The organism is Rhizobium deserti, assembly GCF_004358025.1.
GTDB lineage: Bacteria > Pseudomonadota > Alphaproteobacteria > Rhizobiales > Rhizobiaceae > Neorhizobium > Neorhizobium deserti.
In genome coordinates this window covers 114,823-228,809 of sequence record NZ_SMTL01000006.1, presented here as the reverse complement: position 1 = coordinate 228,809, position 113,987 = coordinate 114,823, and the positions used below count along the sequence as shown (strand labels likewise).

Below are 113,987 nucleotides of genomic sequence, written 5' to 3'. Positions count from 1 at the left end.
GCTTGTCGAGCTTCGGCGCGTTGGGCGTATCAAACGCGCGAAGCACCCCGACATTCCTAATGACAATCTTGCTCAGCATTAGCCGAGGCTGACTCCAAAAGGAAATGGAGTCAAATGGTCATGTGTTTGCTACACTACAAAAATAGGCCAGATTCGAGGTAGTTCTCCGCTTTTATCAGCAGCCGGGCGCAGATACCTGAATGTAGACCCTCGCAGTGTAAGCGAGGCCCACCGCTTCTGCTTCGGCATCTTCTTATCCAAGATCCGTTAATCTGAAATCAGCGCCGGAGCGGTCATCCTTTACCTGAACAGGTAGGGACCGATTGGGGTCGGGGCTCCGAAAGGCAGCTTACCGCCGAGCGATCCCCACCACCGGACAGTCCGGTGTCGGCCCCTTTCTAGTCATCAACACTTTTGCAGCAATGACCGCAATTAGCGATACGGTCGAAGAACTCCGCCGGCTTTCTTGTCAGCACCAACCAAGCGCTTATTCCGCGAACGGAATCTCCAGCAATTCGTATCGTCGAAAATCACTGTCGACCTAAAGCGGCAGAGGCGCGGTGTTCGCGAAAGTGATCTCTGCGGAAGCTCCCCGAAGCGCTCTTCAGTAGTATTAACCTTCCGGCTGCCAAACAGCTTGTCGCGCTTGGTCAACGTGCAGAGAAAACCGCGCTTACGGCCGCCGATCACGCCGCCATGAGTGGCCCGCTGCCTTTTGTAAGGTGCTCGGTCAGGAAAGAGACAATCGCCTTCACGAGATGACCGCTCTCGCCGTCCTCGCCGAGCACCGCGATCTCTGTCATGGGCAAAGCTGGCCAATGGTCCGGCGCGCTTAAAATCTGCATGCCTTCCCGGACGAGTGAGCCAGCCAGGACAGTTACTCCCAATCCGCCCGCCACTGCGGCCTGGATGCCCATGAGGCTGCTGGCCGTGCAGACGGCGACCCACTCCCGACGTACGTTGTCCAAAGTGGAGACCATGATGTCGCGATAGGAGCAAGGAGCCCTAAGCATCACCAAACGGGCTGGCCTCGAGAAATCCAGCTTGAAATCGGCAGACGCCATCCAGACGAGGGGTTCGCGCCAGATAACTCGCCCCCTGTTGCCGTGACCGTCCTTCTTGCAGATCACGGCATCGAGCTGGCCGTCATCGTATGCCGCGAGAAGATCTCCGCTCAGCCCTGTCATCAAGTCCAGATAAACGCCAGGATAGAGACGTCCAAACCGAGCCAGGAGACGCGGTAGCTGATCGGGAACAAAGTCCTCGGAAACACCCAGCCTCAAAGATCCGCTCGCCGGAGGCTCCGTCAGTTCGCGCACGAGCGTGTCGTTGAATTCGAGCATCCGTCTCGCGGCGACCAGAAGGCGCTCTCCCTCGCGGGTCAGCGTCAGCGATCTGCTCGTACGCTCGAAAACCTTCTTCTGCAGAAGCTCCTCAAGCCGCAGGACCTTCTGGGACACCGCCGACTGGGAGCGGCCGACGATATCAGCCGCCAGCGTGAAACTTCCCGTCTCCGCGACTGCGACGAATGCTCGGAGTAGGTCTATTTCAAGGTCCGGATACTTCATGCGGGGCCTCAGCTCGATCACGTTGATCATAACATAACTACCAACGCGGCGTCTTGAAAATAGGCGTAACCACGCCCCGCCGAAGCCCGGAAAGGCTCCGACGGGGCGTGGTCCGATTACCGAGACCGCGTGAGAACGCTGGCCCTACTTGAGAAGGACAGGCCCGCCGTCGATCTTGATGCGGAACAGCTTGTAGGGCTTCACGCGGAGGTCTTTTCCATTATGAAACCCGGCCTGCCGGTTGAGCTGGTTGGCAGTGAAGTAGAGATACCCATCGGTGGCGACCGAAAGGGTATCGGGCCATTGAATTTCCTTGGATTGTGCGATCGTCGACCACTTGCCGTTTTCGAGCATCCTGATGCTGTGATGCTCGTAGTCGCCGCCATAGACGCGCCCCTTGTCGTCGGACTCAAGGCCGTCCGACGCTCCTTTGAGGCCGAGGTCGACCACCTGGGCGGCGAGTTTGTCTTCCGGAAGTGCGGCGTCACGCAGCGAAGCCGTCGGAACAGAGTAAAGACGACGGCTGGACAGCGGCGAGAAATAGAGCGTCGCGCCGTCAGCCGAAATTGCGATTCCGTCGCTTGCTATCTTCACTGGGGAAGTCTGGCCGCCCTTAGGGCGGTTTAGAAGCTTCTGGTCGTCGATCTCGGCGGTGAATTTCGGGTCGGGCGCTGTGGTCTTGTCGCCGGAGAGCCGCCGCGTCGCCCCGCCAGAAGCCAGATCGACGACGATGATGCCTCCCGGACCTGTGAGCGAGGAGTCGGTGATGTAGGCGATACCCTCGCTTCCCTGAGTGAGGTCGAAGCGAACATCGTTGACATAGGTCGACGGCAGGATCACGTCCTGCGGAAACACGATCGTCTTGACGATCTTGTTGGTCTCGAGATCGACCGCGATCATTTTCGGGCCGCCGGCCAGTGGCGGTTTGAAGCCGGGAGCGGCGGTATCCAGGATCCAGAGCCTGTTCTTCGCGTCTACCACGACGCTTTGAACGCTGATCAGCGATTTGCCGGGGTTCGAGGGATCGGCCTTATTCATTGCGGCGTCCGGATAGGCGACCGCCTTCCCATTGACGACTTCTGCGACCGTGAAGGGCACGTCGTCACCCCAGCGCGGATAGTTGACAAAGATACGGCCACTTGCGGAGACCGTTACCCCCGTTAACATGGCGTCCGGGAAGGAGGCCACGGTTTCGATCTTGCGGTGCTCGTCCGCTGCGAAGGCGACGCCGGTGCCGAGCGCGATGCCGAGTGCTGTTCCGATTCCGAGTAGTTTGTTTGTCATGTCCATTCTCCAAATGTTGGTTAGAACCCGCTGAGTACGCTTTTGCCGATGCCCCGTCCGCTTTCGAGCAGGGCGTGAACTGTCTTGAGATTTGCTGCGGTGATTTTTCCTGCGTTTTCACGCATCGTCGACCTGATCACGCCGCTGTCTACCAGGGCCGAGATTCCGGTGAGGATGCGATGCTGCTCGTCCATTTCCGGCGTCTGGAAGAGCGTCGGGGTGAACATGAGCTCCCAGTGAACCGAGAGGCTCTTTCTCTTGAATTTCACCACGTCGAAGATTTCTGGGTCGTCGATCATGGCCAGCGCGCCGCGCGGCTTGAGGATCTCCAAGATCGCGTCTTGATGGCGGTCCGTGGCAGTCAGTCCGGCGACGTACTTCACGTGGGGAATGCCGATCCGCCGCAGTTCCTCGTCGAGCGGCTTGCGGTGATCCACGACATGGTGGGCGCCCATCTGCTTGACCCAGTCGATCGTCTCGGGCCGCGAGGCGGTCGCGATGACGGTCAGACCCGTCAGCCGGCGCGCGATCTGGGTGAGGACAGAACCCACGCCACCCGCGCCGTTGATGATCAGGATCGCCTCCCGGCTCGACTTCGTGCCGTATGGCACGCCGAGCTTCTCGAAAAGGAGTTCCCAGGCCGTCAAGGACGTAAGGGGCAGGGCTGCCGCCTCCGCGCTCGACAGGGTCTTTGGCTTCAGGCCGACCACCCGCTCATCCACCGCGTGGTATTCGGCATAGGCTCCCTGGCGATTGATCGCGCCCGCATAGAAAACTTCGTCCCCCGGTTTGAAGAGCCGAACATTGGACCCGACCTTCTCGACCGTTCCGACGGCGTCATATCCGAGTATCCTGGCCTGTCCGTCGGCGGGTGCGGAGTTCGCACGTTGCTTGACGTCTGCGGGGTTGACCGAGATCGCCTCGACCTTGACCAGCAGATCATGGGGTCCCGGTTCCGGCTTGGGTATTTCGATATCGACAAGCGCATCCGGCTCGGTCACCGGCTTGTTCTTGTAGTATCCGATCGCTCTCATTTTCGTCTCCTAAAGGTCTGCCTGTTCGGTTTCCTGCGGGGGATAGCGTTCAACATTATGCCGATCACGATCGCCGACGTTCCTGCGGCAAGAGGGGCGGTAAGCGGCTCGCCGAGCAGCAGGAGCGACAGCAGAACGCCCGTGACCGGGACGCCCAGCATGGCAGTCGACATCGTCGTCGCCGGCAGCCATGAACTGGCCGCGTTGACTGCGACAAAGCAGAATGCAGTCGCTACGGGACCGACGAATACCGTTGAGGCGTAGAACGTTATTGTATCATCGGCCGAGAAACCGCCTTCGATGATCCAAGCGAGCGGGACCAGAACGATCGTAGCCAGCAGCATCTGCCAGGGAGCGAGATCGAAAGCCGATGAGACCGCTTTGAAGTAACGCAGGTGGATGATGCACAGCGCCCAGCAGATCGACGCGATCAGCAGGGCTCCGTTGGAAGCGACTACGACTGGATTACCCCAGTCGATCGCCGACGGATTGACAAGTGTCGCCACGCCGAAGGCGGCCAGCATTATGCCACCGATACGCAACCTTCCGACATTCTCTCTGAATACGATGATCGAAATGGGCGTCACCCACAGCGGGGTCGTATAGCTTAGAATGGCCGACCTTCCGGCCCCAAGGTGGGTCATGGCCAGAGCGCCCAGCATCGTGAATGCCGCCATCTGCAACAGGCCTATCGAGGCAACGAACGGCAGATCGCCGCGTTTGGGCAGGCGTATTCCTCCACGAAATATCTGAGCCACGAAAAGCACAGCTCCGCCCGTGCCGAATCGCAGCGCGGAAAACCAGACAGGCGTGACGTGGGCCAGGCCCACCTTCATCACAGGCCAGTTGGCACCCCAGAGTACGATCGCCACCACGAGACACAAAAGAGGCACCAAGGCCTGCTTTCGGTGATCGGCCAAACGACGCGTAGTACTTGGAAAATCGCATCGAGGTGCGTTACGCAGGCCCTCGCGAGATGCGTTCGTGGACATTTGTCGTCTCCGGAGATGTCGCTAAGCGACGTCGATAACTATCTTGCCTCTGGCTGAGCCCGATTGAAGCAGGTTATAGGCCGCTGGCGCTTCCGAGAGGCGAAATCGGCGCTCATCTATCAGTGGCTTGGCAAGTCCACTGTCGGCCAGGCACCTGTCCCTGCCTCAAGACAGGGTTTGGGATGTTGTATACGGCGAAGTTGTCGGTGCTGCCAAGATCGCTGAGGACGAGGCTTTCATCGTTGGCTCCATGATTTATGCCCATGATAGTGGGAGCCACCTGCCCATAAGGCAAACGCATAATTCTTTTTGCAACAATTCGATTTTCAGCTAGATCGTTTTGACCGGTCATCCACGATAATGGTCTGTGACCGAAACGCAGCTCGGCGAACCTGGCGCTACTACTCATCCGCGGCATGCCCCGGATGTGTTGGAACATCCGGGAGGATGCGACGTGCTACCGAGAGCCAAACCGAACAGCCTGGCACAAGGGGTCAGGCTTGCTTGCTATCAAGTAGCCCCATGCCGATCGACATGAAGTCGTCCAGCGGCCGCCGATCGTTTGTGATTTTCATTCGGAGAACGGCGCCTTCCCAGCTGTTGATAAGGAACCTTGCCATCGCCCCCGGTTCGAGACCGAGCTTGATTTCGCCGACAGCCTGACCCTCGACTATGACGCTCGACAGCAGATCCGCCCACGTCGAGAGTGAATCCTTGAGCGCTTCCCGCAGGAGCGGAACGTCATCCGAGCTCTCCGCCGACAGATTGCCTATCAGGCATCCTTTGCCGAAGCCGTCCATCTCGTATCTAGAAATGAAGAACCCGAAATGCTCCCTGATCCGGGCGAGGGGAGACAGGGCAGCATTAGACAATATTTCCCGCTTCGAGGATGCGACATACATCTCCAATACTTCAAGAGCGAGACCCTCCTTGGTCTTGAAGTAATTATAGAAGCTGCCCTTGGGGACGCCCGCGGCATCCACGATCTGCTGAACGCCACATGCGGTATATCCAACTGCATGGAAACGATCTTGGGCGGCGGCGAAAATCTTGTCTCTGGTCGGTGAGGCCATGAGGTTCTCCTTCGGTCCCGGGATATGAATGAGGCCATCTGAATTCAAGTGCCAGCGGTCATCGAGCGGCAGAAATAAATCCGATTGACAGAATAATACGACCGGTCATATTTAAACGCAAGACGAAACGGAGACGCGTTGCCATGGCGACTGACATCCAAAACCAGAAACTCGCGCCGGCCTGGGTAATGGCGCTGGGGACGTTCGCGATCGGAACCGAAGGCTTCATGATCGTGCCGCTTTTGCCTAACATGGCCGACGACCTGCAGTTGTCCATCGCCACCCTCGGGACACTGGTGACCGTCTTCACGCTGACTCTCGCGTTCAGCTCGCCGATACTGACGACGGTGTTCGGCAGCGTGGACAGGCGACGCCTCTTGATCGCGACGATGGCGTTCTTCGCGTTGGCCAACCTCGTCGCCTGGCAGTCGGGCGGCTACTGGGGCATCTTCGCAGCCCGCGTGCTCCTTGCCCTCGCAGCAGGACTTTACACCCCTAACGCCAACGCGCTGATCGGCGCTCTAATCGCACCGGAAAAGCGCGGCAGGGCACTTGCCATCGTCAATGGCGGGATGACGATCGCGATCGCGCTCGGACTGCCCATCGGATCGCTCGTAGGGAATGCGCTCGGGTGGCGGGTGACGTTTCTCGGCGTCGGCATCCTCGCCGCGATCGCTGTCGTCGGCCTGATCGTGGGCCTCGATCGATCGGCCGGAGCCGGACTCCCGGTGCCGAGCCTTTCAGCCAGGATCGCGGTCGCGAAACGGCCACCTGTCCTGATCGGTCTGGCTGTCACGCTGTTCTGGGCCGTCGGTGCCTACACGGTCTGGACCTACATCGCCCCTTACCTGACCTCTGTCGCGAACTTCGGCCCGAACGGTATCAGCTTCATCGTGTGCCTCTGGGGTGTCGGCTCAGCCGTCGGAGTGTTTAGCGGCGGCGCCCTCAGCGATAAATTCGGCGCTAAGACCGTCAGGGGTACCAGCCTGGTGATCCTCGCCGTGGCATTCCTGGTTCTGTCGTTCACCGCGTTCTTCCTCACGCCTTCGCAGGCCGTAGTACCGATCGTGATATCGGTCACGGTGTGGGGCGTCGCTGTGTGGGGTTTCTTCCCGGCACAGATTTCGCACCTGATGCAGACAGGCGGGCAAGCACACGCCCCGATCGTCCTCTCGCTCAACGCCAGCTTCATGTACGGCGGCTTCGCAATCGGAAGCGCCATCGGATCTTTTGTCGTCGCGCATGGGCAGGTCGCCGATCTCGGCCTCGCCGCGGCGCTCGCGGAAGTGATCGGCGTAGCATTGCTGCTCGGTTTCGCCGCAAGGCGGCATCCCCCAACACGTCGCCCGCCCACTGAACATCGGCGGTGTCGACGCGGACCACAAACCTCAAACCAAAATCGAACCCAAGGAGAATAGTCATGAAAATGTCCGGCAACACGATCTTCATCACAGGCGGCGGTTCCGGTATCGGCCGCGGTCTGGCCGAGGCCTTCCACAAGCTCGGCAACCAGGTGATCATCTCGGGACGGCGCAAGGCCAACCTCGATGAAACCATCAACGCCAACCCCGGTATGGCCGCCTACGAGATGGATATCACCGACCCGGCGAGCATCGAGCAGGTCGCCGCCAGGATCATCGCGGACTACCCGGCGCTCAACGTGCTGTTCAACAACGCGGGCATCATGCCGTTCGACGACGCGGCCAAGGCGATCGACGAAAAGACGATGCAGAACATCGTCACGACAAACTTCCTGGGCCCGATCCGGATGACGTCCGCCCTGATCGAGCATCTCAAGAAGCAGCCTTCGGCGGTCATCGTCAACAACACTTCGGTGCTCGCTTACGTGCCGCTCGCGTACAATGCCGTCTATTCGGCGACAAAGGCCGCTCTTCACTCCTTCACCATGTCGCAGCGATTCGCTCTCCGCGACACTTCGGTGAAGGTTCATGAAATCGCTCCGCCGTGGGTCGATACGGACCTCGTAAAGAAGAGCGGCGATCCTCGCGCCATGCCGCTCGACGCGTTCGTGAAGGAGACGATGGAGAAGCTCGCGAGCGACCGCGAGGACATCTACGTCGACGCAATCCAGATGCTCCGCGACAACCCGGGCTCAAAGGAGCACGAGTTCTTCTTCCAGTTCAACGAGGCAATGGTGAAAGAGCCAATCCCGGTCTGAGGTCTGCTGGTCGAATCCGGAACGGTCGATAATCGGCGGTTCCGGATTGCCGCCCGCAAGGGCATCATAGAACGAAGCTCGGAACGCGGTGCTATCAAGAGGACATACCAATGAGCTACAGACTTCTCGTGGACGGTGAACTGATTGACGGAGCAAGGAGCGTCGGTGTCATCAACCCGGCGACCGCCCAGGAATTCGAAACCGCTCCGCGGGCCGACGCGGCGATCGCGTCGAGAGCCATAGCCGCTGCGAAAAAGGCGTTCCCCTCGTGGGTGGCGCTCACCTACGAGCAGCGTTCCGGCCACGTCGACGCGCTCGCGGCCGCCCTTGAAGCCCGCGCATCCGACTTCTCCCGTCTTCTCACCCTCGAACAGGGGAAGCCCCTTGCACAGGCGGAAGCCGAAATCCGAGGTTCCGTCGCGGCCCTCCGTTTCTTTGCCTCCCAGGAGATCAAGCCGAGGGTGATCCGGGACAACGAACACGAATACATCGTCGAGCAGCGTTATCCGCAGGGCGTCGTCGCCGCGATCACCCCGTGGAACTTCCCGATTTCCCTCCTGGTCTACAAGGTGGGTGCCGCGCTGATGACCGGAAACCCGGTTATCGCGAAACCAGCGCCGACTACCCCCCTGACGACATTGCTTCTCGGTGAACTGGCTGCCGTGATCTTCCCGCGCGGCGTGTTCCAGACATTGGCGGACACCAATGATCTCGGACCGCTACTGACAAGCCACGAAGACATTGCGCATGTCAGCTTCACGGGATCCACGCCGACAGGCAAGAAGGTCCTGGAGAGCACGGTAAGCACGCTCAAGCGCTTTACGCTTGAACTAGGCGGCAACGATGCCGCGATCGTGCTCGACGACGTAGATATTGACAGGGTCGCTCCAGCGATCTTCCGCGCGGCAACTCTGAACGCCGGACAGATCTGCTTTGCCACCAAGCGCGTCTATGCGCCGAAGAACCTCGTCGAACCGCTTACCGACGCTCTGGTCGCCCTCGCCAAGGAAGCCAAGGTCGGTGACGGCCTGGAGCAGGGCACAACAATCGGTCCGATCCAGAACAAGATGCAGTACGAGAAGCTGCAGGGCTTAATCGAAGACTCCCGCCGCAACGGCAGAATCGTCGCAGGCGGCGAACGCATGGAGGGCGACGGCTACTTCATCAAGCCGACGATCGTGCGTGACCTGCCGAACGACGCCCGTCTCGTCAAGGAGGAACAGTTCGGCCCAGTACTGCCGATCCAGGTCTACGACAGCGTGGATAGCGCGATCGCAGCAGCCAACAACGTCGAGTTCGGCCTTGGCGGAATTATCTGGACGGGTGACTTCGAAAGAGGCGTATCTGTCGCTTCCAAAATCGAAACGGGAACCATCTGGGTGAACCAGCACATGTCCCTTCCATATGACGTGGCGTTCGGCGGGGCAAAGCAGTCCGGCCACGGCGTGCAGAACGGCCTCGAAGGAATGGAAGACTTCACCCAGCGGCGCATCGTCAACGCCCGTAAGGCGGCGTGATTGTATCTGTGCCAGCCACGCCGGCGGCGAGGCCGCCGTCGTGTTCCACATTCACATAAGGTCGATCGCCTTGAAACTCTTCGCTCACCCCGGTGCCAGTTCCCTTTCCGTACATATTCTGCTGAGGGAAACCGAGCTGCCGTTCGAACTTGAAGTCGTCAACGTCACGGAGAAGGTGCGCGCCTTTGGAGGAGACTACCGTCAGATGAATCCAAGGGGCATGGTCCCGGCACTTGAACTTGAAGACGGAACGATCCTTACCGAGAACCTCGTCATCGCACAGTATGTCTGCGATACCGCTGGACGTGTCGACCTTATGCCCGCCGCCGGAAGCAGGCAGCGCTACGAGGTCATGGAATGGCAGAGCTTTATCGCAACCGAGCTTCACAAGGCGACGTCACCGCTTTTCTGGCCACTCGGCGAAGAAGCGAAGTCCTTCGTGCGAAAACGTCTATCCGGCAAATACCGAGTGGTCGAGGACGCGCTGCAGGGCAAGCCATTCTTGACGGGCAATCATCTCACCGCGGCTGACGCATACCTTTTCCCGATCTTGAGTTGGGCGCTGCTCTTCAACATAGACCTATCTGGATTCCCGAACATTCGGGGCTTCCTCCGTCGGATGGGTAAGCGGCCGAGCGTGTCGAACGCGCTGAAAGCGGAGGGCAGGGGCCTGGTGACGATCCTCGCTGACGAGATTGAAACAAAGCCGTTCGAAGCCTACGCGCCGACGAGCCGCACCCGCAGCGGGACCGGACTGGAGACGAGTCCCTGGTGATGGGCCAAGGCCGCAGCTCACGATGCGAGAAGCCCGCGCGCAATTGCGATATCGGCGATCGGATTCGTGCATTCGAACTTGGCCAGTGACGAAACGAGGTCGTCCCTGGCTGCGGCGGCTTGCGAAGGTGGCGCGAGGCGAACAAGACATACGGCGCATCTAAGTTCCCAGAACGCAGCCCCCATCGAGCGCGACAAGTCCAAAGCCTCTCGGAGAAGTGCGATGGCCTTCTCGCGGTCTCCTTTGATCAAAGTCACCGCCTTGAGCCTCAGAAGTTCCGGTCGGCACCATCCGGCATCGCCGGATAGAGCCCGTTCGAGAGCCGCGGCGGAAGCCCTGCATCCCGCCAGAACGGTCATGTATTCCAGGCGCATGCCCACGCCTTGGAGCAGGACATCATGCAACGCCGTCTGGGCTTCGTCGGTCTGGGTGTTGTCCGGCACGATCATGTCGTAGCCGTCAACCCATTCCTGCCAGCGAACAAGCATGTCCCTTGCCGTGAGTTGTCGGACCGAGTCCAGCCTGCTCCGCGCCTCGGCGGTATTTCCAGATAGGTATGCGATAGGAACTGCGGTGAGGCAAAGCATCAGGCAGCTCGATATGGAGTGCCCGAGCTGCTCGGAATCCGCCAGCAATTCGCGGACAGCCGCAGCGCTCTGGTCGATCCTCCCCTCGAGAAAGTCGATCATGGCGATCACAGCCTTCGCGATCGTCCCCTGATCGTACCCGGTGCCGTTGTTGAGGGTCGTTCTGACTGCGCGGCTCGCTTCCAGAAGAGATATCTCTGCTTGCTTCCGGGACGCGGAGAATTCTCCGTGGAATAGATAGTTGTGCTCGAGAAACCGACTGAAGCTCGCGGCGCCCGGAAAGCGCTTCTGCAGATCTCGCGCGATGGCGATCGTTTCGGTGTAGCGGCCGTTCGAACTGGCCACCGACGCCTTGCCGCCGTACGCCCTCATGATGCGGCCGGGGTTTCCCAGTTGCTCGGCTATGACGGCGGCGCGCTCGAATTCGGCTATCGCCTCGTCATCGCTCTTGAAACCTCGGACATGATAAAGGCCGCTACCCCGAGATACCCTGAGCTGAAGCTCTACGTCGGTACCGAGATGGTTTGTGGAAGGCAAAAGGTCCAGAGCCCTCTCGACGGCGACCAGTTGCTCGTGCATCGCGCCGAGCTGAGTCCACAGCACGTTGGATATGGCGATTAGTTCTACGGCCAGGTCCAAATCTCCTTGCCGCGAAAACGCCCAGCTGGCGGCAGCGCGCAAATCGTTGATGAGCGCGCCGTACCGCCGCATCCAATCGTGCGTCGGGAGGACGCGCCAGTCGTATTCGGCCCGCAGCAGTTCCTCGCGACAATACAGCGCGTGAGCCATCCGGTACTGAGGTTGCAGCCCGCTCGCGGCAAGCTTCTCCGCTGCATAGCCTTTCGTCGTGTCCAGAAGCCGATACCTGCCGTCGTGGTTGGACACGGCGATCAAAGATTTGAGCACCAGGCCGTCGAAGGCGTTGTCGAAGCCTTCGCCCGTTAGCCAGTCGCTGGCGATCGCCTCAGCGCCATGATCGGAAAACGTGCCGGGAAACACAGCCATCTGGGCAAATAGCTTCCTCTCGTCCTCTGTGAGACTGTCATAGCTCCAATCCAGTGTGGCTCTCAGGGTCTGTTGACGAGGCGGGGCCGTTCGCCGCCCCCTCCGCAGGATAGACAGGGGATCATCGAGCGAGTCGAGTACGCTTGCCAGTCCGAGATCGCCAACGCGCGAGGCCGCCAGCTCGATTGCCAGCGGGATGCCGTCCAGCCTGCGCACGATGTCCGCGGCCGCCATAACGCTTTCGTCGTCTTCGAAGGTTAGGGTTTCGGAGGCAAGCCTGACTGACTCGACCAATAGCTCCACCGACGGAAAGGTAAGGATTTTCGAGCGCGACGTCTCGGTTTCCGGTACGGGCAACGAAGGCAGTTGCTTCACCCGCTCGCCAGCGATGCGTAGCGGCTCGCGGCTGGTCGCGATCACCGCGATTTCCTTTGTGGCCATGAGTATCTGGTATACCGTGGCCGCGACGGTTTCGATGAGATGTTCGCAGTTGTCGAACAGAAGGAGAGTGTCACTTTCCTGAAGCGCGTTCAAGACCGCCTGACGATAGTTCTCCGTGAAGACGATCAGGCCGAGCGCTGATGCCAGAGTCGGCATGATCAGGCTCTGGTCTGTCAGCGAGGCGAGGTCGATGAAGATGACCTGACGTGTAACGTTTATCCTCCCGGCGATCTCAAGGGCCACTGCGGTCTTTCCCATGCCCCCAGCGCCGGAAATGGTCAGAATCCGGGTTGAGCCTAAGGCTGAAAGGCACGATTCCACGAAACTCTCGCGGCCGATCAGTCGGCCGGGAAGCCTTGGGAGATTGGATTCTGGAGCGCCCGATGGAATGCTGCGAGGACTAGCGCTCGCGTCCGAGACCTCGACTGGTGCAACGAAGATGTAGCCTCGCCCCGGGATGGTTTCGATGTAACGGTGCTCGCTGCTCTCACCGAGGGCCTTTCGGAGGGTGACTATGTGGACCCTAAGCGAGCCCTCCTCGACGGTGGTCGTAGGCCAGGCGGCCTGCAGCAGATCTTCTTTCGAAACGATTTCGCCTGCCCTGGTAGCTAGAACGGCAAGTATTTCGAGTGCTTTCCTGCCTAACTGGTATGATTTCCCGGACTCTAAAAGCCTTTTGTTGGTCAGATCCAGCTCGAAGCTTCCGAATTTCAGAAAAGACATCGTATTCGCCGCAGAACCCGCTGGATTGGAGGAACACTGCTGGTATCACATCTGAAAGGCCGTCCTGCAACGGTTATCGGTCTACCGGACTTCAGCTCGTGAAGTCGTGATCAGATTCGATGGACCTTGAGAGCCAACGGTAGAGACTGGCCGATGTCCGGCGGGCACGCCAACCGATCACGAGACCGCAGAAGTTCAACAGATGAAGCGCGCTACCAGGTCTCGCTCCGGTCGGGACGGGGTTTCCGGATACCTCGCGATCACGCTCTTCAACGCGTCGACTCCGCGCGGGTTCAGGCGTGCGAGGGAAGCCGCGCATCGGAGCTCCCAAACCAGGTGGCCGCGCTGGCGGGCGAACTCGATGCCGCTGTCGAGAAGGTCCATCGCACGCGACGGTTCCTCGGCTGCGATACGCTCGGCTTTTAGACGAAGGACGTTGGCGCGGCACCAACCCGCTTCACCCTCGAGGACCCAGTCCAGGAGCCCTTCCTCCAGGTACTGACCGCCTACGACGACCATGTGCTCCAGCATATAGCGTTCCGAGTGCAGCCACGGTTCAATGGACAGGACGGTGCGCCCGGCGGCTCCGCTTCTCGTCCGCGCGAGACTCGCGAACTGGTCGGCCCAGATCTTCAGCCTGCCGAACGAGCTCTTTTCCGAAATTTCCTGGAGCCACTGAAGATGCCTCTTTGCTTCATCTACGAAGCCGAGAGACGAATAGATCGGATAGGCTCCAGCGGCGAGTAAGAGGGCAAGAGAAGATGGCTGATCGATCTCGACAGCTTCGCGGATTGCGTCCTCGATCGTGGCTCTGGCGACCGCGGCGTGTCCCCTCAGCCAAGCCGACTTCGCCATCAACGTGAAATAGAGGACGCGGTGGTCTTGGCCGATCGCGCTTGTTGTCGTCCTCGTGGACCTCTTGGGGTTCGCAAGAGTGTACGCGCTGGATATCGTCCATGTTTTGTCAATATCGCCAGCATACAGGGACGCGTAAGCCGTTAGGCATTCAGTGGCCGCGGCGGCCGCCTGGTCGTCTCCGGGTATCCGTTTTTGTGCTGTCGAACCCGCCTCGGTATATCGCCCCCGAACCATCAGCATCGAAAACAGTCCGCTCCGTGCAAGGACGGCCGTCCGACCGTCATGCACCGTATTGGCCAGCTCGGAAGCGGTGTTGAATTCTCGGATGATGTCCTCGCCCGTCTCGAGAGTTCTCACATGGAATAGTAGGCCGCCGCGGAGGACACGTAGACGCGCTTCAAGCGCGGAGTCGACGATCGCGCTTGTTTCGACGTGGAGAAGGGCGGCTTCCACCGCCTCGAGACCTTCTCTATAGAGGCCGAACTGTAGCCACACAGCGTGAGCTTGGATCATCAGTGTCGCGCCGAGCAACATGTGCTGGGAACGCATACACCATTTAAGAGCTCCCCGAAGATCTCCGATGAGATCTCCATGCACTTCGTACCAGTGCAGAACGGAGAGCGCTTTCCAGTCGATTTCCGATGCCACGAGCCGCTGGAGGACGTTATGGGCGTGGTTCTTGCTGAAATTGCTTTCTTCGGCCGGCGATTTCTGTAGCTGCACCCTCACGTAAGCCCTGGTGGTTTCGAGAAGTCTGAAACGTCCGGCCTTGAGGGAGATCAGCGATTTCGCGACAAGCCCGTTGAACGCGTCTTCAAAGTCTTCGGAGGCAAGAGCGTCGCCAGCGATCAGGCGGGCTGACTGGATCTGGAAGCTACCCGAGAATAGCGAGACGGCCGCCAGGACGGTCTGTTCATACGAGTTCAGCAAACGGTAGCTCCAGTCGAGCATCGCTTCTAGCGTCTGATGCCTTGCGGGCGCGGTTCGCCTGCCTTTCCTTAGCGTGGCGATGGGGTGGTCGAGAGAGGCGAGGAGATCCGAAACGCCCAGATGTACGGCGCGGGATGCGGCCAATTCGATCGCCAGGGGTATTCCGTCCAACGCGCGTACCACATCGGCCGCGGCGCTCATCGTGTCCGGCTTCGTGAAATCGAGGTACCCGGAGGCTAGCTCAACTCTGTCAGCGAATAGCCTAAGCGCCGAATACTCCGATACATCGTCCGGAACCACGCCTTTGTCGGGGAATGTGAGCGAGGGAAGGCGGCTGACGTATTCGTCCATAACACCCAGGGGCTCCCGGCTGGTCGTGAGCACCGTGGTAGAGCCAGTGCGACATAATATCGTCTCCACCACTTCCGCGCAGCTGTCGATCACGTGCTCGCAATTGTCGAACACGAGCAGGTATGGCTGCTCAGCAAGAGCGGCCAACACCATCGGCATCGGATCGTCGGCGAAGCCTATCAAATCCACCCGCATGGCCAGATAGGACACGAGCTGGCTATCTGCCGTAAGGGTGGACAGGTCGAGGAAAACGACCGGACGACCGGTCGCCCGAAGATGATTTCCGATTTCGACCGCCACCGAGGTCTTGCCGATCCCTCCAGTCCCGATGATGCTCAACAACCTGTGGGTATCCAGAACTTCGATCGACGATTCGATGAAAGCGCTCCTGCCGAATAGTTCCGATGCAACGTGCGGAAGGCCGGGGTCGACATGACTGGGAGAGAGCAGTCTCCCCAGTTCCACTGATTTGAGAAACAGGTACCCGCGACCGGGAATCGCCCTGATCCATGGGTCACCGGGTCTCGTGCGAAGAACCTTGCGAAGTTCGACGAGATGCACGCGGATGGCTACCTCGTCGACGGTGGCTTTCGGCCAGACCGCCTCCAGCAGCTCGGCTTTCGACAGGATGCGTCCGGCATTCAGCGCGAAATAGCGCAGCAGGTCGAATGCCCTCGCGCCGACGCGGACCGGCTGGCCACCGTCAAGCAGTCGCCTGGAGTGGATATCCATTTCGTACGTTTCGAAGCGAAGAACGGTCAATAGATCACCAGGCGAGAAGGCAGCCGAAGAGCCGTAGGTTCTGAATGGAAACGAGCTCTACCGGGATCGGGCCCACAGTTGCGCCGGGATCTGCCGCGGTAGCTCTCCCTTACCCGGCAGGCACCCGCTTCTGATCCGGGCACAACGGTCAGGCGTTGTATCCGCCGTCGACGTTCAGGACACTGCCCGTGATGAACATGGCTCCGGGACCTGCCAGAAACATGATCGCATGAGCAACCTCCGAGGGCTGTCCCAGTCTCTTGAGCACGTTCGCCTCCCGCTCTGCCGCGAGCGTTTCCTGGGAATGCCCCCCATCGACATCGCTCGCCAACGCTCCGACCTGAACGACATTGACCGTTATGCCGCGAGGACCAAGATCGTGCGCGGCTCCCTTGCAAAAGGCGGCTATAGCCGCTCTCGTCGCGGCGAATTCGGCCAAGCCCGGAGTGCCGACGCGGTCGGCTATGCTTGAGCCCAATGCTATCACGCGTCCGCCTTCGTTCATGACTTTAGACGCCGCCTTTATTAGAGCGAAAGCGCCTTTGATATTCATGGACAACTGCTCTTCGAGAGCGTCCTCGTCGACGTCGTCGTCATCTATCTGGCCTTCGACCCGGCGGACATTGTTCGCGACCAGCACATCCAGACGCCCAAAAGCAGCGATCACCGCTCGTACGAGTTGGGTCGCCTCAACAGTGTTCGGTCGGCTGCTCGTCGGGAAACAGACAACACGCCCTCCATATGACCGCAGTGACTCGAGGATGTGAGCTTCCGGTTCGACCTCGAGCGCAAGAGCGAGATCCGAGCCGCCTTCGGCGAGCGCCTGAACGGTGGCCATGCCTATACCGCTATCGGCTTGAGTAATAAGAGCCACGCGGCATATCGAGGTCCGATCCGAATTCTGTCCCACCAAGTTCACGAGCGCCTCATCAAGCTTGCATTCTCGAACGGAACCCCACCATCTATCTGAATCTGAGGGTACCTCCTCCCGCAATTACGCGGCCACACGACCTCGACATTGTAAAATTCGGTTGCGGCGACTGTTAAGGCGGGCATTAATCGGCATAACTTCTTTTTACATCTCATAACTCGATTTTATGTCCCTCAACACGGCAACCTCACTGCATCGAAACAGCGAGGACATCGTGATGAACAAGACGCTCTCTTTCATCCCGCTCCAGGACGAGGCAAACGGCCCCAAGACCTGGGGCCTGGAGGCAGACTATCGCGCCATTGACGGTCTGGTCGAAAGACAGGGGCTTGCCGACAAGCGTATCGCCGCATCCGTCGAAGCCAGAGAAAAGTTGACCGCTGGCCTTAGCGAATGGCAGCGCAAGAAGATCATCCGCTATGTTGACGCGAACGTGGACTCCAAGCTGCGGGTATGCGACCTCAGCGAACAGGTCCGCCTGAGCGTCAGCAGGTTCTCGAAGGGCTTCAACGTGACTTTCGGGCGGCCGCCCTATGACTACGTTCTGTCGAGGCGCATCGAAGCCGCGAAATACCTGATCGCTTCCACCGACGAGCCGTTGAGCCAGATCGCGCACGCCTGCGGACTGAGTGACCAGGCTCATCTCTCTAAGGTATTCAAACGCCTCGTCGGCACGACTCCGCTTACATGGCGCAAGAGCACTTCGGTAGCGCGATCGACACAGTGGGATTACCTGACTGCCGGCATACGCCGGGAAACGACCCGATTCGACCAGACGTCCGTCATAGGCCTCTGAACGGGCGGCGGCCGGAGAGCAAGATGCCGGATAGGCGGTCTGGTTGCCACTGTGTGCAGAGGCTTCTGTCACGCCCGCGCCGATAGGCAAGCTTCAGTGCAGGATCGTCCAATTTTCCAGCGCCCGCCACCAGTAAGATACCCAATGACGCTTCGAGTGTCCGGCGTACGTTGCGCGGCGGATTTTCTGGTTCGCCCGCCGGATCGCGTTTGCGGCGATAGCGGAGCAGCTCAGAGGCTGCGGGCGACTGGTTCCGCGTTCGATATCAGGTGACGGAGAAGGGCGAGGTATGAAACAGGTAACGATCAACGGAATTGTCCACGACGTAGAGGTATCGGACGACATGCCCCTCCTATGGGTGCTACGGGACGTGCTCGGGATGACGGGAACCAAATATGGATGTGGCATCGCCCAGTGCGGCGCGTGTACCGTCCATCTGGACGGCGTGCCGGTCAGGGCCTGTCAGACGACCATGGATTCCGTTTACGGCCAGCCCGTCACAACGATCGAAGGGATCGGGGACACTCTGGTCGGTGCCAAGGTGCAGGCGGCCTGGCTCGAGAAGGAAGTCGTGCAATGCGGATACTGTCAGTCGGGACAAATCATGTCCGCGGCCGCGCTGCTAAGCGAGAACCCAAGGCCGACGGACACAGACATCGACGACGCGATGGCGGGCAACATCTGCCGCTGCGGCACGTATGTGAGAATCCGCGAAGCTATCCATTCGATTGCAGTGTGAGGATACCACAGTGATCGAGAACCTCGTCTCCCGTAGAAACTTCCTCAAGGGTACCGCTCTTGCGACCGCCGGCCTCGTCCTGGCGGTACAGCTACCCGACACCGTCCGCCGTGCCGTTGCCGCCGCAGGGGATCAGCAAAGCTTCGTTCCCAACGCCTTTGTCAAGATCGACGGCGACGGGATAACCCTTATCATGCCGCACACGGAGATAGGACAGGGCATCTACACCTCCAGCGCGATGCTCATGGCGGAAGAGCTTGAACTGGACCTCGACCAAGTAAAGGTCGAAGCCGCGCCGCCGGACATCTCCAAGTACATGGATCCGATCCTCTACGACCAGGCGACAGGCGGATCGACTTCCACGCGGTCCGACTGGATGCGGCTACGCGAGGCCGGAGCCGCGGCGAGGATCATGCTCGTCGAAGCGGCAGCCGAAGGGTGGAGCGTGCCACCCGGCGAGTGTCGCGTGGCACAAGGGGTTATCTATCATGACGCCTCGGGAAAATCGGCCGCGTACATCGACATCGCCCCCCACGCCGCCTCACGGCAGGTGCCCAAGGAGATCAGGCTCAAGGAGCCGTCGCAATTTCGACTTATCGGGACAAAGGCCAAACGGATAGACACGCCCGCGAAGGTCAACGGCTCGCTGGTCTATGGGATCGATACCCGGCTGCCGGGAATGGGATACGCCACCTTGGTGATGGCACCCGTGAAGGGCGGCAGGATCGCAAGGATGGACGAAGCCGCGGCCAAGGCCGTCCGCGGCGTCCGCGATATCGTCCGGATGGACGACGCGGTCGCGGTGATCGGCGACCATATGTGGGCCGCGAAGCAGGGTGTTGACGCTCTCGGGGTCGAGTGGGATCACGGTCCGAACTCCTCGGTAACGAACGCCTCCATCGTCATGGACATGCACGAAGTGTCGATGAAGCAGGGTGTTGTCATTCGAGACCAGAACGACGCCCGATCTGCCATCGATAAGGCAAAGACCAAGCTCGATGCCATCTACCATTCGCCGTTTCTCTCCCATTCGCCGCTCGAGCCACTGAACTGCACGCTGCATATCGGGGATGACAACGCGGTACTCTGGGTCGGTACACAGGTTCCGGTACGTGCGCAAAAGGCGGTAGCGGACGCTATCGGAGTGCCTCCCGAAAAGGTCACGGTCAACAACCAGCTGATGGGCGGAGCTTTTGGACGCCGCCTCGACGTTGACTCGATCGAGATCGCCGCCCGGCTGCTCAAGGACATCCGCTACCCGGTCAAGGTTGTCTGGACACGCGAGCAGGACATGACCCACGACTTCTACCGTCCCTATTACTATGACCGCGTCGCCGCAGGTCTGGACGATAGCGGTCGCCTTGTTGGGCGCACTCACCGCGTGACCGGGTCTTCGGTCTTCGCGCGCTGGGCTCCGGCGGCCTTCATCAACGGCGTAGATCCGGACGCCGTCGACTGCGCCGCGGAAACTCCCTACGACGAGGCGGCAGTTCTCGCCGACTACGTGCGCCACGAGCCCGCCGGGGTGACGACAAGCTGGTGGCGCGGGGTCGGAGCTACCCATAATGTATTTGTGGTCGAGAGCTTCGTCGATGAGATGGCGCACGCCACCGGCCAGGATCCGCTCGAGTTTCGCCGCCGCATGCTGACCAAGAACCCACGCGGCCTTGGGGTCCTCAATGTCGCCGCCGAAAAGGCGGGCTGGGGCGAGATGCTGCCGCCAGGAAGAGGGCGAGGAATAAGTTTGCAGTTCGCGTTTGGCAGCTATCTGGCGCACATCCTCGACATCGAGATTACATCGAAAAGGCAGATCAAACTCGTCCGATCCGTTATCGCGGTCGATTGCGGCATAGTGATCAACCCGGACACAGTGCGGGCGCAGATGGAAGGCGGAGTGCTTTTCGGTCTGGGGACGGCGATGTTCAACGAGGTGACCTTTACCAACGGCGCGGTGGACCAGAGCAATTTCGACACCTACCGCATCCTCCGCATAAACGAGTCACCTAAGGTCGACGTGTACCAGGTGGAAAGCGGCGAGAAGCCGGGCGGTGTGGGCGAAGCCGGAACGGCCGCCGCTGCGGGAGCGCTTGCCAATGCCATATTCTCCGCGACCGGCAAACGCATAAGATCGCTCCCGCTTTCGCAGGCCGCTGTATGACGTGCCGAATTTTCGGCTGTGCGGGTATGCGGGAGACTTGAGGGAGCCGCGGGTCGACGGGTTCTCCATTTTCTGAGAGGGAACTCAGCTACGGGCGGCTGCTGCCGCCCGTTTTGTAGAGGCGGTTTACCTCACAAATCGTTGAGAATCTCGACCATTCTGTCCAAAAGACCTTCCGTACCGCCGACGCTCGTTTGAACAAGGCTGAGAACGCCCCCGAAGGTCGCTGCCGCGATGACATCCTCTCCCGGAACTGATCGGAGAACCGGAGCCCACACGCGCTCCACCGCAAGGTCACCGTAGCGGGCTGGAAGACGAACAAGGCCGAGATTCGTCATCACGGTATCATACGGGATTTGCCGGACTATTCGTTCACGGCTCGCGTCATAGCTGACATCGTCCGCAAACCGTTTCGCGAGATCGCCCACGATCCGGCTCGCCATCTCCGTGCTCCGAAACTTATCGATCTGCTGTCCGACGCGATTCGCTTCAGCCCAGAACTCGCGCTCGCCCTGTTCGAAGGGCGTAATGGCGATCGACAGGAACACGCCGACCTGATCGGGGATCGACAAGACGGGTTTGAAGTCTATCGGAGACATCACCCGCAACGTCTCCCTCTTCCAGCGGCTGTCTAGCGACATCTGAGCCCGTCCCAGTGCCGCCGTCAGCATCGAATTGACCGTTGCGCCGTGGGACTTGGCCGCATGGACGAGCTTCTCGGTGAAAGCCTCTTGAAGATCGATGACTTTGACTGCCGCTTTCGGCCTCGCGTCCTGCGACAGATCGGACGATGCAGCTAAAGGGTCGGCATCGTCGCGGCGCGCGTTTCGCGGAAACCGGGGAAGTTGCATTCCCAGCCGTTCATCCAGGACGTCCGCGGACGGCGTGTCGACGAACCTGCCGCCGCTCAAGGCTACCAGCATCTCGTGCATCACGAATAAAGCCGCCTGACCGTCGGCCACGCTATGATGGAAAGTAAGGACGACGGTGGTCTCCGCGGCACCAGATAATGCCACCAAGCGAATCAGGGGACCGTCCGCGGCCCTAAAGGGTCGGTTCACTTCGTCCTGAGCCACATGGTGCCACTGGATTTCCTGACCGGACATCACAGTCAGCGGAATTGGGTTTTCTGACCCCGCGAACGCGTGAACGCCGTCTTCGTCCCAGCCGATCGATGCTCGGAGGAGCGGATGCCTCGCCTGTACGGTCGATAGCGCCTTTACGAATTCCGCTTTCGGCACCACGCTTCCTATGCGCGCCGCGACGGAAAAGACCATCGCTCCGGTCTCGCCGTAAGCGGCGAAAAGGTGCTCGAACGTGGCGAGGTTCCTGATTTTCTGTGGCGTCCGTTTCGTCATGTCTTGTCTCTCCGCGGGATCCTTAGGAAGGCGAAGCGGTAGCCACCGTAGACGCATCCATATTGGATAATCAGGTTCCTCCGCTTCGCAGCTTAGTAGAGTCATCTCGAACCCGAGCCCCGCGGAAACCACCCCGCTCGTGTAGGAGGGCTGAATCGTCCTATTCCCGCCACGGGTCAGCAACTAGCCCTTGAGATATTCAGAACCCAAGCGGGCAAGCCCGAAGATTTTGGTGTACAAGATGCCTCAGCCCTATGCCATCCTTGTCGAAGCACTCGCTCAGATCGCTGCTTCCAACGACAGTGACCAGATCAACGAGATCGCGAGGAACGCGGCTCGGCGCATCCTCTCTGCCAGGAGCATCTCGATGATACAGGCTGGAGGCGAGGCACACATGCCTGTCTGGTCACAGTCTTCGGATTTGCTTGCCTCGAACTGGCTGGCCTCACCAATCAAAGTCGCGGTAGATTATCTCTCTGTAGACACTGGAGACCAGGCAGTCGATGCCACAGTTCCAGAGAGCACAGTCGAACGTTGCCCTAAATCGGTAGATCAATTGCTAGCGCGAATCGGCGGCTTCTCAACCGACCTCGGGGGCTATTACGAGGGGCGCGACACGATCGTCGAGACAATCGCCGCACAGACGCTCGCGAGCGCGACGACCGCAGCGATATCACGGTGCGTGAGGCTGGCCGCGCTGGAGAGCGCGAGAGCCCGCCTTGAGTTGGAGCGCGACGACGTGCGCCATCGTCTCAAGAACGTATACGCATCCGCGATCGGCCTTGCCAGGCTCTCGCTTCCGGAAGAGCAATCTAAGGAGTTTGCTGACCGATTGCGCACGCTCGCGGAAGTGCATCGTCTTCTCGACGGCGAAATGGACAGAGAATTCGGCGTCCCTCTCGGCGAGGTTCTGACGGCAGTCCTGTCTCCCTATCAGGACGCGACACTACCCAGAGTGATGGTCGAGGGCCCTGATCTCGAGGTCAGCTCCAACATGGCCGCGGCACTGGGGCTTCTAGCGAACGAACTTGCGACGAACGCCCTCAAGTACGGGTCCCTGTCGGTTAGCTCGGGTCAGATACTGGTGCAGTGGACATTCGGCGATGGTGAACTCGGATTTTCCTGGAGGGAAATCGGCGGCCCGCCGGTCGATTGTGGAGCCACGCCGAACCAGGGCTCCAAGCTGATGCGCATGATCATCGAGGGCCAGCTCCACGGAAAAATGGCACAGCATCTCACGCCCGCAGGACTTTTGTTCTCTGCGCTGATGCCGATCGCATAGCGCTGCCTGGCCGCCTCTTTCCCAATCGGGAAAATGACTTCCGGCGCTGACCGCCTGGCGACACAGCCACAAAACTCGGCGTGCGTCTCTGGCGCGCCCGGATTTTCCGAGAACCGCGGCATCGGGACGAGCACATTCGACACCGACTGAGCGACAACGCGCCGATCTCCAACCTAAGATTGGAACACTAATGCTGAGGATGATCCTAGCCTTCGCCCTGATGGGCACGTCTTCTTACGCCAACGCGCAGGATATGCCTGCCCCGACAGTTACCTCGGACGGTGCTATCTCGGAAACGCCCGGACAGGGCATAGTCCCGTCCGTCAGCATGCATACGGCGGCTCTGCCGCAGCTCTATGATCTGGAAGCCCAGCCTAAAGAGCAGATCTCTCCGCTGGTCCAGCGGCAGTACCTGAGCGGCGTGCAATCCACCATCGTCAAGTGGACGGTTAAAAAGGGCGGCGTTTTTCCGCTACACCATCATGCAAACGAACAGATCACATGGATCACCGAGGGCCGTTGCGAGGTATCCTCGCAGGGTAAGAGGTTCATTTTGACGGCGGGCACCGTGCTGGTCATCCCGCCGAACGTCCCACATGAATTCCACTGCACCGAAGACACGATCGACATCGATTTCTTTGCGCCCGCCCGTCAGGATTGGGCCGACGGTGCTCCTTCGGTGGCCGCCGGTTCGAAATAAATCCTTCGGGAGAATGCGCGGCCTGCCACCCAGGCCGGCGGTCGACCCCTCGCAGGTGGCGCGCCGCTCTAGACGCCTTTCCGCCAACTTGTCTCGCCCAACATCACGCCGGATCCGGAAACGGGTATCGGCTCCTGGCCTGCGTTGACTTTAAGACGGTGTTGAGGACAGGCATCGATCGTGGAGGGAAGACTCTGTACCCGGCGATGCCATATCCTCCTACACGGAAAATATCCGATCGTGACGTTCCGACATGTGGCAGTAGCCGAGCGTCGTGCATCGGTCAGTAACGAGGTAGAGGCGGACCGGCTTCCGTTCCCGTTCAATATCCGCCTCTCGCTATTTGTGACACGGAGGTCGTAGACGTCCCGACTACGTCCGCAACAGCTGGAGCAACGCTGCGAGCCGTGAAGGAAAGCGATGTTAAGGACTCCAGAGCACCGCGATAAGCTCGATTCTACAATCAGATAGTGTCTTCGAGTGGTTTCATCGGAAAGAAGTGAAACCTCAAGGAGAAACTGAAAATGGCACAAGTAGAATCCTTCGACATCCTCGTCTTCGGAGGCGGCAAAGCAGGCAAGACGCTGGCGATGGACCAGGCAAAGGCTGGGAAACGCGTAGCCGTCGTCGAGGCGGGACTTATCGGTGGCTCCTGTATCAACATCGCATGCATCCCGAGCAAGACCCTTATCCGTAGCGCGGAATTCGCCCACGCGACCCGCCGCGCGGCCGAGTTCGGTACGCAAGCGGACAACGTTCGAACCAGTCTAGACCTCGTCCGCAACCGCACGGCCGGGGTCGTCGCCGAGATGGTCGCGTTCAATCAGTCAGGGTTCGACGCGAGCGGCCTCGAGCTCGTGATCGGGTGGGGCCGCTTCGTCTCGCCAAAGACGATAGCCGTGGAAACGGGGAACGGCGTCAGAACGTTGACGGCCGACAAAGTCTACATCAATCTCGGTACAACGGCCACCGTACCGGATGTTCCGGGTCTGGCGAAAGCCAACCCGATCACCCACGTCGAGGCGCTCCAGCTCGGTGACATGCCGACACATCTCCTCGTCCTTGGCGGCGGTTACATCGGAATGGAACTCGGGCAGGCCTTCAGGCGGCTTGGTGCCGAGGTTACGATCATCGAAAGCGGCGAGCGTCTCGCGCCGCGGGAAGACGAGGACGTGAGTTCCGCCTTGCTGGACGTACTGCAGGGCGAAGACGTCAAAATCGCCCTCGGCTGCAAGGGAACGACCGTGACAGGGAGGTCAGGCCAGTCAGTCAGCGTCGAGACAGCGGACGGACGTCATTTCGAAGGATCGCACCTCTTGGTCGCGGCAGGCCGACGGCCGCGCACGGAAGGAATCGGTCTTGAGCTCGCGGGAGTCGAGCTGGATGCCAGGGGCTTTATCAAGGTCGATAAACATCTCAGGACGACCGCCCAAGACGTATGGGCCATGGGCGAGGTCGCGGGAACGCCCATGTTCACCCACGCCTCGCTCGACGACTACCGGATTGTCGCGAGCCAGCTCAAGGGCGGCGACCGAACGACTCAAGGGCGCATCATCCCGTACTGCGTTTTCATCGATCCCGAGTTCGCCCGTGTGGGCCTCAATGAAAGCGAAGCACTTTCTCAAGGGATCCAGTACCGGACAGCACGGCTGCCCATGGACGTCGTGCCCCGCGCCCGAACCCTTTCACAAAGAAAAGGCTTCATGAAAGCACTCGTCGCGAAGGATACCGATCAGATCCTCGGTTTCAGCATGCTGGGGGTCAACGCCGGGGAGGTCATGAGCGTCGTACAGATGACGATGCTCGGCCAACTCCCGTTCACGGCCCTCCGGGATGGCATTTTTGCCCATCCGACGATCACCGAAGGCCTGAACATGCTCTTCGGGAACGTCAAGTAAAATGACGACGTAGCGGCCGTCGCAGAGGCGGCGGCCGCTACGTCAATTCGGTTTCCCGCGGGATTTCGAAAAGCCTCCGTATACGGGAAGCCAGCGTATCCGGATGCGGCACGTGCATGAGGGAATTCGCGCTCGTCAGGTGTTCCTCGTCTTCCATTCTCCGCGCAAGCAGCACTCCGAGTTCTTCCGCCAGGGCAGGGCGGTCACGCATGACTGCGGCGAGGTCTTCCTTGGAAATCTCGTAGATCACCACAAAGGTCAGCGCCCTCGTGTCTCCGGCTTCGACGGCATCGACGAGCACGCCGCGCTCACCGAAAAGGTCGCCCGGCGCTAGGCGCGCCAGTTCAGCCCGTACATCGTTCTCGGTGTGCTCGACCGAGGCGACGCCGGTCCTCATGATCATAAGCGAGGACAGTTTGCTGCCTTGTGAGGCGATTATTGCGTTTTTCCGATATGTCCGCCTGGTCATGGAAGAGGCGAGGGCATCCTTCTCGTCGTCGGTCAGCGTGGCGAACAGGGAAATAGACTCCAGCAGCCGCCACGGCGTGCCGGGATGCTTTGCGGACTGGCTCTCCGATGCCGCCTCCGGATAGGGTACGGCAACGTCACGTGGCCCCGCCATCTTGAGCCCGGTCGCCTTGGCATGGCGGTAGACAAGATCGAAGATCTCGCTCTTGGCCACGCCCGCCAAGGCAAAGCCCAACACCTTGAACGACAACTCGATCTCGATCGCCTGGCTGTCGATGCCGACGACGAGCGCGGAAGGCGGCGGCGTCTTGACGATCGAAACGCTGCTCAGCAGGACGGTTCGCATCGTCTCCTCCATGGCGGCAGGCGTGCGGGTCGGCAGGAAACGCACCATTATCGATGCGCCATGCGTTTCATCCGGTCGCGTCAGGTTCACGAGCCGCGACTTGGCCAGCGTGCTGTTAGGCAATACGACGAGATCCCCAGTGCCGTTGACGAGATGGGTCGACCTCCAGTTCGTCTCGACGACACGCCCCTGAAACCCGCCCTCGAGGATAATCCAATCACCGACGGCATAGGGGCGTCCGAGGTTGAGGGCGACGCCGGAGAAGACGTCGTTGAGGGTGCTCTGCAGCGCGAGACCGAGCACGATCGCGAAAGCGCCCGACGTCGCAATCAGCGTACCGATCGGGAGGCTGAAGACATTCGCTATCAACGCCAATCCCGCTCCAAGGTATATGACGCCAACGACCAGGTCCTGGGCAAGGCGTCCCTCGCGCGGCTTGTTCTCGAAGATGAGGAAAAGCCGGACGGAGCTGACAAGGACCACAGCTCCACCGATCCACCACACGGCCTTGAGGAATCCGGCCGTGATCCGCCGGGACAGCACGTCGCCGCCGCTGTCGGGAGAATAGGGCGTTATACCGTTGGAAAGCACCGTGACGGTCAGAAGAGCAAAGAAGCAGACGCTGACGATGAACCTGATCGTGGGATTCCGCCCGAGAACGACGCGAACAGTGACCGTCGCCAGAACAAGGACCGCGAATTGGAATAGGGGGTTCCATAAGAGCTGCTGGATCATGCTTTTCTTCATCGGATGAGTAAGTCGCCGAGAAGGAATGCATCGGAGTAGACAATGCAGATTGCATTATTTCGCCCCGACGGAGCCAGGAACATCGCGGTCGCGTCATTTCCGGCTCCGAAACCCGCTCTACAAATCTCTACTGATGCGCGATCCACTGCGCCGGCACGAGTCTGAACCCGCTTCCGTCCCTGATGACGTTCGCAACGCCCGGATATTCGATGTGCATCCCCGCGACGGTCAGGCCCTCGTCGGCCGCCATTCCAAGAACTATCCTTCTCGTTTCGACGGCCATCGCGCCGTCGTAGTCGGTGAGGAACCCCGCTTCCGGACATTGGCTCTGGACATGCGGAAGCCCGACGATATCACCCCACACCAGTATCGATTGGGAGCCGTTGCCAACCCGGTAGCCGGCATGGCCGGGCGTGTGTCCCGGCAGAGGTACCATCTCGATGCCCGGCGCGACCTCACCGCTTTCCCGGAACACGATTCTATCGGCGTAGGGCAGCAGCGCGCGCCTTGCACCTTCCGCTCCCTGCCGATCCGCCAAGAGATCAAGGTCCTGCTCAAGCCAGTAATTGGCTTCGGCGCGATGTAACACGACCGTTGCATTCTCGAACACTGCTTTGCCGTCGACGTCTACGAGTCCAAAGACGTGATCGCCGTGGAGATGGGTAAGCAGGACGGTTTCGATGTCCTTGGGCTCCAGGCCGACAAACGACAGCGCTTGAGCCACCCGTCCTGCAGTCGGGGTCACACCGGAGCCCAGGCCGCAGTCTATGAGGATCGGCCCGTGTCTGTCGCTGCGCACGAGATAAGTATTGATCTCGAGCAGGAAGTCGGCGCCGCGCAGCGCCCTCCGCTGGATAGCGACGCCGTCCTCAAGAGGGAGATTCTTCAAAAAGGTGCCGAGCTCGAGCTGGACATATCCGTCAGACAGCGATGTCATCACCGCTTCCCCAACCTGCCAGTGGACGGCGCTTGCCGTGTCTATCTTGCTGTTTCCGTGCATTCGAAATCTCCTACGATCAATATCTGGAGAACTGGTATCAGATCGATATCTAGTGTAAATAACGCACTATCAGGTGACTAGATTTCGCCGAGGGAACCTATGCCAAGCGAGAAACCGTTCTATCCCAACAGGATCCTGCTCGATCAGGTCGCCGACAAATGGACCATCCTGGTCCTGGGCGCGCTCTGTTCGGGAGGCGGCAAAGCCCGGTTCAACGCCATCCTCCGTGAGGTGGATGGAATGACCCAAAAGACGCTCACTGTCTGTCTGAGGAAGCTCGAGCGGAATGGTCTGGTCGCGCGAACTATCCTGGATACCGCACCCATCGGGGTAGAGTACTCGACAACCCCTCTCGGCTATACGCTCAGCGAACCGTTCAAGGCCCTTCACGACTGGGCCGAGGAGCACCTTGATGAGGTGGAGGCGTCCCAGCGGAAGTTCGACGCCAGGGACCCGGCTCTCAAGGGGGGCGCTGTCGGCTAGGTTATGGCTACCCTTGAGGGAGACATACCCGGTGTCGGCACAGAGGCCGGAACCGGGCCGACTTCAGTGGGTGACATGGCCGGGGGAGATTGGATCACTTGCCGGAAACGTCTCCATAAGGGACTCAACCAGATAGTCGTCCTGTTCATCGTGGTCGAAGTCCGTCGCATCGGCACCTTCGTCCGTTTGGGCCGCGGTGAGAAACAGGATTGTCTCCGGGAGTGCCTGAAGAAGGTACTCGGAGCCGTGCGATGTGAACGGCCAGATCGAGCTTGCGCATCGCCGCGAAGGTCGCGTCCGGATCGGCCATGGCGACAGCGAGATTTCCGCCGAGGCAGACGAGCGCTTTGGAGCGACCGTCGGCGATCGCTTCGATCGTTTCGATGGCGTTGTGCCCCTTATCGCCTGACGGCCGAAAGCCGAATGCTTTCTCCATTCCGTCCAAGAGGGCAACGTTTGGAATTTCCGTGATGCCGACGGTACGGTCGCCCTGGACGTTCGAGTGCCCGCGAACCGGACAGATACCGGCCCCCTTCCGACCCAGGTTGCCGCGTAGCATCATGAAATTCGCGAGCTGCTGGACGTTCGCCGTGCCGTTTTCGTGTTGGGTCAGCCCCATTCCGTAGCAGACGATGACGCTGTTGGCACGGATGTAGACGTCAGCCGCACTCTCGAACGCCTCCAGCGAAAGTCCGGAGACATCCAGGATGCTATCCCACGAGGTGACCTCGACCTCTTTTCTGAGGTCTTCGAACCCGACCGTATGTTCGGCGATGAACGCGCGGTCCAGCACGCCCGGACCGCCACCGTGAATGCTCGCATCGTCGCGCTCGAACACCATTTTCATCAAGCCCTTGAGGGTCGCGATGTCCCCGCCGACGCGTAGCTGGTTGTAGGAGGACGCTATCGGCGTCGACGACAGGGTCAGCATCTCGACTGGGTTCTGTGGCGCAGCGAACCGCTCGAGCGCGCGCTCCTTGAGAGGGTTGAAAGCGACGATCGGCACGCCTCTGCGCGATGCTTCGTGCAGTGTCGTCATCATTCGCGGATGGTTGGTGCCCGGATTGTGGCCAAAAGAGAAGATCGCGTCGCAATGATCGAAGTCCTCGAGCGTCACCGTTCCCTTGCCGACTCCAATTGACTTTGGCAACCCGACGCTAGTGGCCTCGTGGCACATGTTCGAGCAGTCCGGGAAGTTGTTGGTCCCGAAGGCGCGAACGAAGAGCTGATACATGAAGGCCGCTTCGTTCGAGGCCCGGCCGGAAGTATAGAACTCGGCCATGTTCGGATCGGGCAGCTTGTTGAGTTCGGACGCGATTAGATCGAGCGCGTCTTCCCACGCGATGGCCTCGTAGCGGCCGCGGCTCCGGTTGTATAAAAGTGGCGTCGTCATCCTTCCCGCGTCTTCGAGCTTGTGATCGGTCCAGGTCCAGAGCTGTGCCACGGTGTTGTCTTCGAAAAAGTCCGGGCCGACGCGGCGAGCGGTGGATTCCCAGGTAATGGCCTTTGCGCCGTTCTCGCAGAACTCGAATGACGATGTATGCTTGGGGTCGGGCCAGGCGCAACCCGGGCAATCGAAACCGTCCGGCTGGTTCGCCTTGAGCAGCGTCGCGGCCCCCTGAGCGACCACCTGCTGATGGGCCAGGGTCTTGGCAACCGCCTTTAGCGCACCCCAACCGCCTGCCGGGTCGTCGTAGCGCTTAATTCCTTCCGGACGCTTATCCTGCATATTCGATCTCCGCTATCCAATACATCAAATCTGTTCCCGCTCGCTCCAGGCGGCTGCCTCTGCGATCGCGGGGTCCCTCAGCGGCCGCAGGAGCGTCGTGATCGAAGGGCCTCGCCGTAAATTGCCCGCGTATCGCGCGGGGGTCTCTGTTTGATGAAAACAGCGTCGATCTCTGGATACGTCTTGTACAATCCTCTCCAATGCCTTCGATCTCGGCCTCGACACCCTTTTTCGACAGGCCGTCGTAGAACCAGATACTAGGGGCGACCGGAAGTCGGCCAGGTGCTGGGTGAACGCTGGCCATGCCATTGATCGTCATGACGGCCTGGGCGTGCACATCGGAAAAGTTGGCTGTGACCAGGCCTTCATCTGCCGGGAGCCCGATCAACAGCGGCCTGCTTCCAGACGTCAGCTTGAACGACGTCAATGCGAGGATCAGGACAATCGCGACGTACATCGTACCGTCTCGCGGGGTCCTCTGTGCTGGCGTCGATCAGCGAATGGACGGCCTCGCTGGGCATAGACGCAGGACTCCACAGCACGATGATTGAAGGCGGCCATGAAAAGATCGGCGGCGAAGGCGCCGTAGACGATCAGCTGCGCGGATCGGAGTTTGCCTGGAAGGCTAAAGCGAAGTGTTTGTTGACCGTCGCAGCTCCGGAAAGATCTGCTTCCGATAAATTGCAAAAGACCGCCCCGGATGTCGCGGGGCGGTCTATGGCGGCCCACACAGGGGCTCGCGGCTTCGGAAGAGAGTCCGAAGGCTACCGTTGAACAGGGGGGCCGTCCGCTCGATCGTTGAACCCTGCTATTGAGCTAAGTCGGGCCGCAGAGGTTTGCGAGTCATACAAAGGTGTGGGTAGCTAAGGCTCGATTGTCCAAGAATCCGCGTCGGGTCGGGGGCAATCTCGCCAAAGCACGGGGCGAAATCTTCACCGGCCTTCCGTTGGCCACTATCCGATGGAGCATATCATGGACCACGTCCCCGCCACGACATTCGCATGGCGCCGCTTACTACCCCCACCGATCTAGGAAGCGACGCCCGCACCGGCATCGCCGCAGCGCTCACCGCCATGCTTGCCGATGTCTTTGCCTTGTATCTCAAGACAAAGAACTTCCATTGGCACCTCTAAGGGCCGCACTTTCGCGACTTCCATCTCATGCTCGATGATCAAGGGGACGAACTGATCGCGATGACCGACGCCATCGCCGAGCGAGCGCGCAAGGTCGGCGGCACGACCCTGCGCTCTGTCGGCCATATTGCCCGTCTGCAGCGCCTTCCGGACAACGACGCCGATTTTGTCACTCCCGAGGACATGCTTGCCGAACTCAAGAGCGACAACGAGCAGCTGATCCAGGTCATGCGCGAGGTCCACGAGCTGACCGCCGAACACCGGGATTTTGCAACTACAAGCCTTGTCGAAGGATGGATCAACGAAGCCGAGGGCCGTGTCTGGTTCCTCTTCGAGTCAGGTCGACGAACCTGACCGCCGGCAGGTGCGCGCCTCAGAGCAAGGCTTTGGCTGCGGCGACGTCTTCGACGCTCTCATCGTATTCCACGGTATCGAGCACTTTATAGAGCCTGCTTCTGGCACTCTCCCGCCGATCGGAGGGAGAGTGCCATAGAATGCTGGTCGCGCATCGGAGCTCGAAGGTCGTTCCCGCCTGGCTGACCGCGAGGTCGTAGCCGGCCATGAGCAAATCGCGCCCCTGCTCGGGCGAGCGCGGCATCGCCAATTCGCCCCTCAGACGCAACGTTTCCGAGCCGCACCAGCTTCTCAAAGGATCAATCCGTTGCAGAGTCGCATCGTCGGCAAGCCGCCCGGCCATCACGATGGAATTTTCGAAGGGCGCTCCCTTCACCCTGCTCATGGCGCGCTCGAATAACGACCGGTCTTGGGTGCGTAAAGCCGCCAGGACGCTTTCATAACCGCTCCCCCACTCGCGCCATCTGAGTAGCGAGTTCTTTGTCGAAACCTCTCGGAGGATATCGAGCAGCCGCGCGCCGAGGTCGGCGTCGCTGAGGCCAAGTGCCGTCGGGCAGGCGGAAGCCGCGAGAAAAAGGCAGGTCGATATAGCGTGGTCGCGGGCTATCGTTTCTTCCAAGGTCTCGTTAAGCGCGGTCCTTGCCGCGGAGTAGCGCCCCTGGATCCAATGCGTCTTGACCACCGTGCACAGAGTGGTGATTCGTGGATCGAAGCTGCTGCCGCTATTCGGCTGGGAGCCAATGCTATTGCACTGCGTACCCAGAGCAACCCGTGCATGTTTCATGGCTCTGTTGAAATCGCCTACATAATGGTAGTTGTGATTTAGTAGGCGGCTCCGAGCCTGTGGCGCGATGGTGTCGAACTCACCATCGAAGCTGTTTACGAGGTCGATCGCCCCCTGATAGTCGCCGTTTGACGTCTGGATTGCCGTGATTCCAACAATCGCCCTTATGAGCTTGGTGCTGCTTTTTTCGGCTACGGCTATGCCGAGAACTTTGTAATACTCCGCGATGACGTCCGCGTTTCTCTCTATGGACTTGGTGTGGTACAGCGCGCTTCCGTAGGACATCCGGAGCTTCATCTCGAGGGCGGTATCAGCTACTCCCCGCCTTTCGAATAACCTCAAAGCTCGCTCAGCAATGTCCAGTTGTTCGGCGATCAGACCGAACTGCACCCAGATCGTATCCGAGGCCGCCGTCAGCTGTATTCCCAATTCTTCGTTGCCGCCGTCGCGAAACGCCCAAAGCAATGCCGCGCGTAGATCGTGAACCAGGTCGCTGTTCAGTAAACGCCATTTCGCCGGATCGGTCGTCGGCCACTCAAGTTCAGCAATGCGGGTCCGATCAAGGCAGTATACCGCGTGGGAATAGTGGCACGAGGTTGCGAATTCGGCTTGAGCCAGCTTCTCGCGGGCATAGTCCCTCGTCGCTCCAAGCAGTCTGAACGTCCCGCCCTGTTGGGTCACCACCAGCAGAGACTTGAGAAACAGCCCATCGAAGGCTTCGTGGAAATCCTCCGCGTGTTCGTCGCTTCCCGCGACGGCCATGGCCGCCTCCGGCGAAAATGTCCCTGCAAACACCGAAAGACGCTGAAGAAGTTCCCGCTCGTTGTCGGAGAGCGTAGAATAGCTCCACTCTATGGTTGCGCGAAGTGTATGCTGTCGCGGTGGCGCGGTCCTGCGGCCCCGCCTTAGCACCGAGATTGGATCGGCCACCGAGCGGTGAAGTGTGGCTAGATCCATGTCGAACGAGCGCGCCGCGGCAAGCTCGATCGCAAGCGGTATTCCGTCGAGTCTGCGGACGATATCTGCGGCGAGTTCGAGGTTGTAGCGCTCCGTTAGGTCGATGCTGTCGCCGGCAAGAGCGGCGAGAGAGAGGAACAGTTCGACGCCTGGATATTCCCGCGGGTTCGGCGACGCCCGTCCGTCTATCGGATACCCCAGCGGTGAAAGTTGCCGCACCCTTTCCATCGATGCCCTCAAGGCCTCCCGGCTGGTCGCGAGGACTTGCGTAGTGGGAGACGCGCGCAACAGCGCCTCCGCGGTATTCGCGGCGGCGTCCACTATGCGTTCGCAGCTGTCGAAGAGCAGCAGCGTCTGTGTCTTCGACAGCTCCGCCAGAATGCCGGGTAAGATATCTTCGCCGAACGTATCTAGTCCGAGCTGGCTTGCAAGTCTCGGAAGAAGCTTCTCTCCTTCTGACACCGCGGCGAGGTCGACGAAGACGATTCGCCTGCTTGCGGAGAGGGCGTGCGCGCAAACAACCGCTACGGATGTCTTTCCGATACCTCCCGGTCCTGCGATGGTCAGAAGGCGGGCCGTCTTGAGTAGCTCCAGGGTTGAAGCGATAAATTCGTCTCTTCCGACTAGCTTTCTCGGAATGCGGGGGAGGGCGCTCATCAAGTCGATCGCGACGGCGGTGTCCGGTTCCCGAACTTCCTCGCTGCGCGCCAGTGGGCGCACGCGCCCGGCGAACACGTATCCACGGCCGGGTATGGTCTCGATGTAATGCTTTGCCCGGTCGCCCAACGTCTTCCGGAGAGACACCAGGTGAACCCTAAGCGACCCCTCCTCGACCGTCGTCGTCGGCCAGACAAGACTAATCAGTTCTTCCTTGGAGATCACCTCCCCGGCGCGGGACACAAGTGTGGAGAGAATATCGAACGCCCTTCCGCCGAGCCTTAGCGGCTGTCCGCGTTCGGTCAGCCGCCTCTGTTCTATATCGATCTCATAATCGTCGAATTGCAGCAGGGACATATGCTAACCCTCCCGGTCAATCGATTGGGCCGACCGGGAGCGGTCGTAGGAGGTGCGCCCTGACAGCAAGGAGAATTTCGCGGCCGTTCGTCCAGCGATCTCCGTTGTCACCGCATATCCACCGGATAACGCCGCGGGCGTCAATCAGGAAGGTGGCAGTGATTTCAGGGGCGGCCTTCTGGCGATTAAACCCATACAGCCTGGATACCACCGCCAGTGGCTCCCAGTCGCAAAGCAATGGAAACGCTGTAGAGGCGGCCTTGCAATCGGCCGAAATGGCCGAGGGTTCCGCGGCGATTATACCGACCGAAGCCACACCGAGGCAGGCGAGCCCGAGGGAGAGATCAGCCAGCATAGCACTCTGCTGCGGCCAGTCGCCGCCCGGCCCGGAATAGAAGTGCAGGACAGATGGCGTGCCCAGAAGCTCTGCGAAACCAAAGAAGCCGACATCCCAGCGCGGCAGCACAAAGGCAGGAGCGTACTCACCCACTGGTATCGTGCTTTCGGGAAGGGCGGCCGATTTGAAAGAGAGACTGTCATCGACAGTCGGTATCGCCTCGCTGCGACGCGGATCGAAGGCGGGCGTGATGGGCATGCTATTCATTTGAAGTCACCTCGTCGCGCGGCGAGCCGTTCGGAGGCGCAAGCCGTTTGCTACGGAGCCCGTCTAGTGCCGGGACGAACTTTTGAGCAGTGCGTTTCATCTGACTTCGCGATCTTCCGAACGGCCGATCCAGTGAGATTTTGGTCTATAAGTCTGCTGGCAGTTTCACCGAAAACATGAGTCAGCGCTTGTGAAATGTTGTTAAATCTAAGTTTCCTCACAGGGCGGAAAGGGCCGAAGGAGCCGCAAAAACGAGCGCACGCTCCCTGTCCCGTCGGAACCAGTCCACGTGCCTCACGTTCTGACCAGATCGCCTGCGCAGATAGACTCACAGTCCTGCAAGGGGCTGTGAGTCCAGGGTATGGTTCGTGACAGATATTTCCACTATCGCAATTATTGACGACGATGCCGGCGTCAGGTCCGCTATCGAGGACCTCCTCAGAAGCAGCGGGTATCAGACCGAGGCTTTCAGCGAGGCCGCCGAGTTCCTCCGCTCTCCGGATATCACCCACTGCGATTGCATTGTCAGCGATTTCCAGATGCCCGAGACGAACGGGCTCGATCTTCTCTGGACGCTCCGCTTCCGCAGGATAGGCATCCCGGTCATCATAGTTTCCGCACTGATGTCAACCACCGTTCAAGTCGAGGTCGCAAAAGCCGGCGCTTTCTACTTTGTGGAGAAACCCTTTGCGCCGGAAATCTTTCTCGAAGCCGTGCGTTCGGCGGTCGCGAATTCCCCAGAATGGCGCCGCGCCGCCTCGAGCAGGTAGCAACTCGAGTACGCTATGTCTGGAAGCACTGAATCCCCGCCCGAATGACCTGCACAATTGCCATGCGAAAGTTCCCGGTCTAAATCTGCCGCACCAGAGGCGATGGTTTCCTTCCGATGACGGGGACGAAAAGCTATCGGCTTTGCGTTTGCAAGGGACGGACCGTGGAAGAGCAGCCTTTATCATTGCCGTTGATACGAGTCGTAGATGACGACAAATCGGTGCGTGTCGCGTTGGTCGACCTCTTCAAATCGATCGACCTCGATGCGATCGCGTATGATTCGCCCCGAGCCCTGCTTGATGCGGACGATCTGAATACACCCGGGTGCATCGTCCTCGACGTACGCTTTTCGGGGGCTAGCGGTCTCGACTTCCAATCGGACCTGCAGCAGGCGGGAAACCGCATGCCTATCATCGTGGTCACGGGCCACGGGGATATTCCGATGAGCGTCAGGGCAATGAAGGCCGGAGCAGTCGATTTCCTTACGAAGCCCTTCCGCGAACAGGACCTCATCGACGCGGTCACCGGCGCGATCAAGCGTGACGAGGTCATTCGGGCAGAATCCCGAGGGCGTTCGGATATCGAAAAGCTTTGGGAGAGCCTCACTCCACGAGAGGTGGAGGTCATGCGTGCCGTCGTGAACGGCCTCATGAACAAGCAGATCGCAGGGCAGCTTGGAATCAGCATGGTCACCGTAAAGCTTCATCGTTCGAACGTGATGAAGAAAATGCGCGTCAGGTCTGTGGCCGACCTCGTTAAGAAAGCAGAACTACTGACACAGAAATGATGAGACCCTGGCTTTCAGGCGGCTCTAACGACTGGGGTGAAGACCGCTTGCGACGTCCGCGACGGGACAATCGCCGCATTGATTGGGTGCTGATACCCTTTGTCGCGACGAACAGAGGCGGCAGACGCGACCTCGAAGCCGGCTCCAGAAATCGCTGACGACCCGAGTTTTTCCTTTGCGTATTCACGAACGAGCCTCGGAAGCGCATACGTCCCGGAGTTCAGCTGTCCGAAAAGGAGCGACTTCACGACCAGACCATCAATAGCCTCTCCGAATTGATCGGGTGCGATTTCGCAGCCTGTCAGCTCCAAGGCCATGTCGCGCGTGAATTCACCTTCGAAGACCGAAAGCCTTGCGAAAACGGTCTGCATGGTCCCGTCTAGGAGGTCGAAACTCCAGTCGAGGTTTGCTCTTAGCGTCTGCTGCCGCGGATGGGAAGTGCGATTGCCCCGTCGGAGTGCCCGCAGCGGACTGTCGAGGGACGACACGAGATTTTCCAGCCCGAGGTCCGCGACACGGGAAGCGGCCAGTTCGATGGCAAGCGGGTTGCCGCCTGTCTTGCGCACGATTTCGGCGGCGAGTTCCAGGCCGCGTGTGCTCTCTATGGCAAACTCCTCGGCGACCAATGAAACCCGGTCTGCGAAAAGCTCGATCCCGGAAAACGAGGTTATATCGGGAACGTGCTGATTATCGCTGGGGATTGTCAGACCTGAAAGGTGGAGTAAATTTTCCCCCATAATTCCGAGCGGTTCACGGCTCGTGGCGAGGATTGCGACATTAGGATTGCGATAAGCGATGGCTTCGGCCACCACGGCTGCCCGGTCGATCGAGCTCTCGCATCCGTCGAGCACGATCAAAACGGTCTTTCCGATAAGACAATCGACAGCTTTCTGGATGATATCGGGCGTTAACTCTCCCGCTTTCAGTGCGGTCGACAATGGCGAAAGAGGGCCATGTGTGCTGTCCGAAATATCTACGTAGTAAACCGCTTCGTAGGCGTCTTGGATCTGTCGGGCGATCTGTATGGCGACGCAGGTTTTACCGATGCCGCCTTGCCCCACGATAGTCGAGATTCCAAAGTCGGTTTCGGACGCCCATCTGTCGACGAGCTGGTTGCGGCCTATAAGCCGGCTATAGGCACCGGGAAGGGGGTCTGTCTTCATCACCGTGGGCTGGTAACGCTGACCGCCGAGTTTCTGTACGGGCGCAGTGAAGGTATACCCCCGACCGGCGACGTTTTCGATCATCTTCGAGGGCGTTCCGTCGTCGAGTGCCTTGCGCAGTGCGACGATGTTAACCCGAAGCGAACTTTCCTCGACGTGCGTTTCCGGCCAGGCTGCCTCCATCAGTTCTGTCTTAGACAGCACCTCGCCGGAGCGCGAAGCCATCGCCGCGAGAAGGTCGAAAGCGCGCGATCCCAATCGGACTTCGCGGCCGCACCTCTTGAGGCTCCGGCTCTGGATATCCATTTCGAAATCGCCAAATTGCAGCATCGTCATCGTCCACCTGCAACCTTCTTTCGGACCCAGCGTTCATAGTCGCGGGTGATCCCGTGACAGAACCTCGGGCAGCGGCTCATGCTCTGCCCTATGCAATGGATAAACGACTAGCGGTTGGGAACAATTGTACTGTGGTTTGGCCCTACCTATCCCAAAAGACAGGTCAACAGACTTGGCTGGACTGCTTCTGGGGAACCACGCAGAGGCAAGGAGCAGGGGCGCGAACGCCCGGCTCTGTGATTGGTATGTCTGCTGCTTGCAGGCTTGTCCATTACCTCAACACGGGCCTTAGGTGCTCACGCCGTCGAAATTTATAGAGCGTCCGCGCCCGCAGGGTTGAAAACTGGATGCCTGAGCGGGGCAAGGCAAACTGCAGTTGGGCATCGCTGTCCTTCAACGATACACCTGTTTGCGGAACACCCCGGGTCGCACTGATTGACAGCGGGCTTCCGCTTTTAGTAACGCCGCGAAGGAGCGCTGGTCTATTCCGTCAGCCGCGTTTACGAGGGCGATCAGGCTGTCGGCAATGGCTTCGTCGACGGTCAGGCTGTTAGTCATGGCGAACTCCGGTTTCTCCGCTTGCTTGCTTCGAGCCGACCCGGTGATCGCCGAACCAGACTATCCGCCGGACTCTGGGTGGCCCCGGCAGCATCTGTTTGCCGCCGGGGAGTACGGTCCGACTAGGAAAGCTCGATGTCGTACAGATCGATCGAGACGACCAGAGGCTCGGCCATCGACTGACCATCGGGCTGTCTCGGGAAAATTCGACGGCTGGTCGGGATCTTGATACCCTGAACCTGAATGTATCCATCGATATAGTGAGCGCCCGGAGTGTTGCCCGCGATCTCGACGTCGTAGTCATGGCGCTTTAGGAGGCCGTCGTCACCGAAATAGATCGTCTGAACGGTGCTGTGGGTCGCGATGTCGGTAGGGAACGTGATCCTGAGCCTGTGCCAGGTTTCACCTTTCTCGGACCAGTCCGGAAGCTCGTCGATTACCACCCCCTCATGAGCGAGCAAAAACGGCATGTTGAGGTACGTCCACATGGCGATACCCGCGAAATAGGCCAGCTGGAGCTCGTTCCACGGCGTTTCCAGCGTGTGGCCCGCGAAGGAGGAACGCGGACTACGGAGTTCCTCGAGAGCGTTGCCCTGGGCATCGCGCAGAGCGACCCTGCCGGGCTCGAAACTTGATATCTTTGCTTCGGGCCCGAAGGGTGAATGGGACGCCCATTCCCTTACGAGATCCACAGTGACGCTGGTCTCGGACAGCGTCGTCGGCTGCCCCTTGAGCGTCCACAACGCTCCGCCCTGGACAAGGCGAGCCTTGAGAAGGGAGAACTCTTTCCATCTTGCGAGGCCACCGTGGGCTTCGGTTATCTTGCTGACGAGCGGATTCATTGCATCACCCTTTTGATTGCTGTTTCAGAGTTCGAGGAAGGTCTTGACGTGAGCCACGAACGTCTCTGGCTGCTGGAAAAGCGCGCCGTGGCCGGAATCCGGATAGAGAATAAGCGTCGCGTCCGGCATGTTCTTGAACATCAAGTAGGCGTTGTCGGACGGGAACATCGTGTCATCGCTTCCATGAACGATCAGCGTGGCCGTCTTGATGGTTTTCAGGGACTGGTGGTCAGGATCCGGTCGGGCACACCATTCGATGATGGCCTTTGCCTGCGGGGCGCTGACGGAATCTCCATTGTCGGGATCGCGTCCATTGGTGCGGGCAAGCGCCCTTTCGACAAAGGCCTTGCCCGCCGCCTGGCTCCTGTCCGACGGCGTGAAAAACAGCGGTAGGCGGACGTCCGGGGCATTCTTCGCAAAAGCCGCGCCCACGACCTCGAGGAGGTGTTCCTCGCCGCCCATCGGGGCGGCGCCCGCGATCACCATCCGGCCGATTGCGACGCGGCGCCGCGCGGCCATTACCTGCGCGAGAAAGCCACCGAGAGAAAAGCCGAGGAGATCGACCTCCCCGAGGCCGAGCCCGGAGATAAAGGCCTCCGCGTAGTCCGCCATGTCCTCGACATTGTCAGGCGTGGTGCCGCTTGAAGCGCCGACGCCCGCGTTGTCCAGCACGAAGACTTCGCTGACCTCAGCGAGAGCGTTCACCACGGCCGGATCCCATGCATCCATGGTCCCGGTGAAATGCTGCAGGAGGACGATTTTCCTTGCGAACCGATGCCCGATCCGGCGGTAGGCCAGCCTGGCTCCCGGTACGTCGATAAATTCGGTTGTTGCTGTTTCGAGGTTGACGTTCATTTTCGGTTTCCTGTTGATTTGAAGGTCGCTGACCGGGCAGGTGTTTCATTCGGACGCAAGACAGCGAGACAGGCGGATGCATTCCGGCGCGGTCGTTCAGGTGAAAGGAAATGAGAGATCGTGAGCCGTCACAAAGGCGTGACGCAGGCCCTATTTCTCGAGGGCCAGCTGGCCGTACATCCTGCCGGAGAAAAGAAGCCATACTGTCATCAGCGCCAGCCCGATCACGAAGACGTTTGCAAGCGCAAAGGTTATCGGGGCGATCACGGAGATGGCAGAGGTGTCACCATGGCCAAGCAGCCTGATGGGGGCCGTCGCGAGAGAAGTCGCTCCGAAGCTGAAAGCCCAGAAGCCCGTCACAGCTCCGGCTTCGCGCAGCCAAGGCGAAAGACGTAAGAGCACGACAAGCTGGAGGATCCCATATCCGATCATCGCGTGGACAAAGATGTCGGGCGCGCCTCCGCTGACGGAAATGTAGGCTACAGCGCCCACGGGGGCAGGTGCGAGCTGGACGCCAAGCGTCGGCCTTAACGCCGGAGGCGTCATTGGTTCGGTTAGCAGGCGGTGAAGCAGAACGGATTCAATCGCGAGCCAAGAGAAAATCCCAGCGCCGAAAGCGAGCTGACCCCAGTCCTGAAAACCGAGGGAGGAGGCGACCGTGGCTGTGACGAAACTTCCAGCGACCGTCGGAAGGTAAAGGACGGCCGTGGAAGTCGCCGGATCACGTTCACCGTACCAGAGGCCCCCGGTCCGCCAAACCGCGAAGATCGCCGTAAAAGCAAAGCCGAGTACGAAAAGCCCTGCGCCGGCCGCACCGGAATAGGGTTCAGCTGCTCCGGCGATCAGCATGGTCGCCACGCCGATCAACCCGATGAAACAACACTGGACCGGATGGTTGATCTCGGCCGTGAGCTTGTCCGCGGCCAGCGTCGCCTTTGCTGCGAACAGCAAAACCAGAATCGCCCAGACCGCTGCGGCAATCGCGAGAATATATTCCGACACCCCAGTATCGATGTGCCATGTCTGCTCGGCCGCGCGCCATGCATTGCCAAGCCCGGCCAGGCCAAGAACCATTCCGAAATAGGCGGCCGGAGTTCTGGCGGCGATACCCGCGATCGAGCTTGCGTGAAGCCCCTGCAGCTTGGGTTGATACCTGGGCAAGTAGAATGTCATGGTACACCTGGTTCGAGGAGTTGAGTAAGATGCCCGTCGCCTCGTTCGAGCGGCGGTTTCGACGGCAGCCGTCAGCGGACGTTTCGGTCCAGCTCCTGGAATTCGTCGTCGGACAGGCGAATACGGGCCGCGGCTACATTCTGCTCGAGGTGATTGACTTTGGACGTACCGGGGATGGGCAGCATGACCGGGCTGCGCTTGAGCATCCACGCCAAGGCGATCTGGCCGGGTGTAGCGCCATGACGCTTGGCGAGCGAGTCGAGAACGCCGCCAGGGCGAGCGAGGTCGCCTGCAGCAAGCGGGAACCACGGAATGAAGCCGATACCGTTCCGTTCGCAATAGTCGAGAACGTCCTCGCTTCCGCGATCGACGAGATTGTAGCGGTTTTGGACCGTTGCGACCTTGAAGTACCGGGAGGCGACTTCGATCTCGGAAATGGAGACTTCGCTCAAGCCAGCGTTGGCGATCACGCCTTCGTCGAGAAGCTGGCGGATGGCGGCAAACTGGTCCTGCATGGGCACACGCGGATCGATGCGATGCAGCTGCCAGAGTCCGATCCGTTCGACGCCGAGCTTCTTGAGGCTGCCTCTGGCGCGTTCGATCAGGTATTCCGGCCGACCGTCGGGCATCCACTGGTCCGGACCCGGACGCCGAAGTCCGGCCTTTGTGGCGACAAGGACGTCTTGACGGCCAGCCAGCGCCTCACCGATCAGTTCTTCCGCCACATCCGGGCCGTACGAATCCGCGGTGTCGATAAAATTTACGCCCAGTTCGGGCGCACGACGCAGCGTGGCCAGCGCCTGATCGCGGTCTACCGGGGGCCCCCAGATGCCGCGTCCGGTCAACCGCATCGAGCCGAAGCCGAGCCGATTGACGACGAAATCGCCGATTTGCATTGTGCCTGATGCCGATGCGATGGGTTTGACGGCGTCTGTCATGTCTGGCTCCCTTTCGGCGGCACCGTCTGCGGCGCCGCTGTTTCCAAAGGCACTTGGCCTGGTGAGTTGTCGTTATGGGCAAGTTATGACAACGGGGATTGACGTTATTGTATCATCGCGCCCGGCAACCGTGTCCGCGGCTCTATACCTAGAGGTAGGTGGACGGGAGATTGCCGTCTGATAAAGGTTCTTGAGTTCGGTTCTCGCGGCAGGACGCGCGCTCAGAGCCAGGGTTACCAGATTCCGGCTTGAACGGGCTGAGTTTGCAGCGGAAACCGCGCTGGGATGGGAGGCCCTTTTTGCTTGAATGACATTGTGCGCAAGCCTGTTCATACACAAAAATCCGAGATGGATTGTGTGACAACCATACCGGAGAGCCCACGCGGCTCTCCCAAGATAGGCCATCGGAGCCATGTGATTTGCTGACGATCGCCATAGTGGAGGATGACGACGGAGTACGGGTCGCTTATGCGGACCTGATGTCGTCCTATGGGTACGAGGTGCGGGCTTTTGGTTCTGCGGAGGAGTTCATTGCCTCGAATTGCCAGAACGAAGTCAATTGCTTGATCTTGGACCAGCGATTGCCGGGCCTCAGTGGTCTGGAGCTTCAGTCACAGTTGAAGCGCCAGCATTGCGCTCTTCCGATCGTTTTCGTGACTTCCCAGGACGACGAAGTCACGAGAGCTAAAGCGCTTGAAAATGGAGCGGTCCATTTCCTCAATAAGCCGATTGACGCCGACGAACTCGTCCGGTGCGTTATCGGTGCTCAAGCTCGCTAAGGGCCTCCAAACTCTCGATGCGTCGCGTACTGTCCGAGGAAACCGGGCTACCCGAACATGTCATCGAGAGCCGTTTCAAGGGAAACAAGCCGTTGCCCTCCAGGGCTCGCAAGCACAGCAAGCATGCAGATGTGGGGGCTGGACTACGACCGCTTCAAAGCTGACGTGATCGGCAATCGCGGACAGGGGCGCCTCACGAGAATCAACTAGCAGCGGCCATGGGGACCGACGAACTGGACGTGGATGAATCAGAAGGCGATTATTGAACGGGCACAAGGTAAGCCCGTCGCAGCCTTTGGAAGAACCTGGCCTTCTGTTGAACAGGCGTTGAAAGAATACTGCATCGGCAGCGGCACCTACCAATTCCGTCTAAAGCGGGGATGTCTGTAGAAGAGGCCCTCACCACTCCGATCGGACCCACATCAAAAAAGAATTCACGTTCGAAAGGGAAACCTGGCCGAGCAGGAACAGGGCGTGGATAGAGTTGGCGGCCAGGTACGGCATAACTCCGGACAAGGTGAAAGACCGCCTCGTACGGGGAATTCCGCTGTCGCGTTGGAAGGAGATGCACAGCAGAGGATGACGACAGCTTCGTGCCGCCTCCTTGCTGACCCCGGCCTTTGTTCCGTTCAGTCCTTTACGTTGCGCGCCAGGAAAGTCGCCGGCGTGCCGTCTTCCGGGTTGACGAAGACAATGTCGGTCGGTTCGCGTCTCGGAGTGTCCACGGAGAGGAAGACCACGGGTTCTTCACGGATCTCGGGAAGGGCGTGGACCGTCCCCTTCTTGAAATACAGAAGCTGGCCCGGACCGAATTCCGCCTCGGTCGAGGCGTCTTCCATCCAGAACGTGCCCCGGCCCGACAGCACGAACAGATACTCGTCGCAGCCAACGTGGTAGTGCGGTGGCGTGCCCTTGTAGACACGGAAGACCCGCGCGCTCGCGGCCTCAGTGCTCGTGAGGTACTGGTCGACAAGCAGTGTTTCTGCCGTTTCTGGAAAATGTTTGATGATCTCGAGCACGTTGAACCGTGCGGAGCGCTGTTCGCTTTCAGTAGTCATTGCGGATCTCCATTGCATACCCGGTAGATGTAGGCAGATGGAGAGCGGCGTTCTTGTACATCTCGTCTCAAACCGTCCTTGAGGGGAGGTAAGCCGATGTCCGAGGAAAGCGCGTGACAGCGAGGGCGGTAAACGTGCCGGACAACGCCGCAGCCGCGATTTCGATCAGCTGTGGGCTGCCGCCCTAGCCCCCGGGGGCTTGACGTGATGCACGTTGTTCATAGTTTGCCTATCCTGGCCTACACGACGGATGGCCGATGGTCTGACACCGCGGCAAGGCCATGCAGGCCCTTGGCCGGCATGGCTGGCCGCAATCCGGATACTCGGCGCTCCGCTCTCGGCATAGCCGCACTGGTGTCTTAGGAATTTACGAGCCTGGCGGCGATGACGTCTTGCCGGGAACCGCCTGCGCGGAAGCCTCCCGGGTTTTTTACTCGCGACAACGACTGAGCGGTTTTCAAGTGTCGGCAGAGGTGCCACAAGAAAAAGCTAGAACGCAGCGTCTAGAGCAAGAGTCATAGAGCGAACGGATGTCGTCCAAGCAGGAAACAACAGGACACGCCGAAGTTTCCGCGACGTCCGGTGCTGACGCCACGGATCCAGTGGGATTCGCCGAAGCACTTGGCATAGCGAAGTCAAGCATGTCTTCCGAGAACCTGTCCCTGACAGAGGGGCGCATCAACCTTCTCTGGGACTTGGCCGCGAACAAGATCGACAGAGCAGCGGCCTGCTGCCTGCAGATCGAACTACACCTTCGTCGATCGGAGGTGCCTGAAAGCATCACCGTAGCGCTTGCCTGCCTTCAGGAATTCGGAATCGTCATACCGGAGCGCCCGGATCAGCTCGAACTCGAGACCCAGGCGATTGGCGTTTGGGCAAGACTGGATGGACGTCCAGTTGAGGATCTAGTCGATCTTCACATGATGGAAGACAACGAAATGAAAGCGGTGATGAGCGTGCTCGCCGCGATGAGCAACTCGGCGTATCTCACCGACGAGAGGCTGCTGGGCGTCACGCTCTGCCACATGGTGACTATCACGCTGCAGTACGGGCTAACAGAACAGGCCGTCCTGACTTTCGTCCTTTTCGGGTTTTTCATAGGCCACCATTTTGGCCGTTACAAGGACGGTATGATTTTTTGCGAACTCGCTCTCACGGTCGTGCAGCGATACGGCTTCTGGGAATATGAGCCCAAGGCGATCACCTTTCTGGAACTTGTCGCAATCTGGACCCGTCCGCTCGGCGACGTGATCGAGTTGACCAGATCCTGCATTGCAGCACGCAGCCGAAGCAACGACATTCCTTTCCTTTGCTACGCGTACGTCAGGATAGTGACCCATAGGATCGCCCGAGGAGACGATCTCGAACAGATCTCCGCCGAAATAGACACATCGACCGACCTTGTCGTAAAGGCGGATTTCGTCGCGAACCTGTTGCCCCTGACCGCGCAACGCAGGTTTGTCGAGGCGATGCGGCAAGGTCGCGGCAGTGACGACGTTTTCGACGACAAGCTTTTTTCTGCCCGCGATTTCGAGTCCAGTTTTGTGCCGGCGCAGACGCCAACTTATATCTGCTACTACTGGATATTAAAAGCTCAGGCGTTTTTCATGTATGGCGAGTTCGAAAAGGCCAGACATGCGATGGAGCAAGCTGCAGGCCTAACCTGGGCCTCGACGGGCCATATCCAACTCGTGGACTTTCATTTCATTTCGGCGCTGGCATCGGCCGCCATGTGCGAAGATGGCCCTGACGAAAGCTACGCGACGATCGTCGGTAACGTGGACTGGCTCGCCCGGTGGGCGGCAACGTGCCCCGAGACATTCCTCGGGAAACAGTTGCTCGGGCTTGCCGAGGTCGCGCGCATCGACGGTCAGTTCAAGAAGGCTGAGCGCCTGTACGAACAGTCGATCGAGCTCGCTTCCAGATATGGTCTCCTGGCCGACGAGGCGCTGGCCTACGAGACGGCGGGCCGCTTCTATCGCAGATACGGCGCCGTCCGTTCCGCGAATGACCATTTCGTAAAGGCGCGAGACTGCTACATGCGCTGGGGCGCGCGCGGAAAAGTCGCTCAACTCGGAGAGGCCTACCCGGAATATTTTGCCGATGCGACCGCTGTTAAGCTGAGAGTGGGCGCACCCGACGCTTCAGGAAGCCTCGTAGCTGCCGTTCTCGAAATGTCGCAGACCTTTTCCGCCACCATCGAAAAGGGCCATCTCTCCGAAACCATCATCAAAAGTTTCTTGCACATGTCGGGTGCTGAAGAAGCTATTCTTCTCGAGTTGCGGGATGGTGAGATCTGGGTCGACGCGAAGGGGAAAGCAAGCACCTATGGCGCGGCGATCGACCTTGACCCTACACTTGCCCAAGAAAGTGACGTATCAAGTCCGCATGTAATGGAAGCGGCTCGAACGCTGGAGGTCGTGTGGGCCTGCGACGCGGGCGACGCTCAGCCGGGGCCGGAGTCCGGCAAGCCACCCGCGGCCACTGCGCTCTATATACCTCTGGTCAAGAAATCTCGGCTGGCTGGCGTGCTCTTCCTCCGCCTCGCCGTAGGAAGCAGTGGATTTGATCCGGAGGCTGTCGCGGTTCTACAAGCCGTCGCACCCCAGGTTGCGATCGCTCTCGAAAATAGTAGGTCTTTTGCAGAGCTAAGGCACGAGAAGGCGCTTCTAGCCGAGAGCGAGCAAGAGTTCCGGATGTCTAACGACACGATGCCGTCCATGATCTGGAGCGCGGACGCAAACGGGGGAGACGAATGGTTCAACAAGGAGTGGTACGAATATACGGGGCTGACGCCTAACGAGGCACGTAACGGTGGCTGGAAGTATGTTTTCCATCCCGACGACCGGGCCGAGTCGGCTGCGACGTGGTACCGGATCGTCACCACAAGGGAAATGAGCGGTCTGGAGGCGCGCCTCCGTCGGCATGACGGCGAGTACCGCTGGTTCATCGTAAGAGCCAAGCCGCTATGCGACTCCACTGGAAGAATCGTCAGATGCTACGGGTCAGAGAGCGACATCGACGATCTGAAGAGAGCGGAAATCCTTCTCGCAGGGGAGAAGCGCTCCTTCGAGATGATCGCCTCCGGAGAGCCGCTCGGAACAATCTTGGACTCGCTTTGCCAGACGCTCACCGTCCTGAGTGACGGCGCCTTCGTTTCGATCATGCTCCTGGACGAGCACGGCAAGACGCTGCGGCCGGCGGGAGGATACAGACTGCCAGAAGGCTTCAACGAGGAGGTCGGCGGGATACCAGTCGGGCCGCAAGCGGGTTCCTGCGGAACTGCGGCGTTTCGCGGCGAGCCGGTCCTGGTGGAAGACGTGGAAACCGACCCGCTTTGGGTAGAAGTCCGCCAGATAGCTCAAAGGTTCAACATCAGAACATGCTGGTCCACACCCATTATGTCAGCGCGCGGCGCAGTTTTCGGCACGATCGCCGTTTACTCCGACAGACGCAGGACCATGGGTGACCGAGAGCGTCAGGCTATCGATCGGTTCACGCAGCTGGCGAGCTTTGTCATAGAGCGAAAGAACTCCGAAGAGGCGCTGATGAAGAGCGAGGCTCTGCTAGCCGAAGGGCAGCGCATCAGCCATACGGGAAGCTGGGCCTGGAATATCCAGAGCGACAAGCTTCAGTGGTCCGAGGAGCACGGCAACATCTTCGGCTACCGGATCGCCGACGTCGGGGGCACCATGCGCGACATGCTGGAGAGAATGCTTCCTGAAGAACGCGCGTTTCTGGAAAGCTCGATGAGGGCGGCAGCGGCACTCAAGCAGGACCTGCAGTTCGAATTCCAAGCTACGCTACCCAATGGAGCAGTTAAACAGTTGCTTTACACGGGACGAATAGTTCTAGGCGAAGCAGGCGAGGTCATAGAGTATGTCGGCACGACCATGGACATTACCGAACGCAAGCGGGTTGAGTTCGAACTCCAGAAAAGCGCCGTCCATCTGAGAGAGGTGCAGGCTGAGCTCGAGCACGTCGCGCGCGCGACGAGCATGGGCGAACTCGCCGCTTCCATCGCGCATGAAGTCAATCAGCCACTCACCGGGATCGTCGCAAGCGGCGGAGCGGCGTTACGATGGCTCTCGAGACCTGTACCGGACGTCGGTCGGGCAGTAGCAAGCCTGAAAAACGTCGTCGACGACGGGCGTCGGGCCAGCGATATCGTCACCCGAATTCGGAAGATGTTCCGGAAGGAAACGATGGCCGTCGAGCCGACCGACTTGAAAGAACTCATCGCCGACGTCACGATCTTGACGCGTGGCGAACTTCAGAAAACCAAGGTCTCGCTGAAGCTGGACATTCCCGAAGGGCTGCCGCCGGTTCCGGTTGACCGTGTTCAACTGCAGCAAGTCTTCGTAAACCTTATTCTGAACGCCATAGAGGCGATGCGGGAGGCAAGCGACAATGACCGGAGGCTTACTATAGATGTCAAGCAGGACGACGAGCTCATTGTCGTCGGAGTCAGCGACAACGGACCGGGGATTCCTGACGACCGCGTTGAAAACATCTTCCGTCCGTTCGAAAGTTCCAAGGCAAACGGCATGGGAATGGGACTTTCGATCTGTCGCACGATCGTGGAGCATCACGGGGGGCAGATGCGACTGGCACAGACCCGGGCAACAGGTTGCCGGTTCGAATTTACGCTACCGGTGGAGGCTCCCCGCGCGTGAGGCAAAAGGCAGCCTTTCCGAGCCTGCGACGCAGAAACGAACGGCTGTGTTACGAATGAATAAAGCGCCTGGAGCGAGTTTAACTAACGCCTCAATGCTTGCAGAAAGCCATTTATCATCTTAGGTTCCCATCGAACTGCCGAGCCCATGGCGTAGAAGGCGACGCAAGGCACGGTTGAGGCCAGACTATCAGCGACTGCGTCTGGGTCCCTGACCGAGGGCATTCTTCAGTCTTGCCCGTCATGCCTCGCGAGACGCGCGCTTGAGCCTAGTAGCAAGAAATTCCACGCAGAGGCGAACCTTCGCAGCGGCCAGCCGGGTGTGAGGAAACACCGCATGTATAGGGGCCGAAGGCAGTTTTTCCCCGGGCAGGACGATCTCCAGCTTTCCCGACGCAATATCGTCCTCAACGTCCCATATGGATTTCATGATCAGACCTCGTCCCTGCAACGCCCACCGATGGGCGAGTTCACCGTTGTTCGTGCCAAGGCGGCTCCGAACATTGACCGAGCGCCCGTCCTCGAAATTCCAGTGCGTGTTCGGAGTGTCGCCGAAAGACACGATGTCATGATCAACGAGGTCTTCGACCGACGATGGGCGCCCGTACCGCTCAAGATACTCGGGCGCAGCGCATATAACCCGCCTGTTCGGCGCGAGCTGTCGTGCGATTAGGCTGGAATCGGCGAGAGACCCGAATCTGACCGCCAGATCGTAGCCCTCTTCGACGATGTTGACGAGCCCGTCCGCCGTGTCCAGGCGGACGTTCAGGGATGGGTGGGACTGCTGAAACTCGGCCAGGAGCGGCGCTAGCCATCTTATCCCAAAGGCGAAAGTCGCGGTTACCCTCAAAGTTCCGATAGCCGAGTCCCTTCCGCTCGCGGCTTCCGTTTCCGCGTCCTCTATTTCAGCGAGGATGCGTACGCTTCTGTCATAGAATCGGGAGCCCTCTTCGGTCAGGGTGAGGGACCGGGTCGTTCTGTTGACAAGGCGGACACCCAGCCGTTCCTCGAGGCGGGACAGCTTGCGGCTGACGACCGTAAGCGAAAAACCGAGTTCGCGCGCGGCGCGGGAAAGGCTCCCGGCTTCTGTGACACGGACGAAAACAAGCATGTCGAGGAAACCGTCACTCATATTCTTGCTGATATCACATGAGACAGTTGACGACAATGATCATTCTTGCGGCTGCCGCAAACGACTATCTTTCCTCCGTGCGCATATCGCGGCACACGGTCAACCAAGGAGAACGCAAATGCCATCCCTCACCAACCAACGTGTCCTCGTCGTCGGCGGCAGCTCCGGTATCGGATTCGCCGTCGCACAGTCCGCCGTACTGGCGGGTGCCGAGGTGACGATCGCCTCGCGTTCGCCCGACAAACTCGCCGCCGCGCGCCAGTCCCTTGGCAACGTTTCGTCGGCAATAATAGATACCGCCGACGAGATCGCCATCGAGGCGTTCTTCCGTGAAAGCGACCCTTGGGACCATATCGTCATCTCTGCCGCGCAGACACCGAGCGGGCCTGTCCGCAAGCTACCGCTCGATGACGCGAAAACGGCCATGGAGAGCAAGTTCTGGGGAGCGTACCGGATCGCACGGGCCGCTCGGATAAGCGAACGCGGATCGCTCACTTTAATTTCCGGCTTTCTCAGTGAGCGTCCGTCGGCGTCGTCAGTGCTTCAAGGCGCGATCAACGCGGCCCTCGAGTCCCTTGGTCGTGGCCTGGCGCTCGAATTGTCGCCGATACGGGTCAACTCGGTTTCGCCAGGCCTGATAGACACGCCGCTGTGGTCGAAGATGGAGGATGACAGTCGAAAGTCCATGTTCGAGCGTGTCGCAGCGAGCCTTCCGGCCAAAACCATCGGGCAACCAGGCGATGTCGCCAATGCGGTGCTCTTCCTCATGACCACGCCTTTCGCTACCGGGTCGAATGTCCGGGTCGATGGCGGTGGTGTGATCGGGTGATCAGATGCGGCTGGATCACGTCACTCTACGGACTGCCGACCTTGAGGGAACGAGGAAATTTCTCGAAGGCCTTTTGGGCCTCGTGGTCGGATATCGCCCGTCATTCGGATTTCCGGGATATTGGCTTTACGATGGTGCCCAGCCGGTCGTGCATCTCATCCCGGGTGACGGCACTCCTGCCGCCCGGAACGCAGAGGGCATTGACCACGTCGCGTTTCGCCTCGATGGCTACGATGACTTCAGGCGAACACTCGACGTCGAGGGCATGCCCTATTCGACTATGGACCTGCCCGAGCTTGGCGAGCGGCGTCTGTTTGTCAGGACGCCGGGTGGGATTCTGATCGAGCTCGTGTTCCGCGAGGTCCCTAAGCGACCACCATCCTAACGGCGGTAACCGTTGTCCGGGGCGAACGGACGCCGTGGCCAGCGCGGTCAGGGCGTTCACCGTACCTGATTTAGGACCCGTGTCCGGGCGAAGCGGGCGGCCGACAACACCGAGCTTGGCGAAGCGGCCATTCGAGGGGCGCCGCTCCAAGATCGCCGACGGCGAACAGGGCGTCTCGTTAAATGGAGACTTGGCCTCCCGACAGTCGGGCCTGAGAAAGCGTCGCTCGGGTGTGAACAACACCGGATCCACACGTTGCCAGCTGTCCTGAAACCACGGGCCACTGGTCCTGCCCGGAACTAGAGCGGCGCGTTTATGTGGCAAAGTACTTGTCGAGGTAGGACACGAAGCCGTTCCGCCCCCAAAGGCGGGTTTAACCACACGAGCCCGCTCGAGGTTTCAACAGCACGCCGGCGGTCAGGTAGCGACGTACCGGAAGGAAAATGCCGCCTCTACGGCGAAGCGACATCGAAATCGCATCGGAGGATGTCAAACATATGTTTGCACGATTGTCCTCGTCGAAGTGAGATGGGCCGCGATCAAACGGATGAGGTTCCTACCGGAGTCATGCGCGACGGCAGCGGTAAGCACATAAACGGGACTTGCTTCGAGGCACGCCGAAATTGCGGCAGCGAGCGTAGAGCATCTGACCACCTCGTAGCCGAGCCTGAACAGCCTAGAGGCGAGCGATGCCGCGCGCTCGACAACTGAATCAGCGATATACGCCGTCGTTCGCCGGGCGAGCTAAGAATTTTTAGGCAGAGCGGCTCCTGTATCGCCGGATCGCGCTCACTTCGCCTCTAGCCCGAGGTCGACCGGGTCGGAACTTGAGGGGCAGGCGATTTTCCGGATCATGGGATCGAAATCGCAATCTTTAATTGGTCGCCCAGGTCTCAGCACAGTTGAGACTCCTGGGAGCCGTGGCTGGAACAGCAATGATCAGCGTCTCTTTTTTGTCAGCTCGAAGAACGCTCGATCATCATCGCCCTGGATGTCATGCCGGGCAGCGCCCGGAACAGTAAGCTTCATAAGACCGCCAGCCAGGATGAGTTCCAACGCAAGGTTGGCCTCGTCGCCTTCGCTCTTGGCGATTATCTCCGCGATCCGCTCAGAGCGTTTCCCCTCCGTCTCTCTGTCGGTATACACAAGTTCTTCCCAAGTTGCAGCTCTGAGGAAGGACGCACGAATAACGGTATCCGTGAACATGGTCCGCAGATATTTGTTGAAGTCGAGAACGGTCGCAACAGGATGTCTGCGGGGGCCAAGTCGCGGTTTGCCAGCGGGCGGCGCGATGCGAAGGACCTGAATGGCGGCTGCAACGGCCGAGAAAACCTCGGCCTGAGAGCTGTCCGGCGGAGCAAAAATCGAGGCGGGGTAGAGTTTGATCTCGCTGATTTCGGGGTCCAGAAAAAGATCGTCCCTAAGGCCGAGGTCCCGCTGCGCCAGGAGTACGCGCCGCGCGCCGTACCGGCCAGGCAGCTTGTCTCCTTCGGATTCAAGGCGCTCGTAAAGAAGTCGCTCCTGGCACCAGGGGCATTTCTCTTGCTGCCAGTTCGGCAGGACGATTTCGAGCACAGCGGTGACTGTGTTGTCGTGATGATACTGCTTATACTCCTTCGTCCGGAAACTGAGTTTCCTCTTGAAGTCCTCCCAGGTCGCCAGATCGTCCGGACGGGCCACAGCTACTAGATAATGCAGCTTCGCGGTTATGTTTCTTTGGCGCAGACGCGTCTGGTATCCCGAAAGACGCGCTCCCGTTATGAAGCAGTCGTCGAGTACCAGTATCGACGAATCCGGCTCCGTTTGAGCCAAGCGGTCGGCGATTGCGAGATCCTCTTTCGCGCCCAGGCCTGCTGTTTTGAGATCCAAATTCGAGTGGAAAATTGCCTCGGAAGGCAAGCCAGAGTGCTCTTCGAGAAATCGACAGGCTAGATCGGACAGCGCTCTCGCAGCCGAGTGGTCTGGCGACAAAACGAGCGACGGCAGGGGATCGAGCCCGAGAATGGCTTCCCGAAAGCGCGCGCGGAAGGCCGACAGTCCAGCCAGAACCTCCGTGTCCAGATGTACGGCGTGATGTCTTGGCTTTCCATCATCTACCTGGTCCCTGTGAACGGATATAAGGCCGCTACCTTGCACCAGGTCGACGAAAGGCTTGAAGATCTTGGCCTGTGGCTGCACGACTTCGAAAGGGATATCGGTGTAGGTGACGGGGAAATAGACCCTGTCGTCGATCTGAACGGCCGACCGATCTGACATTTCTTCAGCGGTAAGTGGCTCGAATTCGGGGTCTTCCGATAGATCGCAAAGCGTCTCGAACCGGTCGCCCGGTCCCAACCTGAACACAGCCACGAAGCTCAACTCGATCGGCAGTCCCGAAAGCCTGACTTGTTCCATCAGAACGTTGACCAGCGAACCCGTGTGAGTGACACTTACGAGGCAGGTCACCTTCAGGGTATTGCCTTGCTTTCCGCCCCCGGCATCGGCGAGAAGGCGCTGTAGAATCTCAATTAGAGCGGAGCGCCTCTCGGCACTGTTGTCCTGGTATTGGCTCAGCATTTCTACCGGGATTGGTTTGCCTTGTTTGGTGGAGGCCAGAACCCTGCTGGTATTAAATGCTATGGACGACAGCGACCAGGTGTCGACAAGCAGCGCTTCGCACTCGAACACGTAAGGTAGCAACCAGAACGTCACGCTATCGATTGCCAAACGCGAGTACTGGATGTTGCCGACCCTGAGAAACGCCCGGGCCCGACGTCCGGAGGGATTTTCGTAGAAGGTGTTTTCCAAAGGTGGAAGCAGCGCACCGGACACGCTCATTACGTGCCGCATCTCCCCCGTCCTGATATCTCCGACGACGTCATAATTCTCAAGATGCAGTTCCACGTCCGGTGGGACGTCCACGAGCGGATTAATGTTGGATGACAAGACGGCCTTACCGTCGTGGAAATGGAGGATGAAGATCGGGAGCAACTGGAAGCGGGCAAACGACCGTTCGCCGTCCTGGCAGGCAGCCGCTAGCCGCTCAAGGAATGGGCTGTCACCCGACACCGCGCCTTCGAGCGCGACCTCAAGCTCTGCAGGTGAGAAGGTGTCCCTGACATCTGGACGCATCACAAGCGCGCTAGCCGCGGATCTGTGTCCGGGGTAGGCGTCGTAGATGAGCTCCAGAATGCTTTCTACGGAATGCTCGCTCGAAAACTGCGCCACGAGCAACGTGATCGCAGGGTCTATGCGATCGAGCCTGACGTTAAATACGTGCATTTCGATGCCGTTGTTAGGATTGCGTCCAGAGGATTTGCCAGTGAGTGCCTGCGACACGGCTGTGGGTCGCCGAGCTTACATCATTTAGTTTGGGTTCGCCGTTGTCGCTGGCAAAAGACACGACAAGCCAGAACTCCCCGGTTCGGAGGGATACGAAGGCTCCCATCTGCCGCGCCGCGATTAAAGCGTTCTGCAGCCCCAGACCGGCGGACGTGTCGCTGCTTTTCGAGCTGAGCCTCTCGTAGATAAGCGCTTGGAGCAGGTCTCTTCGCCCGTAGCGAGCGTACCGTCTGCCCGCGTCACTTAATAGGAAGCCGTCCACGATACCTAGACCGAAATCGGAAATAGAAGCCTCTACCAGCGCCGGGGCGCCTCCGCCTTCTGCGAAGCTCTCGTACACGTGCCGGGCAAGTGGTTCGAAGTCACCGCAACGCTCCACGAGTAGTGCTTTGGTGTTCGCCACATGCTTACGCAGGCGCATGATACGAGTAGCGCTCAGGGTACGGCCGTTACGGTCTCGCGATCCATGCTCGACGGCGTTGTCGTGTAGTTCTCGTAGGAACCTGGCAACCGAACGCGCCGGTCCCGCATTTGAAGGAGAAACGCCGTTTCGTATCGCAGCGACTTCCAGTCGCTGCCGGAACTTCATGATAAGGTTCTCGAATATGCGGTTTCGATCAAGCGGAGATACCGCATCGAAGCCGCTTCCACCGCGTAGAACCGGGGCGACGCTGAATTCGGGATCGAACTCCACAAGCGTTTGCGCGACACCGCTCTCAGGTTCGACCAGACCTAGTTGCGTAAGCGAGAGCCTTTTCTGGAAAGCGTCCCGATCCACTTCGGTGCCGAATTCGGCGGCAATGGCGTCCGCCATAGTAAGCGCAGCGAGGAAAGCTGGCGTTGTCGTAAATCGAGAGGCGGCCTCAATCTCCTTGAGACCCCACGCGATCAAACGCAGGTCATTGCCTGCCGCCAGCGTACCAAGGACAATGCTCGTCCACATATCCGCAAGTACGACGCTTTGCCCATCTTTAGGCAGCTTGAAGTCTATCTTCCTGCCTTGCCCGGTGACTTCGGCAGCCAGGATCCTTTCCAGTTCCAGTACCGAAATGCCCTTCTTGATGGGGACCATATGAGCCGGAGTGGTTGCCGCCGGGCGCGCTTCTAGCGAAATCATGGGAACCTCCTCCTGCGGGCTGTTTACGCGATGCCGAGCTTGGCCCGAAACTCTTCCCATTCTCTCTTCGGCATACGGGTATCCGACTGTTCGAGTTTCTCACCGGCCAGCAGCCGGCGCAATGCCTTCAACGCTTCCCCTGAGAAGGTGGCCGCTTCCAGTCTATGCTCCACGAACGCTTCGTGAGTAATGGGTACCCAGCGCTTCATGACGTCGAGGATGGTTTCGGCGTAAACACGGATCTCGTACTGTGCGTGTAAGTCGGCGCGCAGACGCAAGAAGTTCATGAGATTGTGTAGGTCCGTCTTCCAGTACCACTGGGTATAGTAGTTCAGGGAGAGGTTCATACGGGCAAGTTCTCGCGCGAGGCCAGTTCTTGCGTCGTCAACCCGCGTTCCGTCTTCTTTAGAATTGAGCATCTCGAGGTAATGGTCGTAGTTGCGTTCGGCGTCCTCGACGAGCAGTCGCAGCACCCGGTCAGCCTCTTGGGGCCCGACGACCTCTCCGCGGCCCTGCTTGTTGCTAGTTGATTGGGCGGCAAGATGTTCCGGTCGCGGAATGTAGAACTCCCGGTCCAGCACGGAGTAGCGCGCCGAGTACTCGTTCACGCTAGCCATCCGGTGGCGTATCCACTGCCGCGCGACGAAGATTGGCATTTTAACATGGAGCTTAATCTCCGCCATCTCGAACGGCGTCGTATGCCAGTGGCGGAGAAGGTAGTGGATCAAAGCACGATCCTCGGAAACCTGCCGTGTTCCCTGGCCATAGGAAACCCTGGCCGCCTGTACCACTGCACCGTCGTTGCCCATGTAGTCGACAACGCGCACGAAGCCGTGGTCTAGAACCGGCATGCTCCGGTAGAGGATCTCCTCCATCCCCGGCGATACCGCGCGCAGCGTAGAAGATACGTTGCTGCGAGCCTCTTCAATCTCGTTGCTCTGATCTTCTGACAGCTTGCTCATCGAGGTTCTTCCCTGCGCTTATGGTGATGTCTTGTAGTCCAACCCGCAACCGATTTGAAGCTGGATGTAGCCCTCATAGGAAATCGCTCTTTCGCAAGGGACAATGTCCTTCTGTTCCCAAAGCCGACGCTTCCTAGTGGCCTTCGGATTCGTGGCAATGGCGGGTGAGGCGGCGACGCGTCGATTTCGACTTTGGGTCTATCCGAGACGATATGGGCATCCCTGAAGACACTGCGCCAACTGACCTCTCGAGCGGCTAGGATATAGGTAGTAAAAGTCGGCGGCGATGGAAGCCGGCAATGACCGTTCTCAAAGAAAGCAGTGGTGCTTGGCTCCGAAGGACTCAGTCGTTCGACTAGAACGAGGGCAGACATTTGGTCTCAGCGATACACTGTCCAGATTAGGGACCTGCGGCTGGTCAGTGCAAGGTGACGGGTTATGCTCGATGTGCGGAATTAGTCGAGTCGCTTCGAAAGGACGTTGTGCTGTTGCGTGATATGGAGAAAGAGTGCGATCTCGCCTTCCGTGAGGAACCCGTAGCACGGATCTTCCGCGCGGGAACTCTCAGCCCAGCCAACAAGGTTTAGGAGTTCCTGAGTCACGTCCCGCGGACTGGCCGCGACGATGGCGACGATCTGGGAAATTGGAAAGCCACCGCGGTGTTGGATCGTCCATGAGACGGATACGCCGCGGTCGAAAAGCGCCCGCCAGCCGTTACTGATCCTGGCACACCACTTTGCATAATTACTGAATTCACGTCGAGCATGGGCGAGCCGCTGGAAGAATGTATTATAGAGGATAGCCTGGGCCATGCTGGGCCGACGGGTCAGGAAGAGCGCGTAAATGGGCCTGTAGACATCGATCAGGCGGTGTAGGTCACGTACGGCCCTTGCCTTGCGATTTTCGGTCCACACCCGCCACAGAGAGTCCAGCAGCTTCGCACTTGCCATGATGGCGCAGAGGGTGGCGGCCATTTGCACATAGATCACGTGTTCTTCGAGCACAGCCCGGAAGGGCTGGTAGGCGAGAGATAAACCGAAAAAGCAGGTGAAGCCGAGAAAGAGCCAGACGGGCAGGGACTTGAGCGTTTCGACGGCTTGTCGCGCGGAATTGATCCTTGTCTCCATGGCCCTCGATGTCTCCTTTGATCCGGGTAGTCTCTATATAGCGTCGGACCGGTAATCCTCCCGCCAATTAAAGGACTTCAATAGTAGCATTTCTCGGGCTTTATGACTGAGAGGTTTTGATGAGGACGAGCAGAATCAGCGTGCCACGAATCCAGGCAATCCTCCTTCGCCAGGCAGAAGGTGGATTACCTATGCCCGAGCTATGACGGGAACATGGGATGAGCACAACGTCCTTTTACTGATGGTGTTTCAAATACGCGGCATGGATGCGTCCATGATCCGCTTATCCAGAAGATAATATAGTCGCTGGAAATTGGCGGCCCCTGCTTAAAACTGCTATGAAGAGCTTCTAGGCCTTCCACAAGAAAAGAGCTGGAGCAGCTAAGCCACTCCAGCTTCGATAAACCCGGCGCAACCAATGCATATAGCACCACAGCCCTGAGAAGCGCTTGGTCATTAGACCAAGCGTCTCGTTGCCATTTCTGAGTAAAATTCAGCGAGGCCGATCTTTAACGACAAGCCGGACACCGGCATGGCTATATCGTATGTCAACGCCTTGCCGCCACTTATGGGTTAAGTGGCGACAAAACTTTGTGTCCCTGGCTCCATAATGCTGCAAAATGCAGAGCAACAGTCGCAAATCTGGTGCATAGATTGGTGATGATGATCACGCTTGGCCGAGCAGTCGCGGATCAAAGATCGAGCTACGTGCGATAGTCGCATTCGACTTTGCTATGGCAAGGACAACGATGTCCGCCAACGGTTCGATTACGATCACCAGCATGTACGACAGACCGAAGGTTCCGATCGACGCGAGGTTATCGATGCCGATGCCGTGGCCATATAGCGCCCAGAACGCGACCCATGTGACGATGCCCGCCTGATAGGTTACGGAGAGAGCCAGCGCCTGCCGATACTTGAGGTCGACGTACCGCATGCCCGGCGCGATCGTCTGCGACGCGACCATCCGGAGCGCAAAGAGAGGAACAAGAAGCGTCGTCACATTCATCCCGTACTGAGGGAGGTCGTATTGCGTGAAAAATAGTCCCTGAGCCAGCAGACCCAACGCAAGCCCGATGGCCGCCGGAGCCATCCCGAACAAGAGGAAAAGGCTCGAGCCAAGAATCAGGTGTACCTCCGAGACGCCGACAGGATAGTGCGGCAAGACCTCGAAGAAACAGAAGACCAGGGCAGTCGTGATGGCGCTTCTCGCCATGAATGACAGAGCGCCGCGTCTGTTGATGTCGCCTGATGCCGATTTGAGAGCGAGAAGGCCCGAGAAACCTGCTGTCGCATAGCTGAGTACGATTTTGGAACCGTCTACTATTCCGGGTTCGATATGCATTGTCTGTTCTCCGATAGGGTGGGGATTGCTAGGGATGTTATCGCATCGCGTTCGTCTGCCTACGGAAGCGACCTGCGCATGCGAGCCTTAAATGCCGACAGTCTCGCGCTCTTTGCGGAAGGCGGTTAACCAGGACGTAATCACCTAATCAGTGACTATGTCCTCGCTGGCAAAAGCTAACTTATTGATACCCATGGCGACAAACATCCCGGCCATCTGTGCCAGAACGAACGCGGCCGTGGTAAGCGGCGAAAGGCCGACGAGGCCAGGTGCGAAAATCGCGGCCAGGGTGACCGCTGGGTTTGCATAGGAAGTGGAAGGGGTGGCGATGATGGCAGCCACCAACCAAGCTCCGACGGCAAACGGTCCGGTCTCCCATTTGGTACTGCGCGCGCAGCCCAGCACGACCGTCATCAATCCCGCGGCCGCTACGAGTTCACTCAGGAAGCCCCCAAAAGAGGGGAGAGCATCTACAGCAGTGCGAATAGGTGAGCCGAACATCGCAGCTGCGAGGATTGAGCCCACTGCGCCGCCGATCACCTGTCCGACGATATATGCCACCGTACAGACAGTACCCCGTTCCCGGTTCAGCCATTGGGTAAATGTGATCAGCGGGTTGAAATGCCCCCCGGACACCTTCCCCAATGCAACTATCAGTCCGACAAGCGAACCTGCTATCGAGACCGCAACCAGCAAAGATGCCACTAACGGCTCGGCCGGAGCGTGCCTTGATGCAGCGATACCTGATCCGACTACTGCAACAACCAGGAACGCCGTTCCAACGGCTTCTACAAAGGCCCGCCGGAGAACCGGAAGCTTGGGATTTTGCTCGAAGAAGCTCGGAACTGTGCCCTTGCTACCCGGTCTAGCTATGGTGCGTGCTTGAAACATCGGAGAACCTTCCTTCAACCTCCGACATCTTCACCGCCAGCTCCCCCGGCGTCAGAATGCCTTTCTGAAAAAGAATGTTGGCAAATGCGACGATCCAACGTTCGTAGTACGAAAGCTTTCCGATCATCTCGGCTCCCAGAGATTCGACTCCGCGCCGTTTCTCTTCGGTGTTGATGATCTTATGGAAGTCGAGGACATCGGCCAACGCATGGCATCGCTTCTCCCATGGGAGCAACACGTGTTCCACGCGTTCGATTTTTCCAGCTTCGTCCCCACCGATATCGTTGGGCAGTTTTCTCACAAGATTTTCGGTCCCCATCACGCTGCCTCTCTTTTATATGCGACCTGGATAACTCCGATCATGGCATCACGAGTGACCAGATCGGCGAGTTGCGTTTCATTGAGATGCTCAGTTCCTTCCGGCCGCATCGGCAGCACGAGATAACGGATGATTGCTGTCGAGTCGCTCACCCGTATCTCGACGTCGCCAGGAATGAAGGTCCCGAACTCCTCCAGGACAGCTCGCGGCTCGTGGACAGCGCGGGCACGATAGGGCTTCAGCTTGTACCAGTCGGGAGGAAGGCCGAGTACCGGGCGCGGGTAGCAGGAGCATAACGTGCAGACGATGAGATTGTGAACAGCACCCGTATTCTCCAAGACGATCAACTGGGTGTCGTCGTAGAAGGTGATCCCCAGCTCCTCGCACCCGGAGCGCCCGTTTTCGAGAAGACGTGACTTGAACGCAGGGTCCGTCCAAGCCCTCGCGACGACTTTCGCCCCGAGAGCCGGCGTGCGCGAGTCGAGTACTTCGATTTGGCGGCGAATTTCCTCGGCTTTGAAAAGCTTTCGCTCGACTAGAAGCTCGCGAACCGCCGTCTCCATGAGATCAAAATAACCTGGCAGTTCGTCGACGGTAATAGGTGCATGGTCGTGGTCGTGGTCGTGGTCGTGATGATCAGACATCGGACGGTTTCTCCAGCCAGTTTTCGAAGATTTCAATCCGGAGGCCGTCATTCGCCGAACCGATGTAGTCCGGCCAAATCTCGGTCATCGGAATTGCCACTCTATAGTAGTGACCCTTGGACCCCGCGTTGCGGCCATATCCCTCTTCTTCGTTGTCCACGGCCATTTGGCGCATTATGGCTTCGATTTTCCCGATTTTGCCGCGGAGATACGTAGGCATCCGGTAATGCCCAATGGGCGAACGGGTTGCGATGACTACGGTGTCTCCCTCGTTGAAGACCGGGACTTCACCCTCAGCCGGAACGACGCCGCTTATTTTTTCGATTTTTGCTAACAACGAGCCCTCCATCAATTCTCCTGGGAGGGTAGAACCGCGGTCGATGCGATTATTGTAGAATCCAGTGCCCGAGGCGTGGGCTGCTTTTTTCCGTCGCTGATGTCAGTCGCGCCGCGCCGTGCTCACGAGCCACCGCCATACAGCCAACGGAGGGCCGGATCGTCCAATACTGGAGACTAGCCCCGTCGGCATATCTGCCTGGATAGGAGAATAGCGATGACCAAACGAACAGATAATGCCCGCGAAGTGCTGCGTGACGGGGCGGAAACGCTACCGGAATTCGAAGATGTGCGCCTCGAGAAGCAGTCTTTCCGTCGATCGACTTCCGACGAACTGCTCGATGAGGCACTTATGGAGTCGTTTCCTGCGAGCGACCCGCCCGCGTCTGGGCGTATGAACTAGGTCGAATGCCTAGTGCGGCTTGAGGGGGCCGCGGCTTATGAAAAGCGCTAGAACGCCAAGCGAAAATGCCAAGCGACGCATGGTCAGCCTGTTTCAAAAATTCGGCCACCCTTGCAACCGACGACCCGAGAAGACTTTCCAGGAATTCGTCACAGCACCAGAAGTAACGCGACGCGGTCGAAGGCGTAGCCAGAACAGTTTCGATTTAGGTAGCGGCTCGGCAGTCAAGCGTACGAGCTCGTATGATTTACCCAGACCGTCTGAACTTTCCGTACTCAGCGACGGCATTTACGGTCGCCCCAGATCATCAAAAAGGTATATTATGTCCAACGCACTCTCTCATGGCGCCCTGCGCATCTCGGTTGCGGGCGCGACAGGGCGGATTGGTTCCGCACTACTCTCGAGACTCGTATCCGACGACGTCGAAATCGTAGCGCTTTCGCGCGATCCGTCCACTGACCGGTTGCCTCGCGGGATCGCGCCGACGGTGATCGACTTCGAAAAACCATCGACCCTGTCAAAGGCTGTCGAAGGAGCAGACAAGCTTTTCGTCGTGCACGGCACGTACGGACGGCAGGTAGAGAACGAAATCGCTCTGATTGATGCGGCGGTCGATGCCGGGGTCGCGCACATCGTCAAGGTCTCGGTAATGGGACCGCCTGTAAGGCTTCACCCGTTCGACTGGCATGCCGAGATCGAGGCGCATCTAGCTACACGCGATGTTGGGTACACGCTACTTCGTCCATCTACCTTCGTCGATATATTGAAGAGCAGGGCTGCGTTTGTCGTCCAAGGCGTATGGGGCGGGGCTGCAGGCGAAGGTCGCGTCAACCTCATCGATACCCGCGACGTCGCCGACGTGGCGCGCGTAGTACTTCTCGATAGGGAGAACCCTCAAGCGCAGCGCGCCTATCATCTTACAGGGCCAGCAGCAGTTAGCATGCCCGATGTCGCTGCCGAGCTGTCGCGTCTGCTCGGCGAGCAGATCTCATATGACCACCGCACCCCCGGAGAACACCGAGAGGTGCTTTTGAATTCGGGGCTGAGCGAGATGATAGCTGACCTTCAACTCGGTCTCGACCGCCTGTTCGAACTGTCGGTACAGTCCGAAACGACATCCACGGTCTTCGAACTCACCGGACAACAACCTCGGTCGGCATATGCCTGGCTGGAAGAAAATCTTTCTGCGTTCAAGAGCAAGCGTGTCAAATAACGGTCGTCACTACATATCTGAGGCGCTGGCAGCGGATCCCGCGGACTTAGCATCTAGTGAGAGAGGATATTCGCCGGGAAGGATCGCGAGATCGTCTGAGCAATACATCGTCGCGGTCACAGCGAGAGCAGCTTCTCCACCGCTACGTTTTGGCAATCGCTACATGACTGCCCAACCTCGTCGGAAGGCCTAAAAGCAACGGCATAAGGACCGGGTCGGCCACGGCGCACTGTCTTTGTCTGATCGAATGTCCCCAATGACAGGGCAGACCATTACGCGCATGGCGGTTTTGCTATCAGCTAGGCGACAGGGCGACCGATCTTTGTTACCTTGGAGGACCCCGCCCGGGTAGCAGCACCGTTTCGCGCCTACCTTCCAGGGCAACGCTGCAAAGATCATCTCGCAACTGATGGAGCGGATTCTACAAGCAATCACCCGCCTGAGCGTTCATCACTTGGGGTATGTCCAATTCCCAGGTGAGGAACCTCAAATGTCGACGCTTCAAGTTCCCAAGCTTACACGCCGCGGCTTCTGCATGTGCTGCGTGGGTATAGCCTCGGCGGGAGTCGCCGGGGGATGGCTTTCGCCCAGGGAGGCGTACGCGGAAGCCCACCAACTCGTAGGCATGATACGAGGGGCCGCCGCCAAGGCCGACATCACCACATATAAACTACGCGGAAACGTCGCCGTGCTGGAGGGCTCCGGTGGCAACATTGCCGTATTCGCGGGCAAGCACGGCAAGGTTATGATCGACGCCGGGATTACGGCGACGCAGCCGAAGATTGAGCAGGCGTTGGCGGATCTCGGCCGCCAGCCCGTGACCCACCTGGTGAATACCCACTGGCATTTCGACCATGCTGACGGCAACGAATGGATCCACGCAGCGGGCGCAAAAATCATCGCACATGAAAACACGAAAAAACGCCTCATGCAGACCCAGCGCGTCGAGGACTGGGACTACTCGTTTCCGCCGTCTCCGGCAGGGGCGATTCCAAGTGAGACCTTCGCCACGGATCAGCACGTAGACTTCGAAGGCTGCAAGCTTCATCTGATTTGCTACGAACCCGCGCATACCGACAGCGACATCGGCGTGCACTTCGTCGAGCAGAACATCCTTCATACCGGGGACACCTATTGGAACGGGATCTATCCGTTCATCGACTATTCAACGGGGGGCAGCATCGATGGGAAGATCGCGGCCTGCGCCAAAAGCCTTTCTATGGTGGACGACAAGACGATCGTGATCCCGGGGCACGGCGCTCCCGTTAGCAACAAGGCCGAGCTCAAGGCTTTCCACGACATGATGGTCTCGGTAAGGGACAACGTTGCCGCGCTAAAAGCAAAGGGCATGTCGGTCGGCGAAGTCGTCGCGGCAGGGCCCACTGCGGCATTCGACAAGTTCTGGGGCAAGTTCGTCATTACGCCGGGTCTGTTTACCGAGCTGGTCTATGAAGGGGTCTAGCAATCTGGGCGGCGCTTGCTCTCCTCTCTGAGGGCGTGCTGACATCTGGAACCTCGGAGGATGAAAATGAGCTCAGGGACAAGCCGGACAGTACGCCTTTTCTTCTTGCTGGCTGTTACGCTGCCTGCTTTCGGGGTCCAAGCGGCGAATTATCCCTGCAGCGGGAGCAACTGCGGCGTGGCGGGATGCAGAGGGGCGACCTTTCTGTGCAACGACGGTTCGGTCAGCGCGAGCAAGAAATCACGTTCCATGGACACGGGCGGCGCTGTCGGTCTTCTCGAAGGGACTGCGACGCCGATGACCCCCGCCGTCGGTGTCGGTGCTTGTTCGTGCCGATCCGGCCACTACTGCACCGGACCCCATGGCGGCCGATTCTGTATGACGGACCAGGGCAGTGAAAGCTATTTTCGAGAATGACTTGCAGGGGCCGGGCGGCTTGTATGGAGCTAGACAACCCGTTTGGGGGAGTGGCGCTACTTCAACCAAAGATTGCGTAGGCTTTATTTGCGAGAGCCCGCCTCAATGCGGTAGGAATGTGAATGCCTTATTATCTCGTCACACATACCTCCCTTATCGAAGCTCTCGACGAAGCGACCGCGGCAAGCGCGGCCATGGAAAATCTACGCGTCGCCGAAAAGATACCCCTCACCGTTAAGCTTGATGATGAGCACATCACGCACATAGTTGTATCTCAGCGACCGGATGATCGTCCCGGGCTCGAAGGGGACGGAGCCGTAGAAGGAACCGGTTTGAGCGATCTGGGCGCGGTCGCCCAAAAGACTGCCCCGCCCGCGGGTTATCACCGTCTCCCGATAAACGCCAAGATTACCGTGCTTCTGGTCGCCTGCTTGTCGCTGGGACTCGTGTCGGGTCTTATCCTGTCACAACTGTCGTTTGAATCGGGCCATGATGCCTGTGCGGCCTGCAAAGATTCAAGCGGAGTTTAAAGTCCGGAAACGCTTAGGATCGGGCCACGGAGATACCAAACGGCTGGGTCTTTATGAAGAGCTGAGCTTACTTCCCGCGCCCACCGACACTATCGAGCAGAGTCGAGAGCCACGACGTGCTTGCAGCCCTTGGTGGCCGCCTAGACTTGAGACGAAGAGAGCCCTAGTCAAAACATGATCGCAGCTCTGAATTAGGCGTCGGTCACAAGCTCCACCGCCTCTCGAGCTTTTTCCGCCAGCATTTCCTTGAATTTCTCATCCTGCTTATAGGTAAGGCACCACGGACGCTTTTCCTCGGGAATCGAGCGTCCTTCCGGAAGCTTGTAGTCTTGGAAGGGGACGCCGTTTTCTTCCAGATGGTTTCTGAGCGCCAGCCCGAGATGCATGGCCAGCAGCGGCGGCACAGCGTTCCCGATCTGCAGGCGAATTGACCCGTCACCACCATGAAACTGGTAATCGTCGGGAAAGCTCTGGAGCCGGGCTGCTTCCCGAACGGTCAGCGCGCGGTTCTCGGTGGGGTGAATGCATCGCGCGGAGGACGGTTTGGCAAAGCTGCTAGTGATTGTCTGCGAGGGACGATCCCAGCGCAGCCTCGCATAGGAGCCTGCGAATGCCCTCGGCGCGTCCGGCAAGTCCAAATCAACCAGACGTCCGCCCTCAGGAATCCTCGCGATCAGGTTGACGAGATTCTCGGAATGACTAGGCGCCTTGTGCCCCGTAACGATTCTGCCGTCGACCTCGATCTCTCCGGTTTCTGTCGTTGGGGGCAGGTCCCCGATCGCGTCGCGAAGGGTTCGTCGTTCGTTAGCCGCGACGGGTTCGGGAAACCGAAAGCCCGGATACTTCGAGCCGACGATAATCAGCCTGCGGCGGCGCTGCGGAACTCCGTAATCATGGGCGTTCAGTACCTGCGTCGACAGGTGGTAACCGCAGTCTGCCAAGGCCCTATGGATCGTCCTGAGGTCTTCGCCACCACGAACCCGGGTCAGGCCCTCGACGTTCTCGAAAATGAAAGCCGACGGCGGATTGAAGTGCGGCCTTTCGACGCCGTTCAGGAGCTTGATATATTCCTTGAACATGTGCGCTCGCTCGTCGAGCGGGTTCTGTAGTCCCGCATCGGAAAACGGCTGGCACGGGGGTCCTCCCACAACGACGTCGATCCCCTTTGTAAAGCTCAACATAATCATCGGAAAGCTTTCGATTTTCCACCGAAAGGCCATCAAATCCACAGGCGGGTGGTTTGCCTTGAAGGTGGCCATAGCGTTCTCGTCGGACTCCACCGACGCGCGCACGTGAAAACCCGCCATAGCCATGCCTGTCGAGAACCCGCCAGCGCCGCTGAAAAGATCAATAACTCGATACATCTAAAATACTCGTGTTCGCTGGGAAACCCGGCTCGGACGATATTTTGGAGCGGTTAACGAAGACGGACGTGCCACTGGTTAATGTAAATATCGTCTAAGTGCTGGTGAATGTTGAATTAATTGGTCTCCTAAATCTGCTGCATTGGTCAGAGCAAGGCAGTCTGCATCAAGGTCGAATGCCCGCTGTCGGCTGTCTGTTCGAAAGCGCCGGAAAAGAAGGATGGCTGACTGAATAGACCGGCCCGGTTGACATGTCGAAATATGTTCACTATACGTTCTGTCATGGCAAAGATCGATGCGCACATAATACGAATAGGCTGATTGGGTCCGCGGATGCCGCGGAAGTCATCATCTTCGTTTGTATTAGTGAGTTCGAGTATGAAGACGCATCAGACGTCAGCGCAGCGCGACGCCGCTGCTTTGCAAGCCGCCCCACCGAAAGTCATCGCCGGCCCGACAGTCAAAGGACGAGGGATTATTTCCTATCGTTCCGGCGCGGCGAAGGACTTGGCTGCCATTCTCGACCTGAACGCCGCAGTTCAAAGCTGGTCTTGCTGTCAGGAGTTTCTAGGTGCGGCCGACAGAGGGCATGTCCCTGATTTCCGCATGATCGACAGCGATGGAACCGTCTGGTTTCTTGACGCGCCCGACAGAAAACATTTCCTGGAGATCGATTTCGAAGATGCCGCCCGCGAGGCAGGGGCTTCTTACCGGGTCGTCCCCCGCGACGAGATCTACAGCGGCTTCAGGCTTCGCAATGCGCGCGACCTGCTGCGATACGCGAACTACACCGTATCGCTTGCGGACCGCATCCGGCTACTGGCGACCCTCGACGATCAGGGATCGCTCCCGATGGCAGACTGCCTGTCCGTAATCAGGGGAGGCGAGCCCGTAGCCGCCATAGCTTCGCTTATGCTCTACGGCTTCCTGGAAGCGGACCTCGACGACGCCCTGCTTGGACCCGAGACGATGGTGAGACGAATACGGAGCTGATGTTAGCCCGCCGTTTTCGTTTCTCCAGATGTCATAGGACTACCATGACTAAACTCCGCCCGAAATTTTTGCAGGAAACCCCACATCTCGCTTCGCTGGTCGCCCAGTACGGCATTCGGAGCGCGATCAGGACGTTGATCGACCGACCGCTGGTGTCGTTCATCGCCTTGTTGCGAATCGAGCATCCGGCCGATGCGTTCCTCTACCAGGAGGCTGCCCGTGTGCTTCTCGAGGTCGGAGAAACTTACGACGGAGAGGGGCAGGATATCGCGGCCGTGTGGCTCGCCGACGATCTCGACAGGGGATCGTGGAGCCTTGTTCCCAAGGTAAAACATGTGAAACGCGCCATCATCCTGGCGGGAAGGGACGCGATACCTACCGAAGACGTCCGGCTTCTCGTCGACCTCGAAGCCGCGGTCGCGGCTCCGCGCGCGGTTCATTTCAGGATGGCGGCGCGGCAGTTGCGCCTAGCGCCGATCTCCGAAGAAGAAGCGTCTCAGCTCGCGGCCTGGCCGTTACGGAGCGTGAGACTTGCAATGGGGCGGGGCCGTCCAATTGCCCGCGTTATCGGCAGCCTGGCAAAGCCGGCGGTAAAGCCAGCGAGCGAGCGCGTAGCCGACACGAAACGCGGTCCATCGCTGGAAACGCTCTCGGGTTACGGGGCTGCCAAGGAGTGGGGGCTCATGCTGGCGCGCGATCTCGCCGACTGGAAAGCGGGGCGCATCGGATGGGACGACGTGGACCGGGGCGTCCTTCTGAGCGGGCCGCCGGGTAGCGGCAAGACGACCTATGCCGCCGCTCTCGCCGTCACATGCGGCGTGCCGCTAATCTCCGCGTCCGCCGCCCAATGGCAGGCAAGCGGGCATCTTGGCGATCTTCTGAAAGCAATGAGGAAATTTTTCACCGAGGCCCGGAGCAGAGCCCCGTGTATCGCTTTCCTCGATGAGTTCGACAGTTTCGGCGACCGCGCCGCGCAGACCGATGGCGACCATTACGACTACAAGCGACAGGTCATCAACGGTCTCCTGGAATGCCTTGATCCGTCCGGTGGTCGAGAAGGGGTCGTGGTAGTCGGCGCGACCAACAACGCGCTTGCGGTCGACGCGGCTCTTCTAAGGCCCGGTCGCCTCGAGAAGGTGATCGAAATCACTCTTCCGGACATGGAGGCCCGGAGCGATATTCTCCGGCATCATCTCGGCGCCTTCGCCGGAAAGCTTGAGCTCGAACCTCTGATGGCCGGAACGGAAGGATGGTCCGGCGCGGAACTTGCGAAGCTCGCGCGAGACGCCCGACGGATCTGCCGCCATCGGGAAGGGAAGACGGTTTCAGCCGCAGACATCCAAGCAGCGATGCCGAAGCAAATCGGACTCACCGAGGAGCAGTGGTTCAGGGTCGCCGTCCACGAAGCCGGGCACGTCCTAACAGGCATCTTGTTGGACCCCGATAACTTCGTTCGCGTCCGGCTGAACGCGAATACGCACGAAAACCGAGACGGCTCCCAACTTGGAGTGACCGAGTTCAAGAGGGCATTCCCCCTATTGGCCGTCGAGCGTGACTATCTGAACCGGATTGCCGTCCTGCTCGGCGGGATGGTGGCGGAGCGTCTGGTGTTTGGCGATCACACGTCAGGCGCAGGAGGGCACGAGTCGTCCGATCTCGCCGCGGCGACAGGGCTTGCTACGATGATGGAGAGGAATTTCGCCTTCGGGTCCAGCCTCCTTACCGAAGGTAGTATCGATCCCGGCGCCATCCAGCGGTTCCGAATGTATGATCATGAGTTGAGCGGAGCGGTACAAAGACGGCTCGAGGAGGGCTTGCTAGAAGCGAAACGACTCCTGTCGGATAAGCAGGATGCGCTTGAGGCGGTTGCAAGAGCTTTGGCAAGCGAGCGAGACCTGGACGCCGCACGGGTGAAAAGGCTTCTGCCCGAGACGTGGGCGGCTGGATCTGATCGTCTGTCGTTCGCGAGGGCGGCGAATGAAACGCCGCCGATCTAGTGCTTCAGGGCATTTGTCCGCCAAGCATTGAGGTCTTCAAAGCACATTCCACTCGCTGTGAAAATCGTATATGGAGTCTTCCGAAGAAAAGAGGCGCAGAGTGCTCAACAAGGTCCAGGATTGGCAGAGAACTGAAGCGGAAGAGCATTTTTCCGACCTGCTAGAAGGCGCGAAGAGCGGACGCGTGCAGCGGATCGCCGATGTCGACGGCGTATTCGAGCTGAAGTTCAAGGCCTCGAAACGCGAGCGGGCAGGGGACGTACTGGCCCGGGGCGGTCCCGGCGGAGACTAGGCGAACGCCAAGCGCATGTGCGCGAATTCGAACGGCAACGGTAACATACGTCCCTTCTGCTGAGCGGATTCTAAAATCGTCTCTAGTGCTACCAGTTCCGCTTCGACTGCGTCGATGTCGGCGAGGTGATCCGGCCGGACCGCCCAGCATCCCGTGTTCGGGTTATATACTCCCGGCAGCGGGAAGTACCGGTCGATAAAGACGAAGTCTTTTTCATTCATCGTTGCCAAGGGCAAGTCATGGACGATCGAAATGGCGGCGATGAAAAGGTCTTGGCTAGGCCGCTTTTCCTTTTTGCCGTGCGGGTTCACGTACCAGAAGTTTTTCAAAGGTCCGCAGCAGTTCATATCCGCCAGGGTTCTCGCCACTTCCGGGGTGATTTCCGGGTACTCGAATTCCGACACCAGCACTTCCCTAAGCCAGGTTCCGAGCTCGTCAGCCTTGTGCGGCTTGGTTCTGCGGACGTCTAGAATACCCTGCTCGATCTCCAGTATCACGGGGAACGGAATCGCTATGCGCGCCTGCCTGCGCAGCCACCGCTGGACCCGAACAAGGGGCTGCGGGTTCTGCGCGTCACTGAGAATACTCGTGTCCAGTAGAAACATGGTGTCTACCCGCCGACGGTTGATGGCTTCATCGGTTATCTATGGTCGCCGGCTATGGTTAAGATGGTGTTAATGGGCCTTCTAACGCTTGTTCGAAGTCAATCTGTCGCGTTGCCCGTGTTGAGGGCGAGCGCTGCGTTGGAGGATGAACTCCCCAGGTCTCTGGACCAATGAGATATGCTGCGGCGTATTTCCCGCACACCGCAGGAATTCATAGATGCCGGTGCCGGATTTCACCTGCAGGCAACGATCCTCGATCCCAATGGCTGCACGGTATCTTGAATACTGTAAATTCCACCAACACCCGTCGAGAGGATGAAGGCTGGGGACGCTTCTGGCGAAAGAAACGCGGCGCAAAGAACTCCGCTCTGGTAGGCCCCGCAATCTATGTTGATGCGATTGGCGTGGATTTCCGGGAGCAGGTCCGCGGTGACCGTGTGCCCATGCACGATTTTCTTAGGCAGCGAACCATGATGGGCGATCAGCGATTTGCTGTCCCATCTTAGCCGGTAAGGGTCCTGTTGTTCCATCGGAACGCCGGGGACGATCCCGGCGTGTACTAGGATATGATCGGGAAGCTCGATGAACGTCGCCGCTCTTCTGATCATGTCAACGTGCGACTGATGACTGGTCGCCAAGATCTCCGCGAGTTCTCCGCGGAGATACATGTAGCCGTCCTCGCCGAGGAACTCGTAGCCCTCGTACCCGTACGAAGCGACGGAGGTCAGGCCATGGTTCCAGCACCAGCTTTTCGACCATGCGGTTCCGCCGTCGATAAACCTCAGCATCAAGTCCTCGTGGTTGCCCATGATAAGCGATGACGCGGAATTCCGCTCGAGTTCGCTTTCGACCATGTCGAGGCAGTCCTTCGAATCCGGGCCGCGGTCGATGACGTCACCGAGGAAGACGACCCTGGTGTCTGAGTAGTTCAGGTGGATATGTTTCAGCAGCGGCTCGAGAAGGTCAGCTCGTCCGTGTATGTCTCCGATAGCAATGGCGTTGTCCATGCGCGTCCCCCTGGCAGGACATCTCCTAGCGCACCACAGATGACGGCCGGGTTGAAGCGATGGCTCGCCTTTTACGGAAAGCAGCGGAGGGCGGCGCAGGTATGTCTTGCCGCATGCTTTCACGCGACGAACGCTTCAGCCATGGTTGCGAGTCGCCTTAAGACAGAAGCCGAAGCCGCTGACTGTGCTCAAGGACTAGCCTGGATGTGTTTACGATTGTGGCAACGTGGTCTCCTCGGCGGGTGTAGTATCGCCATCGTTCAATCGCGGCTTTGCCGCAGCAACGATCCCGGCAAACCCGATGGTCGTTACTCCTGTGTCTAGCCGCAGGCGTTGCCATCCTGGTTTTAGCGTGCCGTCCTCACTATATTTCTTCCGCTTACACCAAGAGGAGAAAAACATGACAACGGAACGCGCAGTTTTGGCAGGCGGCTGCTTTTGGGGCATGCAGGATCTCATACGGAGACTCCCGGGCGTCTTGTCCACCAGGGTCGGCTACACCGGTGGCGACGTGCGCGACGCGACCTATCGGAACCACGAGGGCCACGCGGAGGCGATAGAGATCAATTTCGATCCCGCGAAAACAAGCTTCCGCGATCTGCTCGAGTTTTTCTTCCAGATCCATGATCCGAGCACTCTGAACCGCCAAGGCAACGATGTCGGCACGAGTTATCGGTCTGCGATCTTCTTCACGAACGACGAGCAGAAGGCGGTCGCCAAGGACACTATAGCCGACGTCGACGCTTCAGGAATCTGGCCGGGTAAAGTGGTAACGGAAATCGTGCCCATAGCCGATTTCTGGGAAGCCGAGCCAGAACACCAGGACTACCTGGAAAGGATACCGAACGGATACACGTGCCATTTCCCGCGACCGGGTTGGAAGCTCCCCAAGCGCGCCGCGGCATAGCCGCTGGTACTCAGCGACACGGGACTTGGACGTCATTCGGTGCATGGCATCAAGCGACCTGACCAGTGCGCAGCCGAACGGCCGCGCACTGGTCGTAAGCGATTGCGATGGATGGCACCTCATGGAGACTGCTTTTAAGATGCTCTGATTCGTGACGGTTCAGATGTCGGGCCGAATGCCCCAGATCAGCGCGACTCTGCGCAATCGCTCATGCGCTTACGGCGGGCGCAGCTATCGACGCGGCAAATCCATAATCACCGTGAGCCTGGCCGGTCGTTATTGCGATCTCGGCAGTCCGCGCCTCCAACATTTTAGGGGGCGTCTTTGCCAGCTTCTCGATGTCCTTTTGCGGGGCCGTCGGTGAAGCAACATTTTAGTGCGTCCAGAAGGGCGCCTCATCGTCGATCTGATAGTCCAAGAGTGCGGTCCGGATCTGCCGCGAAATACGGTCTTGCCGCCGATGAAATTCAGCCTCACTCTTGTATGAAGAGACCTTTGCGATGGGGCGGACAGTGGATTTAGACGACGCGCGCGAAGAGCGCTTGCTGGTATATTATCGAAGGCAATGCGAATCGCTCGTGAGGGAAGAAGACTCGGCAGGTCAGCTCGGCGAGGCTCTCGGCTTAGTACAGGATTCAAGGCTCCTTAAATTATCGGTTGAATTCCGGCTCGACGATGAGGGGTGTTACGTCCCTGGCCGATGGGTTCTTGCGTCCGGACTTGGTGTCGCATTCGAGAACTACGTGTTTCGACTGAGTGTGATGGAGAAAGTCCGGTTCGGACGCAGCTCGATCGACGGATTTACGGCTGAGCACCATGAGGCCTTCAAAGGCGTTGTTGATGCTGCGGAGGCACTTGCGAGGCTTGGCTGGCCTGTGAACTGGCAGCAGAACGTACAAAAAATTCTCGAGATCACAGAATACGGCCTCCGCGACGGCAAGCTGGTTCATCGCTTCTCGACGCTCCCCGAGTTCGTGACGCTCGGCGAAGAAATGCTTCTTCTAGGAACCGTCACGTTTTATCGCCAAGGCCGCTCTGCCGATGGCGCAGTTACCTCCTTCAAGTCCCAGGTGTTGTCTGCGACGAACAGGGAGCTCTACGAGAGTACGCCGCTTCACCTCCGCTGTAACGGCGATGATGTGCCAAAGCGATTTAGATATACCAGCGACTGGAAACCGGGCAGATCCGGGAAAAGTTATAGGGTCGCCATTTAGGTCCCGTACTGAACAGGCTACACTGGGGAAGTCGACCGAAAGCTTCCCGCCTGATCGGGCAGGACATGGCCGACGACCACGGAATTAACCTGTTCTCACGCGGCACCACGCGACGGAACTTCGCACGTGCCGCCTGAGCATCCGCCGTCGTCGCCAGATGTGTTTGTGGCATCGTCGGGAATATGGGCGGAGAGCGCCATGGCGATCCGCGCTCCCACGGCGAGGTCTTCCTCGACCCCGAACACCCGATGCACGATGGAACCGTCGCGTCCGATCAGGACCGACGACGGTGTGCCTCGCAACGCGAAACGCTGCATGGTGATCGGCGTATCGGAATGCTCTTCAGCCAGATCGACACCGACAGGGTGCTTGATACGATATTCGTGCAGAAAAGCCCTCAGAGTTACCGGGGACATCGCCGCATGGTGTTCGAAGGCCGTGTGGATGCCGATGACCTGGAGATCGGTGTGGCCGAAGATGCGTTCGATGCGCTGGACCTGCGGAATGGATTGCGCAACGCATCCCGGGCAGAGAAGCTGGAAGCTGTGAATGAACACCGGGCGACCGCGTAGGGCGGCCAGCGTCAGAGGTGCAGGCGTGTTAAACCAATCGCCCACCGCCAGTTCGGGCGCGAGCGTCGTCGATATCGTAGGCATGATTTCGATCCTTGTGTTGCGGGGCGGACCGAGGGGAGGTCGGTCTGCCCCCTTGGGCTCAAGCGGCGGCGCGCGTAAGTTTCACACCTGGAAAGTCGACCGGCACGTCGAGGGCGACGTTCAGGTAGTTGGTGAACAGGTTCAGCGCGATGTGGGCGACGATCTCGACGATCTCCTCGTCGTCGAAGCCTGCCGAGCGGAGTGCATCGACATCGGCAGTTTCGATCCCTGCGCGCTTATCCACGACGCCGACCGCGAAAGCGAGGGCTGCGGCGGTCCGAGGATCGGTCGAGCGACCCGCCTGGGCCTCCGCCATTTCCTGCGCCGTCGCACCCGCCTTGCGACCAAGGCCCGTGTGAGCGGCGAGGCAGTAGTTGCAGTCGTTGCGGTCGGCGATAGCAACGGCGATCTGTTCGCCGAGCTTCGCCCCGAGACGACCGCCGCCAAGCGCGCCGAACGCACCCCACAGGCTGGCCAGGGCGGCCGGCGAGTTCGCCGCAGCCTTGAACATGTTCGGCACCATGCCGAAGGCACCATTGATCTGGGCGAGCTGTTCCGATGTCTGGCCTGTTGCGCTGGCCGGGTCGATAAGTGTAATTCTGGACATGTTCTTTCTCTCTATTAGCCTGGAGGGGGGAATATGCGGGTCCGTCGATGGCTGTCGGCGGACCCGTGCTGTTCAAGTCACTTCGAAGGCATGACCTTGCCGGGAAGGCTGAGATTGCCGGAAGCGACCTTGAAGACATTGCTGACGCACAGAAGCGGTGCGTGCAGGTTGGCGTTGACCTTGAGACCCGCGGTCACGCCGTCGTAGGACGCACCCATGATGCCGCCGATTAGAGACAAGGGGATCGTTACGTCGACAGAGTCACCCTTGAGGGTGGTCGGGTAGGCCGGGCTGTCAATCAGAAGCGGAACGCCAGGCCAGGTCTCGGGGACCTTCGGTTTCTTGCCTTCCGGGATGTCTATGATCTTGAGACCGCCGCCGCAGGCTTTGTCCTCGGCCAGCACGACCCAATGCGGATGCCAGACGTCGCGGTTCTTGCCGCCCTTGGCAGCGTCGTCGAAGTCGGGATGGAAGGTCACGGCCAGCGCTACGATCCCCTGGTCCTTGTCGAAACCGATTTCACTGCTGTTCAGCGAGGTCGGCCAGACGTAGGCGTAGACACCCGATCCCTCGAACTTGCCCGTGGTTGCTGGTTTCTCCGAGCCAGCCTTGCCGCGGACGCGGGTCGAAAAGACGGCGGAGCTTCCTTTCGTCACGATCGTCGTCTCGACGATGTCGAACGAAGCCTGCACGGCCTCAGCCGGGTCTGTCTTGATCGAGTGGGCGCTGGCGGCTGTCAGCCATAGCGAGGCCGTTCCGGCGAGAAACGCGCCGGCTGCAAAGTTCCTGATCATTTCCGTATTCTCCTTTGTCTCCATAGCCTGGAGGGGTTTCGATACTATCCCTGTTGAAACACGTCCCAGGTGGCTGCCCGGGACGCGGGATCGGCGGTCTCGTGTTCGCGGCAGTCGATGCGGATATCCCGCTGTCCGAATGCCGCGTCGACGAAATTACAGTGATGCGGTTGTGCCGCATCGGAATGGGCGAACGGCGCGAAGTACCGACAGCTCGCGCACATGCGCTGGATCGGGATCGCGTCAGTCTCCTGCAGATGTCTGATCATCTTGACCAGCGTGATCAGCAGGTCTTCTTGTTCATGCTCGGCCAGGGCATCGACCGTTCGCTCGGCGAGGCTTTGGGACGATCTGCCAGCTTCGAGCATCGATAAACCTTCGGACGTGATGCCGACATTGACGCCTCGTTTATCGGTTCCGGCACTTCGCTTGGCGACCAGCCCCTTGCGTTCGAGCGCCGCGATGGAGTCCGTCGCCGTCGGCTGCGAAACGCCAAGGTTTGTGGCGACTTCCTTGACTGCCAGTCCGTCCTTTCTGCCTTCCAGCAACTCCAGAATCGCCAGTTGTGCCGGATTGAGGCCGCTGGTCTTGGCGCGGTTCCAGTCGTCGGCCCGCATGACCATGGCCACCCGAGAAAGACCTTCCCGAATGCGGTGGTTGACGGACGTGGGGTTCTTCGGCGTTTCCATGAGGTAAATATATATATAGGAGTCCTATGTTACGCAAGATGGCTTATCAAATTTCATTCGGTCGGCTGAGGCCGACGCCTGTAACCGATATCGGTCCGTGCGTTTGCTCGGCATTACGCGCATGGGTCACCTTTCCGCGGTGGCCGATCCAGTAAACCGTCAGTCCTACGGCGGGAAGGTAACTGCGAGATCGCCCGTGCCCGATCAGATCGACCCGCCCGACAAACGCACCGCCGCCGTGAAAATAAGGATGAGCGCGATCGCCGACAGTGGACGGATCACTGGTGCCAACAGAAGCCCGAACCCATGATGAACTCAACGGCACCCGGCAGCGGGCACGTCCGTCGGCATGCGAAGGTCATGAACGGCGTTCGAGGACGAGCGTGTCGAACCAGTCCGGGTGGGTGAAACTCTCGAGGCTCGATTCCCGATCGGCGGCGGGCCGAGATGTAGGGGCGAACTATCTGGTGGGCGCCTTGGCGGGGAAAGTCGCTCTACGGTGCCCCGGAGGCGTGGGCTCGTCAGGCCCGATAATCCGGATGATCATCTTGCAACACAAAGGGACGGCCACTGGCACAGCCCAGCGAACCAACAAAAGGACCATAGTAGTGAGTTTTGCGTCGGGTAGCCTAAGGGTTGCAAGCAGAGCTGAAACATCGCATCCTCAGAAAGAGGCTCTGCGGGCTTCACGAGAAGGAGCCTTGGATCTTCTGCTCACCGGCACAATCGAAGCGCTCGGGCATCCCTATCGCCCCTCGCGAGAAATTCGAATCGAGCCGATCGGGTCATCTCGGAAGAAATCGTGGAGCGATAGCGCTGCGCTCGCCGATGCCCAGCTCTCTTACATCAAAGCCCTGAATGACTTCGAACTTGCCGCGCGCGCTTACGAGGCCCCCGATGTCCGTACTACAAATCGGGCGCTGACTGGACTTATCCAAGCGGCGAACAAGTTCCTCGTTCTCCGCCGACGAAACGGAGTGGTCTGACTCCCCCGTCTAGGCCGTTATCGAAATATTCCCGCGGCGAGTGCGCGTTGTATGCCGCGGACGTCGGATCCCTTCTTCAAGGTTTTCGCGATCGGGCCGTCCGATCCGGAGACCCAGATTTTCAGTTCGGAATCCAGGTCGAACGTCCCTGCCGTTTCGACAGAAAACCGGGTGATTGTCCGGTAAGGTATCGACATGTAGTCAACCTTGCTTCCGGTGATGCCCTGGATGTCAACGAGAATGATCCGGTGCTGGGTGAAGACAAAGAAATCTCGGATCACCTTGAAAGCTAGATGGGGCTCCTCGCCGTCGATGAGGACGCCGTCGAGGCGCTTACGGAGATCCGCGGGGTCAACCGTTGATCCGTGGCCGAGGATACCGTCAAACAAGCCCATTTCAGTCTCCGGCTGATAAGCGGCCGCGTCATTTACGTCGCCATCAAACGCACAGGTTCGAACAGATCCGTCAACCGCGTCACGAGGTCGTTACGTGGCAGACTACACCTTCGGACGCTACGTCGCTACTCCGCGAAATGGATCCGTGGAAAAAGGCGTCTACCGTTCTTCATCTTTACACTCCGGTTTGCCGTGGTTCGGGCGCTGTCGTAAGCTATAAGCCGTAAGGGGGGCGTGTCTTGATTCCAAAATTCTAGCGGCCGTAATCTCACTGCTGGTAGCAGCTGAGGGGGTCTACGCGACATAGAATGCTCGAGTTATCGATGGCGACACGATCGATCTGGAAGGCGTTCGGTACCGCCTTCACGGGATCGACGCGCCCGAGGTAGGTCAGGTCTGCGATACAGTGAATGGCGGACACTGGCCGTGTGGTCAGGAGGCGCTCCGTAAGATGGGGAGCTTAGTTGTCGGCCACGGTGTAACCTGCACGCCGCACGAGAAGGACATGTACGGCCGATGGGTCGCATCCTGCGTCGCCGACGGCGTAGATTTAAGCGGCGAGATGATTGCCACTGGTCTGGCTTGGGCGTTTCGAAAGTATTCCATGGACTACGTCAAAGCCGAAGAGGCTGCCCGAGCTCGCCAGCTTGGTGTCTGGCAGGCCGATACTGAAGCGCCCTGGGACTTCAGGTCTCACAAGTGGGACAGCGCCGCCGCAAGCGCGCCGTCGGCGGCATGTCCCATCAAGGGGAACATCAGCAGCAAGAATCAGAAAATCTACCACGCACCATGGTCCAAAGACTACGCGAAGACCAAGGTCGATATCCGAAAAGGCGAGCGCTGGTTTTGCTCCGAAGGTGAAGCCATCGCGGCCGGATGGCGTCCGCCGCAATGGGGAAAATGATCAAGCCCTTGCCGAGGGACACCCGACGGTCGGACCGCTGGCGACTTGAAAAGCCGAAGGCGGATCGAAACCAGGGCCTGGCGGAGGGACGCTGCGGTTCGGCAGTGGCCGAGCACGGATCGTATTACAAAGGCTTCAAATCGAGGCAAATCTGACGGGCTGAAACGGCGTGGGAAATGCACACCAACCGTTTTGTGAGCCGGCAGGCTATCTATGATCACCCCGCCACGCCGCGATATCAGCCTCGAGCTGCGCTAGAAACTCTTCCGCGCTTGTTGTCTCCATGATTTTCGCGGACCTGATTTCGGCAAGCAACTTTTCGGACGGAACCAGATGTACCTCGTTCTCGAAGAGAGCGTCTATCCTGCGGTTTTGCTCGTGCGCACGCTCCAGGAACAATTCCTGGGCGTCCCGTAAATGCTTTGGCAGTTTCGACATCGCGTCCCTCCAGCTCATGGAGCCAAACCAGTATCAGCTAGCTCTGAACATTTCCGTTTCCAGATCGGTAAAGTTGGACGGACCCGGGATGTGTGGACTTCACTCTCGTATCTCAATCAAACCATGACGATCAGTAGCGGCTCGGGTCGCCGGTCGTACGTGCTGCGTATGTCGCTCGCTCTGGCCAACCAAGATGCTTGCACACGTCGGAAATCCGGGGAACACTTTCGATAGTGATAACCGAAAGACATTACCGATGACCACGCAGACTATGCCGCCGACAGACCCGACACCAAGCTTTCGCCCGGTAGCTCGCACCACCGCGAGAGCCTGCGAATTTGAACTCCGCGTGTTCTCGAAATACGATGACGCAACGGTCGATGCCACGGGTCCGACGCTTGGCATCGCGATCTCCCATTCTCTCCCGGAGCTAAGACATCTCGGACATCCCCGAACGGTATTCGGCGCTCGACCCTTCAAATCGGGTAGGAGCAGTTACGGTGCCTGGGAGATCGTCTTCCCCGTCGATGAAGCCCGGCCGGGAGAAGGTTACGATCAGTTCGGGATTAGACACGCGGTCAGCTTCGAGGACAGTATCGAAGTGTTCGACGTCTACCGGGAGCTCAAGGAATATGAGGGCGTGCTGCGATATCGCGCGCAGGACCTTGGCGATGACGAGAAAGCACGCCAGATCATCGCAGAGGGCGTCGCGCGATACGTGAGTGCTGCTCGCCATGCGATGCTCTGGGATCCAAAATGCAAGCTGAACATCCCAAAGGAACTCGACAAGCTCTTCCTCGATCGCGATTGGTCCCCGTACATCAGCCGTGAGGAGTTGATCGCTCCCGCATGTATCATCGAAGACGTCCGGATTATCGGACGGAGGGGTGAAACGGAATGCGTCGTGCGGTTCATGTATCGGAACGGCGACAAACACGGCTTCGACTTGGAGTTCGTCGATATGAAGAGAGGGAAACCGAAAATCCGGCGGGACGCGTTCAGTGCTCTCCGCTCGCCTGTCCCGATTTTCCGGGGAGACCAGCTGCCCGCAGTCTACGAGAAACTACAGGCCGCCGTTGACGCTCTTGACTTCGCACGCCCGCAAAAAAAAGCCGAGTAAAGCATAGCCTTATCGCATGGGATCGAACTGACTAGATATGCCGACCCTCTTTTGATATCAGGCCTGGCGCTGTCGATGCAACGTAGTCCAGAGCAAAGCGCCACCGGAGAAAACATTGCGTAGCGGAGCGAGCGCCACGCGGCATGATCTATTCGACGGCTATTCTTCCGGGCTTCGCGACGAACCTCACCAGCAAAACGCAGAAGATTATCGCTAGTCCACAGCCGACGTAGAGGTCGGCCTCCCTGGCCTCGGGAAAGGTGATAGGGACCAGATAGATCATCCCGCCGAAAACGCTGCTAAGCAGGGTACTGAAGCCTTGAGACCTCCCAGTCATCTGGTTGTCGATGACGATCAGGAAGTTTGCGCCCGCCATCGACCTGCTAACGCTCCAAAGCATCCCGGATGCACAATATGTGATCAAGGCGACCGTCGGTGTCTGCGAGACGGAGAATGCTATCAGCGAAACGGCTGATATCACCAGGATCGGGGATACTCTTTGCCGCAGACGCTCAGCTACACGCCTGCCTGAGAGGAGCAGCGCGGAGGCGGCGCCTGCAATTGCCGCGACCATTTCCAGTGTTCCAAAGAGCGAGCTGTCGCCGTGGAGGTTATTGATAACAAACCCCGGCAGGAGAAGGTTGGTGACCTGGATTATCGAATAGGAAAGGCCCGTGAAGAGGACCGCGGCGAAGCATTCAGGATTTCTGAGGAAATAACGTAGGGCTTCAAGGTTCGACTGCAGAAAGCCACCCGAGGCTGTTCCACGCGACTGAGGTTGAGAAGCGGGAAGCGCGCGCAAGAGACTGATGCAGACTAAGCTGATCGCACTGAACATATAAGCGGCGGGGCTGCTTCCAAGATAAAAGAGCGCCAGCCCGGCCGCCCCCGTTCCACATCCAATTCCTATCTGCTTGGCTACCGACATTCTCAGCGAGAAGCTCGCCCGCTCCTCCGCTGGCACCAAGCGCTGGAGAAGACCGCCAAGAGAGCCGGATAGGATTGAAAAGCCGAAAGCCCCTCCAATGCCTGAGAGTATCAGCAGTATCTCGCCAACGAGAGCAGGTGAGCTGTCGGCAAATCCCACTAGAAGCATCGCAGCAGCTCGCGTCGCCTGGCCTACGGCTGACATCGTACGGCGGTCATGCTTATCGACGAGATGACCTGCTAGTGGTGCGAGAAGAACTCCGGCAAGACTGGAGGTGAGCAGAACCAGGCCGACCAGCTTCGAGCCGCCTACCTGAAAAGCGATCCAAGCCGGCAGAACTATCCCGACACCCACCAGTCCAAAGGAGAGGATGGTGAAAATGGCATAGGCAATCTTCTGTTCGTTGGTGCGCATTGAATCCATCGTCTGTCACATCCAATGATGAACGGCTCCCATGGATAAAGTAAACCCGACGCAGACAAGTTAGCTCGTGCGCGTAGATACGGCATATGTGCCTGAGCTCCCAGCCCGCGCTTGATTGCCTCTCCGTCGCTTCCGCCGTAGAGCCCGTGTTAAGCAGACCCGCAAGATCAGGTTGAAATCTCGTGCGTGGGCGCATTAAGTACCAGACCGAATTGGGGTTTCAGATGCGCTGTGCATACCGCTTGATCGTCGCAGTTGGACTGGCCAGCGCCGGGGCCGTTGACTGCCGTGCTGAGGAACCTGTCTCGTCCGGGACGGGGTTTGCGGCAACAGCCGACGGATGGATACTCACCAACGCGCACGTGGTCGAGGATTGCGGACGCATCGAGGTGAAGGGGAAGGGTGACGCAACGGACACCAGAACCGACGCGATCAACGACCTGGCGGCATTGAAGATATCAGCGGCCCCGTTGCTGCAGCCACTCGCTTTCCGGAACTCGCCGACGAGGCTGGGAGAAGACATCGTCGCGGTAGGATATCCGCTCGCCACGCTTCTCGCCGACTCAGTCAAGATCACCACGGGCAACGTCAACGCCCTTGCAGGTATCCGGAACGACACGAGATACATCCAGATCTCCACGCCGATCCAGCCCGGCAACTCCGGAGGCCCGGTCGTGGACCGCGCCGGAAACCTTATCGGAATCACCAGCGCGACCCTGTCGAAGAAGACGGCCGACGAGATCGGCATCACCGCCCAGAACGTGAACTTCGCCATTCGGGCCTCCGTCGCGGAGCTCTTCATGCAGTCCCAGAGCCTGACGGCACGGGACGCCGATCCCGCTGCTAATCCGGGGACGCTCTCCACGGCGGATCTCGCCGATCGCGTTACTCCGTCGGTCTTCCAGATCCTATGCTATCCCAAGGCCGCGTCAAGAATCGCTGCCGCTCCGGAGACTCCGCCCGCCATCGACAGCCCGCGCTCGCCCAGATCGGTCAACCTGGCGATAGACGGAGGATCCGGAGCATCGCTTGAAGTTCCGAGAGCCCTTAGCGGGTACGTCCGTCACCCCAAAGGAGCCTCTCCGGTAAAGCAGGCGGCGAACGCCGACGCCAAAACCCTCCGCTACGCGCCCAATGGCAGCGCCGTCGAGATAACGGAAACGTTGGGCGACTGGTACCGGGTCAACGTCGGCGGGGCCAGGGGCTACATGCATTACTCGTGGGTGCGAGTGAGCCAGTTCGACGAGCCAGATGGCGAGGGGCGGTTCGTCCAGGTCAAGAGCTTCAGGACGCTGGCGGACGCCCATTCATTCATCAGGGGATCAGCTGTTCCGCTCGCGGCCCACCTGGCGGCAAGCGGCTGGATCGCGGTGACGCTGCCGGACGTGTACGAGGAGCGGCAGGCGAAGGACCTTTCGGACGCGTTAAAGGCGAGGGGACTTATCGCGGCGGACGCGATGGTCACGTTCGGCAATACCTATGTCCGCAAAGTATGCTGCGACTGAAAACAGGGAGGGCAGAGACGTGTTCAGGAAACCCGTGATCGGAATAGGCGCGCTATTCGCCGCAGCTCTCGCGCACCAAGCCAGTGCTGCCGAAGACCATTCGATCTATTACGGTTCCCGCGCCGGAATGCATCTGACGACGGTCTCGAAATCGGGGATCGGGACGGCAAGCGCGGTCATAGTGGTCAAGCACACACCAAAGGACGCCAAGGCGTACTGCGTGGGGTACGAGCAGGACAACTCGATGGCATGCGTCAAACGCGCGATGGCGGAGGTGAAGGTCGGCGACCGCGTTACCGGGAACTGCAGGAAGGCGACCTGGACAGACATATACGGCCAGTCATTCGCGTTCGAAGGCGCGATGAAGTCCGCCGAAACCTTCGTCGATTATGCCGTCCGGGACCTGAAGTCGGGCGAGATCCTCGACGGTTCGTCCGCATCCGGCTACCCGGTGCAGCTCACGATCTTTCAGCAGCTCTGCCCCGGCGTCGCCACGTGACAAGGGGAGGGTGTTGTTGGGCCCCACGGCTGCTGGCTTTGGTCGCTCTCCTCGCCCTACCGGCGCGCGCTGCGGACATTTCGTTCGAGGGTATCCGGAACGACAGTCCGAAAGAGGCCCGGTTCCGGCTGCGTGGCGAGATCGCGCAAGGGGACGTGCAGCGTCTGGACGCGGCGCTCGTGTCGTCCGGCGTCAGCTATTCACAGGACCCGTGGCGCAAGATCGTCGTCTCTCTCGACAGCCCCGGAGGCTCCTACCATGAGGGACTGGATCTGGCTCTTGCCTTCCGGAGGCGCGGCCTCGCGACCGTCGTGCGCTCGGGCGATCAATGCATGTCAGCGTGCGCCATCGCGTTCCTCGGCGGGACCGCGCTGCCTAAGGATCCTGAACCAGCCCGCGACCAGGATCCTCTGCCTGATCAGCTTCCAGACAGATCTGTGGAACCGCGAGCCGTCCTCGGGTACCACGCGCCGTATCTCGCGCTCGCCGGCGAGCGCTATGATGCCTCCGTCGTCGCGGATGCTTATCGGTCGGCCGTGCTGGCGATAGCAAGGCTGATAGCTGTCGCCGACAAGCTCTACGTCGTCCCGGCTGAGCTCCCGAGACTTCTGTCGCCGACGAAGGACGAAATCTTCGTCGCCGATGACGCGGACAGCATCCGGGTTCTCGGAATTAAGTACGCCGAGCACTCCTATCAGATGCGCGAAAAGCCCGGCATAACGACGTCGATGATCGTAAACGGGTGCGTCAACCGCTACTACCACCTTGCGAGGCGGAGCAGCATGCAAGGGTTCGCGACCGCCAAGGCCACGATGGAGGAGTTTGTCGAAGGCTCAGAACTTCTGGAGAACGGAGAAGACAAGATCGCTTTCAGGAAGCGGCCGTTCAGGCAGGGAAAGATCCAGACCTGGGTGGCTTACCTGCCGATCGCCATGACCGCGGACGGCAAGAATTTCGTGTGGTGTCTGTTCGGGCCTGAGCCGTCCGACCTAAAGACGTTCTACAAGCCTGCTGGATCGATCGAGGAACTGTTTGCCAGTTTCGGCGGGAAGGGCGACCTCATGACGCTATCGTCACAAGACGACATCATTCAGCTCTCCACGGGGGACTGGATCCAGGATTCAGTCCGTGACATCGACCTGGTGCCACCGGACACCAAACTTCGTGATGTGCCGAAGGTCCTCGACGGATACCTGGCAACCGAGCAGGTGCTGAATTGGAGAGCGCGTTAAGGAGTCTTAGGGGAATGCGGCAGGCATTATTGTCGGCGGTGCTGGTTCTGTGCTGCGCTCTTGCCGCGAAGGCGGAGAACACGCCCTGCAGCGGTAGGAAGGGTGGCATAGCGGCGTGTCAGGGAGAGACCTTTATCTGCAATGACGGGTCCGTGTCGGGGAGCAAACGGTCGTGTTCGGCCTATATGGGTGCGGCTTCGGGCCTCCTCGGAAGCCCCGGAACTCAAATGACACCTGCCTTGAGCTCGGAATGTTCCTGCCGATCAGGCGCTTACTGCACCGGCCCGCGTGGCGGGCGCTACTGCATGACGGACGCAGGAAAGAAGAGCTATCTGAGCAATTGAGAGTCAGCCTATGTCGCGGAGATCATACCTGTCCTCAGCATCGGCACTTCATCTATCGGCACCGTTTAATCAGGCCTCGGCCCACTCCGACGAGACAGGCAATTATCTGGCAAGGTTTCCAAGACGCAGCCGGGGGTTCCGCTCAGCACGTCGATGTCGATCATCGCGCGTTGGATCGCCGTGCTGCTGCGACCGCTAGAGGTTCTGGTGGCGCATCGACGGCGTCGATTAGATCTTCCAGCAGCCCCTCCACACTGAGTTGTCCCAGCAGTCCCGGGTCGCCATCGATGAGTTCAAGCTCGTCGCTGGGTCCAAGAGACTTCACCGATGCAAACACGACGCGACTTTGCTCCGCGAGCATCTGGCCAAGAGTTTTGGGAACAGAGGTGCCGGGGCTGCCGATAACGAAGCCGAGCAAACATGTCTCGTCACTGCCTTCACCTACACGAGTAACGTACACCCCCTCAGCTGCATCGCTATCCCAGTCGTTGCCGGGTGTACGTAGATGAACATAAAGAGACTGCCCCTCTTGGACCCGCAGACTTGGGTGTTTGACGCGGGAGGGGGTTTCCAAGGGGAAGTCAATGCCGAGGTCGAGGATCTGTCGGCCTCCCGCGTCCCAGCGATCCGTTGTCACTGCGACGGCTTGCGCCAGCCTCGCGCGTTTTGCGAAGTCGGAGTTGCTGAGGGAGCCGTACTCGTCTCGCTGTAATGCACGCAATCTGTCGTCTACGTCAGTGCCTGTCCAACGATCTCGTATCACCGTCATCGCTTTGGCAAGGTCAGCAGCGCGTGCGTTGTAAGAGGCCCGGATCGTGTCAATGCGGTATGGGTAATATCTTGTAAGGCTGATGGTCATCACTCTCTCCTTCAAGAGAGCGTCGCCTCCGTTGTTGCATAAGACAACACGGCTTTGTCCGGCCCGAAATAGCGGACTTACTCAGGATAGTGCATTGGCCCTATTGGTGCGGTGGTCCCGCGGGCGGACGAAGCATCAAATTCAGTTAGGTAACCGCCGCTTCTTCTCATCCGCACGCATGGGAACCGCCGTTTCAGAAAGTCGAACGTTATCAGTTGCTTGCTAATCTCTCGTTTCGAGGGGACAAATCTATTTGGCGTATCTCGCCCAAATGAAGGGTTACAGGGACAAAGATCCCAACCAATTTCACCACCGCCAGCAGAAATTTTCAAAATTTACCTCTTGAACCTCTAGTGGCTAGAGGTCGTAAACAGAGCCATCAAAAGGATGTGGTAATGGCTCTGGATCATCAGGCAAGGTACAAATTGGGCGGCATGGATTGCGCGAGCTGCGCCGCCAAGATCGATACGGCTGTGCGTAGGATGCCCGGCGTGGAGGAGGTTTCAGTTTCTGTCACCGCCGGCACCATGACAGTTCGGCACGATGGGACGAGCGATCTCGGTGCGATCGAGAAGAAGGTTTCAGGCCTCGGCTATTCCGTTCGTCCCCTAGGGCTGAGGCTTCCGGCCCTGGCTAAAGAGCGCGATCATGCCGCCCAGGGCGCTCATCATCATGATCACCACGACGAAGACGAGCACCACGATCATCCAGCTGCAGGTAAGCATGCTATTTCCGAACTGCACTCGCATGACCACGAGCCGCTCGATGGACAGTGGTGGAAGTCGCCTAAAGGCAAGCTGACGGTCCTCAGCGGATGCGCCTTCGTGGCCGCTTACGCCTTGGGCGCGCTCATTCCAGTCTATTCCACCCTGATCTTCACCGCTGCGCTGCTGATTGGTTTGGTTCCCATAGCGCGGCGGGCGGTTATGGCGGCGCTTTCGGGCATGCCGTTCTCGATCGAGATGCTGATGACCATCGCGGCCGTGGGTGCGGTGATCATCCAAGCCTCTGAAGAAGCGGCGGCAGTTGTTTTTCTCTTTCTTGTCGGCGAGCTGCTTGAAGGTGTGGCAGCCGGGCGCGCGCGCCGGAGCATCCAGAGCCTGACTGGGTTGATGCCCAGCACCGCTCTTATGGAAAGCAATGGCAAGACGCGGGAAGTCCCGGCTGCCGATCTCGACATCGGCTCCATTGTCCTGGTGCGCCCGGGTGACCGGATTGCCGCCGACGGCTTGGTTATTTCGGGCCAAAGCGCTGTGGATCAGTCGCCGGTCACCGGGGAAAGCGTTCCGGTTGTCAAGGACGTCGGCGACAACGTGTTTGCGGGCACGATCAACGGCACGACGGTGCTTCGCATCCGCGTCACCGCCGCTGCCGCCGACAATACCATTGCCCGGGTTGTGCGGATGGTTGAAGAAGCGCAGGAGATGAAGGCACCCACCGAGCGGTTCATCGACCGTTTCTCGCGATTTTATACGCCAGGCGTCGTCGCGGTTGCCGCGCTCGTCGCCATCCTGCCGCCTCTGCTTGCCGGTGCGAACTGGGATGAATGGATCTATAAAGGCCTGGCGATCCTGTTGATCGGCTGCCCTTGTGCATTGGTGATCTCGACACCCGCAGCGATCGCTGCATCGCTGTCGTCGGGCGCGCGGCGTGGGCTGCTGATCAAGGGGGGAGGGGTGCTGGAGAGCCTCGGGAAGTTGACGGCGGTCGCCTTCGACAAGACGGGAACTTTGACATCGGGCAAGCCGCAGGTCACGGATGTCATTGCCTTCGGTCGCAATGCCGAAGAGGTGCTGCGGCTTTCCGCAGCGCTCGAGGCCGGCTCCAGCCACCCTTTGGCAACGGCTATTCTGGCTAGAGCCGCCGAGGAGGAGATCCTTGTTCCCTCGGCGGCCGGCGCCGAGGCCCTCGGTGGCAAGGGCGTCAGAGCTTCGGTGGAAGGGCAGGAGGTTTTCCTCGGCTCGGTGAAGGCGGTAGCCGAGCTGGTTGCCATTCCGATGGCGCATGGTCGGCGTATGAGTGCTCTGAAAGATGAGGGCAAGACAGTGTCCGTACTGGTGATCGGCGGCCAACTGGCTGGTGCAATTGCCATGCGGGACGAGCCGCGTGCCGATGCCAAATCCGGTATCGAAGCCTTGGCAGCTATGGGCGTGAAGACGGTGATGCTGACCGGCGACGACGCGCGCACGGCGCAATCGATCGGCACGCATGTCGGCATCGAGGTTCATGCAGGCTTGATGCCACGCGACAAGCAGCAGATCGTCCTTGAATTGCAGCGCCAAGGGCTGGTGGTTGGAAAGGTCGGGGACGGCATCAACGATGCGCCGGCGCTGGCCGCTGCCGATGTGGGCATCGCCATGGGCGGCGGCACGGATGTAGCGCTGGAAACCGCCGATGCTGCCATCCTGCACGGGCGTGTTGCCGATGTGGCCGCGATGATCCGCCTGTCCCGGCGAACCATGGGCAATATCCGTCAGAATATTGCCATCGCGCTCGGCTTGAAGCTTGCTTTCCTAGCCACGACGATCATTGGCGTCACCGGCCTCTGGCCGGCGATTTTGGCCGATACAGGCGCAACCGTTCTGGTCACCCTCAACGCGCTGCGATTGCTTCGTGTTGAAAAGGTTCAACCTGACGCCTTTGCCAGGATCGCAAATGCCTCGTAAGGTTCGAGGCCGATCGTCCCGTTCAAGCTTTCTACTGGCTTGTAATTGCTGATCAGGCATTCGCCGGTGATGTTCAGTTCGTCGGGAATCGTCAGCGTGACCTGGTGCTGGCTGAAATTGGCAACGACCACCATACGATCCGGGCCGAGCGTGCGGGTATAAACCATCACGTCCGGATGTTGGTCGAGCCATGACTGGTAGAGCCCGTAAATCACGATGGGGTGGGCTTTACGAAGTGCGATAAGCTTGCGGTAGTGGTTCCAGATCGAGCCCTCATCGGTCATCGCAGCTTGGGCGTTGACCCGGGAATAGTTCGGATTAACCTCGATCCACGGTGTACCGGTTGAAAAGCCGCCATAGGGCGCCGCACTCCACTGCATCGGCGTGCGGGCATTGTCGCGGCCATTCTCATTGGCGCCCTTGATGAAATCCTCCGGCGACAGACCGGCATCCAGATGCAGTTGATGCATGTTCAACGTCTCGATGTCACGGTATTGCTCGATCTTGGTGAACGGCACATTGGTCATGCCGATCTCCTCGCCCTGATAAACGAAAGGCGTTCCTTTCATCAGGTGCAGGGCGGTGGCCAGCATCTTTCCCGATACGACCGGATAGCCAGTCGCATCTCCGTATTTTGAAAGCGCCCGCGGCAGATCGTGATTACCCCAGAACAAGGCGTTCCAGCCGTCCTCCGCTAAGGCGTATTGCCATTTGCTCAGAACCGATTTCAGCTTCACCAGATCAAACGGCTTGGAACGCCACTTGCCATAGGTCTCGTCCCATTGCTGGGTCACATGTTCGAACTGAAAGACCATGGAGAGCTCTTGCCGATCTCGGCCTGAATAAAGAAGCGCCGAGCCGGGGGTGGCACTCCAGCACTCCCCGACAGTGAGAATATCGCGGCTGCCAAAGGTCTGACGGTTCATCTCCTGAAGATAATCGTGCAGGTGCGGACCGTCATGAATGATCTCCCGGTCAACCTGCTTGCCGATATAGTCGATGACATCCATGCGGAAGCCGGCAATGCCGCGCTCCAGCCACCAGTTCATCATCTTGTAGATTTCCTTGCGGACGCTTGGATTTTCCCAGTTGAGATCTGGCTGGCGGCGCGAGAAGAGATGCAGGTAATATTCGCCGGTTTCCGGATCCAGCGTCCATGCGGGGCCGCCGAAGGACGACATCAGGCCATTGGGCGGACCGCCATCCTCTGCCGGCTTGCGCCAGACATAGAAGTCGCGAAACGGATTTCCTGGGCCTTTGCGGGACTGGATGAACCAAGGATGCTCATCCGACGTGTGATTGACGACGAGATCGAGCACGATGCCCATGCCACGATTACGTGCTTCTGCAACCAGTTGCTCGAAATCGGCAATCGTTCCGAATTCCGGTGCGATATCCTGATAATCGGAAATATCATAACCGTTGTCGTCCATCGGCGACTTGTAGATCGGCGAAAGCCAGATCACGTCAATGCCGAGAGACTTCAGGTAATCCAGCTTGCCGGTAATGCCTGGTATGTCGCCAATGCCATCGCCGTTCGAATCGCAAAAGCTGCGGGGATAGATCTGGTAAACGGTCGCGCTATGCCACCATTTGCGCTCCGTCCCGCGGGCCGTGTCCGACCGGACCTCCTTGCTCAGCTGATCCATAGGTTCTCCTGGGGCATTTTGATTGGGGAACGTCAGAGCCTTTCTACGGTTCCTGAAATCGAGGGAACCGGCGCCCATCTCGGCGGTTAGCAAAGGGGAAACACATGAAGAGGAGCATATCATGAACAGCAGACTTCCTCCCGTTCCGGACGAGAACCGTAGCCCCAAGGGACCTGGCGAACCTGCAAAGGCGGACGCCGGCAACGAGCGGGGCAGTGATCCCGCGACCGTGAACTTCGACAAGCAGGGCCAACAGGGCAACAGCAAAGTCAACACGACTAACCAGGGTTATCAGCAAGACAGATAGGAGCTTTCCATGTCTACTTCACAGAAAACGCCTGCTAGCATCCGTCAGGGTGGACCGGGCTCGAGCAAGCAGAATGCAAAAGCGCCGCTCGACCTCAGGAAGCCAGGTTCGGATGACTCGGATTCGCGCGCTAGGAGCAGCGTATCAGGTGGCGGCGGCGAAAAGGACAGCCACCATACCCATGAAAGCAAAAGCAAGGGCGGCGGATCGCGTCCCGCTCATTGATACTGCTGTTGCGTCACAGATTTCGCCACACACGAGGCCCTTCCTGCGACCTGCCGGGAGGGCTTCATTCGTCTGTGCTTTCCTCGGCGACCCGGCACGACGATGGGTTTGTAAAGATTGCATTCAGCTTTTGGCGGTAAGATCCCGTTAGCAATTCTGCCTGCCGATCAGCAGAGTTGCCCCTTTTTTGTGTTTGCGTACGGGGTCTCATGCGTATCTTGGCTATTCCGCTGGTCGTGCTTGGCTGCCTTTCCCTGGCCGGCTGCACGTCAAATGCAAGCACCGAAACAGCGGCGGCGGCCGCACCAGCAACGTCTAAGACAACGCGTCTCGCGACTTCGTCGATAGCGCCCGTGCCGGCAGCGGATGTCGGCGCGCCTTCAGCTAATCCCCAGCAAGAAGCTCTTGCGTGGAATGGGGCCATGCCTCAACCGCACGCCTTTGATGGAATGGCCACGACGGTCGGGATGCCGCTTCCCACCGAACGCCCGATTGCGGCGCTGCGACCGGCGATGCCCGATCGGATCGAGCCGGTGCCTCGAAATACCGGGCGCGCGCAGATCTACGGACATCGATTCCGGGATGCAAAGCCAATCAATTTCGGACGGGTCTCACCGCGAAAGCTCGCCGTCCACGGCGTCGACGTATCCCGCTGGCAAGGCGATATCGACTGGGCGCGGCTGAGGACGCAGGGCGCCAACTTTGCTTACATCAAGGCCACGGACGGCGGTGACCACCTCGATCCAATGTTCAGGACCAATTGGCGTAAGGCCAAGGAAGCCGGCGTCAAGCGGGGCGCCTACCACTTCTTCTACTGGTGCCGGACAGCCGGTGAACAAGCTGACTGGTTCATTCGCAATGTCCCACGCGATCCGGACGCTCTGCCACCGGTTATCGACGTGGAATACAATGGCGAATCCAGTTGCAAGGTCCGGCTGTCGCGGGCACGCATCCTGGAAAAGATGCAGGTCTTCATGGACAAGCTGGAGAAGCATTACGGCAAGCGGCCAATCATCTATACAGCCCCCGACTTCTACAGCGATAATTTGGATGGCGAATTCCTCCGCTATCCCTTCTGGCTGCGAGCAGTTGCGCAGCACCCGGCCAATGTCTATCCTGGGCGCAAATGGGTCTTCTGGCAGTATTCCGGTTCTGGCCTGACGCAAGGAGTTGAAGGCAAGATCGACCTCAACGTTTTCCACGGCAGCGAGGGCGACTGGCACAATTGGCTGGCACAGGCAGGCTGAGCAGGGAAGTCTCACCGGATGCTCGGTGAGGCTCGTGCCTACTTCGCTTCCGCACCGGCCAGCGCCGTGCCCTTCTGGGCAAGATCGACGCTTGCAACAACCGACATGCCGGGCACGAGGCTGTCCATCAGTTGCTGTTGCGGATCGATGGCGATCCGGACAGGAATGCGTTGCGCAACCTTGGTGAAGTTGCCGGTCGCGTTGTCCGATCGGATAACGGAGAATTCCGAGCCTGTCGCGGGCGCAAATCGTTCAATAAAGCCGGTGAACTGGCGGTGTCCCAGCGCATCGACCGTGAAGGTCACTCTTTGGCCCGGCAGCATCCCGTCCACCTGGCCTTCCTTGAAATTGGCGACGACCCAGACGTGATCCGGGACTATCGAGGCGATCTGGCTTCCGATCGAGACATATTGCCCAATCCGGCCAGTGACCTCACCAAGCGTACCATCCTGCGGCGCGGTGACATTGGTATTCTGGAGGTCGATGTCAGCCAGTTCGACCGCTGCCTTGGCGCTCTCGACAGTGGCTTCTAGCGACCTGCGGCTGACAATGATCGTGTTTAGGTCCTGTTCGGACACGAGCTCGGCTGCTTCTGCCTGATGCACCGCAGCCTGGGCCTGATCCAGTGCAGCCTTGTTCTTCTCAGCCTCGCTTTGCGTCGAGATATTACTTCTTAAGAGAGCTTCGGTCCGCTCATAAGCCGTTCTTGAAGCGTTGAAAGCCGCATTCGCGCTCTCAACGGCTGCCTTGGCTGACACGATCTTAGCTTCGGCCGATTTGCGGCTTTGCTCCGAGTTCGCAAGGGAGGCTTCGGCTGTCGCAAGGGTCGCCTTGGCCTGTTCCAGCTTCTGGCGGTAGATGCGGTCGTCGATCCGGACGATCAGGTCTCCCTTCTTGACCTTCTGGTAATCCTGGACCGGAACCTCGACCAGATAACCGGCCAGTTGCGGGCTGAGCAAGGTCACCTGACCCCGCACATAGGCGTCATTGGTCATCTGCACCGAGCCGCGAAAGGGCGGAAGGTTCCACGCGTAAAGGACCACGAGAATGCCGGCGAGGCCGACGACAAGGGCGATATAGGTGGCAGCGGAGCGAAACAGCGAGTTCATGGGCTTCAAATCAGTGTTGGGTTGATAGTTGTTCGGATTGAGCGGCCTTTGACCCGAAGGCTAAGCGCTCGATGAAACGGTGGCGATTGCTCCAGGAAACGTTGATCAGCAGGATTGCAATGGCTCCGACAGCAACCAGAAAGGTCGCGTAGAAAGCATCGTTATAGGCAAGCACATAGGCTTGCTGCTGCACCTGCTTGGCAAAGAGCGTCGTCCCTTGAAGAGCTCTCTGAGCCGTGTCGTTCGTCGCCTTGCTGTAGCTGGCAATATATTGCTGCATCCGGACCGCGACCAGCGGATCGGTTGGCAGGAGGCGGGACGTCAGGATGGCGGAATGATATTGCTCCCGCCATGTCACGAAGGTCCCAAACAACGCACTGCCGATGAATGCCCCGACTTTCTGGGTGAACATGAAGATGGCGAGGAAGCTCATGATATATGGCAGGCCTTTCTTGAGCGCCGCCGCAAAGCCTACCGCCATCGCCGGCGGCAGAAACAGCCCGCTGCCGAAGGCAATCATCGCCTGGCTGATATACATCTGCTCCGGCCGGGTGAGGACAGTGGCATGGCTGTCCATGAAACAGCCGGCGCCGATCAGGACCAGCGCGACCAGATGGATTGCCCATTCGCGGCCCGGCTTCATGACCATTGCGCAGAACAAACCAGACGCGACGCTAGCGACCAGGAGGATCCAGTAGAAGCCGGTCAATTGTTCGTTGAACAGGCCCAGCTGCCGGAAGAAGTTGATGGCACCCGTCGACTGCTCTGTCAGAAGCATCCGAAAAACCAGAAGAACGCCGGCGAAATGCACGATTTCCCTGGATGTGATCCAGCGAATGTCGATCAAATTGCTTTTGCGGTTAAGCTCGATAACCGTCATCAGGCAGCCGGACATGATTGCTATCACTAGCAGCCAACCCAACCAATCGGCTTCCAGCCACCAATAAAGCCGTCCCATGGTAAAGACGATCGCCATGCAACCCATGCTGATCGCCAGCAGGCCGTAACTGACGAAATCCAGAGGGACGATCACCTTGGCGCGCGGCGGCGAGGTCAGTGGCAGTGCATAAATGAAGCCGAAAATGACCAGCGCCAAGCCCAGTTCCAGGAGATAGAGCGACCGAAGATCATTGATGTCGAGCAGGGAAGGGGAGACGAGCCCGGCAATGGGCGTCGATAGCGCCAGTCCGATCAGCGCCATGCAGAGGCCGATGTTCAACTTCTTTTCCGGCGGAAAGATTTCCAGCATATAAAGGAAAGCGACCGAGGAGATCGGTGCAGCCGCGGCACCGGCAAAGAACCGAAGGGCAAGACCAGTACCGAGATCGCTCACCCACAGATGCGCTAAGCTGATCAGCACATAGGGAATGATGGCGATTTCGCAGAAATTACGGATCCCGTACTGGGTGCGCACCTTGAACAGAAATATGCCGAGGCTGACATTTGGGAAAAGATAAGCCGCCATCAGCCACGAAGCCTCGGTCTGCGTCGCTTCGAGCGGTCCCGCAATCTGTGTCAGATTAACGGAAATCAGGCTGGTGCCGAGCCCTTGCATGACGGCTGCTGTGATCGACGCAATAGCGTAGAGCAGTCTGATCAGCGGCGGCTTGGGGACAAAGGCAGGCGGCGCGGCGGGTGCTGGCGCAACAGGGGCCAGTTCTGCCCGGGCTTGTGCATTCTGATCCCGCTGTTCTTCGGCGTCGGCCGCATCCGCGCGTGCTGCAGGTTCATCCGGTGACATTGACGTCCTCCAGATCTGCGATGTTGGCAGCGATCTTTTCCAGTAGGCCGACAGCCCCATGGAGCTCGACAAGATCAATCCCTTCGAAGATCTGCTCCCTGATTTTGTCGGCCAGAGACCGTACAAAGGCCGCCTGTTCTTCTCCATGCTCGGTGAGGCCGATCAGTTTTGCCCTCCGGTCGCTGGGATCCGATCGACGCTCGATGAGCCCGTTCTCTTCCATCCTATCGAGCAGCCGAACCAGCGTGGCCTGTTCCAGTTCCAATTCGAGAGCCAGTTCGGTCTGGGTCATGTTCTGTTTCTTGGCCAGCCGGAAAAGCGCACGGGCCCGCGGATAAGTCAGGCCATGCGCGGTCACCTGCTGGTTGAAGGCAGTGCGAACCCGGCGGCTGACCTTGGTCAGCGATTCAAGAAAATCGGAAGCGACCGGTTCAAGTTCCATCGGAAGCTAAATATTAGTGTGCTAAGTTTCGACCCGTTAGTTAAACCGCCCTCGACGTCTTTTCAAGCCCAAGGCGGTAGGCAAGGAGCATATTCCGTATGTGGCAAGGCCGAGGAGGCCAGCAGATCGCTTAAGGTCGTACTCACGATCCTGCCAGAAGTTGCGCAGTAGTCACAAGCCTGGCGCCCGCTTCCGCAAACTGAGCATTATAGCGCAGAATGATCTGCTCGGCACTTTTATCCGGAAGATCCACCGTGCTGTGGCCATCCGACACGATTGTTACCTTCAGCCCCGCCGCGAGAGCGCCACTGAGTGTTGCAGCAATACAGAAGTTGGTTTGAGCGCCGACCAGCACAATCTCGCCCGCGTCCAGGCGCCTAAGCCAATCTGCGAGGTCCGGATTACTGAACGCATCACCGATCGTTTTGCCGAAGGTCGGCTCTTCCTCCCTTTGGCCCAGTGCCGGCGAGACTGGCCAGCCCGGCTGTCCAGGCGCCAAAGGATCGCCTGCTGGCCCATCATGGCGGATGAAGGCGATAGGCCGGCCCTGTTCGCGGGCCCAGGAAAGGATGTCACATACCCGTGCCACCAAAGCCTCCGCGTCGCGGAGAGCTGGCTCGGCAATGCCATCAAGCATGCCTGTCTGCAGATCGACGACCAATATCGGCGCAGTACTTGAAACAGTGTTCATCGACGGGATCCGGGCTGATGTTCTATTGCCACTATACCCCGTGATCCATGCGCTTCAAACCGAACGCAGAACAAGCGCGGCGACCTTCCGGCCGCCGCGCAGCTGATCAACGGCAGACGCGAGTTTCTTTAATGACTACGTGACCGTTACGTAGGTCTTGACCTTCTTCACCATGCAATCGTGATGACGCGGGCGATGACGATTATTGTCTGCATAATGACGCGGCGTAGGCCGTTCGCTGGTCACTACAGTGACGCTGGCTGCCTGAGACTGCGATGCAAAGGAGAGGATGGAGGTAACAGCCATGGCTGATGCGATAAGCAGGTTTTTCATATACATACCCTTTTGTTTGGCGAGCCAAGAACGCAGTCGTTCGAGTAGGGTTCCATCGCTTATAACAGTCGATGAACATGTCCTAGGCAGCGTCAGCTGCGATCTTCCTCGAACTGCGAAACCTCGAGTGGCTGCAGCCAATTCTCCCGACGCTTCACCCAAATCTCATAGGTCGGCTCGAGATCGGAGGGCGCCATGTCGAGGCTGCCTACCCGGATCTCGACGCCGTCCTCTTCAACCGCGTTGAACAAGCGCGAACCGCATTCGGGGCAAAAGCCTCGCCCTTTATAGAATATGACCTCGCCGGTGCTTTCGAACGCATGTGACGGCCAGATGCCGAAGGTCACGAAGCTTGATCCGCTTTCCTTGCGGCAATCGCTGCAATGGCAGAGGCCAATCCGCATCGGTGCGTCCTTGACGCTGTAGGTGACCGCGCCGCAAAGGCAGCTTCCGGAACGAATGATCATTCTATTTCCCCCCTTGTACGACCAGGAGCTTTGAAACAGGCCGCCGCGTGGGCGCCTGCCGTTCTTCGTGCGTCGGTGCAGACATGAGGATCAGCTGAGCGTGATTTCGCCGTCCTCTTCGCCGTCCCAGTAATGGATCCGTTCGGCATGGACCTTGATCATGGCAATCCCCTTGGTCTCGATGCCGTCATCGAACCAATGGTCGAGATCGGGTGTCCAATGCTCTTGGAATTCGGATTTGTCTCGAACCACCTCCGCATTGCCTTCGACGGCCACCGAGAATGTCTTGGAGCCTTGAAATGTTAGTGAAACTTTCGGCTGCCGCTCGATGTCTTCCACCATGCGCGACTGTTCCCAAGTGAAGTAATAGGAGTCGCCGTCGTAATCGACATCGCGATTGTTGCTCATCGGCCGCGCGGCAATGGCGCCGCCCTCCGTATGGGTAGACAGCATGGCGATGTCGATATCGCGCATCTTTTCGGCGATTTCGGAAAGGTTCATTCCGCTCATGGATTTACTCCCTTGGTTTTCATTTAAACCGCAGGAGCAAACAAACGTTCCGTCAGCGGGTGATGAGATGGGAGCGGATGGCCTCGTCGCTTTCCGTCTGCTGGACAACGACGCCGGCCCAGCCGAGACCGTTGTAATCCTCATAGCCGAGAGTCTTCGCGAAGGCGACGATGCAACCTTTATTGTCGTAGTAACTGCCGGAATGTTGTCCGGCATGCGCTGCCAGCATGAAATGCGTGAACATCAGGGCCGGGTTGGTTGCGGCGATGACACGGCTGTTGCCGTCCAGCAGCATGACGGTCGTCTTTGCAGCGACCTGCGGCGGCAGGTTGGCCTCCTTCTCGACGATCGACTGACCCTGGTTTTGCCAGTCGAAATAAACGCCCAGCGTACCAACCAGTTTGCCATCCATTTTCCCGCCTGCGCGCACGCCGGTGGCGTAGACCAAGGCGTTCTGGTTATCGTGAAGGGGGCTCGGCTTCACCTCGTCAACGATATAGTCGTCTCCGGACTTGCAGCGGCCGGCAGCGAGGAACCAGGGGTCCATCGCTAGCGACATGCTGGAGGCTTTCCGCTGGAAACGGGGATTGGCCGAGGCGATGACCTTGCCGGAAAGGTCCGTCAACACCAGGTCCAGGTAAACGGTGTAGAATCGGTTGATGACGCCCAACCGTTCGGAGGCAAAAGCTGCAGCTTCCGGGTTGGGTTCGCTCAGCGCTTGCCAGAGGGCCGCATCAGTCGCCCACCAGCGTACGTCCGCCGTGCGTTCGAAAAGATTGCGGACGATCAGCTGAACCAGCGTTTGGGCGAGATCGGTCAACCTCACTCCCTCCATTTCAGACATCAGTGCATCCGCCATCCTGCGGCTGAGACCAATCCGCCCAAGCACGTTACTTTCGAACTGTGCAGCAATATCACCGGCAATCTGAGCAAGTCGCTGAACCTCGTTGGCAACCACAGCAAAGCCCTTGCCCATATCGCCAGCGCGTGCTGCTTCAATCAAGGCGTTGATCGCCAGCAACCTGATCTGTTTGACGATGGAGGTGTTGTCGGCGCTGAAATGTTCGAGATCCTGACCGATCGCTTCGGTCAAGACGCGCATGGAGCGCGGCGTGGCGCCAAGTTCTGCTTTGTCTGCCTGAGCGGGGATCATAATATTATTCCTGACGAAAAGAATTGGAGAGCAACTAAATGTCCAAATGATGCGGCGCTATGGTTGTTACTTGGTTAAGATAAAGACTAATGATCTTGCCTGTTGGTGTTCGCTGAACCGACAAGTGCAATTTGAGTTCATTTCCCACGACAGGAACCTGAGCGGGCCGACAACGTTCGGGATCATTCGATCACCTGCGGGAGCCGCCATGTTAAATCACCGTTTTGTTTCTTTGATCGCTGCACTACTCGTTTTTCCGACGACCACCCAGGCCGCGGACGATTTCCTTGCCCCGTTGGCTGGCTCTTGGCAGGGCAAGGGCACGGCGCTGACGCGCATCGGCGCAAAGCCGATCAATGTGACCTGCAGCTTCACCATGCAGGGTGATGGCTCGAACCTGAACATGGATGGAACCTGCCGTGGCATGCTGGTTGTGAAACGAAACATCTCTGCGCGATTGCGGGCAAATGGTCAGAACTATACCGGCACCTACACAGGGCCATCGGGCCAGCCGTCGTCGCTTTCCGGCAGCCGGCAAGGCAGTGCCATCAATCTCACTGTTCGCTGGGCGCGCGTCGTCAACGGCGATCGTGTCGCTAATATGAGCTTCGAGAAGATCGGCGACAACCGGTTGCGGCTGCAGACCGTGGACAAGGATCTGGCAACGGGCAAGCAGGTGGTCACCAGCAGGATCGACCTCAGCCGCTAAGTCTATCGGTGATGCAGCAGGCAGGAAACAATCAACAGGTTGTTGCGTTGTCTGCCTAACCGCGAACCATTGGAGATGCCCGTGGATATCATCCGCATCCTGCTTGCTTTCATTCTTCCCCCGCTCGGCGTATTTCTGCAGGTCGGTCTCGGCCTGCATTTCTGGCTGAACATCCTTTTGACCCTGTGCGGCTGGCTACCCGGCATCGTCCACGCGCTGTGGGTCATCCTCAAGAAGTAAAGCCTCACGGCCGCATCTTGAGGCGACTGCGGGTGCCACTCGGACTTTCTCCGTAGTGCGCTCGATAGCTGCGGGAGAAGGACGAAGCGGAGTCGAACCCGCTGCCTGCGGCGATATCGGCAAACGAAGCGCGGCTTTCGATCACCCGGCGCCGCGCTGCATTGAGCCGCAAAGCCAGATAATGTTCTTTCGGCGCAACTCCCATCGCCGCGTGGAACAGGTCCTGCAGGTGACGGGCACTGACGCCGACCCGCTTTCCCAATCTCGACATCGGCAGCGGCGCTTCGACCGTCTGCTCCATCAGCTTCACGGCCGCCTGAACCCGGTCGTCAAGAATAGGCATCTTGCCGGTTGACGGTACTTGCACCACGTCGCCCAGGACGCGCTCCTGTTCGTAGATGAAAAGCCGCGAGACCTCGAGCGCCAGCGAATAGCCATGGGCGCGACGTATCAATTCCAGCATTAGGTCGAGCGTCGGAAGAGATCCACCGGTGGTAATCCGCTTGCCATCTATGACGAACCGGTCGCGGATCAAATTGACCTGCGGATAGGCGGTCGCAAATTCCTCAAAGTCTTCCCAATGGGTGGTCGCGGAAAACCCGTCGAGAAGGCTCGTTTCCGCCAGAACAAAGGAGCCAGTTTCGATGCCTGCAATCAGGGACCGGTGGCGCGCAGTCTGTGAAAGCTGGAATTTGAGTTCACGAGTGGCGTTCTTCTTCCAGTTGTAGCTGGACAAAACAAAAAGCGGCTCGCTCTCGCGTGCTGGCCGAAAACTGCTCGAAACTGGGATAGGGATTCCAGCCCTAGTATCGACTGGCTGCCCATCCGGCGAATGAAGTGTCCAGCGGTACAGTTCACGGCCGGCAATACGGTTGGCAGCGCGCAGCGGCTCAATCACCGACGCAACCAGTATGAGGTTCGTTTCCGGCAAGATCAGAAGATCGAAATGCTGTTCCACCTGCAATGCCTCCACCTTTGGCCGAAGGGTCTTCCGATTTTGTAGAGGATGGTGCTGAAAACGCAAAGCATTCGCCGGCTGGCTGACCCGTAATGGACAAAAACCAAATGGAGCGGGAAAGATGCCACTCAGCATGAATCGCGAGGTCTTCATCACGTGTGCCGTGACCGGCGCGGGCGACACGGTCAGCAAGTCCCGTCACGTCCCGATCACTCCGCAACAGATAGCCTCTTCTGCCATCGATGCCGCCAAGGCAGGGGCCGCAGTCGTTCATTGCCATGTTCGCGACCCCGAAACCGGCGCGGCCGCGCGTCGTGTTGATCTTTACAAGGACGTAACCGACCGCATCCGCGCCGCCGATGTAGACGTCGTTCTGAACCTGACCGCCGGCATGGGGGGCGACCTTGTATTTGGACATGTCGAGGCACCGTTCCCTTTGAACGAGAAAGCCACAGACATGGCCGGAGCGACCGAACGCGTCGCGCATGTGGCGGCATGCCTGCCGGAAATCTGCACGCTCGATTGCGGCACGATGAACTTCTCGCTCGGTGACTATGTGATGACCAACACGCCCTCCATGCTGCGCGAAATGGCGGGGCAGATGACGGCCCTCGGCGTTCGTCCTGAAATCGAAGCCTTCGACACAGGTCACCTGTGGTTCGCCAAACAGCTTGTCGAAGAGGGGCTGATCGAGGACCCGGTGCTCATCCAGCTTTGCATGGGCATTCCATGGGGCGCGCCCGATGACCTCAACACGTTCATGGCCATGGTCAACAACGTGCCCAAGCACTGGACCTTCTCGGCCTTTTCGATCGGCCGCAATGCGCTAGCCTATCCGGCAGCTGCAGTGCTGGCTGGAGGTAATGTCCGCGTCGGGCTGGAAGACAATCTTTATGCCGGCAAGGGTCAACTCGCGACCAATGCGCAGCTCGTCGACAAGGCGGTCGGTGTGATCGAGGGCATGGGCGCGAAAATCATCGGGCCAGCCGAGGTCCGCGAAAAATTGAAACTGAAGAAACGGTGAGTGCCATGGCAAAGATAGAAAAAGCAGCCTGCATCGGCGGGGGTGTCATCGGCGGAGCCTGGGCGGCGCGCTTCCTGCTCGCCGGCATCGATGTGGCTATGTATGACCCGCATCCGGAGGCGGAACGCATTGTCGGCGAAGTGCTGGCCAATGCCGAGCGTGCCTATGGCATGCTGACCATGGCGCCGCTGCCGCCGAAGGGCAGGCTCACCTTCTGCAAAACGGTGGAAGAAGCGGTTGCCGGTGCGGACTGGATCCAGGAAAGCGTGCCGGAGCGCCTCGATCTCAAGCGCAGTGTCATCACCCAGATAGACGCGGCGGCACGGCCCGAAGCCCTGATCGGCTCGTCGACGTCCGGGATCATGCCGAGCGAACTGCAGCGCGACATGAAGCACCCGGAGCGCATGTTCGTGGCGCATCCCTACAACCCGGTCTATCTGCTGCCCCTCGCGGAACTGGTGGGCGGGCAAAAGACCAGCCCGGAGACCCTGGAACTTGCCAGAGCCAAGCTTGCGCCGATCGGCATGAAGGGGGTCATCCTCAAGAAGGAGATCGAGGCCTTTGTTGGCGATCGCCTGCTGGAAGCCATTTGGCGCGAAGGCCTCTGGCTGATCCACGACGATATCTGCGACACCGAGACGCTGGACGACGTCATCCGCTATTCCTTCGGCATGCGCTGGGCGCAGATGGGCATGTTCGAGACCTATCGGATCGCGGGCGGCGAAGCGGGCATGCGCCATTTCCTGGCGCAGTTTGGCCCCTGCCTTTCGTGGCCCTGGACAAAGCTGACCGACGTTGTCGATCTGGACGACGCACTAGTCGACAAGATTGCCGAACAATCGGATGCTCAGTCCGGCGAACGTTCAATCCGCGAGCTCGAGCGTATCCGCGACGAGAACCTGGTCGGCATCATGCATGCGCTGAAGGGCGCCGATGGCGGCAAGGGCTGGGGGTCGGGCAAGATATTGGCGGACTTCGAACAGAATCTTTGGGCTCACGCGCCCAGGCGGGATTACAGGCCCACGAGAGAGCCGCTCGACCTGATGGAGATCAAGGTCCTGCCGTCGTGGATCGATTACAACGGCCACATGACCGAATTCCGCTATGCACAATGTTTTGCCGATGCGAGCGATGCTCTCCTGCGCCTCATCGGCGTTGACAGGGGTTACGTAACCGCCGGCAACAGCTATTACACAGTGGAAACGCATACACGGCTGCTCGATGAGGCGAAGCTGGGCGAGGCACTCAAGGTTAGCGCACAAATACTGCCGTCTTCCGACGGCAAGAAGCTGCATAGCTTCATGTCGCTGACGCGCGCCTCGGACAATGTCCTGATCGCCACCTGTGAGCACCTGATGCTGCACGTGTCGTCTGCCGAGGGCAAGGCCGTGCCACCCGCGCCCGCGGTCATGGCGAGACTGGAGCCCTTGATCGACGCCCATAGGGATCTTGGTGTGCCGGAGGGAGCGGGGCGTTCTGTGGGGCAGAAGCGTTGATATGAAAAGGGCGGCGGGAGGATGTAAACGGACGAATTGGAGCGGACCGGCAGAGTGCCGCTGAAGCGTCAAGCAGCGATATCGGCAATTTCGCCCGACTGCCAGATGACCTTCGGATCTGACATGTCACCGCTTTCCATGTCCACCTGAACCGAATAGGCGGCAACGCCGACAAAACGATCGGCCATGGCGCGGGCGATCTTTTCCGCGGAAGCCGCGTTGGATGCCGCCCGCATTTCGCCCGGTACGATATTGCCCCTGACCTTCTTGAACGGCAGGACGATGAACTTTTCGGCGCGGGACATGGGACTTCCTTGTTTGCAGCCACTGTCTGGATATCAAGGGGGAAGTCAACAAGCCGAATATGAAATAGCCGCGGGTTTCAGGCTCCAGTTGGTCGCTGCAATGCGTCTGCGACAAGCAGACTACAGCCAAAGTCGTGCGGTTGACAGTGCTTTGCAGCATTGAAAGACTGCCTTGACCACAGGAGAAGCGGTCTTGGAATTGCGTCTTTTCGAACAGGCTGACGTCGACAGCCTGGCTTGCCTTCTTGAAGAAATGCAAACCTATTACGGCGTGTTTTGCCCGCCGCGCGAGGCAGTGGCTTCCGGCATCTTAAACCGGCCGGCGGGCAGCGAGATTCTGGTCGCTGTTTCCGATCGCGTCGTCGGTTTTGCGGCCTTTGCCGCCATTTATCCCGGCCCGGGGCTGCAGCCAGGCTTCTTTTTGAAGGAATTCTATGTGTCCGAAACGGAACGCGGAAAGAATGTTGGGACGTCCTTGATGAAGAGGCTTGCCGAATTGGCGGTGGAGCGTGGGCTTGGCCGTATCGACTGGACGGCGGCGCTTAGCAACGCCAAGCTTCTCAAGCTCTATGACCGGCTTGGCGGGGACCGCAAGGAGGACCGCATCTTCTATCGACTGGACGGCGATAAATTGAAGGCGCTGGCAGGATCGTGATCCGGTAATCTCCTCACGGTGACCTTACCTCTTGGTTTCGGCCATTTCGGCCAACCAGGTCTTGATCAGCGACTGGTAGGGAACGTCGCGCTTGTTTGCGGCGATCTTAATGCGCTCCAGAAGGCTGCTGGGCAAGCGCAGCGAGATCGACGTCGTCGATGGCTTGAGGTTTGGCAGCCTGACCTTTGCCGCATTGCTCCAGTCGATATGATCTGCGGAATCGGTTTCTTCCCAGAACCTGCGCTCTTCGGCCTCGTTTAAGAATTCCGGTACAGTCTTATCCTGTTTGCTCATAATATCCGATCCCGGCGGCTCATGCTGCGGGCGGAAATTACTCTAATCAGTGTTTTCTCCCGACGAAGCGTGAATGTTACATGCAACAACCTGCCGCCCTACATTCAAGTCAATAAACCCGATGAGGCGCAAGCGGCTCGCCATTAACTCTCGGAGCTCTGGAAAGAGAACTACAACGCTCGTTCAGTAGCCGACAATTTTGAACCAGCGACAACACCTGTGCATCGTGCAAGGCGATCATGGATTGTCTTCTGGAGGCGCTTCGCGAAGGCCCGCGGACGGGCGCCATGACGACCAAATGACTTTATCACCGAAAGTTGAAGTCTGGCTCCTCAACAAGGGTCGTGCTCTCACCAAGCTGTGTTACAGTTTTGCGACTGGAAGCGCAGTGATTGGATCGCCGATGCTTGCAACGCTTGCCATGCTGATGACCCTTTCCGGCGACGCAACGACGCTGATCGTGCAGGCCGGAGGAGGCGATGTCGATGTTGAACTGGTTCTTGCTGTCGATACGTCGCGCTCCATGGACTATGAAGAAGTTCGCATCCAGCGCGAAGGCTATGTCGAAGCCCTCAAGCATAAGGAATTCATCGACGCGGTGAAGTCGGGCCTGATCGGCAAGATCGCCATTAGCTATTTCGAATGGGCCGGCGACGTGGTTCCAGGATCCGTGATGGACTGGACGGTGATCGATAGCGAGCAGGACGCGATCCACTTTGCCGAGCGCCTCGAGGCTAGGCCGATAGAAACCCAGCGCCGTACATCAATCTCTGCAGCGATCGCCCAGGGCGCGGTGATGATCGTGTCGAACCCTTACCGCGGCATGCGCCAAGTGATCGACGTTTCGGGTGATGGACCCAATAATTCCGGAAATCCGGTCGAGCCTGCCCGCGACAAGGCGATTGAAGCCGGCATCGTCATAAACGGACTGGCGATGATGCTGAGGCCTTCCGGTGCGCCGGGCGGCCTCGATCAATATTACGGCGACTGCGTTATCGGCGGCCCCGGTTCCTTTGTCCTGCCTGTCCACAAGATCGAGGATTTCGCCACGGCTGTGAGGCGCAAGCTGGTCATGGAGATCAGCGGTCTGCCGCCGCAAGCGACGATAAGACGGATCGCAAGTCAGCCGGCAAAGACCGATTGCCTTGTCGGCGAAAAACAATGGCAAGACATGTTCGATCGCTGAGTCTACCCACATAAGCCCCTCATGGCTCCTTCATCCTCCGGTAGGCCGAAGACCGTCACGCAAGGCTGATCTTCACGATCTGGCCTGCTCAGCCTGCTTATGTTTTGCTACCTACGGTCAGTGTTTCCCAGTTGCCCCGGGCCAGGGCCTGTGGCACCTATCGCAAGGGCACGACCTCTATGTGGTCTTGGTGAATTTGGAGGGATGATGACAGGAGCCTACTGGGGCGCCGACAGCAGGCAACGTGATAACGACGAAGCCCGACACTTCCTGCTCGGCTTGAGTCGCGGCGCAGCCGGAGCCATGCTGTTCGGCATTCCCATGTTGATGACGATGGAGCTGTGGGATCTCGGCTTCTATATCGAACGCGGACGGCTTCTTCTCCTGATGATCGTCAACATACCGCTGCTCGTCGTACTCGCCCATCTCATCGGTTTCGAAAGAACGACGACATGGCGCCAAGCCGTCCGCGACGCGATCATTGCGTATGGGCTTGGCATTCTGATCTCGGCGGCTGTCCTCATCATGCTTGGAACCATCGAAGCTCATATGCCGGCATCGGCCATCCTCGGCAAAGTCGCAATACAGGCCGTGCCGGCCAGCATAGGGGCGATGCTCGGGCGGTCGCAATTGGGTGGACAGGCCGCCGGCGGAGGCAACGAGGATGGCAAGCAGGACGAGGAAAGCGTAGAAGACGCAGTACCGGATGCGATTTCCACGCATTACAGCCAGGAACTATTTCTGATGGCGGTGGGCGCTCTGTTCCTCAATCTCAATGTCGCACCGACCGAAGAAGTCATCCTCATTTCCTACAAAATGACACAGTGGCACGCGCTGGCGGCGATGCTTGTGTCGATCGCCATCATGCATGCCTTCGTTTATGCCGTTGCCTTCAAGGGAACCCATGAAATTCCAGGTGAAACGCCGCGCTGGCATGTCTTCGTGCGGTTCACACTGCCCGGCTACATGATCGCGATGCTGATCAGCCTGTATGTGCTTTGGACCTTTGGGCGGCTGGATGACGTCGCGCCAAACCAGATTCTTATGTCCGCCATAGTCCTGAGTTTTCCAGGGGCCATTGGCGCGGCGTCTGCGCGCCTTGTCCTTTAACGAGAAAATAATGACGACGACGACAAAGCAAACCACCAGCGAAACTGACGACCCGACCTGGATCGAATGGGCGACCGGCATGATCTCGGCCCTCCTGGTGATCGTGATGATCGGCTGGGTCGCCTGGCAGTCCCTTACGGAGGAGGAGCAGCAACCGAACTTCACCGTTGCCGTCACGGAAAAGGGAGCCGTGGACGGCGGTTATCGCGTCACTTTCGAGGTCAACAATACGGCCACCAAGACAGCCTCCGCCGTTGTTGTGCGGGGCGAGATCCTCGACGGCAGCAATCCGATTGAGTCCGCGGACGTGACATTCGATTATGTCGCCGTCCGATCCAAATCCTCGGGCGCCATAATCTTTTCGCAGGATCCCGGCGACCGAGCCCTTAGGATCCGAGCGATCGGCTATACCGATCCGTAAGAATGCTGCTTCACTGCCTGCGGTTCAATAAGGCAGGCCGACATAGTTTTCCGCCAGAGCGGAAGAGGCGGCGACCGAGCCGACCAGATAATCCAGCTCCGCCTCCTGGATCTTCTGGTCGAACTCGCCGCTATCGGGAAAGCGGTGCATCATCGTCGTCATCGACCAGGAAAATCTCACAGCGCTCCATACGCGCTTCAGCGCACGAGATGAATAGGCATCCAGGCCTGCGGACGAGTGCTCGGTATAATGTTCCGCAAGCCCGGAAAACAAATAATGCACGTCGCTTGCTGCGAGGTTCAAACCTTTGGCACCGGTCGGCGGTACGATATGGGCCGCGTCTCCGACCAGGAACAGTGCTCCGAACCGCATCGGCTCGGCCACGAACGACCGCAACGGCGCGATTGATTTCTCGAAAGATGGCCCGACGACTAGCACCTCCGCATGATTTCTAGGCAACCGTCGGCGCAATTCGTCATAGAAGCGCTCATCCGACCAATCATTGATCTTCTCAGCCAGATCGCACTGGATATAATAGCGACTGCGCGTTTCCGAACGCATTGAACAGAGCGCGAAACCGCGCGGATGGTTGGCGTAAATCAGCTCGTGGCTGACGGGTGGCACATCGACGAGAATGCCGAGCCAGCCGAAGGGATAGACGCGCTCGAAGGTCTTCAAGGCCTGTTGCGGCACCGAGCGGCGGCTGATGCCGTGATAGCCGTCACAGCCGGCAATGAAGTCGCAGTCTAGGCGGTGGGTGAGCCCGTCTTTCTCATAGGTCAGGTAAGGACTGTCGCCGGAGAAATCATACGGCGTGATATTGAGCGCATCGAAAATGGTTTTGCCGCCGGTCGCCTCGCGCTTGTCCATCAGGTCGTAAGTAAGCTCAGTCTGGCCGTAAACCATAACGCGCTTTCCGGTCAGGCCAAAGAGATCGATCCTGTGGTCGCGCCCCTTGAAAGCCAAAGAAAAGCCGTCATGCGGAAGGCCTTCGGCATGCATGCGTGCGCCTGCTCCGGCGAAATCCAGCATTCCTGCCGTGCCCTCTTCCAGGACACCGGCGCGGACACGGCTGAGGATATAGTCCTTCCCCGCCCGATCCAGAATGATGTTGTCGATGCCCGCATTGGTCAGCAACTGCCCAAGCAGCAGGCCGGACGGGCCTGAGCCTATGATGGCGACTTTGGTGCGCATGATATCCTCCCGAACTAGGACCAAAGCTAAGACCGGATGATGCGCATGAACAATGGACATTTGAGCCGTCCGATAGCACAAATGGAACATAGTCGACCGGAGCGCCATATGTCCTCAACGATCCCAACCTATGACCTTTATGGAGAAAACCAGGCAGACAGGCCGGATTTTTGGATACATTGTGAGACAATCGAGGCGCGCAGCAGGACGCATCGCTGGGAAATTGGTCTTCATCGCCACGAGAGCTTCCAGCAATTCCTGTACATTCGCCAAGGGGCTGGAGATGCCGTTTTCGCGACCGGGAACATTCCGCTTTCGCCACCTTGCATCGTTTCGATACCGCCCGGCTTCAGTCACGGTTTCCGCTTTTCCCGGGACATAGACGGGCTGGTAGTGACCCTGCTTGCGAAGCGCCTGAGCCTGAGCGCAAGAAACGCTCCCAGAGGTCGCGAGAGCTGGCTCTCGAGCCTCTACGTGACGGCTCTTTCTCCTGGGCCCGATGCGCAATATCTGGAAGAGACCCTGTTACGCCTTTATCAGGAGTTTTGCTTGCGGCGCAGCGATAGCAACGAACTCATGGAAGCGCATTTGAGGTCGGTCATTCTCATGCTGGGCCGCCAGATCGGCGCGGACAGCGACCCTATTCTTGGTGACACCAAACGTGCCCGTCTTGAAGTTCTGATCGATCTGATCGGCCAGCACTTTCGGCAACAGTTGAGCGCCAAGGCCTATGCCGCCATCCTCGGCCTTTCGCCCACACATCTGAACCGCATCGTGCGCGAAACTGCAGGCGTTACGGTCCACGAGCTGATCATGAACCGGGTTCTGGAAGAAGCGCGTCGGGCGCTGGTGTTTTCGTCGGCAAGCATTCAGTCGATCGCTGAGCAGATCGGCTTCTCGGACGCCAACTATTTCGCCCGCTGTTTTCGAAAAAGAACCGGCCGGACGCCGAAACGATATCGACAAGAAGAAAGGCAGAGACTGCGGGACGTTTGAGCCGATGACCATACCGTTCACGTCTTAATCGGCTTAGTGACAATTCGTGTGGGCGCTCGGGGATCAATCTCGGCTCCGATGCGTTGATGAGCGCTGTCGCCTTGCCGAACCGCAATGAAGCAGGCTGCTAATGATTATAAGGAGTACAGGGATGAAGAAGTTTGTTGTTGCGGCCGTTGCCGCTTTGCCGGTCCTCGCGGCCGCTGGTACGGCGCTTTCAGCTGACGTTATCAGCCGGCGTGACCGGGTTTACGAGGAGCCGGATCAGCGCAACGGTGTTCGCATCGGCTATTTGGATTGCTCGATCGGCGGCGGCGTGGGCTATGTTCTGGGCTCTGCCAAGGAAGCAGACTGCGTATTTACCTCGACCATGGGCGGCGAGCCCCGTGATCACTACACCGGCGTCGTGCGCAAAATGGGCGTGGATCTCGGTTTCACCACCCGCTCGCGTCTGATCTGGGCCGTTTTCGCGCCGACGGCAGGCTATCACCACGGCTCGCTCTCCGGATTGTACCAGGGTGCAACGGCTGAGGCGACGGTCGGTGCCGGCATTGGCGCCAATGTGCTCGTCGGTGGTACGTCCGGCTCCATCCATCTGCAGACCGTCAGCCTGACGGGCCAGCTGGGCCTGAACGTGGCAGCGACCGGCACGTCGGTTACCCTAACGCCAGTCAACTGAGTTCCAATCGGCGCCCTTTCGAGGAGCAAGGGGCGCCGCTCATTGATGATTTACACTTGCTCGTGACCACTGCCTCTGATCCGGCTGGGTATCCCAGTAAGAGTGCAGCATAATACGCCGACAGGTACCGCATCCATAAGTGATATTCGATGTTCATGGTTGTCGTATAGGAACCGCTACAAGCTGGCAGGTATGCGAACGGTGACAGGGAGCCTCGCCGCTCCCCTTGAAGCGTTCAGTCTCCGCCCATACTTTATATGCAGGTGACAGTTTCGGCTGCTGCAGCGCCTATAGGCACCGCCAGCCGGCCAGCCAGTGAGACAACCAATGGATATCGAGAAAATTATGCGATCGGTCGTGACCGTTCGCGCTTCCATTCCCGACGACGCTTTTACCGCCGGATCGCTCGGCACGAGAAGAGAGGGCAGCGGCGTTGTTATCCGTGAAAATGGGCTAGTATTGACGATCGGCTATCTGATCACAGAAGCAGAAGACGTCTGGCTGACACGGTATGACGGTCGGATCGTGCCGGGTCACGCCCTTGCCTATGATCAGCAAAGCGGCTTTGGCTTGGTTCAGGCTCTCGCACCTCTGGATCTGCAGCCTTTGCCGATCGGCGATTCAGATGGGGCGACGGTCGGGGATCATGTGATTTTCGCGGACGGCGAGGGGCAATATGTCCGCACGGATATTGTCGCCAAGCAGGAATTTGCCGGTTATTGGGAATATCTATTGGACGAAGCCATTTTCATCAGCCCCGCCCACCCCTCTTGGGGCGGTGCAGCGCTGGTCGACAGTGAAGGCAAGCTACTGGGTGTCGGTTCTTTGCGGCTGCAGATGAGCAAGGGGGGTGAGATTGCCGACATCAACATGGTCGTGCCGATCAATCTTCTGCGCCCGTTGCTCGATGATCTCTTGAACCGCGGCGAGTTCAGCCAGCCGCCGCGGCCATGGCTCGGCGCTCTATCCGCTGAAAACAATGGCGACGTGGTCGTCATGAGCGTCACCGAGAACGGCCCGGCAGCCAAGGCAGGCCTGAAGCGCGGTGACGTTATCTCCGAGATCCGCGATGGCGAAGTGGAAGGTTTGGCCGATTTCTACCGCAAGGTCTGGGACAGCGGCCCGCCTGGGGCGGAGATTCCCATGAGGGTCCTACGCGACGGACGCGAGGCATGGCTGAGGATCAAGTCGGCCGACCGCAATGACTTCCTGCGCAAGCCGCAATTACAGTAGGCGGCGGGCATCAGCGCATCAGGATTGCCCGGAAGTCGTTGACATTGGTTCCCGTGGGGCCGGTTTGGAAAAGGTCGCCGATAGCCGAAAAGCCGGTAAAGCTGTCATGACCAGCAAGCAGCTGACGCGCATCAAGTCCGGCAGCACGCAGCCGCCTTACCGTCGCGCCGTCAACGAAGGCCCCGGCATTCGTTTCTGAGCCATCTATGCCGTCCGTATCGGCGGCCAGTGCTTCGATCGGCAGCCCGTCACCTGCCAGGGCAAGAGCCAAAGCAAATTCTCCGTTGCGGCCGCCCTTGCCCCCCTTGTTGCGCAATGTCACTGTGGTTTCTCCGCCGGATAAAAGCACGCAAGGTTTGGAGAACGGCCGGTTTCGCAGATGGATCTCCCGGGCAAGCGCCGCATGCATCAGCGCCACGTCTCGCGCCTCCCCCTCAATGGAATCGGACAGGATGTAAGGCGTTACGCCCTGCGCCCGAGCAACGTCTGCAGCGGCCTCCAGCGATACGCCTGCCGAAGCAATGACGCGATATTCGTGGCCGACAAAGACCGCATCTTCGGGCTTGGGTGCGTCAGCGGCCGACGAATTGAGATGGGCGATCATCGCTGGCGACAGTTCCAACTTGTATTGCTGAACAATGGCGAGCGCATCCTGTCGAGTAGTGTTGTCCGGGATGGTCGGGCCTGAAGCAACAAAGGCGGGATTGTCACCGGGAATATCCGAAATGATAAGGCTGACGACGCGAGCTTTGGTAGAAGCGGCCAGTCGTCCTCCTTTTATGGCCGACAGGTGCTTTCGCACCATGTTCATGGCCGAAATCGGTGCGCCCGAAGCAAGCAACATCTCATTCAGTGCAATCTCGTCGTCGAGCGTAAATCCCTCTGGTGGAGCCGGCAGTAGCGCCGAGCCACCGCCAGAAATCAGCGCGATCACCAGATCGTTCGGTGACAGCCCTGTTACTGCATCAAGCAGCTGCCTTGCCGCCGCAAGCCCCGCCGCATCCGGTACCGGGTGTGAAGCTTCTAGAACCGTGATGGACTTGGTGGGGCAACCGTAGCCATATCGGGTTACCACCACGCCATCCAAGCGACTGGCCGGGTAATGTTCGCTCCAGAGAGCTTCGAGCGCAGCCGCCATTTGCGCGGCACCCTTGCCGGCCCCGATCACAACGGTGCGGCCATTCTCGGGCGGCGAAGGAAGATGGGCTCGCATGCCGGTCATGGGATCGGCAGCCTTGACGGCCGCGGCGAACATAGCCTGCAGCAATTCGCGATCGCTCATCCCAATACCTCCACGACCCAAGCTGGATACCCTCTGAGCTTTTCGAACATGCTCGACCTTGAGCGTCAACCTTTTGCTCCCGCACCGTATCTAGGGTAGAAGCCCGCAAAAAGGTCGAGAATTTCAATCATGAGGCTGGCAAGCAAGGTGCAGGCAGGCGATCCCTATCGAGAACGGGCCTGCGGCACCTGTACGCTCTGTTGCCGGCTTCCGGAAATCGAGATGTTTTCGAAACCGGCCGACAGCTGGTGCGAACATTGCAATCAGACGGGCTGCCGCATCTACGAGACCCGCCCTGATCTTTGCCGAGATTTCCTCTGCCTTTGGATGACGCGTCAAGTCGCCGAGCACTGGCAACCGCAGCGCTCCCATATGTTGGTCTATGCACAAGGGCCGCAGCTGACGGTGCTTGTCGATCCGGATCATCCGTCCGCCTGGCAAGCGCAGCCTTACTTCTCCGACCTTCAGGACTGGGCGGAAACGGCGCAGCATGCGGGAGGATATGTCATCCTGTTTTGCGGCGACGAGGTCGTCAAGATCGAGTCGTCCGGCCATGGCGGTTAGCGGCTAGTCTCTTCTGCGGCTTGGCGGATGGTTTGCATCAGGATCGAAAGCGGCGTCGACGGCGTGCTGTCGGCGCGCATGGTCAGACCAACCGGCCCACGCGTCTCATGCGTATCGATCGGCAAAGTAGCAAGCAGGCCATCCTGCACATCGGCGGCCACCACGCCTGCGGAAATGATCCAGATCGCGTCGCTGGCGCGAACGAAAGCACGACCGAACGCATCGGATACGGTCTCGATCTGGGTCGGCAGGTTGGCGATGCCATTGGCAATAAGGAACTGTTCCACAGCGGGCCGGATGATCGAGCCCCTTGACGGCATCAGGACAGGGTAGTTGGCCAGACCCTCGAAGATGAACGACTTTGCCTGAAGCAGAGGATGGCCGCTCCGCACTGCAAACACGATCTGCTCGGAAT

107 protein-coding genes and 3 pseudogenes (2 of these 110 only partly in view) are annotated in these 113,987 nt (G+C 59.1%); 50 read left to right on the top strand and 60 right to left on the bottom strand.

What is annotated here, in order from left to right; all coding sequences use genetic code 11:
• The 7 genes from E2F50_RS19695 to E2F50_RS19665 form a co-directional block, all read right to left on the bottom strand.
• Positions 1-79, bottom strand: partial view of an AAA family ATPase gene (locus tag E2F50_RS19695; protein ID WP_133317885.1) — the beginning only. 2,279 nt of this gene lie to the left of the window's left edge; 79 of the gene's 2,358 nt are visible here — the first part of the coding sequence; it begins with the start codon at positions 77-79; its stop codon lies off the left edge, out of view.
• Between the two features lie 607 nt (positions 80-686).
• Positions 687-1,568 carry a LysR substrate-binding domain-containing protein gene (locus E2F50_RS19690; RefSeq protein ID WP_133317884.1) on the bottom strand — a complete coding sequence of 294 codons (882 nt, stop codon included), beginning with the start codon at positions 1,566-1,568 and terminating at the stop codon, positions 687-689.
• 144 nt (positions 1,569-1,712) lie between these two features.
• Complete coding sequence (locus E2F50_RS19685; RefSeq protein WP_245515497.1) at positions 1,713-2,852, bottom strand: major royal jelly family protein; 1,140 nt, start codon at positions 2,850-2,852, stop codon at positions 1,713-1,715.
• Between the two features lie 20 nt (positions 2,853-2,872).
• Positions 2,873-3,886, bottom strand: coding sequence for a zinc-binding alcohol dehydrogenase family protein (locus E2F50_RS19680; protein ID WP_133317882.1), 1,014 nt, complete (start codon positions 3,884-3,886; stop codon positions 2,873-2,875).
• A complete protein-coding gene (locus tag E2F50_RS19675; RefSeq protein WP_245515496.1) occupies positions 3,883-4,779 on the bottom strand; it encodes a DMT family transporter in 897 nt (298 codons plus the stop codon). The genes E2F50_RS19680 and E2F50_RS19675 overlap by 4 nt, the downstream gene beginning before the upstream one ends.
• A 120-nt stretch (positions 4,780-4,899) precedes the next feature.
• Entirely contained in the window at positions 4,900-5,028 is a 129-nt protein-coding gene (locus E2F50_RS19670) for a zinc-binding dehydrogenase (RefSeq protein WP_133317905.1), read from the bottom strand.
• A 344-nt stretch (positions 5,029-5,372) separates the two neighbouring features.
• Positions 5,373-5,951 (bottom strand): TetR/AcrR family transcriptional regulator, encoded by a 579-nt coding sequence (locus E2F50_RS19665; RefSeq protein ID WP_133317880.1) that lies wholly within the window; start codon positions 5,949-5,951, stop codon positions 5,373-5,375.
• Positions 5,952-6,094: 143 nt separating this feature from the next.
• On the opposite strand from E2F50_RS19665, the gene E2F50_RS19660 reads away from it, so the two are divergent.
• From E2F50_RS19660 to gstA, 4 genes are all read left to right on the top strand, one after another.
• A complete protein-coding gene (locus E2F50_RS19660; RefSeq protein WP_133317879.1) occupies positions 6,095-7,369 on the top strand; it encodes an MFS transporter in 1,275 nt (424 codons plus the stop codon).
• 2 nt (positions 7,370-7,371) lie between these two features.
• Entirely contained in the window at positions 7,372-8,130 is a 759-nt protein-coding gene (locus E2F50_RS19655) for an SDR family oxidoreductase (protein ID WP_133317878.1), read from the top strand.
• Positions 8,131-8,240: 110 nt separating this feature from the next.
• The gene (locus tag E2F50_RS19650) at positions 8,241-9,647 is read left to right on the top strand and encodes an aldehyde dehydrogenase family protein (protein WP_133317877.1); all 1,407 of its coding nucleotides are present in this window, start codon (positions 8,241-8,243) and stop codon (positions 9,645-9,647) included.
• Positions 9,648-9,717: 70 nt separating this feature from the next.
• Entirely contained in the window at positions 9,718-10,422 is a 705-nt protein-coding gene (gstA, locus tag E2F50_RS19645; RefSeq protein WP_133317876.1) for a glutathione transferase GstA, read from the top strand.
• A 17-nt stretch (positions 10,423-10,439) separates the two neighbouring features.
• On the opposite strand, the gene E2F50_RS19640 is transcribed toward gstA, so the two are convergent.
• From E2F50_RS19640 to E2F50_RS19630, 3 genes are all read right to left on the bottom strand, one after another.
• Positions 10,440-13,178, bottom strand: a complete 2,739-nt coding sequence (locus E2F50_RS19640) for an ATP-binding protein (protein WP_133317875.1) — start codon at positions 13,176-13,178, stop codon at positions 10,440-10,442.
• A gap of 195 nt (positions 13,179-13,373) precedes the next feature.
• Positions 13,374-16,049, bottom strand: a complete 2,676-nt coding sequence (locus E2F50_RS19635; RefSeq protein ID WP_133317874.1) for an ATP-binding protein — start codon at positions 16,047-16,049, stop codon at positions 13,374-13,376.
• A 178-nt stretch (positions 16,050-16,227) separates the two neighbouring features.
• The gene (locus E2F50_RS19630) at positions 16,228-16,953 is read right to left on the bottom strand and encodes an SDR family NAD(P)-dependent oxidoreductase (protein WP_245515495.1); all 726 of its coding nucleotides are present in this window, start codon (positions 16,951-16,953) and stop codon (positions 16,228-16,230) included.
• Between the two features lie 274 nt (positions 16,954-17,227).
• On the opposite strand from E2F50_RS19630, the gene E2F50_RS19625 reads away from it, so the two are divergent.
• From E2F50_RS19625 to E2F50_RS19615, 3 genes are all read left to right on the top strand, one after another.
• Positions 17,228-17,806, top strand: coding sequence for a helix-turn-helix domain-containing protein (locus E2F50_RS19625; RefSeq protein ID WP_133317873.1), 579 nt, complete (start codon positions 17,228-17,230; stop codon positions 17,804-17,806).
• A gap of 289 nt (positions 17,807-18,095) precedes the next feature.
• Entirely contained in the window at positions 18,096-18,545 is a 450-nt protein-coding gene (locus E2F50_RS19620; protein WP_133317872.1) for a (2Fe-2S)-binding protein, read from the top strand.
• Positions 18,546-18,555: 10 nt separating this feature from the next.
• The gene (locus E2F50_RS19615) at positions 18,556-20,703 is read left to right on the top strand and encodes a molybdopterin cofactor-binding domain-containing protein (RefSeq protein WP_133317871.1); all 2,148 of its coding nucleotides are present in this window, start codon (positions 18,556-18,558) and stop codon (positions 20,701-20,703) included.
• A 131-nt stretch (positions 20,704-20,834) separates the two neighbouring features.
• On the opposite strand, the gene E2F50_RS19610 is transcribed toward E2F50_RS19615, so the two are convergent.
• Positions 20,835-22,061 (bottom strand): phthiocerol/phthiodiolone dimycocerosyl transferase family protein, encoded by a 1,227-nt coding sequence (locus E2F50_RS19610; RefSeq protein WP_161974258.1) that lies wholly within the window; start codon positions 22,059-22,061, stop codon positions 20,835-20,837.
• Between the two features lie 241 nt (positions 22,062-22,302).
• Here E2F50_RS19610 and E2F50_RS19605 point away from each other — a divergent pair, with 241 nt between their 5' ends.
• The 3 genes from E2F50_RS19605 to E2F50_RS19595 all read left to right on the top strand — a co-directional run bounded on the left by E2F50_RS19605 (position 22,303) and on the right by E2F50_RS19595 (position 25,941).
• Positions 22,303-23,343: a sensor histidine kinase gene (locus E2F50_RS19605; RefSeq protein ID WP_245515502.1), complete on the top strand. Its 1,041-nt coding sequence runs from the start codon at positions 22,303-22,305 to the stop codon at positions 23,341-23,343.
• 190 nt (positions 23,344-23,533) lie between these two features.
• Positions 23,534-24,043: a cupin domain-containing protein gene (locus E2F50_RS19600; protein WP_133317868.1), complete on the top strand. Its 510-nt coding sequence runs from the start codon at positions 23,534-23,536 to the stop codon at positions 24,041-24,043.
• A gap of 524 nt (positions 24,044-24,567) precedes the next feature.
• A complete protein-coding gene (locus tag E2F50_RS19595) occupies positions 24,568-25,941 on the top strand; it encodes a dihydrolipoyl dehydrogenase family protein (RefSeq protein ID WP_133317867.1) in 1,374 nt (457 codons plus the stop codon).
• A gap of 37 nt (positions 25,942-25,978) precedes the next feature.
• Here E2F50_RS19595 and E2F50_RS19590 read toward each other — a convergent pair whose 3' ends face one another.
• Both E2F50_RS19590 and E2F50_RS19585 read right to left on the bottom strand, forming a co-directional pair.
• The gene (locus E2F50_RS19590; protein WP_133317866.1) at positions 25,979-27,490 is read right to left on the bottom strand and encodes a mechanosensitive ion channel domain-containing protein; all 1,512 of its coding nucleotides are present in this window, start codon (positions 27,488-27,490) and stop codon (positions 25,979-25,981) included.
• A gap of 139 nt (positions 27,491-27,629) precedes the next feature.
• Positions 27,630-28,502, bottom strand: coding sequence for an MBL fold metallo-hydrolase (locus E2F50_RS19585; protein ID WP_133317865.1), 873 nt, complete (start codon positions 28,500-28,502; stop codon positions 27,630-27,632).
• A 99-nt stretch (positions 28,503-28,601) separates the two neighbouring features.
• Between E2F50_RS19585 and E2F50_RS19580 the strand changes: the two genes are divergently transcribed.
• Entirely contained in the window at positions 28,602-28,985 is a 384-nt protein-coding gene (locus tag E2F50_RS19580) for a winged helix-turn-helix transcriptional regulator (RefSeq protein ID WP_133317864.1), read from the top strand.
• Positions 28,986-29,232: 247 nt separating this feature from the next.
• Here E2F50_RS19580 and E2F50_RS19575 read toward each other — a convergent pair.
• Positions 29,233-30,714 (bottom strand): annotated as a pseudogene (locus E2F50_RS19575) (FdhF/YdeP family oxidoreductase); the annotation flags it as partial.
• A complete protein-coding gene (locus tag E2F50_RS19570; RefSeq protein WP_133317862.1) occupies positions 30,704-31,171 on the bottom strand; it encodes a hypothetical protein in 468 nt (155 codons plus the stop codon). The pseudogene E2F50_RS19575 and the gene E2F50_RS19570, both read right to left, overlap by 11 nt.
• A gap of 23 nt (positions 31,172-31,194) precedes the next feature.
• On the opposite strand from E2F50_RS19570, the gene E2F50_RS19565 reads away from it, so the two are divergent.
• Both E2F50_RS19565 and E2F50_RS19560 read left to right on the top strand, forming a co-directional pair.
• Entirely contained in the window at positions 31,195-31,488 is a 294-nt protein-coding gene (locus E2F50_RS19565) for a hypothetical protein (RefSeq protein WP_133317861.1), read from the top strand.
• 227 nt (positions 31,489-31,715) lie between these two features.
• A pseudogene (locus E2F50_RS19560) lies at positions 31,716-32,201 on the top strand (Dps family protein).
• 19 nt (positions 32,202-32,220) lie between these two features.
• On the opposite strand, the gene E2F50_RS19555 reads toward E2F50_RS19560, so the two are convergent.
• Together E2F50_RS19555 and E2F50_RS19550 are read right to left on the bottom strand one after the other, a co-directional pair.
• Positions 32,221-34,956 (bottom strand): ATP-binding protein, encoded by a 2,736-nt coding sequence (locus tag E2F50_RS19555; RefSeq protein WP_133317860.1) that lies wholly within the window; start codon positions 34,954-34,956, stop codon positions 32,221-32,223.
• A 16-nt stretch (positions 34,957-34,972) separates the two neighbouring features.
• Positions 34,973-35,560 (bottom strand): redoxin domain-containing protein, encoded by a 588-nt coding sequence (locus tag E2F50_RS19550; RefSeq protein WP_133317859.1) that lies wholly within the window; start codon positions 35,558-35,560, stop codon positions 34,973-34,975.
• Positions 35,561-35,928: 368 nt separating this feature from the next.
• Between E2F50_RS19550 and E2F50_RS19545 the strand changes: the two genes are divergently transcribed.
• A complete protein-coding gene (locus E2F50_RS19545; RefSeq protein ID WP_133317858.1) occupies positions 35,929-36,330 on the top strand; it encodes a response regulator transcription factor in 402 nt (133 codons plus the stop codon).
• A 164-nt stretch (positions 36,331-36,494) separates the two neighbouring features.
• Positions 36,495-37,118, top strand: a complete 624-nt coding sequence (locus E2F50_RS19540) for a response regulator transcription factor (protein WP_425375403.1) — start codon at positions 36,495-36,497, stop codon at positions 37,116-37,118.
• A 14-nt stretch (positions 37,119-37,132) separates the two neighbouring features.
• Here E2F50_RS19540 and E2F50_RS19535 read toward each other — a convergent pair whose 3' ends face one another.
• From E2F50_RS19535 to E2F50_RS19515, 6 genes are all read right to left on the bottom strand, one after another.
• Positions 37,133-38,617, bottom strand: coding sequence for an ATP-binding protein (locus tag E2F50_RS19535; RefSeq protein WP_133317856.1), 1,485 nt, complete (start codon positions 38,615-38,617; stop codon positions 37,133-37,135).
• A gap of 393 nt (positions 38,618-39,010) precedes the next feature.
• Positions 39,011-39,175 carry a hypothetical protein gene (locus E2F50_RS23010; RefSeq protein ID WP_161974256.1) on the bottom strand — a complete coding sequence of 55 codons (165 nt, stop codon included), beginning with the start codon at positions 39,173-39,175 and terminating at the stop codon, positions 39,011-39,013.
• A 122-nt stretch (positions 39,176-39,297) separates the two neighbouring features.
• Positions 39,298-40,017, bottom strand: coding sequence for a hypothetical protein (locus tag E2F50_RS19530; RefSeq protein ID WP_133317855.1), 720 nt, complete (start codon positions 40,015-40,017; stop codon positions 39,298-39,300).
• A gap of 24 nt (positions 40,018-40,041) precedes the next feature.
• Entirely contained in the window at positions 40,042-40,872 is an 831-nt protein-coding gene (locus E2F50_RS19525; RefSeq protein ID WP_133317854.1) for an alpha/beta fold hydrolase, read from the bottom strand.
• 150 nt (positions 40,873-41,022) lie between these two features.
• A complete protein-coding gene (gene tehA, locus E2F50_RS19520; RefSeq protein WP_133317853.1) occupies positions 41,023-42,045 on the bottom strand; it encodes a dicarboxylate transporter/tellurite-resistance protein TehA in 1,023 nt (340 codons plus the stop codon).
• A 71-nt stretch (positions 42,046-42,116) separates the two neighbouring features.
• Entirely contained in the window at positions 42,117-42,983 is an 867-nt protein-coding gene (locus E2F50_RS19515; protein WP_133317852.1) for an aldo/keto reductase, read from the bottom strand.
• A 419-nt stretch (positions 42,984-43,402) separates the two neighbouring features.
• Between E2F50_RS19515 and E2F50_RS19510 the strand changes: the two genes are divergently transcribed.
• Positions 43,403-43,762, top strand: a complete 360-nt coding sequence (locus E2F50_RS19510; RefSeq protein WP_133317851.1) for a response regulator transcription factor — start codon at positions 43,403-43,405, stop codon at positions 43,760-43,762.
• A 629-nt stretch (positions 43,763-44,391) separates the two neighbouring features.
• Here E2F50_RS19510 and E2F50_RS19505 read toward each other — a convergent pair.
• The gene (locus tag E2F50_RS19505; protein WP_133317850.1) at positions 44,392-44,820 is read right to left on the bottom strand and encodes a cupin domain-containing protein; all 429 of its coding nucleotides are present in this window, start codon (positions 44,818-44,820) and stop codon (positions 44,392-44,394) included.
• A gap of 641 nt (positions 44,821-45,461) precedes the next feature.
• Here E2F50_RS19505 and E2F50_RS19500 point away from each other — a divergent pair.
• Positions 45,462-49,496, top strand: a complete 4,035-nt coding sequence (locus tag E2F50_RS19500) for a GAF domain-containing protein (RefSeq protein ID WP_161974254.1) — start codon at positions 45,462-45,464, stop codon at positions 49,494-49,496.
• Between the two features lie 240 nt (positions 49,497-49,736).
• On the opposite strand, the gene E2F50_RS19495 is transcribed toward E2F50_RS19500, so the two are convergent.
• Entirely contained in the window at positions 49,737-50,663 is a 927-nt protein-coding gene (locus E2F50_RS19495; protein ID WP_245515494.1) for a LysR family transcriptional regulator, read from the bottom strand.
• Positions 50,664-50,745: 82 nt separating this feature from the next.
• Here E2F50_RS19495 and E2F50_RS19490 point away from each other — a divergent pair, with 82 nt between their 5' ends.
• Positions 50,746-51,456: an SDR family oxidoreductase gene (locus E2F50_RS19490; RefSeq protein WP_133317848.1), complete on the top strand. Its 711-nt coding sequence runs from the start codon at positions 50,746-50,748 to the stop codon at positions 51,454-51,456.
• Between the two features lie 4 nt (positions 51,457-51,460).
• Positions 51,461-51,841 (top strand): VOC family protein, encoded by a 381-nt coding sequence (locus E2F50_RS19485; RefSeq protein WP_133317847.1) that lies wholly within the window; start codon positions 51,461-51,463, stop codon positions 51,839-51,841.
• Positions 51,842-52,780: 939 nt separating this feature from the next.
• Here E2F50_RS19485 and E2F50_RS19480 read toward each other — a convergent pair.
• The 9 genes from E2F50_RS19480 to E2F50_RS19435 form a co-directional block, all read right to left on the bottom strand.
• Positions 52,781-55,159, bottom strand: coding sequence for a hypothetical protein (locus E2F50_RS19480; protein ID WP_133317846.1), 2,379 nt, complete (start codon positions 55,157-55,159; stop codon positions 52,781-52,783).
• On the bottom strand, positions 55,116-56,279 hold the full coding sequence (locus E2F50_RS19475; protein ID WP_133317845.1) for a hypothetical protein: 1,164 nt from the start codon (positions 56,277-56,279) through the stop codon (positions 55,116-55,118). Before E2F50_RS19475 ends, E2F50_RS19480 begins: the two co-directional genes overlap by 44 nt.
• 23 nt (positions 56,280-56,302) lie before the next feature.
• Positions 56,303-57,241, bottom strand: a complete 939-nt coding sequence (gene thyX / locus E2F50_RS19470; protein ID WP_133317844.1) for an FAD-dependent thymidylate synthase — start codon at positions 57,239-57,241, stop codon at positions 56,303-56,305.
• 455 nt (positions 57,242-57,696) lie between these two features.
• Positions 57,697-58,368, bottom strand: coding sequence for a hypothetical protein (locus tag E2F50_RS19465; protein ID WP_133317843.1), 672 nt, complete (start codon positions 58,366-58,368; stop codon positions 57,697-57,699).
• A gap of 667 nt (positions 58,369-59,035) precedes the next feature.
• Positions 59,036-59,713, bottom strand: coding sequence for an energy-coupling factor ABC transporter permease (locus E2F50_RS19455; RefSeq protein ID WP_133317842.1), 678 nt, complete (start codon positions 59,711-59,713; stop codon positions 59,036-59,038).
• 144 nt (positions 59,714-59,857) lie between these two features.
• Complete coding sequence (locus E2F50_RS19450) at positions 59,858-60,604, bottom strand: aquaporin (protein ID WP_133317841.1); 747 nt, start codon at positions 60,602-60,604, stop codon at positions 59,858-59,860.
• Positions 60,579-60,923 (bottom strand): SH3-like domain-containing protein, encoded by a 345-nt coding sequence (locus tag E2F50_RS19445; RefSeq protein ID WP_202615487.1) that lies wholly within the window; start codon positions 60,921-60,923, stop codon positions 60,579-60,581. The genes E2F50_RS19450 and E2F50_RS19445 overlap by 26 nt, the downstream gene beginning before the upstream one ends.
• On the bottom strand, positions 60,923-61,567 hold the full coding sequence (locus E2F50_RS19440) for a nitrile hydratase subunit alpha (protein WP_133317839.1): 645 nt from the start codon (positions 61,565-61,567) through the stop codon (positions 60,923-60,925). Before E2F50_RS19440 ends, E2F50_RS19445 begins: the two co-directional genes overlap by 1 nt.
• Positions 61,560-61,916: an SH3-like domain-containing protein gene (locus tag E2F50_RS19435; RefSeq protein ID WP_133317838.1), complete on the bottom strand. Its 357-nt coding sequence runs from the start codon at positions 61,914-61,916 to the stop codon at positions 61,560-61,562. The genes E2F50_RS19440 and E2F50_RS19435 overlap by 8 nt, the downstream gene beginning before the upstream one ends.
• A gap of 204 nt (positions 61,917-62,120) precedes the next feature.
• On the opposite strand from E2F50_RS19435, the gene E2F50_RS19430 reads away from it, so the two are divergent.
• The 4 genes from E2F50_RS19430 to E2F50_RS19410 all read left to right on the top strand — a co-directional run bounded on the left by E2F50_RS19430 (position 62,121) and on the right by E2F50_RS19410 (position 65,928).
• Positions 62,121-62,306 (top strand): hypothetical protein, encoded by a 186-nt coding sequence (locus tag E2F50_RS19430; RefSeq protein WP_133317837.1) that lies wholly within the window; start codon positions 62,121-62,123, stop codon positions 62,304-62,306.
• A gap of 322 nt (positions 62,307-62,628) precedes the next feature.
• Positions 62,629-63,519, top strand: coding sequence for an NAD(P)H-binding protein (locus E2F50_RS19425; protein ID WP_133317836.1), 891 nt, complete (start codon positions 62,629-62,631; stop codon positions 63,517-63,519).
• Positions 63,520-64,009: 490 nt separating this feature from the next.
• Positions 64,010-64,981, top strand: coding sequence for an MBL fold metallo-hydrolase (locus tag E2F50_RS19420; RefSeq protein WP_133317835.1), 972 nt, complete (start codon positions 64,010-64,012; stop codon positions 64,979-64,981).
• Between the two features lie 539 nt (positions 64,982-65,520).
• Positions 65,521-65,928, top strand: a complete 408-nt coding sequence (locus E2F50_RS19410; protein ID WP_133317834.1) for a hypothetical protein — start codon at positions 65,521-65,523, stop codon at positions 65,926-65,928.
• 191 nt (positions 65,929-66,119) lie between these two features.
• Here the strand turns inward: E2F50_RS19410 and E2F50_RS19405 are convergent, their stop codons facing one another.
• Complete coding sequence (locus E2F50_RS19405; protein WP_133317833.1) at positions 66,120-67,292, bottom strand: DNA cytosine methyltransferase; 1,173 nt, start codon at positions 67,290-67,292, stop codon at positions 66,120-66,122.
• 378 nt (positions 67,293-67,670) lie between these two features.
• On the opposite strand from E2F50_RS19405, the gene E2F50_RS19400 reads away from it, so the two are divergent.
• From E2F50_RS19400 to E2F50_RS19390, 3 genes are all read left to right on the top strand, one after another.
• Entirely contained in the window at positions 67,671-68,285 is a 615-nt protein-coding gene (locus E2F50_RS19400; RefSeq protein ID WP_133317832.1) for a hypothetical protein, read from the top strand.
• Between the two features lie 44 nt (positions 68,286-68,329).
• A complete protein-coding gene (locus tag E2F50_RS19395; RefSeq protein WP_161974252.1) occupies positions 68,330-70,282 on the top strand; it encodes an AAA family ATPase in 1,953 nt (650 codons plus the stop codon).
• Between the two features lie 70 nt (positions 70,283-70,352).
• Positions 70,353-70,574 (top strand): hypothetical protein, encoded by a 222-nt coding sequence (locus E2F50_RS19390; RefSeq protein ID WP_210234590.1) that lies wholly within the window; start codon positions 70,353-70,355, stop codon positions 70,572-70,574.
• On the opposite strand, the gene E2F50_RS19385 is transcribed toward E2F50_RS19390, so the two are convergent.
• Entirely contained in the window at positions 70,571-71,179 is a 609-nt protein-coding gene (locus tag E2F50_RS19385) for a PIN domain-containing protein (protein WP_133317829.1), read from the bottom strand. The two genes, E2F50_RS19390 and E2F50_RS19385, sit on opposite strands and share 4 nt — an antisense overlap.
• Positions 71,180-71,412: 233 nt before the next feature.
• Positions 71,413-72,186 carry a metallophosphoesterase gene (locus E2F50_RS19380; protein ID WP_133317828.1) on the bottom strand — a complete coding sequence of 258 codons (774 nt, stop codon included), beginning with the start codon at positions 72,184-72,186 and terminating at the stop codon, positions 71,413-71,415.
• 400 nt (positions 72,187-72,586) lie between these two features.
• Here E2F50_RS19380 and msrA point away from each other — a divergent pair, with 400 nt between their 5' ends.
• Together msrA and E2F50_RS19370 are read left to right on the top strand one after the other, a co-directional pair.
• Positions 72,587-73,093, top strand: coding sequence for a peptide-methionine (S)-S-oxide reductase MsrA (gene msrA, locus E2F50_RS19375; RefSeq protein ID WP_133317827.1), 507 nt, complete (start codon positions 72,587-72,589; stop codon positions 73,091-73,093).
• A 512-nt stretch (positions 73,094-73,605) separates the two neighbouring features.
• Positions 73,606-74,307, top strand: coding sequence for a hypothetical protein (locus E2F50_RS19370; RefSeq protein WP_133317826.1), 702 nt, complete (start codon positions 73,606-73,608; stop codon positions 74,305-74,307).
• Positions 74,308-74,402: 95 nt separating this feature from the next.
• On the opposite strand, the gene E2F50_RS19365 is transcribed toward E2F50_RS19370, so the two are convergent.
• The 4 genes from E2F50_RS19365 to E2F50_RS19350 form a co-directional block, all read right to left on the bottom strand.
• Positions 74,403-74,963: a TlpA disulfide reductase family protein gene (locus tag E2F50_RS19365; protein ID WP_133317825.1), complete on the bottom strand. Its 561-nt coding sequence runs from the start codon at positions 74,961-74,963 to the stop codon at positions 74,403-74,405.
• A gap of 58 nt (positions 74,964-75,021) precedes the next feature.
• Complete coding sequence (locus E2F50_RS19360; protein WP_133317824.1) at positions 75,022-75,570, bottom strand: carboxymuconolactone decarboxylase family protein; 549 nt, start codon at positions 75,568-75,570, stop codon at positions 75,022-75,024.
• A gap of 77 nt (positions 75,571-75,647) precedes the next feature.
• Positions 75,648-76,364: a hypothetical protein gene (locus tag E2F50_RS19355; RefSeq protein ID WP_133317823.1), complete on the bottom strand. Its 717-nt coding sequence runs from the start codon at positions 76,362-76,364 to the stop codon at positions 75,648-75,650.
• Between the two features lie 44 nt (positions 76,365-76,408).
• Positions 76,409-76,981: a MarR family winged helix-turn-helix transcriptional regulator gene (locus E2F50_RS19350; RefSeq protein ID WP_245515493.1), complete on the bottom strand. Its 573-nt coding sequence runs from the start codon at positions 76,979-76,981 to the stop codon at positions 76,409-76,411.
• Positions 76,982-77,754: 773 nt separating this feature from the next.
• Between E2F50_RS19350 and E2F50_RS19345 the strand changes: the two genes are divergently transcribed.
• The gene (locus E2F50_RS19345) at positions 77,755-78,039 is read left to right on the top strand and encodes a hypothetical protein (RefSeq protein ID WP_133317821.1); all 285 of its coding nucleotides are present in this window, start codon (positions 77,755-77,757) and stop codon (positions 78,037-78,039) included.
• 17 nt (positions 78,040-78,056) lie between these two features.
• On the opposite strand, the gene E2F50_RS19340 is transcribed toward E2F50_RS19345, so the two are convergent.
• Positions 78,057-78,434, bottom strand: coding sequence for a PH domain-containing protein (locus E2F50_RS19340; RefSeq protein WP_133317820.1), 378 nt, complete (start codon positions 78,432-78,434; stop codon positions 78,057-78,059).
• A 319-nt stretch (positions 78,435-78,753) separates the two neighbouring features.
• Here E2F50_RS19340 and E2F50_RS19335 point away from each other — a divergent pair, with 319 nt between their 5' ends.
• Positions 78,754-79,338, top strand: coding sequence for a thermonuclease family protein (locus tag E2F50_RS19335; RefSeq protein ID WP_133317819.1), 585 nt, complete (start codon positions 78,754-78,756; stop codon positions 79,336-79,338).
• A 694-nt stretch (positions 79,339-80,032) separates the two neighbouring features.
• Positions 80,033-80,896: a hypothetical protein gene (locus tag E2F50_RS19330; protein ID WP_133317818.1), complete on the top strand. Its 864-nt coding sequence runs from the start codon at positions 80,033-80,035 to the stop codon at positions 80,894-80,896.
• A 148-nt stretch (positions 80,897-81,044) separates the two neighbouring features.
• On the opposite strand, the gene E2F50_RS19325 is transcribed toward E2F50_RS19330, so the two are convergent.
• The gene (locus tag E2F50_RS19325) at positions 81,045-82,238 is read right to left on the bottom strand and encodes an MFS transporter (protein WP_133317817.1); all 1,194 of its coding nucleotides are present in this window, start codon (positions 82,236-82,238) and stop codon (positions 81,045-81,047) included.
• Between the two features lie 233 nt (positions 82,239-82,471).
• Between E2F50_RS19325 and E2F50_RS19320 the strand changes: the two genes are divergently transcribed.
• The 3 genes from E2F50_RS19320 to E2F50_RS19310 all read left to right on the top strand — a co-directional run bounded on the left by E2F50_RS19320 (position 82,472) and on the right by E2F50_RS19310 (position 85,483).
• Positions 82,472-83,752, top strand: coding sequence for a trypsin-like peptidase domain-containing protein (locus E2F50_RS19320; protein WP_133317816.1), 1,281 nt, complete (start codon positions 82,472-82,474; stop codon positions 83,750-83,752).
• Positions 83,753-83,771: 19 nt separating this feature from the next.
• Positions 83,772-84,251: a hypothetical protein gene (locus E2F50_RS19315; protein WP_245515490.1), complete on the top strand. Its 480-nt coding sequence runs from the start codon at positions 83,772-83,774 to the stop codon at positions 84,249-84,251.
• A 155-nt stretch (positions 84,252-84,406) separates the two neighbouring features.
• Positions 84,407-85,483 (top strand): hypothetical protein, encoded by a 1,077-nt coding sequence (locus E2F50_RS19310; protein ID WP_245515489.1) that lies wholly within the window; start codon positions 84,407-84,409, stop codon positions 85,481-85,483.
• A 504-nt stretch (positions 85,484-85,987) separates the two neighbouring features.
• Here E2F50_RS19310 and E2F50_RS19300 read toward each other — a convergent pair.
• On the bottom strand, positions 85,988-86,686 hold the full coding sequence (locus tag E2F50_RS19300; RefSeq protein ID WP_133317813.1) for a hypothetical protein: 699 nt from the start codon (positions 86,684-86,686) through the stop codon (positions 85,988-85,990).
• Between the two features lie 395 nt (positions 86,687-87,081).
• Here E2F50_RS19300 and E2F50_RS19295 point away from each other — a divergent pair, with 395 nt between their 5' ends.
• Positions 87,082-89,352, top strand: coding sequence for a heavy metal translocating P-type ATPase (locus tag E2F50_RS19295; RefSeq protein ID WP_133317812.1), 2,271 nt, complete (start codon positions 87,082-87,084; stop codon positions 89,350-89,352).
• On the opposite strand, the gene E2F50_RS19290 is transcribed toward E2F50_RS19295, so the two are convergent.
• Complete coding sequence (locus tag E2F50_RS19290; RefSeq protein WP_133317811.1) at positions 89,313-91,001, bottom strand: glycoside hydrolase family 13 protein; 1,689 nt, start codon at positions 90,999-91,001, stop codon at positions 89,313-89,315. The genes E2F50_RS19295 and E2F50_RS19290 overlap by 40 nt on opposite strands.
• Positions 91,002-91,122: 121 nt before the next feature.
• Here E2F50_RS19290 and E2F50_RS19285 point away from each other — a divergent pair, with 121 nt between their 5' ends.
• The 3 genes from E2F50_RS19285 (at position 91,123) to E2F50_RS19275 (ending at position 92,780) form a co-directional block, all read left to right on the top strand.
• Positions 91,123-91,308 (top strand): hypothetical protein, encoded by a 186-nt coding sequence (locus E2F50_RS19285; protein WP_133317810.1) that lies wholly within the window; start codon positions 91,123-91,125, stop codon positions 91,306-91,308.
• A gap of 9 nt (positions 91,309-91,317) precedes the next feature.
• Positions 91,318-91,533: a hypothetical protein gene (locus E2F50_RS23445; protein ID WP_133317809.1), complete on the top strand. Its 216-nt coding sequence runs from the start codon at positions 91,318-91,320 to the stop codon at positions 91,531-91,533.
• A gap of 209 nt (positions 91,534-91,742) precedes the next feature.
• Positions 91,743-92,780: a glycoside hydrolase family 25 protein gene (locus E2F50_RS19275; protein WP_133317808.1), complete on the top strand. Its 1,038-nt coding sequence runs from the start codon at positions 91,743-91,745 to the stop codon at positions 92,778-92,780.
• A 38-nt stretch (positions 92,781-92,818) separates the two neighbouring features.
• Here the strand turns inward: E2F50_RS19275 and E2F50_RS19270 are convergent, their stop codons facing one another.
• From E2F50_RS19270 to E2F50_RS23575, 8 genes are all read right to left on the bottom strand, one after another.
• Positions 92,819-93,889, bottom strand: coding sequence for an HlyD family secretion protein (locus E2F50_RS19270; protein WP_133317807.1), 1,071 nt, complete (start codon positions 93,887-93,889; stop codon positions 92,819-92,821).
• Positions 93,890-93,899: 10 nt separating this feature from the next.
• Positions 93,900-95,630 carry an MFS transporter gene (locus E2F50_RS19265; protein ID WP_202615486.1) on the bottom strand — a complete coding sequence of 577 codons (1,731 nt, stop codon included), beginning with the start codon at positions 95,628-95,630 and terminating at the stop codon, positions 93,900-93,902.
• Positions 95,617-96,072, bottom strand: a complete 456-nt coding sequence (locus tag E2F50_RS19260) for a MarR family winged helix-turn-helix transcriptional regulator (RefSeq protein WP_133317806.1) — start codon at positions 96,070-96,072, stop codon at positions 95,617-95,619. The genes E2F50_RS19265 and E2F50_RS19260 overlap by 14 nt, the downstream gene beginning before the upstream one ends.
• A 142-nt stretch (positions 96,073-96,214) precedes the next feature.
• Entirely contained in the window at positions 96,215-96,763 is a 549-nt protein-coding gene (locus E2F50_RS19255) for a cysteine hydrolase family protein (protein WP_133317805.1), read from the bottom strand.
• A 135-nt stretch (positions 96,764-96,898) separates the two neighbouring features.
• Positions 96,899-97,096, bottom strand: coding sequence for a hypothetical protein (locus E2F50_RS19250; protein WP_133317804.1), 198 nt, complete (start codon positions 97,094-97,096; stop codon positions 96,899-96,901).
• A 92-nt stretch (positions 97,097-97,188) separates the two neighbouring features.
• Positions 97,189-97,563, bottom strand: coding sequence for a GFA family protein (locus E2F50_RS19245; RefSeq protein ID WP_133317803.1), 375 nt, complete (start codon positions 97,561-97,563; stop codon positions 97,189-97,191).
• A 90-nt stretch (positions 97,564-97,653) separates the two neighbouring features.
• Positions 97,654-98,073: a pyridoxamine 5'-phosphate oxidase family protein gene (locus tag E2F50_RS19240; RefSeq protein ID WP_133317802.1), complete on the bottom strand. Its 420-nt coding sequence runs from the start codon at positions 98,071-98,073 to the stop codon at positions 97,654-97,656.
• Between the two features lie 52 nt (positions 98,074-98,125).
• Positions 98,126-99,226, bottom strand: coding sequence for a methyl-accepting chemotaxis protein (locus E2F50_RS23575; RefSeq protein ID WP_133317801.1), 1,101 nt, complete (start codon positions 99,224-99,226; stop codon positions 98,126-98,128).
• A 208-nt stretch (positions 99,227-99,434) separates the two neighbouring features.
• Here E2F50_RS23575 and E2F50_RS19230 point away from each other — a divergent pair, with 208 nt between their 5' ends.
• Together E2F50_RS19230 and E2F50_RS19225 are read left to right on the top strand one after the other, a co-directional pair.
• On the top strand, positions 99,435-99,935 hold the full coding sequence (locus E2F50_RS19230) for a hypothetical protein (protein ID WP_133317800.1): 501 nt from the start codon (positions 99,435-99,437) through the stop codon (positions 99,933-99,935).
• Positions 99,936-100,016: 81 nt separating this feature from the next.
• Positions 100,017-100,175, top strand: a complete 159-nt coding sequence (locus tag E2F50_RS19225; protein ID WP_046605997.1) for a YqaE/Pmp3 family membrane protein — start codon at positions 100,017-100,019, stop codon at positions 100,173-100,175.
• Between the two features lie 4 nt (positions 100,176-100,179).
• Here E2F50_RS19225 and E2F50_RS19220 read toward each other — a convergent pair whose 3' ends face one another.
• Complete coding sequence (locus tag E2F50_RS19220) at positions 100,180-101,133, bottom strand: GlxA family transcriptional regulator (protein ID WP_425375402.1); 954 nt, start codon at positions 101,131-101,133, stop codon at positions 100,180-100,182.
• Between the two features lie 121 nt (positions 101,134-101,254).
• On the opposite strand from E2F50_RS19220, the gene bcoG reads away from it, so the two are divergent.
• Together bcoG and E2F50_RS19210 are read left to right on the top strand one after the other, a co-directional pair.
• Positions 101,255-102,157, top strand: coding sequence for a 3-dehydrocarnitine:acetyl-CoA trimethylamine transferase BcoG (bcoG, locus tag E2F50_RS19215; protein WP_133317799.1), 903 nt, complete (start codon positions 101,255-101,257; stop codon positions 102,155-102,157).
• A 5-nt stretch (positions 102,158-102,162) separates the two neighbouring features.
• Entirely contained in the window at positions 102,163-103,653 is a 1,491-nt protein-coding gene (locus tag E2F50_RS19210) for a carnitine 3-dehydrogenase (protein ID WP_133317798.1), read from the top strand.
• Between the two features lie 68 nt (positions 103,654-103,721).
• On the opposite strand, the gene E2F50_RS19205 is transcribed toward E2F50_RS19210, so the two are convergent.
• Positions 103,722-103,958: a hypothetical protein gene (locus E2F50_RS19205; protein ID WP_133317797.1), complete on the bottom strand. Its 237-nt coding sequence runs from the start codon at positions 103,956-103,958 to the stop codon at positions 103,722-103,724.
• A gap of 193 nt (positions 103,959-104,151) precedes the next feature.
• Between E2F50_RS19205 and E2F50_RS19200 the strand changes: the two genes are divergently transcribed.
• A complete protein-coding gene (locus E2F50_RS19200) occupies positions 104,152-104,613 on the top strand; it encodes a GNAT family N-acetyltransferase (RefSeq protein WP_425375401.1) in 462 nt (153 codons plus the stop codon).
• Between the two features lie 24 nt (positions 104,614-104,637).
• Here the strand turns inward: E2F50_RS19200 and E2F50_RS19195 are convergent, their stop codons facing one another.
• Both E2F50_RS19195 and E2F50_RS23435 read right to left on the bottom strand, forming a co-directional pair.
• Positions 104,638-104,907: a BrnA antitoxin family protein gene (locus E2F50_RS19195; protein ID WP_133317796.1), complete on the bottom strand. Its 270-nt coding sequence runs from the start codon at positions 104,905-104,907 to the stop codon at positions 104,638-104,640.
• Positions 104,891-105,002: pseudogene (locus E2F50_RS23435) on the bottom strand (BrnT family toxin); the annotation flags it as partial. The gene E2F50_RS19195 and the pseudogene E2F50_RS23435, both read right to left, overlap by 17 nt.
• A gap of 308 nt (positions 105,003-105,310) precedes the next feature.
• On the opposite strand from E2F50_RS23435, the gene E2F50_RS19185 reads away from it, so the two are divergent.
• From E2F50_RS19185 to E2F50_RS19175, 3 genes are all read left to right on the top strand, one after another.
• Positions 105,311-106,093, top strand: coding sequence for a DUF1194 domain-containing protein (locus E2F50_RS19185; RefSeq protein WP_133317795.1), 783 nt, complete (start codon positions 105,311-105,313; stop codon positions 106,091-106,093).
• A gap of 207 nt (positions 106,094-106,300) precedes the next feature.
• Positions 106,301-107,203 (top strand): TIGR02587 family membrane protein, encoded by a 903-nt coding sequence (locus tag E2F50_RS19180; protein WP_133317794.1) that lies wholly within the window; start codon positions 106,301-106,303, stop codon positions 107,201-107,203.
• A 10-nt stretch (positions 107,204-107,213) separates the two neighbouring features.
• Positions 107,214-107,624, top strand: a complete 411-nt coding sequence (locus E2F50_RS19175) for a TIGR02588 family protein (RefSeq protein WP_133317793.1) — start codon at positions 107,214-107,216, stop codon at positions 107,622-107,624.
• A gap of 24 nt (positions 107,625-107,648) precedes the next feature.
• On the opposite strand, the gene pobA is transcribed toward E2F50_RS19175, so the two are convergent.
• The gene (gene pobA, locus E2F50_RS19170) at positions 107,649-108,818 is read right to left on the bottom strand and encodes a 4-hydroxybenzoate 3-monooxygenase (RefSeq protein ID WP_133317792.1); all 1,170 of its coding nucleotides are present in this window, start codon (positions 108,816-108,818) and stop codon (positions 107,649-107,651) included.
• Between the two features lie 36 nt (positions 108,819-108,854).
• On the opposite strand from pobA, the gene E2F50_RS19165 reads away from it, so the two are divergent.
• The 3 genes from E2F50_RS19165 to E2F50_RS19155 all read left to right on the top strand — a co-directional run bounded on the left by E2F50_RS19165 (position 108,855) and on the right by E2F50_RS19155 (position 111,726).
• Positions 108,855-109,814 (top strand): helix-turn-helix domain-containing protein, encoded by a 960-nt coding sequence (locus E2F50_RS19165; protein ID WP_245515487.1) that lies wholly within the window; start codon positions 108,855-108,857, stop codon positions 109,812-109,814.
• Between the two features lie 151 nt (positions 109,815-109,965).
• Positions 109,966-110,493, top strand: a complete 528-nt coding sequence (locus E2F50_RS19160; RefSeq protein WP_133317791.1) for a DUF992 domain-containing protein — start codon at positions 109,966-109,968, stop codon at positions 110,491-110,493.
• A gap of 327 nt (positions 110,494-110,820) precedes the next feature.
• The gene (locus tag E2F50_RS19155; RefSeq protein WP_133317790.1) at positions 110,821-111,726 is read left to right on the top strand and encodes a S1C family serine protease; all 906 of its coding nucleotides are present in this window, start codon (positions 110,821-110,823) and stop codon (positions 111,724-111,726) included.
• 10 nt (positions 111,727-111,736) lie between these two features.
• Here E2F50_RS19155 and E2F50_RS19150 read toward each other — a convergent pair whose 3' ends face one another.
• Entirely contained in the window at positions 111,737-113,008 is a 1,272-nt protein-coding gene (locus E2F50_RS19150) for a glycerate kinase type-2 family protein (RefSeq protein WP_133317789.1), read from the bottom strand.
• Positions 113,009-113,230: 222 nt separating this feature from the next.
• Here E2F50_RS19150 and E2F50_RS19145 point away from each other — a divergent pair, with 222 nt between their 5' ends.
• Positions 113,231-113,572 carry a hypothetical protein gene (locus E2F50_RS19145; RefSeq protein WP_245515486.1) on the top strand — a complete coding sequence of 114 codons (342 nt, stop codon included), beginning with the start codon at positions 113,231-113,233 and terminating at the stop codon, positions 113,570-113,572.
• Here the strand turns inward: E2F50_RS19145 and pcaQ are convergent.
• A protein-coding gene (pcaQ, locus tag E2F50_RS19140) for a pca operon transcription factor PcaQ (protein ID WP_133317787.1) crosses the window boundary here: on the bottom strand, positions 113,569-113,987 show its 3' portion. The gene runs 502 nt beyond the window's last position; the window shows 419 of its 921 coding nt (coding positions 503-921); its start codon lies off the right edge, out of view — the gene reads right to left on this strand; its stop codon occupies positions 113,569-113,571. The genes E2F50_RS19145 and pcaQ overlap by 4 nt on opposite strands.

What these genes read in the sequence shown, in the direction of transcription:
- E2F50_RS19570 (WP_133317862.1), bottom strand. Translation starts at nt 31,171, where the DNA reads ATGTACGTCGCGATTGTCCTGATCCTCGCATTGACGTCGTTCAAGCTG.
- E2F50_RS19350 (WP_245515493.1), bottom strand. Translation starts at nt 76,981, where the DNA reads ATGCGGGCCGACGACTGGAACCGCGCCAAGACCAGCGGCCTCAATCCG.
- E2F50_RS19605 (WP_245515502.1), top strand. Translation starts at nt 22,303, where the DNA reads ATGCCTCAGCCCTATGCCATCCTTGTCGAAGCACTCGCTCAGATCGCT.
- E2F50_RS19360 (WP_133317824.1), bottom strand. Translation starts at nt 75,570, where the DNA reads ATGTCCAGAATTACACTTATCGACCCGGCCAGCGCAACAGGCCAGACA.
- E2F50_RS19240 (WP_133317802.1), bottom strand. Translation starts at nt 98,073, where the DNA reads ATGAGCGGAATGAACCTTTCCGAAATCGCCGAAAAGATGCGCGATATC.
- E2F50_RS19180 (WP_133317794.1), top strand. Translation starts at nt 106,301, where the DNA reads ATGACAGGAGCCTACTGGGGCGCCGACAGCAGGCAACGTGATAACGAC.
- tehA (WP_133317853.1), bottom strand. Translation starts at nt 42,045, where the DNA reads ATGACATTCTACTTGCCCAGGTATCAACCCAAGCTGCAGGGGCTTCAC.
- E2F50_RS19185 (WP_133317795.1), top strand. Translation starts at nt 105,311, where the DNA reads ATGCTTGCAACGCTTGCCATGCTGATGACCCTTTCCGGCGACGCAACG.
- E2F50_RS19145 (WP_245515486.1), top strand. Translation starts at nt 113,231, where the DNA reads ATGTTTTCGAAACCGGCCGACAGCTGGTGCGAACATTGCAATCAGACG.
- E2F50_RS19475 (WP_133317845.1), bottom strand. Translation starts at nt 56,279, where the DNA reads ATGATTTCGCTAGAAGCGCGCCCGGCGGCAACCACTCCGGCTCATATG.
- E2F50_RS19450 (WP_133317841.1), bottom strand. Translation starts at nt 60,604, where the DNA reads ATGTTTCAAGCACGCACCATAGCTAGACCGGGTAGCAAGGGCACAGTT.
- E2F50_RS19300 (WP_133317813.1), bottom strand. Translation starts at nt 86,686, where the DNA reads ATGACCATCAGCCTTACAAGATATTACCCATACCGCATTGACACGATC.
- E2F50_RS19595 (WP_133317867.1), top strand. Translation starts at nt 24,568, where the DNA reads ATGGCACAAGTAGAATCCTTCGACATCCTCGTCTTCGGAGGCGGCAAA.
- E2F50_RS19530 (WP_133317855.1), bottom strand. Translation starts at nt 40,017, where the DNA reads ATGAATCCGCTCGTCAGCAAGATAACCGAAGCCCACGGTGGCCTCGCA.
- E2F50_RS19175 (WP_133317793.1), top strand. Translation starts at nt 107,214, where the DNA reads ATGACGACGACGACAAAGCAAACCACCAGCGAAACTGACGACCCGACC.
- E2F50_RS19445 (WP_202615487.1), bottom strand. Translation starts at nt 60,923, where the DNA reads ATGGGGACCGAAAATCTTGTGAGAAAACTGCCCAACGATATCGGTGGG.
- E2F50_RS19555 (WP_133317860.1), bottom strand. Translation starts at nt 34,956, where the DNA reads ATGTCCCTGCTGCAATTCGACGATTATGAGATCGATATAGAACAGAGG.
- E2F50_RS19525 (WP_133317854.1), bottom strand. Translation starts at nt 40,872, where the DNA reads ATGAACGTCAACCTCGAAACAGCAACAACCGAATTTATCGACGTACCG.
- E2F50_RS19230 (WP_133317800.1), top strand. Translation starts at nt 99,435, where the DNA reads ATGTTAAATCACCGTTTTGTTTCTTTGATCGCTGCACTACTCGTTTTT.
- E2F50_RS19330 (WP_133317818.1), top strand. Translation starts at nt 80,033, where the DNA reads ATGACCACGCAGACTATGCCGCCGACAGACCCGACACCAAGCTTTCGC.
- E2F50_RS23575 (WP_133317801.1), bottom strand. Translation starts at nt 99,226, where the DNA reads ATGATCCCCGCTCAGGCAGACAAAGCAGAACTTGGCGCCACGCCGCGC.
- E2F50_RS19160 (WP_133317791.1), top strand. Translation starts at nt 109,966, where the DNA reads ATGAAGAAGTTTGTTGTTGCGGCCGTTGCCGCTTTGCCGGTCCTCGCG.
- E2F50_RS23445 (WP_133317809.1), top strand. Translation starts at nt 91,318, where the DNA reads ATGTCTACTTCACAGAAAACGCCTGCTAGCATCCGTCAGGGTGGACCG.
- E2F50_RS19690 (WP_133317884.1), bottom strand. Translation starts at nt 1,568, where the DNA reads ATGAAGTATCCGGACCTTGAAATAGACCTACTCCGAGCATTCGTCGCA.
- msrA (WP_133317827.1), top strand. Translation starts at nt 72,587, where the DNA reads ATGACAACGGAACGCGCAGTTTTGGCAGGCGGCTGCTTTTGGGGCATG.
- E2F50_RS19485 (WP_133317847.1), top strand. Translation starts at nt 51,461, where the DNA reads ATGCGGCTGGATCACGTCACTCTACGGACTGCCGACCTTGAGGGAACG.
- E2F50_RS19420 (WP_133317835.1), top strand. Translation starts at nt 64,010, where the DNA reads ATGTCGACGCTTCAAGTTCCCAAGCTTACACGCCGCGGCTTCTGCATG.
- E2F50_RS19440 (WP_133317839.1), bottom strand. Translation starts at nt 61,567, where the DNA reads ATGTCTGATCATCACGACCACGACCACGACCACGACCATGCACCTATT.
- E2F50_RS23010 (WP_161974256.1), bottom strand. Translation starts at nt 39,175, where the DNA reads ATGACTAACAGCCTGACCGTCGACGAAGCCATTGCCGACAGCCTGATC.
- E2F50_RS19640 (WP_133317875.1), bottom strand. Translation starts at nt 13,178, where the DNA reads ATGTCTTTTCTGAAATTCGGAAGCTTCGAGCTGGATCTGACCAACAAA.
- bcoG (WP_133317799.1), top strand. Translation starts at nt 101,255, where the DNA reads ATGCCACTCAGCATGAATCGCGAGGTCTTCATCACGTGTGCCGTGACC.
- E2F50_RS19385 (WP_133317829.1), bottom strand. Translation starts at nt 71,179, where the DNA reads ATGTTTCTACTGGACACGAGTATTCTCAGTGACGCGCAGAACCCGCAG.
- E2F50_RS19150 (WP_133317789.1), bottom strand. Translation starts at nt 113,008, where the DNA reads ATGAGCGATCGCGAATTGCTGCAGGCTATGTTCGCCGCGGCCGTCAAG.
- E2F50_RS19380 (WP_133317828.1), bottom strand. Translation starts at nt 72,186, where the DNA reads ATGGACAACGCCATTGCTATCGGAGACATACACGGACGAGCTGACCTT.
- E2F50_RS19650 (WP_133317877.1), top strand. Translation starts at nt 8,241, where the DNA reads ATGAGCTACAGACTTCTCGTGGACGGTGAACTGATTGACGGAGCAAGG.
- E2F50_RS19255 (WP_133317805.1), bottom strand. Translation starts at nt 96,763, where the DNA reads ATGAACACTGTTTCAAGTACTGCGCCGATATTGGTCGTCGATCTGCAG.
- E2F50_RS19365 (WP_133317825.1), bottom strand. Translation starts at nt 74,963, where the DNA reads ATGCCTACGATATCGACGACGCTCGCGCCCGAACTGGCGGTGGGCGAT.
- E2F50_RS19340 (WP_133317820.1), bottom strand. Translation starts at nt 78,434, where the DNA reads ATGGGCTTGTTTGACGGTATCCTCGGCCACGGATCAACGGTTGACCCC.
- E2F50_RS19500 (WP_161974254.1), top strand. Translation starts at nt 45,462, where the DNA reads ATGTCTTCCGAGAACCTGTCCCTGACAGAGGGGCGCATCAACCTTCTC.
- E2F50_RS19515 (WP_133317852.1), bottom strand. Translation starts at nt 42,983, where the DNA reads ATGACAGACGCCGTCAAACCCATCGCATCGGCATCAGGCACAATGCAA.
- E2F50_RS19665 (WP_133317880.1), bottom strand. Translation starts at nt 5,951, where the DNA reads ATGGCCTCACCGACCAGAGACAAGATTTTCGCCGCCGCCCAAGATCGT.
- E2F50_RS19405 (WP_133317833.1), bottom strand. Translation starts at nt 67,292, where the DNA reads ATGTATCGAGTTATTGATCTTTTCAGCGGCGCTGGCGGGTTCTCGACA.
- E2F50_RS19430 (WP_133317837.1), top strand. Translation starts at nt 62,121, where the DNA reads ATGACCAAACGAACAGATAATGCCCGCGAAGTGCTGCGTGACGGGGCG.
- E2F50_RS19455 (WP_133317842.1), bottom strand. Translation starts at nt 59,713, where the DNA reads ATGCATATCGAACCCGGAATAGTAGACGGTTCCAAAATCGTACTCAGC.
- E2F50_RS19655 (WP_133317878.1), top strand. Translation starts at nt 7,372, where the DNA reads ATGAAAATGTCCGGCAACACGATCTTCATCACAGGCGGCGGTTCCGGT.
- E2F50_RS19590 (WP_133317866.1), bottom strand. Translation starts at nt 27,490, where the DNA reads ATGATCCAGCAGCTCTTATGGAACCCCCTATTCCAATTCGCGGTCCTT.
- E2F50_RS19195 (WP_133317796.1), bottom strand. Translation starts at nt 104,907, where the DNA reads ATGAGCAAACAGGATAAGACTGTACCGGAATTCTTAAACGAGGCCGAA.
- E2F50_RS19490 (WP_133317848.1), top strand. Translation starts at nt 50,746, where the DNA reads ATGCCATCCCTCACCAACCAACGTGTCCTCGTCGTCGGCGGCAGCTCC.
- E2F50_RS19600 (WP_133317868.1), top strand. Translation starts at nt 23,534, where the DNA reads ATGCTGAGGATGATCCTAGCCTTCGCCCTGATGGGCACGTCTTCTTAC.
- E2F50_RS19390 (WP_210234590.1), top strand. Translation starts at nt 70,353, where the DNA reads ATGGAGTCTTCCGAAGAAAAGAGGCGCAGAGTGCTCAACAAGGTCCAG.
- E2F50_RS19625 (WP_133317873.1), top strand. Translation starts at nt 17,228, where the DNA reads ATGAACAAGACGCTCTCTTTCATCCCGCTCCAGGACGAGGCAAACGGC.
- E2F50_RS19295 (WP_133317812.1), top strand. Translation starts at nt 87,082, where the DNA reads ATGGCTCTGGATCATCAGGCAAGGTACAAATTGGGCGGCATGGATTGC.
- E2F50_RS19580 (WP_133317864.1), top strand. Translation starts at nt 28,602, where the DNA reads ATGCCAAGCGAGAAACCGTTCTATCCCAACAGGATCCTGCTCGATCAG.
- pobA (WP_133317792.1), bottom strand. Translation starts at nt 108,818, where the DNA reads ATGCGCACCAAAGTCGCCATCATAGGCTCAGGCCCGTCCGGCCTGCTG.
- E2F50_RS19660 (WP_133317879.1), top strand. Translation starts at nt 6,095, where the DNA reads ATGGCGACTGACATCCAAAACCAGAAACTCGCGCCGGCCTGGGTAATG.
- E2F50_RS19275 (WP_133317808.1), top strand. Translation starts at nt 91,743, where the DNA reads ATGCGTATCTTGGCTATTCCGCTGGTCGTGCTTGGCTGCCTTTCCCTG.
- E2F50_RS19250 (WP_133317804.1), bottom strand. Translation starts at nt 97,096, where the DNA reads ATGAAAAACCTGCTTATCGCATCAGCCATGGCTGTTACCTCCATCCTC.
- E2F50_RS19245 (WP_133317803.1), bottom strand. Translation starts at nt 97,563, where the DNA reads ATGATCATTCGTTCCGGAAGCTGCCTTTGCGGCGCGGTCACCTACAGC.
- E2F50_RS19210 (WP_133317798.1), top strand. Translation starts at nt 102,163, where the DNA reads ATGGCAAAGATAGAAAAAGCAGCCTGCATCGGCGGGGGTGTCATCGGC.
- E2F50_RS19680 (WP_133317882.1), bottom strand. Translation starts at nt 3,886, where the DNA reads ATGAGAGCGATCGGATACTACAAGAACAAGCCGGTGACCGAGCCGGAT.
- E2F50_RS19425 (WP_133317836.1), top strand. Translation starts at nt 62,629, where the DNA reads ATGTCCAACGCACTCTCTCATGGCGCCCTGCGCATCTCGGTTGCGGGC.
- E2F50_RS19635 (WP_133317874.1), bottom strand. Translation starts at nt 16,049, where the DNA reads ATGGATATCCACTCCAGGCGACTGCTTGACGGTGGCCAGCCGGTCCGC.
- E2F50_RS19685 (WP_245515497.1), bottom strand. Translation starts at nt 2,852, where the DNA reads ATGACAAACAAACTACTCGGAATCGGAACAGCACTCGGCATCGCGCTC.
- E2F50_RS19260 (WP_133317806.1), bottom strand. Translation starts at nt 96,072, where the DNA reads ATGGAACTTGAACCGGTCGCTTCCGATTTTCTTGAATCGCTGACCAAG.
- E2F50_RS19505 (WP_133317850.1), bottom strand. Translation starts at nt 44,820, where the DNA reads ATGACTACTGAAAGCGAACAGCGCTCCGCACGGTTCAACGTGCTCGAG.
- E2F50_RS19165 (WP_245515487.1), top strand. Translation starts at nt 108,855, where the DNA reads ATGATGCGCATGAACAATGGACATTTGAGCCGTCCGATAGCACAAATG.
- E2F50_RS19205 (WP_133317797.1), bottom strand. Translation starts at nt 103,958, where the DNA reads ATGTCCCGCGCCGAAAAGTTCATCGTCCTGCCGTTCAAGAAGGTCAGG.
- E2F50_RS19325 (WP_133317817.1), bottom strand. Translation starts at nt 82,238, where the DNA reads ATGCGCACCAACGAACAGAAGATTGCCTATGCCATTTTCACCATCCTC.
- E2F50_RS19535 (WP_133317856.1), bottom strand. Translation starts at nt 38,617, where the DNA reads ATGACGATGCTGCAATTTGGCGATTTCGAAATGGATATCCAGAGCCGG.
- E2F50_RS19410 (WP_133317834.1), top strand. Translation starts at nt 65,521, where the DNA reads ATGCCTTATTATCTCGTCACACATACCTCCCTTATCGAAGCTCTCGAC.
- E2F50_RS19290 (WP_133317811.1), bottom strand. Translation starts at nt 91,001, where the DNA reads ATGGATCAGCTGAGCAAGGAGGTCCGGTCGGACACGGCCCGCGGGACG.
- E2F50_RS19395 (WP_161974252.1), top strand. Translation starts at nt 68,330, where the DNA reads ATGACTAAACTCCGCCCGAAATTTTTGCAGGAAACCCCACATCTCGCT.
- E2F50_RS19400 (WP_133317832.1), top strand. Translation starts at nt 67,671, where the DNA reads ATGAAGACGCATCAGACGTCAGCGCAGCGCGACGCCGCTGCTTTGCAA.
- thyX (WP_133317844.1), bottom strand. Translation starts at nt 57,241, where the DNA reads ATGAGCAAGCTGTCAGAAGATCAGAGCAACGAGATTGAAGAGGCTCGC.
- E2F50_RS19265 (WP_202615486.1), bottom strand. Translation starts at nt 95,630, where the DNA reads ATGTCACCGGATGAACCTGCAGCACGCGCGGATGCGGCCGACGCCGAA.
- E2F50_RS19465 (WP_133317843.1), bottom strand. Translation starts at nt 58,368, where the DNA reads ATGGAGACAAGGATCAATTCCGCGCGACAAGCCGTCGAAACGCTCAAG.
- E2F50_RS19155 (WP_133317790.1), top strand. Translation starts at nt 110,821, where the DNA reads ATGGATATCGAGAAAATTATGCGATCGGTCGTGACCGTTCGCGCTTCC.
- E2F50_RS19585 (WP_133317865.1), bottom strand. Translation starts at nt 28,502, where the DNA reads ATGCACGGAAACAGCAAGATAGACACGGCAAGCGCCGTCCACTGGCAG.
- E2F50_RS19320 (WP_133317816.1), top strand. Translation starts at nt 82,472, where the DNA reads ATGCGCTGTGCATACCGCTTGATCGTCGCAGTTGGACTGGCCAGCGCC.
- E2F50_RS19620 (WP_133317872.1), top strand. Translation starts at nt 18,096, where the DNA reads ATGAAACAGGTAACGATCAACGGAATTGTCCACGACGTAGAGGTATCG.
- E2F50_RS19270 (WP_133317807.1), bottom strand. Translation starts at nt 93,889, where the DNA reads ATGAACTCGCTGTTTCGCTCCGCTGCCACCTATATCGCCCTTGTCGTC.
- E2F50_RS19435 (WP_133317838.1), bottom strand. Translation starts at nt 61,916, where the DNA reads ATGGAGGGCTCGTTGTTAGCAAAAATCGAAAAAATAAGCGGCGTCGTT.
- E2F50_RS19550 (WP_133317859.1), bottom strand. Translation starts at nt 35,560, where the DNA reads ATGAATAGCATGCCCATCACGCCCGCCTTCGATCCGCGTCGCAGCGAG.
- E2F50_RS19610 (WP_161974258.1), bottom strand. Translation starts at nt 22,061, where the DNA reads ATGACGAAACGGACGCCACAGAAAATCAGGAACCTCGCCACGTTCGAG.
- E2F50_RS19285 (WP_133317810.1), top strand. Translation starts at nt 91,123, where the DNA reads ATGAACAGCAGACTTCCTCCCGTTCCGGACGAGAACCGTAGCCCCAAG.
- E2F50_RS19355 (WP_133317823.1), bottom strand. Translation starts at nt 76,364, where the DNA reads ATGATCAGGAACTTTGCAGCCGGCGCGTTTCTCGCCGGAACGGCCTCG.